General features: G+C 54.4%; 93 protein-coding genes and 2 riboswitches. Of the genes, 63 read left to right on the forward strand and 30 right to left on the reverse strand.

Going from position 1 to position 115,343, the window contains the following annotated elements; genetic code table 11:
* The first annotated feature begins 544 nt into the window (after window positions 1–544).
* The 6 genes from NST69_RS02815 to NST69_RS02840 all read left to right on the forward strand — a co-directional run bounded on the left by NST69_RS02815 (window position 545) and on the right by NST69_RS02840 (window position 7,974).
* Window positions 545–1,531 carry a Gfo/Idh/MocA family oxidoreductase gene (locus NST69_RS02815; RefSeq protein ID WP_342548424.1) on the forward strand — a complete coding sequence of 329 codons (987 nt, stop codon included), beginning with the start codon at window positions 545–547 and terminating at the stop codon, window positions 1,529–1,531.
* 49 nt (window positions 1,532–1,580) lie between these two features.
* Complete coding sequence (locus tag NST69_RS02820; protein WP_036731254.1) at window positions 1,581–2,456, forward strand: radical SAM/SPASM domain-containing protein; 876 nt, start codon at window positions 1,581–1,583, stop codon at window positions 2,454–2,456.
* Window positions 2,457–2,574: 118 nt separating this feature from the next.
* Entirely contained in the window at window positions 2,575–3,249 is a 675-nt protein-coding gene (locus NST69_RS02825; protein WP_036731256.1) for a response regulator transcription factor, read from the forward strand.
* Window positions 3,246–4,613 carry a HAMP domain-containing sensor histidine kinase gene (locus tag NST69_RS02830; RefSeq protein WP_339253734.1) on the forward strand — a complete coding sequence of 456 codons (1,368 nt, stop codon included), beginning with the start codon at window positions 3,246–3,248 and terminating at the stop codon, window positions 4,611–4,613. Before NST69_RS02825 ends, NST69_RS02830 begins: the two co-directional genes overlap by 4 nt.
* Window positions 4,614–4,736: 123 nt before the next feature.
* A complete protein-coding gene (locus tag NST69_RS02835; protein ID WP_342548425.1) occupies window positions 4,737–5,675 on the forward strand; it encodes an alpha/beta hydrolase in 939 nt (312 codons plus the stop codon).
* Window positions 5,676–5,847: 172 nt separating this feature from the next.
* The gene (locus NST69_RS02840) at window positions 5,848–7,974 is read left to right on the forward strand and encodes a class I SAM-dependent methyltransferase (protein WP_342548426.1); all 2,127 of its coding nucleotides are present in this window, start codon (window positions 5,848–5,850) and stop codon (window positions 7,972–7,974) included.
* Between the two features lie 395 nt (window positions 7,975–8,369).
* Here the strand turns inward: NST69_RS02840 and NST69_RS02845 are convergent, their stop codons facing one another.
* Window positions 8,370–8,720: a nuclear transport factor 2 family protein gene (locus NST69_RS02845; protein ID WP_051494108.1), complete on the reverse strand. Its 351-nt coding sequence runs from the start codon at window positions 8,718–8,720 to the stop codon at window positions 8,370–8,372.
* 160 nt (window positions 8,721–8,880) lie between these two features.
* On the reverse strand, window positions 8,881–9,798 hold the full coding sequence (locus NST69_RS02850; RefSeq protein WP_342548427.1) for an AraC family transcriptional regulator: 918 nt from the start codon (window positions 9,796–9,798) through the stop codon (window positions 8,881–8,883).
* Window positions 9,799–9,925: 127 nt separating this feature from the next.
* On the opposite strand from NST69_RS02850, the gene yicI reads away from it, so the two are divergent.
* From yicI to NST69_RS02865, 3 genes are all read left to right on the forward strand, one after another.
* Window positions 9,926–12,247, forward strand: coding sequence for an alpha-xylosidase (yicI, locus tag NST69_RS02855; RefSeq protein WP_342548428.1), 2,322 nt, complete (start codon window positions 9,926–9,928; stop codon window positions 12,245–12,247).
* A gap of 679 nt (window positions 12,248–12,926) precedes the next feature.
* Window positions 12,927–14,201, forward strand: a complete 1,275-nt coding sequence (locus tag NST69_RS02860) for an SGNH/GDSL hydrolase family protein (RefSeq protein WP_342548429.1) — start codon at window positions 12,927–12,929, stop codon at window positions 14,199–14,201.
* 435 nt (window positions 14,202–14,636) lie between these two features.
* On the forward strand, window positions 14,637–14,846 hold the full coding sequence (locus tag NST69_RS02865; RefSeq protein ID WP_342548430.1) for a hypothetical protein: 210 nt from the start codon (window positions 14,637–14,639) through the stop codon (window positions 14,844–14,846).
* On the opposite strand, the gene NST69_RS02870 is transcribed toward NST69_RS02865, so the two are convergent.
* Window positions 14,843–16,720: a helix-turn-helix domain-containing protein gene (locus tag NST69_RS02870; RefSeq protein WP_342548431.1), complete on the reverse strand. Its 1,878-nt coding sequence runs from the start codon at window positions 16,718–16,720 to the stop codon at window positions 14,843–14,845. The two genes, NST69_RS02865 and NST69_RS02870, sit on opposite strands and share 4 nt — an antisense overlap.
* Window positions 16,717–18,555 (reverse strand): histidine kinase, encoded by a 1,839-nt coding sequence (locus NST69_RS02875; protein ID WP_342548432.1) that lies wholly within the window; start codon window positions 18,553–18,555, stop codon window positions 16,717–16,719. Before NST69_RS02875 ends, NST69_RS02870 begins: the two co-directional genes overlap by 4 nt.
* 133 nt (window positions 18,556–18,688) lie before the next feature.
* Here NST69_RS02875 and NST69_RS02880 point away from each other — a divergent pair, with 133 nt between their 5' ends.
* The 4 genes from NST69_RS02880 to NST69_RS02895 all read left to right on the forward strand — a co-directional run bounded on the left by NST69_RS02880 (window position 18,689) and on the right by NST69_RS02895 (window position 23,967).
* Window positions 18,689–19,570: a sugar ABC transporter permease gene (locus NST69_RS02880; protein ID WP_340944014.1), complete on the forward strand. Its 882-nt coding sequence runs from the start codon at window positions 18,689–18,691 to the stop codon at window positions 19,568–19,570.
* Window positions 19,570–20,403 (forward strand): carbohydrate ABC transporter permease, encoded by an 834-nt coding sequence (locus tag NST69_RS02885; RefSeq protein ID WP_340944013.1) that lies wholly within the window; start codon window positions 19,570–19,572, stop codon window positions 20,401–20,403. Before NST69_RS02880 ends, NST69_RS02885 begins: the two co-directional genes overlap by 1 nt.
* 59 nt (window positions 20,404–20,462) lie before the next feature.
* Window positions 20,463–21,767 (forward strand): extracellular solute-binding protein, encoded by a 1,305-nt coding sequence (locus NST69_RS02890; protein ID WP_342548433.1) that lies wholly within the window; start codon window positions 20,463–20,465, stop codon window positions 21,765–21,767.
* A gap of 103 nt (window positions 21,768–21,870) precedes the next feature.
* A complete protein-coding gene (locus tag NST69_RS02895) occupies window positions 21,871–23,967 on the forward strand; it encodes a beta-galactosidase (protein WP_342548434.1) in 2,097 nt (698 codons plus the stop codon).
* Here the strand turns inward: NST69_RS02895 and NST69_RS02900 are convergent.
* Entirely contained in the window at window positions 23,957–24,187 is a 231-nt protein-coding gene (locus NST69_RS02900; protein ID WP_076078884.1) for a hypothetical protein, read from the reverse strand. The two genes, NST69_RS02895 and NST69_RS02900, sit on opposite strands and share 11 nt — an antisense overlap.
* Before the next feature lie 153 nt (window positions 24,188–24,340).
* Between NST69_RS02900 and NST69_RS02905 the strand changes: the two genes are divergently transcribed.
* Window positions 24,341–25,249 (forward strand): LysR family transcriptional regulator, encoded by a 909-nt coding sequence (locus tag NST69_RS02905; RefSeq protein ID WP_340944759.1) that lies wholly within the window; start codon window positions 24,341–24,343, stop codon window positions 25,247–25,249.
* A gap of 183 nt (window positions 25,250–25,432) precedes the next feature.
* On the opposite strand, the gene NST69_RS02910 is transcribed toward NST69_RS02905, so the two are convergent.
* Window positions 25,433–26,269 carry an AraC family transcriptional regulator gene (locus tag NST69_RS02910; protein WP_340944006.1) on the reverse strand — a complete coding sequence of 279 codons (837 nt, stop codon included), beginning with the start codon at window positions 26,267–26,269 and terminating at the stop codon, window positions 25,433–25,435.
* Window positions 26,270–26,388: 119 nt separating this feature from the next.
* Between NST69_RS02910 and NST69_RS02915 the strand changes: the two genes are divergently transcribed.
* Window positions 26,389–28,419, forward strand: coding sequence for a beta-galactosidase (locus NST69_RS02915; protein ID WP_341141779.1), 2,031 nt, complete (start codon window positions 26,389–26,391; stop codon window positions 28,417–28,419).
* An 88-nt stretch (window positions 28,420–28,507) separates the two neighbouring features.
* Here the strand turns inward: NST69_RS02915 and NST69_RS02920 are convergent, their stop codons facing one another.
* Genes NST69_RS02920 through NST69_RS02930 form a run of 3 tightly spaced genes read right to left on the reverse strand, consistent with a single transcriptional unit; the run spans window position 28,508 to window position 32,481 of the window.
* Window positions 28,508–29,698, reverse strand: coding sequence for a Ger(x)C family spore germination protein (locus tag NST69_RS02920; RefSeq protein ID WP_341141778.1), 1,191 nt, complete (start codon window positions 29,696–29,698; stop codon window positions 28,508–28,510).
* Window positions 29,691–30,794, reverse strand: coding sequence for a GerAB/ArcD/ProY family transporter (locus tag NST69_RS02925; RefSeq protein ID WP_341141777.1), 1,104 nt, complete (start codon window positions 30,792–30,794; stop codon window positions 29,691–29,693). Before NST69_RS02925 ends, NST69_RS02920 begins: the two co-directional genes overlap by 8 nt.
* 28 nt (window positions 30,795–30,822) lie before the next feature.
* A complete protein-coding gene (locus NST69_RS02930) occupies window positions 30,823–32,481 on the reverse strand; it encodes a spore germination protein (protein ID WP_340995482.1) in 1,659 nt (552 codons plus the stop codon).
* A gap of 198 nt (window positions 32,482–32,679) precedes the next feature.
* Between NST69_RS02930 and NST69_RS02935 the strand changes: the two genes are divergently transcribed.
* Window positions 32,680–33,237 carry a DUF1273 domain-containing protein gene (locus NST69_RS02935; protein ID WP_340991163.1) on the forward strand — a complete coding sequence of 186 codons (558 nt, stop codon included), beginning with the start codon at window positions 32,680–32,682 and terminating at the stop codon, window positions 33,235–33,237.
* Window positions 33,238–33,300: 63 nt separating this feature from the next.
* Here the strand turns inward: NST69_RS02935 and NST69_RS02940 are convergent, their stop codons facing one another.
* A complete protein-coding gene (locus tag NST69_RS02940; RefSeq protein WP_340943995.1) occupies window positions 33,301–34,758 on the reverse strand; it encodes an amidase family protein in 1,458 nt (485 codons plus the stop codon).
* Between the two features lie 212 nt (window positions 34,759–34,970).
* Between NST69_RS02940 and NST69_RS02945 the strand changes: the two genes are divergently transcribed.
* Window positions 34,971–35,897, forward strand: coding sequence for a DUF6612 family protein (locus tag NST69_RS02945; protein WP_342548435.1), 927 nt, complete (start codon window positions 34,971–34,973; stop codon window positions 35,895–35,897).
* Between the two features lie 104 nt (window positions 35,898–36,001).
* On the opposite strand, the gene NST69_RS02950 is transcribed toward NST69_RS02945, so the two are convergent.
* From NST69_RS02950 to NST69_RS02965, 4 genes are all read right to left on the reverse strand, one after another.
* The gene (locus NST69_RS02950) at window positions 36,002–36,739 is read right to left on the reverse strand and encodes a hypothetical protein (protein ID WP_342548436.1); all 738 of its coding nucleotides are present in this window, start codon (window positions 36,737–36,739) and stop codon (window positions 36,002–36,004) included.
* Window positions 36,740–36,895: 156 nt separating this feature from the next.
* Complete coding sequence (locus tag NST69_RS02955) at window positions 36,896–37,411, reverse strand: hypothetical protein (RefSeq protein WP_342548437.1); 516 nt, start codon at window positions 37,409–37,411, stop codon at window positions 36,896–36,898.
* A gap of 179 nt (window positions 37,412–37,590) precedes the next feature.
* Window positions 37,591–39,021, reverse strand: a complete 1,431-nt coding sequence (locus NST69_RS02960) for a HAMP domain-containing sensor histidine kinase (RefSeq protein WP_340978610.1) — start codon at window positions 39,019–39,021, stop codon at window positions 37,591–37,593.
* Window positions 39,009–39,689 (reverse strand): response regulator transcription factor, encoded by a 681-nt coding sequence (locus tag NST69_RS02965; protein WP_340943982.1) that lies wholly within the window; start codon window positions 39,687–39,689, stop codon window positions 39,009–39,011. The genes NST69_RS02960 and NST69_RS02965 overlap by 13 nt, the downstream gene beginning before the upstream one ends.
* A gap of 145 nt (window positions 39,690–39,834) precedes the next feature.
* Here NST69_RS02965 and NST69_RS02970 point away from each other — a divergent pair, with 145 nt between their 5' ends.
* From NST69_RS02970 to NST69_RS02995, 6 genes are all read left to right on the forward strand, one after another.
* A complete protein-coding gene (locus NST69_RS02970) occupies window positions 39,835–40,548 on the forward strand; it encodes a YceI family protein (RefSeq protein WP_340943980.1) in 714 nt (237 codons plus the stop codon).
* Window positions 40,549–40,655: 107 nt separating this feature from the next.
* Entirely contained in the window at window positions 40,656–41,192 is a 537-nt protein-coding gene (locus tag NST69_RS02975; protein ID WP_342548438.1) for a hypothetical protein, read from the forward strand.
* Between the two features lie 551 nt (window positions 41,193–41,743).
* A complete protein-coding gene (gene ltrA / locus NST69_RS02980) occupies window positions 41,744–43,036 on the forward strand; it encodes a group II intron reverse transcriptase/maturase (protein WP_342548439.1) in 1,293 nt (430 codons plus the stop codon).
* Window positions 43,037–43,221: 185 nt separating this feature from the next.
* Window positions 43,222–44,013: a hypothetical protein gene (locus NST69_RS02985; protein WP_342548440.1), complete on the forward strand. Its 792-nt coding sequence runs from the start codon at window positions 43,222–43,224 to the stop codon at window positions 44,011–44,013.
* A gap of 111 nt (window positions 44,014–44,124) precedes the next feature.
* Window positions 44,125–45,123 (forward strand): Gfo/Idh/MocA family oxidoreductase, encoded by a 999-nt coding sequence (locus NST69_RS02990; protein ID WP_342548441.1) that lies wholly within the window; start codon window positions 44,125–44,127, stop codon window positions 45,121–45,123.
* Window positions 45,124–45,160: 37 nt separating this feature from the next.
* On the forward strand, window positions 45,161–46,084 hold the full coding sequence (locus NST69_RS02995; protein ID WP_342548442.1) for an ADP-ribosylglycohydrolase family protein: 924 nt from the start codon (window positions 45,161–45,163) through the stop codon (window positions 46,082–46,084).
* A gap of 648 nt (window positions 46,085–46,732) precedes the next feature.
* Here the strand turns inward: NST69_RS02995 and NST69_RS03000 are convergent.
* Complete coding sequence (locus NST69_RS03000; protein WP_342548443.1) at window positions 46,733–46,924, reverse strand: hypothetical protein; 192 nt, start codon at window positions 46,922–46,924, stop codon at window positions 46,733–46,735.
* Window positions 46,925–47,086: 162 nt separating this feature from the next.
* On the opposite strand from NST69_RS03000, the gene NST69_RS03005 reads away from it, so the two are divergent.
* The 9 genes from NST69_RS03005 (at window position 47,087) to NST69_RS03045 (ending at window position 54,153) form a co-directional block, all read left to right on the forward strand.
* Complete coding sequence (locus tag NST69_RS03005; RefSeq protein ID WP_342548444.1) at window positions 47,087–47,971, forward strand: hypothetical protein; 885 nt, start codon at window positions 47,087–47,089, stop codon at window positions 47,969–47,971.
* Between the two features lie 30 nt (window positions 47,972–48,001).
* The gene (locus NST69_RS03010; RefSeq protein WP_342548445.1) at window positions 48,002–48,172 is read left to right on the forward strand and encodes a hypothetical protein; all 171 of its coding nucleotides are present in this window, start codon (window positions 48,002–48,004) and stop codon (window positions 48,170–48,172) included.
* Between the two features lie 184 nt (window positions 48,173–48,356).
* Window positions 48,357–48,731 carry a Na-translocating system protein MpsC family protein gene (locus tag NST69_RS03015; RefSeq protein ID WP_200869600.1) on the forward strand — a complete coding sequence of 125 codons (375 nt, stop codon included), beginning with the start codon at window positions 48,357–48,359 and terminating at the stop codon, window positions 48,729–48,731.
* Between the two features lie 118 nt (window positions 48,732–48,849).
* Window positions 48,850–49,635, forward strand: coding sequence for an ABC transporter ATP-binding protein (locus tag NST69_RS03020; RefSeq protein WP_036731326.1), 786 nt, complete (start codon window positions 48,850–48,852; stop codon window positions 49,633–49,635).
* Window positions 49,636–49,666: 31 nt separating this feature from the next.
* Complete coding sequence (locus NST69_RS03025) at window positions 49,667–50,554, forward strand: ABC transporter permease (RefSeq protein WP_342548446.1); 888 nt, start codon at window positions 49,667–49,669, stop codon at window positions 50,552–50,554.
* A gap of 41 nt (window positions 50,555–50,595) precedes the next feature.
* The gene (locus NST69_RS03030) at window positions 50,596–51,645 is read left to right on the forward strand and encodes an ABC transporter substrate-binding protein (protein WP_342548447.1); all 1,050 of its coding nucleotides are present in this window, start codon (window positions 50,596–50,598) and stop codon (window positions 51,643–51,645) included.
* A gap of 42 nt (window positions 51,646–51,687) precedes the next feature.
* On the forward strand, window positions 51,688–52,326 hold the full coding sequence (locus NST69_RS03035) for a cysteine hydrolase (RefSeq protein WP_342548448.1): 639 nt from the start codon (window positions 51,688–51,690) through the stop codon (window positions 52,324–52,326).
* Window positions 52,323–53,735, forward strand: a complete 1,413-nt coding sequence (locus NST69_RS03040) for an MFS transporter (RefSeq protein ID WP_342548449.1) — start codon at window positions 52,323–52,325, stop codon at window positions 53,733–53,735. The genes NST69_RS03035 and NST69_RS03040 overlap by 4 nt, the downstream gene beginning before the upstream one ends.
* Before the next feature lie 82 nt (window positions 53,736–53,817).
* Window positions 53,818–54,153 carry a hypothetical protein gene (locus NST69_RS03045; protein WP_342548450.1) on the forward strand — a complete coding sequence of 112 codons (336 nt, stop codon included), beginning with the start codon at window positions 53,818–53,820 and terminating at the stop codon, window positions 54,151–54,153.
* A gap of 482 nt (window positions 54,154–54,635) precedes the next feature.
* Here the strand turns inward: NST69_RS03045 and NST69_RS03050 are convergent, their stop codons facing one another.
* The 3 genes from NST69_RS03050 to NST69_RS03060 are packed head-to-tail and all read right to left on the reverse strand — an operon-like array spanning window position 54,636 to window position 57,563.
* Window positions 54,636–56,438, reverse strand: a complete 1,803-nt coding sequence (locus NST69_RS03050; RefSeq protein ID WP_342548451.1) for a hypothetical protein — start codon at window positions 56,436–56,438, stop codon at window positions 54,636–54,638.
* Between the two features lie 56 nt (window positions 56,439–56,494).
* On the reverse strand, window positions 56,495–57,418 hold the full coding sequence (locus NST69_RS03055) for a hypothetical protein (RefSeq protein ID WP_342548452.1): 924 nt from the start codon (window positions 57,416–57,418) through the stop codon (window positions 56,495–56,497).
* A complete protein-coding gene (locus NST69_RS03060) occupies window positions 57,411–57,563 on the reverse strand; it encodes a hypothetical protein (RefSeq protein ID WP_155991665.1) in 153 nt (50 codons plus the stop codon). The genes NST69_RS03055 and NST69_RS03060 overlap by 8 nt, the downstream gene beginning before the upstream one ends.
* A 244-nt stretch (window positions 57,564–57,807) precedes the next feature.
* Between NST69_RS03060 and NST69_RS03065 the strand changes: the two genes are divergently transcribed.
* The 15 genes from NST69_RS03065 to NST69_RS03135 all read left to right on the forward strand — a co-directional run bounded on the left by NST69_RS03065 (window position 57,808) and on the right by NST69_RS03135 (window position 85,123).
* Window positions 57,808–59,628 carry a vWA domain-containing protein gene (locus tag NST69_RS03065; RefSeq protein ID WP_342548453.1) on the forward strand — a complete coding sequence of 607 codons (1,821 nt, stop codon included), beginning with the start codon at window positions 57,808–57,810 and terminating at the stop codon, window positions 59,626–59,628.
* Window positions 59,629–59,713: 85 nt separating this feature from the next.
* Window positions 59,714–63,103 (forward strand): tubulin-like doman-containing protein, encoded by a 3,390-nt coding sequence (locus NST69_RS03070; protein WP_036731349.1) that lies wholly within the window; start codon window positions 59,714–59,716, stop codon window positions 63,101–63,103.
* 4 nt (window positions 63,104–63,107) lie between these two features.
* Window positions 63,108–65,534, forward strand: a complete 2,427-nt coding sequence (locus NST69_RS03075; RefSeq protein WP_342548454.1) for a transcription initiation factor TFIID — start codon at window positions 63,108–63,110, stop codon at window positions 65,532–65,534.
* Between the two features lie 415 nt (window positions 65,535–65,949).
* Window positions 65,950–66,255: a hypothetical protein gene (locus tag NST69_RS03080; protein WP_342548455.1), complete on the forward strand. Its 306-nt coding sequence runs from the start codon at window positions 65,950–65,952 to the stop codon at window positions 66,253–66,255.
* Between the two features lie 561 nt (window positions 66,256–66,816).
* Complete coding sequence (locus NST69_RS03085) at window positions 66,817–68,088, forward strand: VWA domain-containing protein (RefSeq protein WP_339253818.1); 1,272 nt, start codon at window positions 66,817–66,819, stop codon at window positions 68,086–68,088.
* A gap of 29 nt (window positions 68,089–68,117) precedes the next feature.
* Window positions 68,118–68,753 (forward strand): beta-mannanase, encoded by a 636-nt coding sequence (locus NST69_RS03090; protein WP_339253820.1) that lies wholly within the window; start codon window positions 68,118–68,120, stop codon window positions 68,751–68,753.
* A 48-nt stretch (window positions 68,754–68,801) separates the two neighbouring features.
* A complete protein-coding gene (locus NST69_RS03095; RefSeq protein WP_209877174.1) occupies window positions 68,802–70,064 on the forward strand; it encodes a hypothetical protein in 1,263 nt (420 codons plus the stop codon).
* Entirely contained in the window at window positions 70,061–73,213 is a 3,153-nt protein-coding gene (locus NST69_RS03100) for a hypothetical protein (RefSeq protein ID WP_342548456.1), read from the forward strand. The genes NST69_RS03095 and NST69_RS03100 overlap by 4 nt, the downstream gene beginning before the upstream one ends.
* 1,658 nt (window positions 73,214–74,871) lie before the next feature.
* Window positions 74,872–75,065, forward strand: a riboswitch (cobalamin riboswitch).
* A 212-nt stretch (window positions 75,066–75,277) separates the two neighbouring features.
* The gene (locus tag NST69_RS03105) at window positions 75,278–77,443 is read left to right on the forward strand and encodes an S-layer homology domain-containing protein (RefSeq protein ID WP_342548457.1); all 2,166 of its coding nucleotides are present in this window, start codon (window positions 75,278–75,280) and stop codon (window positions 77,441–77,443) included.
* A 471-nt stretch (window positions 77,444–77,914) separates the two neighbouring features.
* Window positions 77,915–78,718: a DUF4430 domain-containing protein gene (locus NST69_RS03110; RefSeq protein ID WP_342548458.1), complete on the forward strand. Its 804-nt coding sequence runs from the start codon at window positions 77,915–77,917 to the stop codon at window positions 78,716–78,718.
* Window positions 78,715–79,659 (forward strand): energy-coupling factor transporter transmembrane component T, encoded by a 945-nt coding sequence (locus tag NST69_RS03115; protein ID WP_342548459.1) that lies wholly within the window; start codon window positions 78,715–78,717, stop codon window positions 79,657–79,659. Before NST69_RS03110 ends, NST69_RS03115 begins: the two co-directional genes overlap by 4 nt.
* On the forward strand, window positions 79,575–81,353 hold the full coding sequence (locus tag NST69_RS03120) for an ABC transporter ATP-binding protein (RefSeq protein ID WP_342548460.1): 1,779 nt from the start codon (window positions 79,575–79,577) through the stop codon (window positions 81,351–81,353). Before NST69_RS03115 ends, NST69_RS03120 begins: the two co-directional genes overlap by 85 nt.
* The gene (locus NST69_RS03125; protein ID WP_339312897.1) at window positions 81,326–82,012 is read left to right on the forward strand and encodes an ECF transporter S component; all 687 of its coding nucleotides are present in this window, start codon (window positions 81,326–81,328) and stop codon (window positions 82,010–82,012) included. Before NST69_RS03120 ends, NST69_RS03125 begins: the two co-directional genes overlap by 28 nt.
* Window positions 82,013–82,160: 148 nt before the next feature.
* A complete protein-coding gene (locus tag NST69_RS03130; protein WP_342548461.1) occupies window positions 82,161–83,870 on the forward strand; it encodes a methyl-accepting chemotaxis protein in 1,710 nt (569 codons plus the stop codon).
* Window positions 83,871–83,992: 122 nt separating this feature from the next.
* Window positions 83,993–85,123: a hypothetical protein gene (locus NST69_RS03135; protein ID WP_342548462.1), complete on the forward strand. Its 1,131-nt coding sequence runs from the start codon at window positions 83,993–83,995 to the stop codon at window positions 85,121–85,123.
* Window positions 85,124–85,248: 125 nt separating this feature from the next.
* On the opposite strand, the gene qoxD is transcribed toward NST69_RS03135, so the two are convergent.
* Genes qoxD through qoxA form a run of 4 tightly spaced genes read right to left on the reverse strand, consistent with a single transcriptional unit; the run spans window position 85,249 to window position 89,147 of the window.
* Window positions 85,249–85,542: a cytochrome aa3 quinol oxidase subunit IV gene (gene qoxD, locus NST69_RS03140; RefSeq protein WP_036731442.1), complete on the reverse strand. Its 294-nt coding sequence runs from the start codon at window positions 85,540–85,542 to the stop codon at window positions 85,249–85,251.
* A 1-nt stretch (window position 85,543) separates the two neighbouring features.
* On the reverse strand, window positions 85,544–86,140 hold the full coding sequence (gene qoxC / locus NST69_RS03145; RefSeq protein WP_036693560.1) for a cytochrome aa3 quinol oxidase subunit III: 597 nt from the start codon (window positions 86,138–86,140) through the stop codon (window positions 85,544–85,546).
* Entirely contained in the window at window positions 86,137–88,086 is a 1,950-nt protein-coding gene (qoxB, locus tag NST69_RS03150) for a cytochrome aa3 quinol oxidase subunit I (RefSeq protein WP_036731445.1), read from the reverse strand. Before qoxB ends, qoxC begins: the two co-directional genes overlap by 4 nt.
* A 44-nt stretch (window positions 88,087–88,130) precedes the next feature.
* The gene (qoxA, locus tag NST69_RS03155) at window positions 88,131–89,147 is read right to left on the reverse strand and encodes a cytochrome aa3 quinol oxidase subunit II (protein WP_076078945.1); all 1,017 of its coding nucleotides are present in this window, start codon (window positions 89,145–89,147) and stop codon (window positions 88,131–88,133) included.
* Between the two features lie 499 nt (window positions 89,148–89,646).
* Between qoxA and NST69_RS03160 the strand changes: the two genes are divergently transcribed.
* Window positions 89,647–90,801, forward strand: a complete 1,155-nt coding sequence (locus NST69_RS03160; RefSeq protein WP_342548463.1) for a polysaccharide deacetylase family protein — start codon at window positions 89,647–89,649, stop codon at window positions 90,799–90,801.
* Window positions 90,802–90,928: 127 nt separating this feature from the next.
* Here the strand turns inward: NST69_RS03160 and NST69_RS03165 are convergent, their stop codons facing one another.
* A complete protein-coding gene (locus NST69_RS03165; protein WP_342548464.1) occupies window positions 90,929–91,552 on the reverse strand; it encodes a TetR/AcrR family transcriptional regulator in 624 nt (207 codons plus the stop codon).
* Between the two features lie 157 nt (window positions 91,553–91,709).
* On the opposite strand from NST69_RS03165, the gene NST69_RS03170 reads away from it, so the two are divergent.
* From NST69_RS03170 to NST69_RS03190, 5 genes are all read left to right on the forward strand, one after another.
* Window positions 91,710–93,158, forward strand: a complete 1,449-nt coding sequence (locus NST69_RS03170) for an MFS transporter (protein WP_342548465.1) — start codon at window positions 91,710–91,712, stop codon at window positions 93,156–93,158.
* A 436-nt stretch (window positions 93,159–93,594) separates the two neighbouring features.
* Window positions 93,595–93,984, forward strand: coding sequence for a GntR family transcriptional regulator (locus tag NST69_RS03175; protein ID WP_342548466.1), 390 nt, complete (start codon window positions 93,595–93,597; stop codon window positions 93,982–93,984).
* Window positions 93,977–94,879: an ABC transporter ATP-binding protein gene (locus tag NST69_RS03180; RefSeq protein WP_342548467.1), complete on the forward strand. Its 903-nt coding sequence runs from the start codon at window positions 93,977–93,979 to the stop codon at window positions 94,877–94,879. Before NST69_RS03175 ends, NST69_RS03180 begins: the two co-directional genes overlap by 8 nt.
* Window positions 94,833–96,863, forward strand: coding sequence for a YrzE family protein (locus tag NST69_RS03185; RefSeq protein WP_342548468.1), 2,031 nt, complete (start codon window positions 94,833–94,835; stop codon window positions 96,861–96,863). The genes NST69_RS03180 and NST69_RS03185 overlap by 47 nt, the downstream gene beginning before the upstream one ends.
* A gap of 258 nt (window positions 96,864–97,121) precedes the next feature.
* The gene (locus tag NST69_RS03190) at window positions 97,122–97,643 is read left to right on the forward strand and encodes a mismatch-specific DNA-glycosylase (protein WP_342548469.1); all 522 of its coding nucleotides are present in this window, start codon (window positions 97,122–97,124) and stop codon (window positions 97,641–97,643) included.
* 656 nt (window positions 97,644–98,299) lie between these two features.
* Here NST69_RS03190 and NST69_RS03195 read toward each other — a convergent pair.
* Complete coding sequence (locus tag NST69_RS03195) at window positions 98,300–99,268, reverse strand: MraY family glycosyltransferase (protein WP_209877203.1); 969 nt, start codon at window positions 99,266–99,268, stop codon at window positions 98,300–98,302.
* A gap of 84 nt (window positions 99,269–99,352) precedes the next feature.
* Between NST69_RS03195 and NST69_RS03200 the strand changes: the two genes are divergently transcribed.
* Both NST69_RS03200 and NST69_RS03205 read left to right on the forward strand, forming a co-directional pair.
* Window positions 99,353–100,042, forward strand: a complete 690-nt coding sequence (locus tag NST69_RS03200) for a YjjG family noncanonical pyrimidine nucleotidase (protein ID WP_342548470.1) — start codon at window positions 99,353–99,355, stop codon at window positions 100,040–100,042.
* Window positions 100,043–100,147: 105 nt separating this feature from the next.
* A complete protein-coding gene (locus NST69_RS03205; RefSeq protein WP_342548471.1) occupies window positions 100,148–100,840 on the forward strand; it encodes a hypothetical protein in 693 nt (230 codons plus the stop codon).
* A gap of 124 nt (window positions 100,841–100,964) precedes the next feature.
* Here NST69_RS03205 and NST69_RS03210 read toward each other — a convergent pair whose 3' ends face one another.
* Complete coding sequence (locus NST69_RS03210; protein WP_342548472.1) at window positions 100,965–101,948, reverse strand: ring-cleaving dioxygenase; 984 nt, start codon at window positions 101,946–101,948, stop codon at window positions 100,965–100,967.
* 152 nt (window positions 101,949–102,100) lie between these two features.
* Between NST69_RS03210 and NST69_RS03215 the strand changes: the two genes are divergently transcribed.
* From NST69_RS03215 to NST69_RS03240, 6 genes are all read left to right on the forward strand, one after another.
* On the forward strand, window positions 102,101–102,937 hold the full coding sequence (locus NST69_RS03215; protein ID WP_342548473.1) for an AAC(3) family N-acetyltransferase: 837 nt from the start codon (window positions 102,101–102,103) through the stop codon (window positions 102,935–102,937).
* An 87-nt stretch (window positions 102,938–103,024) separates the two neighbouring features.
* The gene (locus NST69_RS03220) at window positions 103,025–103,957 is read left to right on the forward strand and encodes a manganese-dependent inorganic pyrophosphatase (RefSeq protein ID WP_036723453.1); all 933 of its coding nucleotides are present in this window, start codon (window positions 103,025–103,027) and stop codon (window positions 103,955–103,957) included.
* Between the two features lie 163 nt (window positions 103,958–104,120).
* The gene (locus NST69_RS03225; protein WP_036723452.1) at window positions 104,121–104,696 is read left to right on the forward strand and encodes a hypothetical protein; all 576 of its coding nucleotides are present in this window, start codon (window positions 104,121–104,123) and stop codon (window positions 104,694–104,696) included.
* A gap of 22 nt (window positions 104,697–104,718) precedes the next feature.
* Window positions 104,719–105,420 (forward strand): pirin family protein, encoded by a 702-nt coding sequence (locus NST69_RS03230; RefSeq protein ID WP_342548474.1) that lies wholly within the window; start codon window positions 104,719–104,721, stop codon window positions 105,418–105,420.
* A gap of 36 nt (window positions 105,421–105,456) precedes the next feature.
* Window positions 105,457–105,786, forward strand: a complete 330-nt coding sequence (locus NST69_RS03235; RefSeq protein ID WP_209877215.1) for a hypothetical protein — start codon at window positions 105,457–105,459, stop codon at window positions 105,784–105,786.
* 207 nt (window positions 105,787–105,993) lie between these two features.
* Window positions 105,994–106,323 (forward strand): DUF898 family protein, encoded by a 330-nt coding sequence (locus NST69_RS03240; protein ID WP_155991317.1) that lies wholly within the window; start codon window positions 105,994–105,996, stop codon window positions 106,321–106,323.
* 402 nt (window positions 106,324–106,725) lie between these two features.
* On the opposite strand, the gene NST69_RS03245 is transcribed toward NST69_RS03240, so the two are convergent.
* The 3 genes from NST69_RS03245 to NST69_RS03255 all read right to left on the reverse strand — a co-directional run bounded on the left by NST69_RS03245 (window position 106,726) and on the right by NST69_RS03255 (window position 109,796).
* Window positions 106,726–107,406: a peptidylprolyl isomerase gene (locus tag NST69_RS03245; protein ID WP_342550065.1), complete on the reverse strand. Its 681-nt coding sequence runs from the start codon at window positions 107,404–107,406 to the stop codon at window positions 106,726–106,728.
* Window positions 107,407–107,653: 247 nt separating this feature from the next.
* Complete coding sequence (locus NST69_RS03250) at window positions 107,654–108,967, reverse strand: voltage-gated chloride channel family protein (protein ID WP_342548475.1); 1,314 nt, start codon at window positions 108,965–108,967, stop codon at window positions 107,654–107,656.
* Between the two features lie 72 nt (window positions 108,968–109,039).
* Window positions 109,040–109,101, reverse strand: a riboswitch (Fluoride riboswitch).
* 86 nt (window positions 109,102–109,187) lie between these two features.
* Window positions 109,188–109,796, reverse strand: a complete 609-nt coding sequence (locus NST69_RS03255; protein ID WP_342548476.1) for a hypothetical protein — start codon at window positions 109,794–109,796, stop codon at window positions 109,188–109,190.
* Between the two features lie 269 nt (window positions 109,797–110,065).
* Between NST69_RS03255 and NST69_RS03260 the strand changes: the two genes are divergently transcribed.
* Both NST69_RS03260 and NST69_RS03265 read left to right on the forward strand, forming a co-directional pair.
* Window positions 110,066–111,961 (forward strand): ATP-binding protein, encoded by a 1,896-nt coding sequence (locus NST69_RS03260; protein WP_342548477.1) that lies wholly within the window; start codon window positions 110,066–110,068, stop codon window positions 111,959–111,961.
* A gap of 115 nt (window positions 111,962–112,076) precedes the next feature.
* On the forward strand, window positions 112,077–113,987 hold the full coding sequence (locus NST69_RS03265) for an ATP-binding protein (RefSeq protein WP_342548478.1): 1,911 nt from the start codon (window positions 112,077–112,079) through the stop codon (window positions 113,985–113,987).
* Window positions 113,988–114,005: 18 nt separating this feature from the next.
* Here the strand turns inward: NST69_RS03265 and NST69_RS03270 are convergent, their stop codons facing one another.
* Window positions 114,006–114,245: an NHLP leader peptide family RiPP precursor gene (locus NST69_RS03270; RefSeq protein ID WP_036693592.1), complete on the reverse strand. Its 240-nt coding sequence runs from the start codon at window positions 114,243–114,245 to the stop codon at window positions 114,006–114,008.
* An 83-nt stretch (window positions 114,246–114,328) separates the two neighbouring features.
* Complete coding sequence (locus NST69_RS03275) at window positions 114,329–115,270, reverse strand: hypothetical protein (protein ID WP_342548479.1); 942 nt, start codon at window positions 115,268–115,270, stop codon at window positions 114,329–114,331.
* Window positions 115,271–115,343 lie beyond the last annotated feature (73 nt).

Raw genomic sequence — 115,343 nt, forward strand, 5'->3', positions numbered from 1 at the left:
TCGGGTGATTGCATTATGTACAATAGAAAGTCCCCAAAACACCTCTAAAATCAATTCTGTTGTATTTGATACAGCAGATTTATGGGGGGAGGCCTGCTACAGGCGCAAACTCCAAATTCTGTTGTACGAAATACAGCAGAATGGCAAAATGGGAGCTTTACACCGGATTCTATTGTACGAAGTACAATTGCAGGCTGGGTTGTGGGAAATGCAAGGCTAAGTTGGAGTGAATGTCTCTGTGTGGGATGCAAGGTAAGTTAGAGTAGAGTGGATCTGTGTGGGATGCAAGGTAGGTTAGAGTGGAGTGGCTCTGTGTGAGATAATGCATGGCCCCCAGAGGTAAAGGCTGGACGAATGGCCCCATGCTCTGATGGGCGGTGTTGCCGAATGAAGGTGAATCCTGTGCCTATTCTCAGGTGCTTTTTTTCACAATCGAAATCTAGCGGAATTTGTCGGAAATTACGGTATATAAGTGGACATACCTATCATGGAATGAGAAAATAGCAGTTATAGCTTATATATTTAAAAAAGGACGGGATCATTCATGACTATTCGTTTCGGGGTTGTAGGGACTAACTGGATTACAGACCGCTTTGTGCAGGCGGGACTTGAGAATGAGGAGTTTCTGCTCACGGCCGTGTATTCCCGCACAGAGGAGAAGGGACAGGCTTTTGCCGCCAAGTATGCCGGGGCTTCGATCTATACGGATCTGGAGGAAATGGTATCAAGCGCAGAGGTGGACGCGGTCTATATCGCCAGCCCCAACTCGATGCATGCGGAGCATTCATTGATCTGTCTGAACCACGGCAAGCATGTGATCTGTGAGAAGCCGGCGGCCTCCAACAGCCGGGAGCTGAAGGCGATGATTGAAGCTGCGCGCAGCAATGATGTGCTGTTCATGGAAGCGATGAAATCCACGTTCATGCCGAATTTTGGCGTGATCCGGGATAACTTATATAAGCTGGGTCAAGTCCGGCGCTACTTCGCAGGTTATTGTCAATACTCTTCGAGGTATGATGCTTACCGCCAGGGGACGGTGCTGAATGCGTTCAATCCTGAATATTCCAACGGCTCTCTGATGGATCTGGGGATCTATTGCTTATATCCGATGGTGGCTTTGTTCGGCAAGCCGGATTCGGTCAAGGCCGTTGGGCTGATGCTCGCTTCAGGGGTGGACGGGGAAGGCAGTATGGTCATGCGTTACCCGGACATGGACGCGGTGGTCATGCATTCCAAGATTGCCGATTCCTATCTGCCTGCTGAGATTCAGGGCGAGAACGGAACGATGGTGATCGACAAGATTAACCAGCCCTATCAGGTCAAAATCCACTACCGCGACGGAACCGTCGAGGAGCTTACGCTCCCGCAGGTGTATGAGGCGATGTACTATGAGATTGAGGAGTTCATTCATCTGCTGAAGAGCGGGCAGCGGGAGAGCGCGACCAACAGCCACGCCAATTCCCTGGCGGTGGCAGAGCTGATGGAAGAGGCGAGAGCCCAGATTGGCCTGCGGTATGCTTCGGATCTCTAACGTAACGGGCAACCTGGTCTGCATTATATATTGAAATGGGGAGCGGAACTTGAAGACGTTCAAAAAGGTATACATCGAGATCACAAGCGTCTGCAACCTGGCCTGCAGCTTCTGTCCGCCCACGGAGCGGCAGAAGAATTTCATGAAGCTGGAGACGTTCAACACCATTCTTGATGAGATCAAACCGCATAGCAATCATATCTATCTGCATGTCAAAGGCGAGCCGCTGCTGCATCCGAAGCTGGGCGAGCTGCTGGATGCCGCGCATGCCAAGGGCTTCAAGGTCAATATTACGACCAACGGCACGCTGATCCGTAAAGCGGGGCCGAAGCTGCTCGGCAAGCCGGCACTGCGGCAGATGAACTTCTCGCTGCACAGCTTCGACGGCCATGCAGGCTCGGAGAACCGTGAAGGTTATCTTACAGAGATCATCCAGTTCGTCCGGGAGATCTCCGCCCAAGGTGTCATTGTCTCGTTCCGGCTCTGGAATCTGACGGAGGACAACCGGACGAATCTGGAGAAGGAGCGCAACCGTGAGACGCTGGCCCTGTTGGAGGAGGCTTTCGGACTGGGCTACAGGATCGAGGAGAAGGTCGTCCCCGGCAGCGGCGTGAAGATTGCCCCGCATGTGTACCTGAACCAGGACCACGAGTTCAGATGGCCGGCGCTGCATGAGCCGGAGGATGACGGCAAGGGCTTCTGCCATGCGCTGCGCAGCCAGGCGGCGGTCCTGGTAGACGGCACCGTTGTGCCGTGCTGTCTGGATGGCGAAGGGGTGATCAACCTCGGCAATATTCATGAGCAGCCGTTCTCTGAGATTGTCGAGGGGGAACGGGCGAATAATCTGTTCTATGGCTTCTCGCGCCGGGAAGCTGTTGAGGAGCTGTGCCGTAAATGCGGCTACCGGCAGCGGTTCGGCACCTAGCCGGAGCGCGGAGCCGGAGTGGGGGATGGTGTCGGTGCATACCGGCAAAGCAGCAGGGTGATGCTACTGGGAAGACAGAAATATTTATAAGGCCGGATCATACGAAAAGAGGGAATAGATGCCTACTATACTTGTTGCAGACGACGATGCGAATATCCGCGAGCTTGTCTGCCTATTTCTGCGCAATGACGGATTCGATACCGCTGAAGCGGCAGACGGGCAAGAAGCGCTGGCGGTCTATGCCAGAACGCATGTGGATCTGGTCATCCTGGATATTATGATGCCGGTGATGGACGGCTGGGCGCTATGCAAGGAGCTTCGCAGAGCAGACCCGGAGCTGCCGCTGTTAATGCTGACGGCGAAGGGGGAGACCTGGGAGAAGGTGAAGGGATTCGAGCTGGGAACCGATGATTATCTGACTAAGCCCTTTGATCCTCTGGAGCTGACGGTCCGGGTCAGAGCCTTGCTGAAGCGCTCGGGAATCGGCAAGTCGCATACGATCCGTATCGGAGAGGTAACGCTGGACCGGCAGACCTACAAGGTGATGAACGGGACAGAAGCGCTGTCCCTGCCGCTTAAAGAGTTCGAGCTGCTGTATAAGCTGGCCGGAACACCGGGGCAGGTCTATACCCGCGAGCAGCTGATCGACCAGATCTGGGGCATTGATTACTCGGGGGATGACCGGACGATAGATGTACATATCAAGCGCCTGCGTGAACGGTTTGCGGCTTCGCCGGATTTTCGGATCGAGACTGTCCGCGGTCTGGGATACCGGATTGAGGTTACTGAATGATCAAGTCCTTATATACCCGTGTGGTCCTGACTTATCTGATCTCCGTAATCGGGGGGACAGTGATCTCCTTCAATCTGGCAATCTGGATATACAAAGATGAATTGAATGAGAACCTGCAGTTTCAATTGCTACGCTTCGCACAAGATGTCGTACAGATCTATGATGCCTTTCCGCTGACGGAAGCTGACAAGTTCGTAAGCGGCATGAAGCAGCTTGAGACCTATCATGTGCGGATTTACGATGCGAACGGCGGGGTTCAGTCTTATGGCGGGCCAGAAGGAATGAAGCTGGAGACCGTGACTGAAGCGCAGGTGCAGCAGGTGCTGGCAGGCGGAATTGTGCAGGTCAATCCGTCAGGTATCTCCATCAGCCTGCTAGGGATGCAATTAACTACGGATACGGGAAAAAAAGCATTGTTCGTAGAGCCGGTCGGTCCCCCCTCCTCCGCTTTTGTGCTGAAATGGCTGGTGAATTTCGTGGTGTATTCGCTGGTCTCCGGGAGTCTCGTGATCTTGGTGGCGGCCATGTTCGTGGTCCGGCCGATTAAGAAGCTGACCAACGCGACGCGCAAGATCGCAGCCGGGGACTTCAACGTGAAGCTGAATATCAAGCAAAAGGGAGAGCTGGGCGCCCTCGCGCGCAGCTTCGAGGAGATGACGCATGATCTGCAGCAACTGGAGCAGATGCGCCGTGACTTCGTGTCGAATGTATCTCATGAGGTGCAGTCGCCGCTGACCTCCATCTCCGGCTATGCCCTGGCGCTGAAGCAGATGAATATTCCTGAGAGCGAACGGGGCCGCTATATCGATATCATCATCGGGGAAGCCGAACGGATGTCTAAGATGAGCGACAGCCTGCTGAAGCTGAGTCTGCTTGAATCGCAGTCCCAGCAGCTCCGGTTCACCACCTTCAGCCTGGATGAACAGATCCGGCGCGTGATTGTTGCTCTTCAGCCGCAATGGTCGGCCCGGCGCATCAACTTCGATCTTCAGCTGACGGCTGCCACGCTGACGGCGGATTATGACCTGTTGAGCCAGGTATGGACGAACCTGCTGGGCAACAGCATTAAGTTCTCCGGGGATGGGGGAGTAATCAGTGTCCATACGAAGCAAGATAATAAAAGTGTAACCGTTCGTGTATCCGACACCGGCATCGGGGTCGCTCCCGAGGATCAGAAGCGGATCTTCGAACGTTTCTTCAAGGCGGACCGCTCCCACAGCAACAAGTATAACGGCAGCGGGATGGGGCTGGCCATCGTGAAGCAGATCGTCCTGCTTCATCAAGGCGATATCCGGGTCGAGAGTGAGCTAGGCGCAGGCACAAGCTTCATTGTAACGCTGCCCCTGAATACACCGGCAGATTAGATTATTACACCGTTCATCCTCCGTTCATATTACCGTCACGGAGAGTACATTTTCATTATATATACTATCCTTAGCACTTCATCAAGGCAGTACAACCGATTCATAAGGACAGGTGATTGTATAATGAAAAAAGGACTCAGAATCCTGCTTAAGTCTATAGCGGCATTGTTGATTGTGATCGTATTGTTTTTTGCCGTAGTATTTGTGGTCAATATCATCAGCAGCAAAGCGGAGCTGAAGAAGATTGATCAGTACGGGCAGCTTGTGCCAGTCGATGGCAAGAAGATGAATGTACTCATCCAGGGATCGGGTGAGGAGACTGTGGTGCTGCTGACGGGGTATGGCACCGGGGCACCGGCGCTTGATTTCAAACCGCTGGTAGACGAGCTGTCTCCTAACTACAAAGTAGTCGTGGTGGAGCCGTTCGGCTATGGCTTAAGTGACCGGACCGACAAGGAACGGACCTCGGACAATATCGTCAGTGAGATTCATGAAGCGCTGCAGCAGCTTGGAATCAAGCGATACACACTCATGGGACATTCCATCGCCGGAATCTACGGACTGGATTATGTGAACAAGTATAAGGATGAAGTGCAGGCTTTTGTAGGAATTGACAGCAGTGTGCCGAACCAAGGGGGCTTGGACGATAAAATACCGGTGGGGACGCTTAAGTTCCTGGACAAATCCGGCATCATGAGATTGTTTCAAAAGATAGGCAGCGACCCGTATGCCGGGCTTCCATTCGACGAATACACCAAGCAGCAGATGAAAATGATCGCCACCAAGAATTTAAACAATGACACTGTCGTGAATGAGATCGATCATTTCAAGGAGAATTTCACAGCAGCCCAGACGCTGACCTTCCCCAAAGAGCTTCCGCTGCTGCTCTTCGTACAGTCAAATAATACCGATGTTGAGGGCTGGATGCAGCTGCATGAGGAACAGGTGAAGGATTCCGTGTACGGTAAGCTGGTGCCGCTCAATGGCGGACATTATCTGCATCATACGCTGTCCAAGGAGATTGTCAAGGATTACAGAGAATTCATGGCAGGTGTGAAATGAGAGGAATCTGATTCCCGGCCAACTATCTGATACAATTGAACAAGAGCTCTTCGCAGCCGCAGGCTTCTATAATAGAAGCTTGCGGTTTGTTCCATTCCGGGGACACTCTGATTCAAACCTGAAGCACATGGGCTATTGTATATAGATTGCTATTACATAGGGAGGTATGCAAATGCTGAAATCATTACGGGCTATAGAGGCGTATCGTGAAGGAGGATGGCCTGCCGGAGAAGGCTATCCGTGGCTGGAGTACATCGTGCAGGCTGAGCAGACGATTGTGAACCTGGAGCGGGTAGAATCGCTGCAGTCGCTTGCGCAGCAGAATCCGGTGCTGGATTATGTAGAGCGGAGTCTGCGGGTGCTGGACAGTCTGCCGCTGTCGTATTGGATCAAGGAGCTGGCCGAGGAGACGCTGATCTGGTCGGAGACGGCTAAGGGCGGGACTCTCCGGCAGCGGCGGAGCTGGCAGGAAGAGGGTATTAATATTTTCGTTCATAATATCGGCTCCGCAGAGTTGTACCGGAGGTATGCAGAAGGGATGAAGCAGGACGAGGCAGGCTCTGCCGAGAAGAGACGGGTCATACATACGCTGATCGAGACGCATGGGCTGATTGGACAGCAAATCCGCGGCGAGGTTCCGCCTTCCGTCAATCTTCCGTTGTCCGCACTGGTGGAGCAGGGACTGCTGGGCGCAGAGGAGCTGGAGCGGCTGCTGTTCGCACTGAATCACTGCATCATTGCTGCGGTATCCCCGGAGCTGTGGCAGGAGGTCCGCCTGCAGGTCATGGAGCTGATTGCTGTAATTGCTTCAGGGAATCTGCAGCCTGAAGTCCCGATGAAGGAACGTCTGCGGAGAATGCGCGCCGGGTCCATTGCGCAGGGGGAGGATTACGAGACGGAGTGGGACGGGCTGGTGCAGGAGGGCTTCCTCCCTGCTGCGCTAGAGCCGCTGCAGCCTGCCACCTTCTGGTATGTGGAATCGGCGCTCCAGACCTTCTCGCTGGAGCAGTTCCTGAAGGTCATGAGTCTGGTGGCCGGCAGCGGCCCGCTTCAGCTAAGCCATCTGAGCCATCTGAGCTTCGAGGCGGTCATGAACAGTATTCATTATGACTATAAGGGCAGCAAGAAGATCAACGTCTATAAGAAACGGATTATTGAAAAGTATCTCTCGGAGCTGAGCTGGGAGGAGATCTACAGCGGTGTGAAGCCTTCCGGCAGCAACCCGCATCTTACGCACAGGCTGCGGGGTAAGGAGCATCTGCCGGATACGCTGTTCTTCCAGTTCGAGTTCTCAGCGGCAGCGGAGAAGCTGATTGAGTTCTGTATGGAGGCCGAGAAGTCAGCGCTGTATGAACGGGCGGTCCTGCTGCTGTTCGACCTGTTCGATCTGCGGCGGGATGCTTTCGACCGCTTCCACAATGAGGATACGTACTTAAGCCAGATGAATGATACGGCTGACTATAAGGCAGTGATTCTGGACTACGTTACCGGAGGGAAGGTGCTGGACATCGGCCCCGGCGGCGGGGTGCTGCTCGATCTGATTGAGGAGCGGATGCCGGAGGTGGTGCCAGTGGGGATTGATATCGCAAGCAATGTGATCGAAGCGCTGCGGCAGCGCAAGCAGCGGGAGGACCGCCGCTGGGAGGTGCTCCAAGGCGATGCGCTGAACCTGAAGGATTATGTGGAGCCGGGCACGGTGGACACGGTGATTTTCTCATCGATTCTGCATGAGCTATACTCCTATGTGCCGCTGGACGGCCGGAAGTTCAATCATGGCACGGTGGCGGCAGCGCTGACCAGTGCCTTCGATGTACTGGCAGATGGCGGGACGATCATTATCCGCGACGGGATTATGAGCGAGCCGGAGGAGGAGCGGCGCAGAGTGCGGTTCCTGGAGGCGGACGGGATGGCGTGGCTGGAGCGGTACGCGAAGGATTTTGCCGGACGGAATATCCGTTATGAACAGCTGGGCGAATACGAGGTTCTGATGCCGGTAAACGATGCGATGGAATTCCTCTATACCTACACCTGGGGGGAGGAAGCCTACATTCATGAGGTTCAGGAACAGTTCGGCTACTTCACACCTTCGCAGTACACCGCATTCATTCAGCAGACGCTGGGGGACCGGGCCAAGATAGAGGTCTTGCGTCATTACCTGCAGGAGGGCTACACGGAGGCGCTGGAGAACAGAGTGGTTATGATGGACGATAACGGGCAGGCGGTGCCTTTGCCGGACAGCACCTGCTTTATTGTAATTCGTAAAGACGGTGGGAGGAATTCCGTGCTTGCTGGCAGGTAATGGGGATGTAGTGTTAAGTAACTTGCCTATACTCTAATGCTCAACGTTTGGCTATTGCACTTTGTGCAATAGATGTCTCTGAAATCGACGGGAAAGTAGCTTCTATTGCACTCTATACAATAGAATTCGCCGGAAATGGCCTTCTGGAGCCTAAATCCAGTAATCTACTGTATGAAATACAATAGAATGCGTTCTAGGGCAATATAGAGCGGAATCTATTGCAGAAAATGCAATCAGGGAACACAAGAACACAACGGAGTGGCCATCGCCGCGTCCACTCCAGTGCTGAAACCCATCTTATGTAATTAAAAGGCTGTCCCGCGTAGTCATATTCATGACTTATGGGACAGCCTTTTGAGTTATAAAGTATGGTTATACTTTGAACTTGCTCGGCGTTATTTAAGCGTGATGATCAGCTCGCTGATTTTGCCGCCTTGTACCTTGAATTCATGGGTGAACTGCTGCGGGGCGGGAACACGGTTCTTATTGAACTCCCCCTCCATCTCAGCGGTCACCGCAATGCGGCCCTGGATTTCTTCAATTTCCATAATAGTAAAGCGGACCTTAGCAGAGAATAGCTCGGATTCTCCCCAAGCCGCTATAGCCTCTGTGCCTTCGGCCGACTTCCCGTTATCCTTCACGGTAGCGCCGGGAGCGAACAATTCGATCAGAGCGTCAGGCTGGTATTGGTTCACTGCATTGTAGAAGTCCTGTACCTCAATTGGCAAGGTAACATGTTGATTCATGAATATCTGCCTCCTGTAAGTAGATTAGTGGGGAACAGCATGTCCACCGGAATGAGCCATTAGGCCACCGCTGAAGCGGCAGGTGCTGTGGTCATCCATACCCTAACTTAAACGTATCCGGGCATCCGTAAGCAGGAAAAAGTACAGGACGGGGTTCAGCCTACGGATAAAGCTGGCTCTGCCCGGCGAAGGGACCGGCGTCCTTGCGGAATTCCGAAGGCGAGCAGTTCATGACTTTGCGGAACACTTTGATGAAGTAGCTGACGTTGTCGAAGCCGACATCCATGGCAATATCGGAGATTTTGCGGTCTCCCTGCTTCAGCAGGGCTGCGGCCTGGCGGACCCGGTAGGAGTTGATGTAATCGACGGGCGTCTTACGGGTCATGCTTTTGAAAAAACGGCAGAATTGCCCTTCGCTCATCGGAATCAGCCCCGACAGGTCTCGGGTGCGGATCGGCTCCTGGTAGTTGTCCTGGATGTAGAGAATTACCCGCTTCAGGCGGTCAATCTTCGTGGGCTCCGCGCCTTCGGACTGGCTGTGGTTGACGAAGCGCCCCGGCTGCGCAATCTGCGAGAGCATAATCAGCAGGGTTCCTTTCATATAGGCTTCGAATCCTGGCATTTGTTGATCATAGGCCTTCATCATGTGATTCAGATGCAGCAGCAGCTCCGCCTGCCAGGGAACAGAAGGGGTGAGGTGGCGCGGAAAGCTCTGGCGTTTCTCCTGAAGCGGCAGAATAACACTCTGCTGGATGGTATCATATTGGGCGCTGGCCAGCAGGTCGGGGTGGAAGACAAGGGCGCAGAAGCGGCAGGGGGTCTCCGTAAGCGCGTATGCGGCATGGATATCCCCGGATTCAATGAACACGGCCTCACCGGGGCGAAGCGTGAAATAGTCTGTGTCCACCTGAAACAGAATCTCGCCTTCCAGCAGCAGGAAGAACTCGGCTTCCTCATGCCAGTGGGTGTCCAGGACATGGGCTCCGGCGGGAAGGTCGATCCAGTAGGCGGCCAGGGGGAACATGACATCCCCGTGTTCGCGGTCTTCTTTGAGCAAGCGCTGCGAGGTGCGGTCCATTAGGGGGCCTCCTTGTTAGATGGCGTCAAAATAGTGTTATAAATGAGCTATATATTATTAGTTTTGAACTTTTATTATCGGTATAATGCAACTATATACATCAAATCGAAGGGTGGCAAGTGCACATATGAAATTTACAGACGGCTTATGGCTGGTACGTGACGGAATTACAATCAATGGTGCAGTGCAGAACTATGTGGTAGAAAAAACCGAGGAAGGCCTGACCGCCATCACGCAGACGACTCCCATCACGGGACGTTCGGCGACACTCAACTCCACACTGCTGACAGTGAAATTCCATTCCCCGCTTCCGGGCGTGGTAGGAGTCAAAATTATTCATAACGACGGCGTGATTCCACGCGGACCTTCGTTCGAGCTGACTGAGGGAACCGGCGATCATGTGGAGATCGAGGAGACAGAGACGCAGACAGTGCTGATCAGCGGCGGACTCCGTGTGGTCATTAACAAGGGCACCCACTGGTCGGTGGACTTCTACCGCGGGGACGAACGGATTACCGGCAGCGGCTTCAAGTCGATGGCCTACATCACGGATCAGGACGGCAACACCTTCATGCGTGAGGAGCTGGACTTAGGCGTCGGCGAATTCGTGTATGGTCTGGGCGAACGCTTTACGGCTTTTGTCAAAAATGGCCAGGTGGTGGATCTGTGGAACAAAGACGGCGGTACAAGCTCCGAGCAGGCGTACAAGAACGTTCCGTTCTATGTGACTAGCAAGGGGTACGGTGTATTTGTGAATCAGCCGGAGCTGGTATCGTATGAGATTGCGTCTGAGAAGGTGAAGAAGGCCCAGTTCAGCGTAGCCGGAGAGAGCCTGGAATACTTCGTGATTGAAGGACCGACGATTAAAGAGGTCATCACGAAATACACCTCCCTGACCGGCAAGCCTGCGCTGCCTCCGGCCTGGACCTTCGGCTTGTGGCTGACGACTTCGTTCACTACAGACTACGATGAAGCTACGGTGAACTCCTTCGTGGAAGGGATGGCGGAGCGCGATCTGCCGCTGCATGTGTTCCACTTCGACTGCTTCTGGATGCGCGAATATCAATGGACCGATTTCCAGTGGGATTCCCGTGTGTTCCCGGACCCGGTGGGCATGCTGAAGCGTCTGCATGACAAGGGGCTGAAGATCTGCGTATGGATCAACTCCTATATCGGACAGCGCTCCCCGCTGTTTGAAGAAGGCCGGAAGAACGGTTATCTGCTCAAAAAAGCCAACGGTGACGTCTATCAGACGGACCTCTGGCAAGCGGGAATGGGACTGGTCGACTTCACGAACCCTGCGGCTTGTGAATGGTATGCCGGTTACCTGCGCGACCTGGTGGATATGGGCGTAGACAGCTTCAAGACGGACTTCGGCGAGCGGATTCCGACGGATGTGGTATACTTTGACGGCTCCGACCCTTACAAGATGCATAACTATTATACCCAGTTGTATAACAAGGTTGTATTCGAGGTGCTGGAAGAGAAGCTCGGCAAAAATGAAGCTGCTGTGTTCGCACGCTCTGCTACCGCTGGCGGCCAGCAGTTCCCGGTTCACTGGGGCGGCGATTGCTATGCCGACTATGAATCCATGGCAGAGAGCCTGCGCGGCGGCCTGTCGCTCGGCCTGTCCGGCTTCGGCTTCTGGAGCCATGACATCGGCGGGTTCGAGAACACCGCTCCGGCGCATGTGTTCAAGCGCTGGCTGGCCTTCGGCCTGCTCTCCAGCCACAGCCGTCTGCACGGCAGCACCTCGTACCGTGTGCCTTGGGCGTATGACGATGAAGCCGTGGACGTTACCCGCTTCTTCACCAAGCTCAAGTGCAGCCTGATGCCGTACCTGTATGATGTAGCCGGACAGGCACATGAGCAAGGCTGGGCCTCGATGCGGGCCATGGTGATGGAGTTCCCGGAAGATCCGACCTGTGAGGTGCTGGACCGCCAGTACATGCTTGGTGATTCCCTGCTGGTCGCTCCGATCTTCCAGGAGAACGGCGAAGTGAAGTACTACCTGCCGGCCGGACGCTGGACACACCTGTTGAACGGTGAGACCGTACAGGGCGGAGCATGGCGCAAGGAGAAGCATGACTTCTTCAGCCTGCCGCTGTTCGTTCGGCCGAACACTCTGCTGGCTGTGGGCAGCGAGGACAGCCGTCCGGATTATGATTTTGCAGACGGCGTGAAGTTCGGCCTGTACTCCCTGGAGGACGGGAAGTCTGCTGCGGCGACTGTGCGCGATATCCACGGGGCTCCTGAGCTGAAGGTGGAAGCGGTTCGCAGCGGCATTGCTGTAAAAGTAACTGTCGAAGGCAGCGGCAAAGCATTCACCCTGGCGGTGAAGGATCTTGGCGCTATCGCCTCCGTGGAAGGTGCGGAGCAGGTAGATGAGACGACAGTGAGCGTGGGCGCGGGCGAGAAATCCGTATCGTTCACGATTACGCTGAAATAAGACAACTATAGACGGAATTAACACACACGCAAGACTGAATTAACACAACTATAGACGGAATTAACACACCGGCAAGACGGAATTAACACAACTATAGACCGAATTAACACACCCGCACGACTGAATTAACATAACTATAGACCGAATTAACACACCTGCACGCTGGCTTAGCCTATGGCTGTGCCCTTAAGTAACCAAGCTCTCTGATGACAGGGGACATTCGTCTCCTGGATCGGGGAGCTTTTTGGGGATTGGCGGCGATGGGGGAGTGCAAGGGCACACACGATGAGCCACAACGGGCTAATTGCTGCCATAAATGCAACAATCCCCGCAGCAGGAGCAGGGCTATGGCGAATTGTTGTCAAAAATGCAGCATTTCAGCTTCCCTGAGCGAATCAGCGGCGAAATTCCTGCATTTGGTGCAACATTGCACCGAAATAGCTAGTTTCACAGGCAGCAGTGTTGCAAATAGTGCAACATTAGTGGTTTCGAACGAGTGCTGAAGAAGTGCTAAAGGAGTGCCGCCAATGGAGTGCTGAAGGAATGCTGAAGGAGTGCTGAAGGAGTGCTGAAGGGGTTGCCCCAAGTTACTGTTAAGTTACTCGTATAGCGTCAGCCGTACCAGCCGCCGCAGCCCATCAGCCAGAGAAACAGCACCAGAATAAAGGAGTCGATGACTATGAACAATATTGAGAATAGCGTGACAGTGAACGCTGGAGAGGAAGATTGGGGGAAGGTGAGTAGTGGGGAAGAGAGTGTCGGGAAGGCTGGCTGCTCTAAGAAAAACAAGGAGAACAGTTCAAGCGGAGTACTGAGCCAGCCGGAGTTCACCTCGGCCACCGCGCTGTCTACAGCCGCCAACTATATTATGAACGCGCCGGAGCCGTTCACCCATACGTACCGCACCTATATCCGGCTGCGGGAGAACGGGAGCCTGACGCTGAAGTTCTGGCACATCAATGCTGTGGATTCGACCTGGGACCTGGGCGCGGATGCCATAGCCAGTGAACCGGGCGGCGAGTGGAGCATCGAGGCGGCATATCTCGCCGATGGCGGGGCGGCGCCGGACGGCAGCATTGTGCCGGGCTCGCAGGTGCCGGTTACCTTTGGCGGCGAATTGTCGCGGCGAGTGGAGCCGGGTGAGCAGTTCTGGAGTGACGAAGCGCTTCTGGAGCTGCCGGAGGGCCATATGCTGGCCTTCACCTGGACCTTGAAGACGGCTGGCGCAGGCAAGTCATTCCCCTTCAATGTGGAGGGAATGCTGGTCTCCGGCTACGATGCGCCGGGCACTTTGGCAGCTCAGGAGTCTGCGGCTGATTTCAGCGAATCGGACAAGCTGCAGGTTCTCCCAAGCTTCCTGGGCTACAAGAAGGATGTAACGAAGAAGCTGGTTTTTCTGGGTGACTCGATCACGCAAGGGGTGCGGACCGCTAAGGATCAATACACACACTGGGCGGCAAGAATTGCAGAGGGGCTGGATACAGAGTATGGAGTGTGGAATATCGGATCCGGCTGGGGCCGGGCCTACGATGTAGCCACGGACGGTCCCTGGTTGCATAAGGCACAGCAAGGTGATGAGGTGCTGATCGTGCTCGGCGTGAATGATCTGGATATCGGCCAGCGCACGGCAGAGGAATTGCTGGGGGACGTGGCGTACATCATCTCCCGGATCAAGGAAGCACAACCGGAGGCAGCGGTAATTCTCAGCACCGTGCCACCTTTCAATTTCGATAGCGAGCGTGAGACCCATTGGCGTAAAGTGAATGAATGTATCCGCATGAGTCCTCCGGCCGGAGTGGACCGCGTATTCGACATGGCCGCCGTCCTCTCAGTTCCGGCTCCTGCAGATCACCGGATCAAGCCGGAGTATATGAGCGACGAGTTCGACCCGCATCCGAACGGTGCGGCGGGCAAGGCAGTGGCGGCGGCTTTTCTGGCGTGGTACAGAGGTTAACGAAATTTAACAGCAAACGGACGCCAGCAGTTAGTAGAGCATCAGAATTAAACAAGTGAGTTCATTCCATAAATGAGGTAAGAGATGAAGCTGCGTTCGTAGCGAAAAAACAGGGATAAGTGTATTCTGTGCAACTAAAAACAGTGAAACGGATGGACTTCCTCTTCTAATTGTATTTTGTGCAACTAGATTTGCCCGGATGGACGAAAATCCAGGTATAGGGGCATTTTAATTGCACGAACTACATCTAAACGGAGATTTGGCGGCACATCGGACGATTTAGTTGTACGAATTACAATTAAGCCTCCCCCTTGCCCCCTAATTGGGGTGAAGTAACTACTCAGCAAGCCATTAGTTAAAGTAATTTTCACACGTTTAGAGCTGATGAGCTATTAGTAGAGCATCAGCTCTTCATCTGTGGATGGGTGAAGAGCCATGAAGGACTTAAAGGGTGAAGTAACCGGAGCAAATGTAGGCGAAAAACCGAACACAATGCACCGCCGCGAGGGAACACGGCCGAATGTAGGCGAAAAACCGAACACAATGCACCGTCGCGAGGGAACACGGCCGAATGTAGGCGAAAAACCGAACACAATGCACCGCCGCGAGGGAACACAGCCGAATGTAGGCGAAGGCAGAGCTTAATGCTCCGCCTGATCCCGGTAGTCTTTCGGCGAATGGCCGGTGTGCTTCTTGAAGACCTTGCTGAAGTATTTGACGTCGTGGAAGCCGACCATTTCCGAGATCTGGGCCAGCTTGAGGCCCGGATTCTGCATCAGCAGCTTGGCCTTCTCGATGCGGACGCTGACAATGTAGTCGGAGAAGTTGATGCCGTATTCCTGCTTGAACCGGCGTGAGACATACTCGCGGCTGACCTGGAATTTGCCCGCCATCTCCTGAAGGGAGAGGTCGGAGGGGTAATTCTGCTCAATGTATTTTACGATCTCCGTCATCGGGTTCCGCTCTTTCTGCTGTCTGTCCGTGAGCGCCCGGGATAACTGCTGCATGAAGGCAAGGGACCAATCGCGCCAGGCGAACAGGGAGAAGGAATAGCCGCTGGGCTGCGGAGAGGGGTTCTGCTGGTCCCCTTGCTCAAGCTCAGCCAGCACGTTAGCCGCCTGGCTGCCAAGCGCCTCCCGGACCAGCCGGGAGCGAAGCAGCAGCGCATCGGCCCTCCAGTCGTTCAGCATCTGCGGGGTAACCACCCCCCGGCGGCTCAACTCCTGGGTCCAGTGCTGCGCTGCTGCGGTCAGGGCCTCGGGCGTCCCGCTGATGACTGCCATCCGCCAGTCCTCCTGGACATCGGCGAAGCTCAGCGGGACTGCGGTCTCCCGTTTATCGCGCGGCTTCCCGCCGGGTATCGTCCCCGGCTCCCTGCCCGTCACTGCGCCAGCACCATTGCCAGTCACCCACCCCGGCCCCGCACCCGCACCTGACTTCCGGCCAGTCACCTCGCCCGTTCCCGAGCCAGTCACTCCGCCTGTCGCCGCACCCGCACCTGACTTCCGGCTCGTCACCTCGCCCGTTCCCGAGCCAGTCAATCCGCCTGCCACCGAGCCCACTCCCATGCTTGTCCCCGCGCCCGGCAGCGCCTCCGCACCCGCAAAATGACAGTAATCCTCATGCCTGAGCAGATTCCGCCGCAGCAGGGCTTCGGCGGCTTCGGCGCGTCCCGCCGGCAGATGCGCGGGGAAAGCGCCCGGCGTGCTGATTCCGAAATGCATGCGGAATTGCAGCGTCAGGAAGATGCCCTGATTCATCCGGCTAATCAGCGAAGTGACGGATTCATGCGGCTCCCAGAGCAGGATGGCAATCTCCGGCGGCCCGCCCCAATAGCGGAACGCGATACCCGTGCCCTGCTGCTGCAAAAATTCGTTGCAGATGTTCACGATGGCATAGTAGAGTAGCTCGCTGTCACCGCCGAAGCGCCGCAGCAGCGGATTGTTGCCGCTGTCCGTCTGCACAAGGAGCAGACGCGAAATCTTAATGTCCGGCGGAATGATGCCGTCATGGATCAGGCGGCGCAGCGAGGCCTCGGCATTCACCTTGTCGTCGATCAATGCGGACAGCAGCTTCTCCCCGAAGATCGGCTTGATCTCATTCAGCCGGAGGCTCTGGTGCTGGCGGTGGCTGCGTTCCGCCTCCTCAGCCCGCCAGGCGGATACTGCTTTGGAGACCGCGCTGTTAATCATATCCGGGTCAATCGGCTTCAGGATATAATCGATGCCGCCATGGCGGACGGTCTGGCGGACGAAGTCGAAATCATTATGCCCGCTGACCACAATGAACTTGGTGCTGCCTGCGAATTCATCCACCCAGGTCATCAGCTCCAGGCCGCTCCCGGACTCCATCATCATATCCATAATGACCAGCGCTGGCTTCTCCTGGCGGATTAGAGCGATGGCCTCATTGCCGTTACCCGCCTCCAGAATCTCCTCAATCTGATGGGCCTCCCAGTCCACCAGCAGGCGGACGGCCTTCCGGACTCTTGCTTCGTCATCTACAATCAGTGCCTTCATATCCGTTCACTCTCCACTACAATATCGATTTCAAGGCGGATGCTTACCCCGCCTGTCTTCAGATTATCCACGGTCATCAGGGCATTATCCCCGCAGACCAGCCGCAGCCTGGCCAGCACATTGCCGAGGCCGATGCCCGCGCCCGGAGCATCGCGTCTACTAGGGCTGTCCTGTCCAGCGTTCTGCAGCAGCTCCCGTTCTTCAACGGTGCTGGACTGCTCCAGCTCCTTGCGCAGCGCCTCCAGCCGTCCTGCCGGAATCGGGAGGCCGTTGTTGGCGATGCTGATCTCCATCCGCTCCGGGGTTAGCCCGGCCACGTTAATCTCCATGTATCCGTCCTGACGGTCAAGCTGGAAGCCGTGCTTGAAGTAATTCTCCACAATCGGCTGGAGGATCATTTTGGGCATCAGCGCCTGAAGCAGCGGCTCCTCCACCTCACAGCGGAAGCTGAACTTGTTCTCAAAACGCTCCTTCTGCAGCTGGATATACGCTTTGACATGATCCAGCTCATTCTGGACCGTCACCACCTTCTCATCATTGTACATGCTGTAGCGCATCATTTTGGCCAGAGCCGACAGCAAGCCGTAGATCTGCGGCACCTTCAGCTCCAGGGCCAGCGTACCGATAATCTGGAGAGTGTTGTTCAGAAAATGCGGATTAATCTGGGACTGGAGCGCCCTCAGCTCATTGGTCCGGCTCGCCAGCTCCAGTCTGTACTCCCGCAGAATGAGATTGTTGATCGTATCCATCATACTGCGGAAATGCTCGGTGACTACCCCGATCTCATCGTTACCTGCCGGGCGGATCTCAATGTTGAGATTCCCGGTCTGGACCTGATTCATATACCGGGTCAGCTGCTTGATCGGCGCGGTAATCCGGAAGGAGACAAGGATCGTCAGAACAATGATCGTTACCAGCAGCAGCGCCAGCAGCAGCAGGTTGATCGCGGCGGCCTCCTTGGCTTCGCGGAACAGATAGGAGACAGGAATCTGCTTGACGAGCGTCCAGCCGAGGCCGATGCTGTCGATCTTTTGATAGATGAATACAGAGCTGTCCTGTTCAAAATAACCCTGTAACTGCGTACTGTCCGCAATCTGAGTGTTATACCAATCAGCATTCAGCGGTTTGCCGAGCAGCCCGGAATCATGGCTGTAGACGAGCCTGCCGCTGCTGTCCACCAGATAGAGCTTCTCCTGATCCTGCTCGTACAGCTGGTCCACAATCTCACTGAGGGCAGCCAGCTTCACATCAATCGACAGATAACCTAGCGCCTGCGAGGTAGGGACACGCTCAATTCTGCGGTGCAGCGTAAAGACCGGCTCCGGTATAAACTGCGTTAAGGGCAGCCTTAGCCCGTAAGCGTTGCTCAGATGTGTACTCTGCACGCTTACCGGTGAGCTTCCGCTCAGACTGGACTGGTGGTAGGGTGCATTAGCCAGCCAGCGCTTGGGTGTTGTATTGTCGGTAATCAGCGTAGCCTTCGAGTCTTTCACACTGTATAAGTACACCTGTGAGAGGTGGGGCAGCGAGGTGGAGATATAGCTGAGCGAGTTATAGATGGCAATATCGGAGGACAGATCGTCGTACCCGGCTTCCAGCAGCCGGTAGAAATCGCCGTCAGAATACACGTTCAGCGACAGACGGTTGAGCTCCTGCAGCAGACTGTTAATGTTTTTGTAGCCTTGATAGAGCAGATTCTTGTTCTCCTCGACCGCCCGGTCCCGCAGTGACTTGGTGGTGTGGGAATAGCTGACATACATTGTAGCCATAATGCAGATTAAGGTGGGCACAAGCAGGAAGACGATCAGCTTCGTGCGGATACTGGTCCATTTCATGGGGCGGGTCACATCCAGGTCAATATTTTACACCCTAAAGATCACTTGCGTAGGTGTAAGAGGCTCTGCAAAAAACAGATAATATCTTTAGATCATAAACAAGTGAGTGAGTAAAAGAAAGGGGGGCCATAACATGCGCGGCAATAAATTGTCCCAGTTTGGTCAGCAGGTATTTTTCGTTGGCCCGGCATTATTGTTTTTTACCTTGATCATGATTATTCCGTTTCTGATGGGGATGTACTACTCCTTCACGGACTGGAACGGCGTATCCGGTAATGTGAGCTGGGTCGGCTTTGAGAATTTTAAAAGTATTTTTACGAATGATCACGACTTCTGGTCATCCTTCTGGTTTACCGTGAGATTCACCGTGCTGGGTGTGATCTTGACTAACATAGTAGGCTTCTTCCTGGCCTATCTGTTGACCAAACCCCTGAAGACACGCAATATGCTCCGGACCATTTTTTTCATGCCGAATGTGATCGGGGGCCTGCTGCTCGGGTTCATCTGGCAGTTCATCTTCATCAAAGGCTTCGCCACGATGGGCGATCTTACGGGCCTGTCCTTCTTCAACCTTCCCTGGCTCGGGGATGCGACCACCGGCTTCTGGGCGATTGTCATGGTCTTCATCTGGCAGTCCTCCGGCTATCTGATGGTCATCTACATCGCTTCGCTCAGCAACGTCTCCAAAGAGGTGCTCGAAGCTGCCGAGATTGACGGTGCCTCCCGGATGCAGGTGCTGCGCAACATTATCGTTCCGCTGATTATGCCTGCGGTTACGATCGGGCTGTTCCTGGCAATCTCCTGGTCCTTCAAGATGTTCGACCTGAACCTCTCGCTGACCAAAGGCGGACCGTTCAAATCGACGGAATCTGTAGCGATGAACATCTATAACGAAGCCTTCCTGAACAACCGTTATGGTCTGGGTACGGCGAAGGCGCTGTTATTCTTCCTCATTGTAGCGCTGATCACGATCATTCAGGTTCGTATAACGAAGAGTAAGGAGGTAGAAGCTTAATGAATGCCAAGACCAAAAGCAGATGGAATATAGGCATTGAAGTGATTATGATCCTTCTGGCGCTTCTGTTCCTCTCTCCGTTCTACTTCCTGCTGGCGAACTCGGTGAAATCCTTCGGCGAGATTCTGAGCGACGCAGCCAGCTGGCCGCAGGCCTTCATGTGGGAGAACTATGCGAATGCGTGGAAGCTGGCCCGGTTCTCCGAAGCCTTCCGCAACTCGCTGATCATTACGATCATCAGTGTAGCGCTGATCTCGTTGTTCAGTGCGATGGCGGCCTACCGCATGGTGCGTGCCAATAACCGGTTCAACCAGATTCTGCTGCTGCTGATGGTGGCGGCGATGGTGGTTCCGTTCCAGACGATTATGATTCCGATCCTGAAGGTTGTGAATGTCCTGGGCGTGAACAACTCCTTCACCGGTCTCATTATCTCCCATCTGGGCCTCAGCATTCCGATGGCGATCTTCCTGTTCCACGGCTTCATCAAGTCCGTGCCGCTGGAGATTGAAGAGGCGGCCACGGTGGATGGCTGTAACCCGGTCTCGGCATTCTTCCGGATTGTATTGCCTCTCTTGAAGCCGATGCTGATGACCATTATCGTGCTCAATGCCCTGGGGATCTGGAATGACTATCTGTTGCCGTCTCTGATTCTTCAAGCACCCGGACTGCGGACGATTCCGCTGGCGACCTTCTCCTTCTTCGGCCAGTATACGAAGCAGTGGGATATGGCGCTTCCGGCACTGACCATCGGGATTGCCCCGATCGTCATCTTCTATCTGTTCATGCAGCGTTACATTGTTGAGGGAATAGCGGCTGGCTCGGTGAAGGGTTAATTCACCGGGCTCCCGTTCCACATAAGAAGCAGTTAAATTATTCAAGGGGGAAATATCTAATGAAGAAGAAACATTCTGCACTGATGATGTCATCCGTAATGCTAATGTCAGTAGTGCTCGCGGCTTGTGGCGGCAATGCCGATAAGTCTGCCTCAAATAATGCTTCTAATGGAAGCGCTGGCAACAGCGGCGCTGTGAAGACGGTTAAGATTTTCCAGTTCAAGACCGAGATCGTGGAAGGCCTGAATGAGCTGAAGGTGGAATTCGAGAAAGAGCATCCTAACATCAAGCTGGATATCCAGACGGTGGGCGGCGGCGCAGACTATGGTGCAGCGCTGAAGACCAAATTCGCTTCCGGCGATGCTCCTGATATTTTCAGTAACGGCGGGTATGCTGAAATGGCACTGTGGCAAGACAAACTCGAAGACCTGTCCGACCAGCCTTGGGTGAAGGATCTGATTCCACTTGCAGCAGAACCTATGACCAAGGACGGCAAAACCTACGGGATGCCAATGAACCTTGAAGGAATCGGTTATGTATACAACAAGGACCTGTTCGCCAAGGCCGGGATTACAGAGACGCCAAAAACCATTTCCCAGCTTGAAGAAGCAGCTAAAAAGCTGCAGGCGATTGGCGTAACTCCGTTCGGCAACGCTTATCAGGAATGGTGGCTGCTGGGGATTCAGGGAATTAGCGTAGCTTTTGCACAGCAGGATAATGTCGATGAATTCATCAAGGGCCTGAACGACGGAACCGCATCCATCGTAGAGAATGAGAAGTTCAAGGATTGGAGCAATCTGCTGAACCTGACGGTAAAATACGGCCAGAAGAATCCGCTTACCACGGATGCTAACACTCACCTGGCGCTGTTCGCCAAGGGCGAAACGGCTATGATGCAGGAAGGCAACTGGGCACAGACGCTGGTAGATAACATTACGCCGGACATGAACATCGGGATGTTCCCGATGCCAATCAACGATGATGCGGCGATGAACGATAAGCTGTCGGTGGGTGTTCCGGCGAACCTGGTGGTGAACAAGGAATCCGGCTCCAAGGAAGAAGCGAAGACGTTCCTGAACTGGCTGGTCACTTCGGATATGGGGAAAGAGTATATCGTGAAGAAATGGAAGTTCATTCCTGCACTGTCCACCATTCCGGCAACCCCTGAGGATATCGGTCTGCTGGGTGCGGATGTCTGGAATTATGTAAAAGAAGGCAAGGTCTACGGGCTGCAGGCATCCAAATTCCCTGATGGCGTTACACAGGAATTCGCCAGCTCCATTCAGGAATTGATTGCCGGCAAAGTGGATGAAGCCGGCTGGGAGAAGGGCATGCAGGCTGCCTGGGATAAGCTGAAGAAATAATCTGAAAGGGAACAGATTGGATAGAGTGGCTTGGCCGGGACGTTCATGCCCATCTCAGTGAATGAGGTGAGGCGGGGCGTCCTTTATGGTTTTCGGCTAACTGGTGATTGAGGTATACTCGAATCAAAGTCTTGTACATTACGATAAGAGGGAGCTGGGCACAATTCGGGAGCGGAATGATTACAGCAACGTGCAAATCGGTGTCGACTATTATCCTGAGCATTGGGACGAGTCCATGTGGGAGAAGGATATCAAATTAATGAAGGAAACCGGGGTCAAGGTTGTCCGGGTAGCGGAATTTGCCTGGAGCCGGCTGGAACCATCGGACGGCAGCTTTGACTTCGCCTGGTTGGACCGGGCGCTGGATTTGTTCCATGCGTACGGGATTCAGATTGTGATCGGGACGCCTACAGCAACACCGCCGCGCTGGCTGACCTCCGCTTACCCGGATGTGTTGCCTGTACTCGCGGACGGCGGCGTCTTCCATCCGGGCGTGCGCGGCCACCGCTGTTATAACAGCGCTTCCCTGCGGAAACATGGCGGCCGGATTATTGAGGCGCTTGCCCGCCAGTACAGCAGCCACCCTGCAGTTATCGGCTGGCAGACGGATAACGAATTCAGTATGCTGGATTGCCGCTGTGACAGCTGCAACCTGGCGTTCCGGGACTGGGTTCAGCAGAAGTACGGGACGCTGGAACAGCTTAATTCGGAGTGGGGAACCGTGGTCTGGAGCGGAAGCTACAGCAGCTGGAGTGAACTGACAGTTCCTTATGGCGCTTCACCTTTTCAGAACCCTTCGCTGCTGCTGGACTTCCAGCGGTTCCAATGGGATTCAGTGATTGCGTTCCAGAAGTCGCAGATTGATGTGCTGCGGGCGATCTGCCCACATCATTTTATCACCCATAACTTTCACAGTTATCCGCAGCGGCTGGACATGCACGGGCTGGCAGAGGAGCTGGATGTGGCGGCCTTCGATTACTATCCGAATCCTTCGCCTAAGAAACAGGCCACTGCACCATACAGCGGTGCCTTATCCCTGGATCTGACCCGCGGGATTAAACGCCGGGGCTTCTGGATCATGGAGCAGCTTAGCGGCCCTCCGGGCTGCTGGTTCCCGATGTGGCGCACTCCGTATCCCGGCCTGATCCGTGCATATGCCTGGCAGGCGATTGCCAGAGGTGCGGATACCGTGGTGCATTTCCGCTGGAGAAGCGCAGCCGCCGGAGCAGAGCAGTTCTGGCACGGCCTCATCGACCACAGCAATGTGCCCGGGCGGAGATTTGCCGAATTCGGGCAGCTGTGCAGTGAGGTGAATGCTCTGGCTCCGCTGCTGGAAGGGACACTGGTCATGAGTCAGACAGCTATCCTGTATTCGCACGAGCAGTTGGCTGCGCTGCGGATTCAGCCCCAGGCGGAGGGGTTGGACTATTATGATAACATCAAGCAATATCACCGGGCGTTAACCAAGCGTGGCATCAGTTGTGATGTGGTGGACTGGCGTCAGCCGCTGGAGGGCTACAAGCTGGTTATCGTCCCGAGCCTGTACCTGCATGATGAAGAGGCGGCACAGGCGCTGGAATCCTTTGCGGAAGGCGGCGGCACAGTCATTCTGATGAGCCGAAGCGGCGTGAAGAACATGAATAATATCTGTGTAATGCAGCCTCTTCCCGGGCTGTTCTCACGTGCGGCCGGCATAACGGTGGAGGAGTATGATCCGGTTGGAGACGAGATTCATACGCTCCGTGATGCTGAAGGGAATCTGTATGCATGCAGCCATTGGTGCGACATTCTTTGTCTGGAGGGAGCAGAGCCGATCGCCTGGTATGAAGATGATTACTATGCCGGAGTTCCTGCGGCTACACTGAACCGCTTCGGGGCGGGCAAGGTATATTATATCGGAACCGATCCCGGGGAGGATTATTGGCTGAAGCTTTTGGGTGATATCGCGCTGGACGCAGGGCTTGAGCAGTTCGCGGAATTACCGGAGGGCGTTCAGGCCTTCAAGCGTACAGGAGAGAACCGGGAGCTGCTGTTCCTGCTGAACCTCAGCCGGACGGCTCAGAGCATCCGGCTGGAGAAGCACTACCGCAGCGCGCTAACCGGCAATCTGGAGACTGGAACCGTCATGCTTCCGCCTTTTGCTGTTCAGATTCTGCAAGCTGTAAGCTCTGGCCTGCAGGAAGCTGGAGTCAGGCAGTAGGGTGACGTCTCTTCTCCTGCATGCGGGAGGCCAGGGAGACCACAGGAGCTTTCGGCTGTGGCTTCCGTCTCTCGGCCTGCTGCTTCTGCGCCGCCATAAGCTCCTCTTGGCGGAACCGGCTTAGGAGGTCATGGACAGTTCTGATTTCACTTGTACCGATAGCTATTTCTATGCCATCCGGATTACCGGGCAACTGGAACTTCCACTTTTTGTTTTCCACTTCTCTCACTCCTAGCCATTTTTTAGTCGGGGTCTCGCATTCCTGTTATATTTCCATCATAAACGGTGTATCGGATCATGTATAATGAAGGGAAATGATGGAGGCCATCACTGCGGCTGATGGGTGATCCGGGGGGAGCGATGCGGCGTGGATATGGGTCTTCTCAAAGTGTTTCAAGCGGTTGCCGAAGAAGGAAGTATCTCAAAGGCAGCCCAAAGCCTGAACTATGTGCAGTCCAATGTAACCGCGAGAATTCAGCAATTGGAGCAGGAGCTGAAGACTCCGCTGTTCTACCGGCATAGCCGGGGGATCACCTTAACTTCGGCCGGACGGACGTTCATGGAATATACGGTCAAGATCCTTAATCTGCTGGAGGAAGCGAAGCTGGCGGTGCTGGATTCGCCGATTCCCACAGGCTCGATTACGGTCGGCTCGGATACGACGGCAGCAGTGCGGCTGCCTGCTATCCTGTCCGTTTACCGCGGGTGCTACCCGGATGTGGAGGTTCATCTGCAGGTCGGACGGGCGGGGGAGCTTATCGAGTCGGTTCTGCAGCATAACGTGCAAGGGGCCTTTATGGACGGACCGGTAGAGCACCCGGAGCTAGTCCAGGAGCTGCTCATTCATGAGCGGATCGGACTGGTCATTCCCGATACGATGGATTATCAGGGAGTCCGCTCTGTTCATGACAAGACTCTGCTGATGCTGAATTCAGAATGTCTGTACCGGAACAGGCTGGAGAGCTGGCTGGCGGAAGAGGGCGGACGGCTGGGCAAGGTGATGGAGTTCGGGACGATGGAGGGACTGCTTGGCTGCGTAAGGGCGGGAATAGGGTATGCGGTGCTGCCGTTATCCTATTTCACCCGGATGAATGTCACGGAGGGGATAAGGATCTATCCGTTTCCCGAGAAGTATGCGGAGGTGCCGACGGTATTCATCCGGCGGCGTGACCTGTATATGACGAGCGCGTTCCGGGAGTTCATAGAAGAGCTGAAGGCGGGGCTGCCGGAAGCGGTGAGCGGGACAGACAGAATGCAAAACGGCAGCGGTCCTGTGGAGTAACGGGCAGCAGTGAAGTCATAAGCGTAGCATGAATAAGATGCGAAGCACGCGGTATAGCTGGCTTGTGCACAAACGGATACCGTCCATTTATAAGGAGGGTATCCGTTTCTGTGTTTGTTTAGAAAATGTAGATAGCCATCTGCCAGCTGTATGCGAAAAACCGAATACAATCTTGCTTGCTACTCAGTGCAGCTTCCTGAACTGCTCCGGTGTAACTGCCGACTGCTTACGGAAGGTGGCTACGAAATGGCTGACATCGCGGAAGCCGACCAGCTGCGAGATGGCCTTGACGGTCAGCTGGGGCTTCGCAACCAGCAGCTCCTTGCTCTTGCGGATGCGCAGCCGGACGAAATAAGCATAGGGCGATAGCCCGAAGGTCTGCAGGAACAGGCTGTTCAGATATCTGCCGGACACTTCAAGCCGGGAGGCGAGATCACTGAGGCCTACCTCGGGATCACCATAATGGCTGTCCATCCATTTCAGCAGCGGCTGAAGCTTGTCTACATTGCGGGAAATTGCCGTGTTGTTATGCAGCTGTCCGTATTTGTTCAGGGTCAGCAGGAACCGGTAGGCATCGCTGGATTCCCCCAGACTGAACATGTCATTCGAAGCATCGTGGCGGTCCAGCATCTCCTTCAGCATCCAGCTCAGCGGCGCTCCGCTCTCCCAACGATAGAACAGGCTGGTGTTCATCCCGAGCGAATCCAGAATATGCCGGGCTGAGGTCCCGCCGAAGGTGAGATAATAGGTGCGCCAAGTCTCTGAGGAGAGCGCTTCATAGCGGTGCGGTGTCCCCGGCATCAGCAGAATGCCGCTGCCCTCGGTGAGGGTGAGCTTCTTGTTGTCGAAGTGGATCATCCCGCCGCCATGCGCCGTCTGCAGCCAGTGATAGGTGTGATAGCCTTGCGGCCGGGAGACTTGCTCCTGATCAGGGTTATAACCCATACTGTCGAGGGTGATGGGGAGCAGCTGGCCGCTCTCCTGGGCGAATACGATTCTGCGGACGGTATCCAGTGACATTCCGGTTCATCTCCAACTGTTCCATATTATTATATTCCAATTCATTAATATTATATTTATAGCGATAGAGGTAGCGATTAAAATAAGGATATACTTATACTATAAAGGATGTGCGTAGCGTGATCAACGAGAAATTACCTAAGATCTGGTACGGTGGAGATTATAACCCGGAGCAATGGGAGGCCCCGGTCTGGGCAGAGGACGAGCGGATGTTCAAGCTCGCGGGCATAGACGTGGCAACCATTAATGTGTTCTCCTGGGCGCTGATTCAGCCGTCTGAGGATACGTATGATTTCAGTGGTCTGGATGAGTTAATCGACCGCTTATATAAGAACGGCACCTATGTATGTCTGGCTACGGGTACCGGGGCACATCCGGCCTGGATGGCTCACCGCTATCCGGAGGTTACCCGCGTGGATGTTCAGGGCCGGAAGCGTAAATTCGGCGGCCGCCACAACTCCAACCCGAACAGCGCAGTCTACCGCAAATATGCGGCACTGCTGGCCGGTAAGCTGGCTGAGCGCTATAAGGATCACCCGGGCCTGGTGGCCTGGCATATCTCCAATGAATATGGGGGATATGATTACTCCGAGCAGTCCGAGGCTGCTTTTCGTGTCTGGTTGAAGGAACGTTACGGAACGCTGGATGCGCTCAACAAAGCCTGGAATACCCGGTTCTGGGGCCATACCTTCTATGACTGGGAGGAAATCGTTGTTCCGAATGAACTCAGTGAAGAGTGGGGCGGTAACCGGACCAACTTCCAGGGAATTTCTCTGGACTACCGCAGATTCATGTCGGATAGCCTGCTGGAATGCTACATCCTCGAATATGAAGCAATCAAGCAGCACAGCACGAACATTCCGGTTACAACCAACATGATGGGCTTCTACCCGGAGCTGGATTATTTCAAGTGGGCGAAATATCTGGATGTAATCTCCTGGGATAACTATCCGGCACTGGACACACCGGTCAGCCATACGGCGATGACGCATGATCTGATGCGCGGCCTGAAGAACGGACAGCCGTTCATGCTGATGGAGCAGACGCCAAGCCAGCAGAACTGGCAGCCGTACAATTCTCTGAAGCGCCCCGGCGTCATGCGCCTCTGGAGCTATCAGGCGGTAGCACGCGGTGCTGACACTGTGCTGTTCTTCCAGCTGCGGCGGTCCATCGGCGCTTGCGAGAAATACCACGGAGCGGTCATTGAGCATGTAGGGCATGAGCATACCCGCGTATTCCGCGAATGTGCTGAGCTGGGCCGGGAGCTGGAGAGCTTGGGCAGCGAGCTGCTGGATGCACGCAGCGCGGCGCAGATCGGGATTATCTACGACTGGGAGAACCGCTGGGCGCTTGATCTCTCCAGCGGCCCGTCTGTTGCACTGAAATATGTGGACGAGGTCCATAAGTATTATGATGCGCTCTATCAGCAGAATATTGAAGCGGATATGATCGGCGTAGAAGAAGATCTGTCGAGATACAAGATTGTCATTGCACCGGTGCTGTATATGGTGAAGCCGGGCTTCGCCGAGAAGGTAGAAGCCTTCGTCCAGGCTGGCGGCACCTTCATTACGACGTATTTCAGCGGGATCGTAAATGAGAATGATCTGGTTACGGTTGGCGGGTATCCGGGAGAGCTGCGCAAGGTGCTGGGGATCTGGTCCGAGGAGATCGATGCCCTGCTGCCGGGCATGAGCAATGAGATCGTGATGAACAAGGAGTGGGGATCACTTAACCGTTCATATAGCTGCGATCTGCTCTGTGACCTGATTCATCCCGAAGGCGCAGAGGTGCTCGCCCAATATGGCGCGGATTTCTATAAAGGTATGCCGGCCCTGACGGTGAACAGCTTCGGTGCAGGCAAAGCCTATTATGTGGCCACAAGTCCCGATGCGGCCTTCCTGCGCGGCTTCCTGGCTAACCTGTGCGCCGATAAAGGCATTGCGCCGCTGGTCAGCGCGCCGGAAGGTATTGAGTCCGTCCAGCGTGTGAAAGACGGCGTATCCTATCTGTTCCTGCTGAACCATTCAGCAGAGGAGCTTCGTGCGGATATCGGTACCCTAGAGCGGACCGATCTGATTACCGGCAGCAAGTTCAGCGGCTCCACTCCAGTTCCCGGGCGTGGTGTGCTGATTCTCTCAGACAAACAGTAAGGTGCGAAAAAGCTGTCCCGAAGGCCGTTCATTAGACACGGCTGCTGGGACAGCTTTTTTTAGAACAGACTCACTTAACGGGATTACCCTATTGAGTGAAGGAGCCGAAGTCCGTAATCTTCAGATCAATAGTGACATGAATAGGAGTCCGGCTGAACACCTCGTCCCAGCGATCCTCCAGCTTCTTCCATAAGGCGGGCTCCTGAATACTGAGCCTGGTGGAGAAGCCGCCCACATCTGCTTTGTAATCCGACTGCAGCTTGTGAAGCATACTCGTCATCATCCGCTCCAGCCGCTCCTTGAACAGCTTCTCTGCTTTTTGGGGAAGATGGGTGGCCGCAGGGTATTCCTCTACGTTCCAGGTCTCACTTAGCCTTCCTTCCGTTGTGAGCTTGACGTCGAAGGATAGCTGGCCGCCGTCTGCTTTGGCAGTGATTTTACTCTTCATGGACTTGAGTTCATAGGTAATCGGCTCATTGCTCCAGTCGTAGGTCTTGATGACGCCGCTTTGCCCCCCGTTGGTCAGCCAGCTCAGACATTCGGTTTCCTCCTGATTCAGCGCCCCCACCCAGTGTCCGGTATCCCCCTTGATGACTCCGGCTCCCGAGAATTCTACCTCACCATTCGCCGTTACCAGGTTCTGCAGCGCATAACTGCGTTTGGAGAACATATTGGCATCCATTTTCGATAAAATAACAGGATCCAGCACCTTGCTGGTTCTCTTCTGATTACGCAGCATATCTCTGATATGAAAGGCAGGAATTTCATTTTTTTGCTTCGTGACCATAGTGTCTGCTGCCCGGCCTTGGCTTATGAACACCATCGTACTGGGACGGATGTCATTATCCCGAAGCACGAAATCCATTAACTGGTTTATACTCTGCTGCTTGAGCAGCTCACTGGAGATCACAATAACCTTGAGGTGGTGGCCGATGATCGGCCGTTCACGCAGAATCGAATATTGACGGAAAATTTCCAGCACAGAATCTCCGGTTCCGGATACATTCATATAGGGTGCACTACTGCTGCTGCCGCCTTGTTTATCTGCTCCACCCACGGAGTTAGCCGGAACCATCTGCACAGTGGCGGTAATCTTATTCTTTTTATAATAAGTAGCGCCCTTGTCCTCCAGCTCCTGTTCTGTAGGCGTGAACTCTCCGATATCCAGAGCCAGGCCGGCGTATAGGGCCAAATCCTCAATCTCTTTACTACTCCAGCAGGAGGTCAGTGTGGCAAGCATCAGCAGCGAACACAGCAGGAGGAGGATTCGTCTAGACATGCTGCTTCAGCCCCTTCACCCGGATGAGCCAGACGACGGAGAGCAGGACAGGCACCAGCAGGAACAATACCAGCCCTATCTTGCCTATGGTATCCCCGAGTGCGAACAGGTCGCTTAAGGACTTCGGCAGCATCGCCGAAATGAACAGAAGCGGAACCAGCGCATATATAATCGGATGGACCTTAAGCTTGAAAATCTGGGAGAGACCCAGTGAGGACTGGAAAAAGAAGCTGCTGAAGTTGCAGAACATCTGCATCAGCCAAATGACCATGAACGGGAATTCCAAACGCTCGAAGAAAAATCCCGGCACCTCAAAGCTGCGCAATAGATCAATAGTGGGCCAGGTGCTGGTAATGGCGGAATCAATAGAGATGCCTCCGATCACTATAATAATGGTCAGGAAATAGATGGCCAGCAGGATGCTCAGGCCGCCAAGCATAGCTTTGACAGCCTTTTTGGGGTCATCCATGAACGCCACAAGCGTCATGGTGACTTCACAGCCGGTGAATACAAGCACAGTGGATTTGAGTCCTGCGAATACAGGGGACCACCCACTGCCGAGCACAGGACGCAGATTATCGATATCGAACATCCGCAGGCTGAGCACGAAGGAGATGAGCAGAATCATGATGCTGATCGGAAAAACAATGGTGTAGACACGGGCAATAGAGTTGATGCCTCCGTACACCAGGTAGGTGCTCAGCCAGAGAAAAGGAAGAATTACTGCCCAGATCGGAGTCCCCTCCAGCAGAAAAAACAGGGTAACCTCGGCCAGTGTACGGATCTCAAAGCCGGCGATAGTGATGAAGTACAGGATTAACAGCATGGACAGAATGCCGCCGACGAACCGGCCGGTCAGCAACCTTGAGTACTGAAAGACGGTTTTTCCCGGAAATTGCTGGCTGATCTTCACCATAAGAAGAACTGCCAGCATTACAATGGCCCCGCCGAGCAGGGTGGAGATCCAGCCATCCGGAGTTCCTACACTCTTGCTCACGCTGCGCGGCAGTGTGAGCACACCCGCGCCCAGCAGGGTATTGTTCAGGAAAATGGCCGTTTGTGTAGCCGTGATTTTATCATCCGTACGTATGAACATACTGCATTCCTCCTTATACCAGGCGCGGTCATGATCTTCGTTTACTCTGTTGGGGTTTCATCATTTTCGGTCTGCGCTTCATCAGAGCCATTGGAGCCCGCAGGAACAGATCCTTCCAGTCACTGAGCCGGAAAGGGGAGAGCGGGGTCAGATAAGGCACTCCGAAGCTCTTGAGCTTGGTCAGATGGCAGCAGATCAGCAGGAAGAACAGAATGGTCCCGTACATTCCCAGCACCGAGGCGAACAGCATACCGGCGAAGCGCAGCATCCGCAGGGTGATCCCGGCGCTGTACATCGGGATGGAGAAGGAGGAGATGGCGGTTACGGCCACCGTAATGACCAGGAACGGACTGACAATCCCCGCCTGAACCGCTGCATCGCCAATAATCAGACCGCCGACGATGCCCATCGCCGGACCAATCGGCTTCGGCAGCCGGATGCCGGCTTCCCGCAGAATCTCGATGGCGACCTCCAGAATCAGCACCTCAATCAGCGAGGGAAAGGGTACACCCTGCCGGGTCTTGATGATCGTAATCGCCAGCTCTGTAGGAATCAGCCCCGGATGAAAGGAGATGAATGAGATGTACAGGGCCGGAGCCATCAGGGCAAAGAAGGAAGCGCCAAAACGCAGCAGCCGCAGAAGTGTTCCCGGCAGCCAGCGATCATAATAGTCTTCCGGCGACTGCAGCAGCATGCTGAAGGTTACCGGTGCGATTAGTACAAAGGGTGTGCCGTCCAGCAGGATGGCAACCCGTCCTTCCAGCAGGGCACTGATCACTCTGTCCGGCCGTTCTGTATTCTGTAGCTGCTGGAACGGACTGAGATAATTATCCTCAATGAGCTGCTCGATATAACCGGATTCGGCCAGGAAATCCATATCGAGCTTGGCGATCCGGTTCTTGATCTCCTCCAGCAGGTCGGGATTGACGATATCCTTCATGTAGGCGATCACAATATCCCGCTCAATCGTGCTGCCTGCCCGGTAAGACTTCATCTCAAGCTGGTCGCTCAGGCCCTGGCGGCGCAGCATCGAGGTATTCTCGCTCAGCACCTCGGAGAAGCCCAGCCGGGGACCGCGGAGCAGGGCTTCAGAGACCGGCTCCGCGATGGCTCGGTTAGCGGCACCAGGCATCTCGATGAGAAGTCCGCAGGGCAGACCTTCGATCAGCAGGCCTCCGTGTCCGAAGAGGATGTATTTATTAAACGCTTCGATAGCGTTCTCTTCCTTAAGCTCGCTGAAGGGAAGCAGCTGACGGGCAAGTCCTGCGGAAGACAGCGGTCCTTCAGGCAAGTCGTACATCAGGAACTGCATAATTCGCATATTCAGCAGCCGGTCATTCTGCATGCCGTCGATATGGATAAGCACGGCCCGTGCACCTGTATTCGCTAATGTGAATTCCCTGAAATGCAGATCGCTGTTGTCTCCAATGGCGGCTTGCACAGCGAGCAGATCCGTGCTGTAGCTGCCGCTGAAGGGAGCTGTACCCGCCATGCTGGAGGGGGCAGGTGCAGGCGGCTGGGTCTGGTGAACGGTTCTGGAGCCGTACCCTATCTGGCCCCGTCCGCTGCCTACCAGCCTATAGAGCGATCTATACAGTAACGTGAGAAGCAGTGGAACGAGCATAGCAACGCCCGCCTGACCAAAGACTGCCCAGCCGGGTATATACGATACAATGGAAGCGAACAGTGTGATCATCCCCAGCCGCAGAAATTTAAATGTCAGGACAGAAGCAGACGTTTTTCTTCTCATCAAGTTTTCCAAAGTTTATCTGAATTTACTCCTAATTCCCGAAAAAAGTTCGAGCCGGCCTAAATGGTATATAATGCATACTAGAACAGATTGTTCAGGACAGCAGGAATGAATTAATCAGGAAAGAGGCAGCGCATGAGAACCTTACTGGTCACAGGCTACCGGGCCCATGAGCTCGGCATTTATGACAGCAAGCATCAGGGCATTCCCTATATCAAAAAAGCACTCGCGAACCGGATCATTCCGCTGGTGGAGGAGGGACTGGAATGGGTCATTACTCCCGGGCAATATGGCGTTGATCTGTGGGCCTGCGAGGTGGTGCTGGAGCTGAAGCAGCAATACCCCGGGCTGAAGCTGGGCATTATTACGGCCCATGCCTCACCGGAGGAGAAGTGGAAGGAAGAGAAGCAGAATGAATACCGCCGCATTGTAGCCGGTGCCGACTACTACGGAGCCGTAAGCAATGCCCCCTATGACGGGAGCTGGCAGTTCAAGGCCAGGGATGATCTGCTGCTGCGTAAAAGCGACGGGATTCTGTTGTTCTACGACGAGGATGCAGCGGAGAGCAGTGCGAAGTTCACCAAAGAGCGGGTCGTGAAGCTGCATGCCGAAGGTGATTATGAGCTGCATCTGATGCATGCAGAGGAGATTCAGAGCATTGCCGATGAAGAGAACCGGCATGACTATGATTGAGAAGGGGGTGCGCAGCTGCGAGCTGCGCACCTGGAGCCTGTCCCATGTTGGCATCAAGCGGGATCAGATGAAGCTGCGGAGTGAAGGCGGCTTGCGCACCTTATAGTTCTGCTCATAGGCGTAAGCCAGTCTGATAAGCACCGGTTCTTCATAGGCCCGGGCGGAGAAGGTTACGCCGAAGGGCGCGCCGGCTGAGGTATAGCCTGACGGCACAACGATCGACGGATATCCGGCTCTTGAGGTAATCCGTGCGCCGAAGTCGGCCGGGAACAGCAGGGCATCAAGCTGATGTTCGCGCATAGTAGCGTCAATCCCGAGCTCCTTGCAGAGTCTGAGATCCGTCATGCGGTCACGCAGATATTGCGGCTCAGTGAAGGTGCCGGAGGTTGTTAATTCGGCATCGAGCAGGGTCGCTTGCCCGAACTTCAGCGTCTGGACCGGATGGGCATGATTGAAATCAATAATATCCTTCAAGGTACGCATCGGTGCCCCCGGGCCCAGGCGGGCCAGGTAGGCGTTCAGCGAGGTTTTGAATTCATTCAGCACCACGGATGAATAGCTGATCTCCCGCGCCGTGGTAATCTCGGCCGGATCGATAATGGTCGCCCCGAGCTCCCGCATTCTCTCCACAGAGGCATTGAACAGCGCAAGCTGCTCCTCCGTCAGCTCCTCGAAGTAATAATCGCGCGGAATTCCGATTCTTGCTCCCCGCAGACCGTCTGCATCCAGGAAAACCGTATAATCCTCGTGAACCTTACCTCTGTTCGTACCCATTGCCGCATCTCCGGCATCCTGACCGAGCAGAGCGTTCAAGAGAAGGACGGCATCCCGGACCGTTCGTGCCATAGGCCCGGCGGTATCCTGCGTGCTGGAGAGCGGCAGAATACCGGAGCGGCTGATCAGCCCCACCGTGGGTTTAATACCGATAATAGAGCCAAGATTGCCGGGATTGAGGATGGAGCCGGAGGTCTCTGTTCCAACGGAGACGGTGCAGAAATTACAGGCCACCGCTACAGCAGACCCGGCGCTGGAGCCGCCTGTCGGCGTGGAGATGTTATAGGGGTTAAGCACCTGCCCGCCCCGGGAGCTGAAGCCGGAGGGCATGCCATTCGTCATGAAGTTGGCGAATTCCGTCATATTAGCCTTGCCCATAATGATAGCTCCCGCCTCGCGCAGCCTGCTGACGATGAAGGCATCCTCTCCGGCAAAAGAGTCCGCCAACGCGAGCGAGCCCGCGCTGGTATGCATGTTATCTCCGGTATTAATGTTATCCTTCAATAGCACCGGTATGCCGTGCAGCGGTCCGCGCGGACCCTGGAGCTGGCGCTCTACGTCCAGGGATTCAGCGATGAACAGCGCATCCGGGTTAATCTCCAGTACAGAATTCACCGTCAGACCGTTTTTGTCATGATCCGCTATGCGCTCAAGGTACATCAGGACTAATTGTCTGGAAGTGATCTCCCCGGAATCCAGAGCGGCTTGAATGTCAGACAGGGTAGCCTCTACGATTTCAAAACTCATGCGGGTCCACGCTTCTTTCCCTTTTGGATTTAGTAGTATTCTTCCTCATATAAGCACAGTTTGGCCTGTCTTCATAGTGTTCTTTTGCGGGCGGGACGACCATGACTTTGGATGTAACTTTTAAACGGCTGATTAAAAGGGGGGCTCCTGTGGTTAAATACATCACAAGATTTAACAATACTACTTGCTAACATCACTAGGAGGAATCGAACTTGAAGAAATGGACTACGTTATTTATGGGTGTTATGTTATCTGTGGCCTTGGCTGGCTGCGGCAATAATGAGGAGCTCAAACCATCAGAGGGCGCTGCAACAGCTGCACCTTCAGGAAACGCGGCTCCGGAAGCCTCCGCATCGGCAGCGCCTGCTGAACAGACATCAGACGGCGTTCCAACAGTGGATGAATTGATTCAGAAGTCGGTTGCTGCATCGGGTGATCTGAAGAGCTTCGCGATGGAATCGCAGGTGAAGCAGAAGATCAACGTGAAGACGGCACAAGGGGATAATGCGCAAGATACCGATATGACCACGAAATCCGAGTTCATTAAGGAGCCGCTGATGATGCATCAGGAGGTGCAGATGAAGACGGCCCAGGGCGACCAGAAGATTGAGCAGTATGTGACTAAGGACGGCTTCTATTCCCAGGTGAACGGGCAATGGATGAAGATGCCTGCTACGATGGGTGAACAGGTCCTAACTGCTATGCAGCAGTCCGCGAACCCTGAGAAGCAATTGGAGCAATTCAAGGCGCTTACCGAGAAGACCAAAATCACCGAGGAAGGCGATAGTTATCTGTTGTCTGCCGAGGTATCCGGCGATGACGTCAAGGAGCTGGCGAAGTCTTATATGAACCAGGGCGGCAGTGCCGATCCTCAGATGGCTGCCATGATGGAGCAGATGAATATCAAGAGCATGAATATCGCCTATGCGGTGGATAAGAAGACCTATTTCCCAACCCGTACAGATGTAACCATGGTCATGGATATGACCAGCAATGACCAGACGATATCGATTGATATGGATATGAAGGCGACTATCAGCGATCACAACAAGGTCGACGAGATCAAGGTTCCGCAGGAAGCACTGGACGCGAAGGAAGTTGAAATGCCAACAACCCCGGCAGCTCCTACAACTCCGTAACAGACTTACCGGGCTGAATAGAAGTGCAACACATGGAAACGGCGCTGCTGTCCTGATTAGGACGGCAGCGCCGTTTTTGGCGTGAATTGTTTTGGAGGGTGGTTTTATAAATTAAACGAGTTGCTCAGCATACCAAAGGCTGCACCGGCAATGACGGAGGTGATCAGCTTGTAGAAAATATATCCGGTCACAATGTTGGCGATGGCAATCGGGTATAAGGTGTCAATGCCCCGGCTGCCGCCAGTGTTCAGCGGATATTGGAACAAAGCCGTATTCATGCTGATGAAGACGAACAGGAAGGACAACGCCACCAGTGTGGTCGAGAAGGAGTACAGGCTGACAAGTAGTGTGAGAATCGCCAGCACCAGCAGCGCCGCGGCCGGAACGAGCAGCGTTCCCACCCGGGTAATCAGCAATTTAAAATCGAAGCTGACCTTCTCCAGCCGGAGAACGGCATAAGTGGCTCCGCAAGCAACGGCCAGGCCAACCGCCGTCAATAACAGCGGCTTCAGGAAGCCGGGGCCGAAGATGGCCGAGACATCCCATTTGATGAACAGGGTGAGGAAATATAAGGCCGTTAACAACGCCGTAAGGCCCATGGTGATCAGGCTGTTCATGAAATGGGCCACAGGAATTTCCCTCATTGTACTGTACGGGCGGGTAAGGGCTCTCAGGTAAAAGCTCCAATACTGCTTGCCTACTGCCTGTGCCTGCTGTACACGTTCATCCTTGAGCAGATTATTGAACTGCTCGGATACCTTACGCTGGGGCTGCGGTTGCCCAGGTTGGTTGTTAGGTCCCTCAGGATTCGTGAAGGGTGTTCCGCCTTCCGGGTTGTTCATTGTGATTCCTCCTTGTGAAATATATGGAAAATGCCACTGGCTTTAGTATAAGGGGACTCAACGGGAAATTCTATAAATTTGCCGGAATATGCAGAAATTCATGCGAAAAAGCCCGTAAATCGTCGATAAACGTCGATTTACGGGCCGGGACCCATTCTATTCCTGTAATTCGTCTGCCACCCGGGCAAACCCCTCTTCAGCGAGATATTCCTCCGCTTCAGCGACCGTCTCGAAGGCCATCTCAAGCTGTAGTCCGGCATAGAGATACCACAGATCCTCCTCGAATCTCAGGCTCAGCGTATGCCCGTCCTCATTCGTCCACAGCGACTGCGCTTCAGCTCCGCCCGTCTGCACTTTTTTCTTTCTTTTGGAAGGGGCAGGGGCCTCGGGAATGTACATCAAGAGAGAAGTGATAGACGCATCCAGCAGCTCGCGCAGCGCAGCCTCCGAATAATCGCGGATATTGACCAGTCCCTTATCATCCGTCTCATAGCCCCGCAGCAGCCCGGCATAGACGAAGCCGTTCCCGTTCGGGTGAATATGCGAAGCCACGGTCTTCTTGTCGTGACGGCTCTGCTCCAGGTGATAATTCACCCGTCCCAGTGAGACCTTCCGCGCCTCCAGCTGGGGATAGGAATCAAGAATAGCTATTTTCTGTTCAAAAGTAAGCATATACAGCCTCCGGTTCACTTGAAATATAAAAATGTATAGGTTTCACGCTATACATTATCTTTCTATTTCTCGCTGAAACGGTACCGTCCTTTAAAAGGACGGCAATACCGTTTCCACTTGTAGTCAGTTGATTATACCACGCAGCGGGGTGCTGGACTATAACGCGCTTCCCCGGTTCATTACTCTGCCAGCGGGAGCCGCAGCACGAAGGTGCAGCCCTGCGGCGGATTGCTGCCCAGCTCCAGGCTGCCGCCCATGGCTTCGGCTAGCAGTCTGCTGAAGGTCAGGCCCAGCCCGAGTCCGCGAAGCAGGCTCTGCTTGCCCGAGCTGCGGTAGAAGGCTTCGAAGATCCGTTCCCGGCTGTCCGGGTGGATGCCCGGCCCGTTATCTGTAACGGAGATTTCGGCCTGCCCCTGCGGCGTAGCCGTAAGTTCAAGCTTCAATTGGAGATTGCAGTCCGGCGTCTTCGCCTGCAGACTGTTGCCCAGCAGATTCACAATAATCTGCTGGATGCGCAGCGGGTCTCCCCGCAGCACAAGCGGGTTCTCCGGCAGCAGCAGGATGGGCTTATTAACCTCCCCGTTCTGGGTCAGCATCCATTGATAGAGGATTTCCTCCAGCAGCGGGGCCGCTTCGAGCTTATCATGACGGACGGCAACCATGCCCGCTGTCAGCCCATTGTAGTCCAGCAGATCGGCGACCATATGCTGCAGCCGCCCGGTCTCAAGCAGAGCGATATCGAGGAATTCATTGGCCTCCTCGCCTTCGACAACGCCCTCGCGTACCGCATGGAGCAGTCCTTTGATTGAGGTGACCGGCGTCTTCAGCTCATGGGACACGCCGGCCAGCATGATGGCCCGCGACTGCTCGAACTGCTGCAGCTTGCCCGCCATCTCCTGGAAGGAGACGAGCAGCTCGTGAATCTCACGTTCTTTGGCCCCGGTCTCAAGCGCGATATTATATTGGCCGCTGCTGATCTGCGCGGCGGCGGCGGCCACCCGCTGAACCGGCTTGGCCAGCTTGATCGACAAGAGATAGATCGTCAGCCAGCTTAGGATAATCAGGAAGACGATGATAATCGAGAAGAAGGTGATCTCCTCTGTCGGAATATGACGCAGGGAGCGCTTGGACTGCATAACCAGCACCTGCCCCAGCGTGCCCTGGTCCCCCTGGATCTGTGCGGCGGCGGCCTTGTATTCAGAGGTTCGCGAATCGGTCAGGCTATCATTGAGCTTGTGTCGCATTTCCTCGTCTGTCATCGGGGGCTGGGAGTATAACAATTCGCCTTCAGGTCCGGTGATGATTACGCACATCTCCTCAGTGACCTTGAAGAAGCGTTTGCGGTCCTCTACCAGCCTATTCAGGCCCCCGGTAATCGCTAATTGACCGTCTGTATCCACGCTCCGGTCAGCGATCTCCTGCGCCAGCAAGCCGGTCGTCTGCATCCGGTTGCTCATCGCCTCCTGCTGCATCCACCAGAGGGTGAACAGCGCCGTCACCAGCAGCCCGATGCTGATGATCAGCAGATACCGCAGCGTCCAGTAAGTGAGAATGGAGGTAGTCTTCTTTTTCCTGCTGCTGTTCTTCTTACTCTTATTTATGTTGTCCATAATTGATAACCTGTTCCTCTCAGTGTGCGGATCTCGCCCTCGTCCTCCGGCCAGTGCGAGAGCGCCTGGCGCAGTCTTTTGATTGAGAGATCGACCGCCCGGTCGCTTCCCTCGTAATCCATCTCCCATACATGCTCCAGCAGCTGGTCACGGGTGCAGATCTGATTCGGCCGCTCGGCCAGGAACAAGAGCACCGACATGTCGCGCGGGCTAAGGCTGACCTCTGCCCCGTTCAGGAAGATGCTGCGGGCCGAGAAGTCGATGAACAGGCTGCCGTAGTGGCGCTTGCGGCTGCCGTCCGACCACTGCGAAGGGCGGCGCAGCACCGCCCGCACCCTTGCGACCACCTCCTCGGGGATGAAGGGCTTCGACATATAGTCATCCGCCCCGCCGTCCAGACCCGCCAGCCGGTCCTTGATCCCGTCGCGGGCGGTGAGCATGATGACCGGGCAGCTGCTCCGCTCACGGATGAGCTGCAGCAGCTCGAAGCCGTCCATCGCCGGCAGCATGATATCGAGCAGGACCAGCGAGGGAGGCGCCTCCCCGAAGGCGTCCAGGGCACTCCGGCCGTCTGCGGCCCGGGTGACGTGAAAGCCTGCTTTTCGCAGATAGGCACTAAGCACCCGCGCGATGGCTTCTTCATCCTCTACGATTAGTATCGATTGCATGAGCTTCAGTCCCTTAACTAAAATTACGACAATTCTAACACATATGCAGGCTAGTATGCTTTGACTTATTCCCGACATATTGCTTTGGTAGAATGGGAGCCAAGCCAATAGAGCAGAGATAAGAATATGGAATGGAGGAGATCGTATGAAGAAGAGGACAGTCGCTATAACCGCAGCCATTGTAATTATTGCAGGAGCCATCACCGCCTTCATCTTAGTGAACAACAGCCTTGGCAATAAGGTGGAGATTGAATCGGTGATTCCTGAGCAGGCGCAGGACAGCGGAGCCCAGAAGGAAGGAACGGCCAATGCGGCTGCCGCCGCCGCTGCTGTAACGCCGGAGCAGTTGAACGGAACCTGGAACATTGCAGAGCCGTCCAAGGTCTACTGGTCCGTAACCACATCCAAAGAAACGGTTAACTTCGTAGATCCTTCCGTGAAGGGCACCTGGAAGGTGAATCTGGAGGATGCCTCCGCGATGACCGGCGAAGGGTCGGTCGACATGAGCGCGCTTGATTCGGGAACCGCCCAGCGGGACGAGCATGTCAAGGGAGCAGACTTCCTGTCCGTGGCAGAGTTCCCGGAAGCCACCTTCACGGTGAAGTCCTTCTCGGAGCTGCCGAAGGAATGGACAGAGGGGACGGCGGTGCCGGTACAACTGCAGGGTACGCTGACTGTGAAAGGCATCGAGAAGGAAGTGACGTTCGACTCGCAGGCCGCATATAGCGGCGGAGAGCTTAAGCTGTCGGGTACGACTACCGTAACCTTCGAGGATTTCGGCCTCAGCAATCCGCATTCCATCGTGCTCAGTACCGAGAACAACCTTGAGGTGCGCCTGGAGCTAGTGCTTAAGAAATAACATAGAAGTTAGAGAGGACCCTCCCCGTTACCGTGGATTCGCGGCTGGCGGGGAGGGTTTTTTGATGTAACTTGGGCTGTTGCGGCGGCGGGGGCTGTGGAGGATGTATGTGGAAAAGCGAACACATTGGGCTGGCGCGGGGTGTGTGGCTGGAATGTAATCGAAAAACCGATTACATTGGGCCGGCGCAGGGCGTATGGCTGGAATGTAATCGAAAAACCGATTACATTGGGCTGTCGCAGGGCGTATGGCTGGAATGTAATCAAAAAACCGATTACATTGGGCCGGCGCAGGGCGAATGGCTGGAATGTAATCGAAAAACCGATTACATTGGGCTGGCGCAGGGCGTATGGCTGGAATGTAATCGAAAAACCGATTACATTGGGCTGGAGCGGGGTGTATGGCCGAAATGTAATCGAAAAACCGATTACATTGGGCTGTCGCAGGGCGTATGGCTGGAATGTAATCGAAAAACCGATTACATTGTGCTGGCGCGTGGTGCGTGCTCCACAGCCCGTGACTTTTTAGAGAAATCCTGCAAGATGTGCAACAATCTATCCATGCAAGCGGTCGGTGAGAGAAGACTCTCAGAACTGGCGAGGGAGAGGCTGAGCATCGACATGAAAGCATCTTTCACCCGGTAGGGTGTTTTTTGTGACGGGCGTGCCCAGAGGCACGCATTATCTAGTTGGTGAAAGTCCAACCAAAGGAGGGACCAAGCTACCTTTGTAGCTAGGATGCTTGCACATGGCGAAATCTGTGTGTAAAAGCGCATCGACAAAAGTACCGGTCAGAGACCGGGCGAGCAACAATTCAGGCCGCAACATCAAGTGAATCCTGCCGCGTCGTCAAAAAGGCCCTGCAAAGGGGAACAGAGGGAGCCGAGTCCCGCTATTATGGACGAAGGCCAAGGAAACTGTGCAGAACTTGGAACAGCAGTGAAGAACCCTCCGGCGTAATGGGAACGGCATGGATTGAAAGATAATGCAGTGAACTGGGGAGACCCTCCCCCACACGGAAGAAATTTTTTTTTAGGAACCCGTAAAGAGACGCTCTATAAGTCCAGAAGACGAAGTGAACCGTCTGTGGGAAGGGAGTCCGAGGGGCTTATAGTACCGAAGAACCTAAGGACAACATAACCTTAGGGAGGGAAGGAGCCCTGCTTTGTTTACGCTTTTGGAGGAGGTACGAGTGAGTGAATGCCAAACGGCTAACGACACCCAAGGAAAAAGTTCAAGAACTCCAAGAAAAGCTAGGTCATGCGGCCAAGGAGAACAACAAGCGTAAATTCCACGCCTTGTACGACAAAGTCTACCGGTGGGATGTGCTATGCGAAGCCTGGAAACGGGTGAAAGCGAATAAGGGAGCTGCGGGAGTGGATGCCGTAACGCTCGTTGAAATCGAGAAACAAGGAGTCACGAGATTTCTCAAAAGCTGTGAGCGAGAATTGAAAGAAGGCAGCTACCATCCGCAGCCCGTACGGCGGCACTATATCCCGAAGAAAGACGGGAAGCCAAGACCACTAGGCATCCCTACGGTACGAGACCGAGTCCTACAGATGGCAACCAAACTGGTGATTGAACCCATCTTTGAAGCCGATTTTAAAGAAGTCTCCTTCGGATTTCGCCCGAAGCGAGGTGCAAAAGGAGCACTGGAACGAATCCGGAAAGCCTGCAACCGCAAAGGAAATTGGGTAGTCGACGTCGATATCCAAGGTTACTTCGACCATATCAATCAAGAGAAACTCATGAAATTGGTACAGATGCGTATCAATGACAGACGGATTATGAAGCTTATACGGAAGTGGCTTCATGCGGGAGTGATGGAAGAAGGAAAAGTACGGCGCTCCGATCTAGGGACACCCCAAGGTGGTGTCATCTCGCCACTGCTGGCGAATATCTATTTGAACTACTTTGACCGGTTATGGGAGAAACACGGAAGTGGGCTGGGAGAACTGACGAGGTATGCAGACGACTTCGTTGTGGTCTGTAAAACCAAAAAGGATGCAGAACATGCGTATGAACTCATCCGCACCATTATGGAACGTCTAGAACTCACGCTGCATCCGACCAAAACCCGCATTGTAGGTCTGTGGACAGGAGACGAAGGCTTCGACTTCTTAGGAATGCACCACCGAAAAACGAAAGCAGAAACCTCTCAAGGGAAGGTGTACTATACCACTCAGCAGTGGCTAACGAAGAAGGCAGAGGAACGCATCCGAGGCGTGGTCAAAGACCGATTAGCACCGCCTGGCATGCGCTGGAAATCGTTTGAGGAACACGTGGAATGGCTCAACCCAAAGATTCAGGGATGGAGAAATTACTATTACACGAACTACAGCCAAAAGAGGTTAGCGAAGCTGGATTGGTATATTCTGCAGCGATTTACCCGGTGGTATGCAAAGAAGAGACAACGGAGGAGATGGATGAGCTCATTCCCGGAGGTCAAGTATATGGCCAATAAGTGTGGACTAAAAACGCTATTGTAATCTGCATGCCCATGAATGACAAACATCGGAAAGCCGTATGAGGGAAAACCTCACGTACGGTTTGATGAGGAGGGGCTGGGTTGTACCAGCCCTTTACTCTAGTGCAAATTCCCGCCTCCAGGTTAAATATAAGAGATACATAATCATTCCACAGGACCATCAGGTAAGGAAGGGAGCTAAGATATATGGACCGAAAGGCCAAGACCATACTGCAAAAATCGTTCTGGAGCGCCAGCGGCTGGAAGGGGACATACGGGCCTTTTTCCGGTGAAGAGTTCGACTATGCGAAGAGCAAGGGGGTCATGTTCGATCCCCTCACGATCACCCATGATGAGCTGGTGGAGAAGCTTCGGGTACTGCACAGCGGGAGTGTGACCCGGGAGAAGGTGGTGGCGGCTTTTCTGCACAGCCTGTCTACCCGGAAGGTTCATCTGCGGAGTGCCTTGTCCAGCTGGGCCTTAACCTCGGAGCTGCCTGCACATGAATTCGCCCAGCCCCCCGCCGAGCAGCCAAGGTATAGCAGTTGTGCTGCTTGTGATGCCAGGCACCTGATGTCTGATCAGCAGTACAACGCTGTGGATCTGAATGTGCTCAATTTCGAGCGGGTCAAATGGGGCGGCATCCGCCTTAATAAGCTGCTGTATTGCTGGCTCGATCTGGAGCTGTTCAGCCGGGAAGAGGAGGTGGAGGCTGCTCCGCAGGATCTTCGTATTTTGCAGGATATGGCCGAAGCCGTGAAGCTATGCGGCAGCATGGATGGTGCACGGAAGCTGGAGAAGCATTGGAAGGATATATTCCCCTCGAACCGGCATGAACGGGATGTGGTGATGGAGATCTGGGGATATGCTGGAATTCTGGTTCCGCAGGAGGAGCCGCGCCAGGGGCGGGGCGGAGACAATGATTTCAACGCTGTAGCCAACTGGCGCGGGGAGGACGGTTATTCGAAGGAACGCCTGAATGTGTTGTTCGGGCTGTAATACACACTTGTCTGGAGCTGGAGGGTCCTGCCGGTCGGCGGACATGTACACACCAGGGAGATTTTGATAGAATCAGAGGGACCTGAGCTTCATTACGAGGAGGATATTACTATGGCAGAAGATAACGCTTACACGATAAAATGGGGCATTCTCAGCACAGGCTGGATCGCCCATCAGTTCGCCACGGATCTGGCCCACGCCAGCAATGGGGTGGCCTATGCAGTCGGCTCGCGCTCGCAGGAGAGCGCGGATAAATTCGCAGCCGATCACGGCATTCCTGTCGCATACGCCACCTACGAAGAGCTGGTGAACGATCCTGATGTGGACGCCATCTATATCGGCACACCGCATCCGTTCCACCGGGAGAATGCGCTGCTGGCTTTGCGGGCGGGCAAGGCTGTGCTGTGCGAGAAGCCTTTTACCGTGAATAGTGCTGAACTGGAGGAAGTCGTGGCCTATGCCCGGGAGCATAAGCTGTTCCTCATGGAAGCGATGTGGAGCCGGTATATCCCGGCACATGTGAAGGTGAGGGAATGGCTGGCCACCGGGCGCATAGGCGAGGTGAAGCTAGTGAAGGCGGACCTTGGGTTCCGTTCTGACTGGAAGCCGGAAGGACGTCTGCTGAATCCTGTCCTTGGCGGCGGTGCGTTGCTGGATGTCGGCATCTATCCAGTCTCCTTCACCTCGATGGTTCTCGGACCTCATCCAGAGTCGATCGCCAGCACCGTTCATATCGGGGAGACCGGCGTGGATGAGCACTTCTCGCTGCTGCTGTCCTACGGGAATGGCGTATCTGCTTCACTCCATGCCGGCATCCGCCTGAATCTGGACGATGAAGCCTATATCTATGGAACGGAAGGTCGTATCGTGGTCAATGGCACCCTGGTTAATCCGAAATCGGCCGAGCTCTACGTGAACGGCGAATTGGCGGAGCGGTTCGAAGATAACCGCGCTTCGGTCGGGTACTGCTTCGAGGCGGAAGAGGTAGGCCGTTGTCTTCAGGCCGGGCTTACCGAGAGCCCGGTAATGACGCTGGATGAATCCGTAGCGCTGATGAAGCTGCTGGATGAAGTCCGGGCGCAGTGGGGACTGAAGTATCCCGGCGAATAAGTGCGGGCAGGAAGCTTCCGGGAAAGGGGGAGACCAAGTGACATTGACTGATGATCGTTATCAGGGCTGCCTGCAGGGGCTGGCCGCCGGGGATGCGCTGGGCACAACAGTAGAATTCCAAGCACCCGGTACTTTCAAGCCAATGACAGATATTGTCGGCGGCGGGGTATTCGCTCTGCAGCCGGGTCAGTGGACGGATGATACCTCGATGGCGCTCTGTCTTGCGGAGAGTCTGCTTGCCATGCAGGGCTTCGATCCGGCAGATCAGATGCTGCGTTATGTGAAGTGGTACCGCGAAGGCACGCTTAGCAGCACCGGCCGATGCTTCGATATCGGCAACGCAACGCGTGAAGCGCTGCACCGGTATGAAGCCAGCGGGGAGGCTTACAGCGGTTCAGAGGATCCGTTCTCTGCCGGGAACGGCTCCATTATGCGTCTGGCTCCGGTGGTGATGTACTATGCGGAGCAGCCCGCTGAGGCGATCCGCTATGCAGCAATGAGTTCAAGAACGACGCATGGAGCAGCCGAATGCCTGGCTGCCTGCCGTCTGCTCGCCGCGTACATTCTTGCGGGTCTGCACGGCTGGAGCAAGCAGGAGCTACTGGCGCCGGATGCTTTCTGCGAATGGCTGGATGAGGATGTCCTTACGCCGCATATGCTGAACATCCGGCAAGGCTCCTATAAGCTGAAGGAGCCGCCGCAGATCCAAGGCTCGGGCTATGTTGTGGAGTCGCTGGAAGCAGCGTTATGGGCATTCCACAAGTCGGACAGCTTCGCAGAAGGCGCGCTGCTCGCCGTGAATCTCGGCAATGACGCCGACACCACCGGCGCCATCTACGGCCAGATCGCCGGAGCCTACTATGGCCTGAGCGGCATTCCGGCCGATTGGAGCGGCAAGCTGGCGTTGCGCGGGCTGATCAGCGATTACGCGGGGCGGCTGTTTACGGAGCGGGTACAGTAAGCGGAGGTAGTTAAGCTGCATGTGGCAGGCGGGGCGCATGGGTCACAAGGCACCCCGCCTGTTTGTTGTGCAGGATGATGCGGAGTTTCGTGTGTGAACTCATGTGAACTATAGAAGTGGGTTCTTGCATTAACGCGGTAATGTGCGAGGCGATGTTTGAAAGACATTATTCTGAGATAAGTGTATTCTACGCAATTAAAAACCGTGAAATGGCAAACATTCCTCTCCTAACTGTAGTCTGTACAACTAAATTTGCCTGAATGGTTGAGAACCGGGGTATGAAGGTATTTTAGATGTACGAAATGCAACTAAAACGCGATTCGATGGTACATCAGACGTTTTAGTTGTACAGATTGTACTTAAGCTAATCGCTTGTACCTTAATGGAGGCATGAACGATGATATCAGGCAGATCCTGCACCCATCGCCGACTTCTACGCTTGAATTGAAAGTAGCTGATTGTATTTACTGCAATAGAAAACTCATATTTGACCATGAAATGAGATTCTATTGTATTTCGTACAGTGGAATGTTGCGTAATGGGCGAAAAGTAATCTTTTTTCAAAATTCAAATGTACCGAATACAATAGAATCTATTTCGATGCCCTTTTTACAGCATTCCATTGTACAAAATACAGTTACTACTGTTTCAGCGCCTACAGCATATGAGCGCCCCTTCGCTGAAAGATTCCACCAGATTCTCATCGGGACAATCCCGGAAAAAAGGAATGCCCTTCTCCTTATCCGCATAGAACCCATCCCACCATTCCCCCTCGTCCCGGAAAAGAGCGTCCAGCATCCTCAGCGTGTCCTCATGGCTATAAATCGTTTCATCGTTCATTCTTCTCAAGGTCTCCCTTCCTGTTAGCTTGCGGTAAACCCAAAGTACGATTATGAGACAATCCAAACGGTAACCCTCCTAAATTATGTTATAATATTCCGGAAATATGATCTGTGCGGTTGGTTGCAGGGAGCGGAATTTCTATGAGGGGGAGGGAAGCGTGTGCTATGGACGGCAAGTCTATCCAGTCTGCTGCTGAAGCCGGACAACCGGCAGCGGCACAATGAATTACTTCGTGAAATTGGCAGCTATATCAGCACGCACATTCTGAATCACCCGCTGCTTGCGGAGGATTGCGGGCATATCAGCATCCTGCTGGATGGATCAACGGCGCTCGGGATTGTGGACGACAGCTCGGATATTGATCTGATCCTGGTCTGCCGGGATGAATGCTATGAGCCGATTACGAGTCGTTTCGAACGGGCAGAGTTGATCCCGGAGAGAAGCAGCTTGTTTGTAGATGTGCATCTGCCCAGCGGCAAAACAGGACACTACACCCTGCTCAAATTATCGGAGCTGGAGCAGGCGCTGGAGAAGGGACAACTGGATTGGTTGTGGAATGCAGCGGTCGCCTGTCTCTATCATGACCCGTTGGCTCTGAAGGCGCTGTTTGCGCAAGCGGTTCCGCTGCCTTCAGAACATTTGATGAGTCTGCGGAAGAAGACATACATAGACCTTCGGAGTGCTGCCAAAAGCCTGGATAATCCCGTGCGCCGGGGAGAGGCTTTTCCGATTCTTTTTCAGGCGGTGGAGGTGTTCAAGCAGGCCTTACGCTGTGCTATCACAGTGGAGGGCCACCCCTATCCGTATGATAAATGGCTTGTACAGGTAGCAGAGCACCTTCCAGTGGGGATAAGGGTGCTTGATTGCATGAAGGACTTCCGGCAATACCTATCAGAAGATCTGTCCTATGCGCCAATGTATCAGGAGGATAACAGCTTTGTGAAAATGGAGAAGCGGGTCCGCGGGGTGTTGCTGGAGGAATTCCGCCTGCGCGGCGTAGATGAGCCTTGGCTGGTGGAATGGTGGAAGTACTTTGAGGAATGAATGGAATAAGAAGTCACGCTGGCGCAGATAGTGGACAAGATGTACACAGACAAAAAAGTACGCAATGGCCGCATCCGCTTCGTCTTTCAGGACGGTATCGGGAGGATGAAGCGTTTTGCCGACGGTTCTTATTCTGTTCCGGTTGAAGAATCGGCAGTCATGGAGCTGCTAGAGGAGATTTGCGTGAACCCGGCGACTTGAATGTTATATATTCTACCATAATATATATTTTTCTTTTAATTATGTGATATTATCTTCCGTATTTTTATTGACAAGTCTTTATATTTATCTATAATGATGTATAAGCGGTGGGCACACAGGCGATAAAGTTGCTTACAAGTCACATTTCATAACATAATCTATTGCAGCAAAGGTGTGATCGCTAATGATCGCTTCCGCCGGACAATGGAAACAGGATATTCTACGGATTTACAACGAAATCAACAAGAAGCTGTTCAACGCCGGCGTTAAGCAGCAGAAGGTCGACTTCGTGGGCAACAAGATTATTATTTTATCCATTAATAGCCGGGTGCCCGTACTTAAGGTGCTGGATACCCATGATCCTGCGGCAAGCCGCCAGATGAATCTGGTGCTGCATGAAGTATTCAAAGCCGAGATCAAGCAGGCATTTCTGGATGAATTTCAAGTCAATATTAAGGCCGTTCTTAAAGATTATGATGTGGAGACCGAGTATTCCGGTACGATCATAATTTTGGAGAAGGACCTTGAGCATTATCTGAACGCTACGTTGGAACTCTGATCTTTCGGAGAGCCGGCCTGCCGTCAGTTTTCGGACATTTCCCTGCGGGGCTGTGTCCAGAACTGGCGGCTTTTTGTTTATGGTCATTATTCTATTACTTTCTTAAGGGGCTGATTCTATGAAAACCAAAATTGAGATTGCCGGTGTCAGCAAGTGGTTCCGCCGTGACGGCCAGGAGATTATGGCCATGCAGGAGACGAATCTCTCCATAGAACAAGGCAGATTTGTCAGTATTATCGGCCCCAGCGGCTGCGGCAAGTCCACGCTGTTCAATATTATTGCGGGCCTGATTCCGCCCTCCACCGGCCGTGTGCTTGCAGACGGGGAGGATATCGTAGGAAAGACCGGATATGTCGGGTATATGCTGCAAAAGGATATGCTGCTGCCCTGGAGGACGATACTGGACAACATTATTCTGGGCATGGAGATCCGCGGGGTGCCGCGCAAGGAAGCGGTCGCCCGGGCCAAGCCCCTGATGGACCGCTATGGACTGAAGGGCTTCGACGGCCATTACCCGGCAGAGCTGTCCGGCGGGATGCGCCAGCGGGCAGCGCTGCTCCGTACGCTGCTGTATGAGCGCGATATTATTTTGCTGGACGAGCCCTTTGGCGCACTGGATGCCCAGACCCGGCTGACTATGCAGAACTGGCTGCTGGAGCTCTGGGAAGACTTCCGCAAGACAGTGTTATTTGTCACCCATGATATTGATGAAGCCATCTATCTGTCTGACGACATCTATGTCTTCTCCGGGCGGCCGGGACGGATCATCTCCAAGATTTCTGTAGATATGCCGCGTCCGAGACACCAGGAGGATACGGTATCTGCTTCATTCATGGAGCTGAAAGCCCATTTGCTGAATCTGCTGTCAAGCGGAGACCAGGAGCCAGCCACCCGTATCTCTTAGAACTCATAAACTGTTGAAGGAGAGGACAACCATGGAGAGTGTACACAAGAAAGGCTATGTCATTCACAAGCTGGAAGCTGCCCCGGTCTATTCAATCAAGCCGGACAAAATGCAGAAAGTGCCCGTCATCATTGATGAAGAAGCCGCCAGACGCCAGATGCGGCGGATCATCGGAATCGGGCGGCTGTCTGTGGCGCTGCTGATCGTGCTCTGCTGGGAGCTGTTTACACGGATTGGCTGGATGGACCCGTACTACTGGAGCAGCCCGCTGCGGATTATGAGCACAACCTGGACTCAGATGACAGAGGGGACGCTGCTGGAGGATATCGCTTATACCTCAAGCTCGACGATTCTCGGCTTCATCGGCGGAACGATGATTGGCTCGTTGCTCGGCCTGTCCTTCTGGTGGTCCCGCAAATTTGCCGGCATCAGTGAACCGTTCCTGATCCTGCTCAACGCTATGCCGAAGCTGGCGCTTGCCCCGGTGCTGGTGATTCTGCTGGGCATTGGTTTCTTCTCGAAGGTGGCGCTAGCTTTTGCCATGACTGTGGTTGTGGCAGCCTTGTCGGCTCATAGCGGCGTGCAGAGTGTGGACAAGGACATGGAGAAGCTGATGTATTCGCTCGGGGCGAAGCGGCATCAGGTGTTCACCAAGGTAGTCATTCCCTGGGCGATGCCCTGGATGATCAGCAGTCTGCGGATTAATATTGCCCTCTCGCTGGCCGGTGCCATTGTCGGGGAATTCATCGCTTCAAGCCATGGTATAGGCCGCATGGTCATCTACGCCGGTACTATTCTCGATATTAATCTGGTCTGGGTAGGCGTTGTCGTTCTGTCTGCGCTGTCGATGGTCATGTATGCGGGAGTGGTGCTGCTGGAGAAGTGGTTGTCTAAGGGATATGGGATGAAAAAGGCTTAAGAAGCGGGCAATCATTTCAACAAGATAGAGGAGAGAAGCCAATGAAGAATGTTACTACAATGAAGCTGTCGGCCGTCCTGCTGGCCTCTGTAATTCTGCTGTCCGGCTGCGGCGGCAAAGGCAATGCTGAAGTGGAAGCAGCCGCTGCAGGGAACGGCGCGGAGAAGCTGAAGAAGCTGGTTATCGCCGAGCCGCTGCATTATACAGGTTATTTGCCGCTGTATGTGGCGCAGCGTGAGGGGTATTTTGCCGAGGAGGGTCTTGAGGTAGAGATGCTTCAGGCTGCGGGCGGCACGCATGTCACCTCGGTGGTCAGCGGGGATGCCTGGGCGGTCATCGGCGGGCCGGAGTCCAATGCGTTGGCGAATATCGGCAACTCAGACCCGATCGTCTCGGTCAGCAATGTGGTGAACCGGGCGAATGTCTATCTGATGGCCAAAAAAGGGACAGCCCCGGCAGGCGGCTCAGCTGAAGAATTGGCAGCCTTCCTGAAGGGCAAGAAGCTGAATGCCGGGCGGCATGGCGGTACGCCTAATCTGCTGACCCAATATCTGCTGCTTGAGCTTGGGCTTGATCCGCAGAAGGATGTGCGGCTGCTGGAGCCTGCGGATGGCTCCACGGTGGTGGCGATGGTTCAACAGGGGGCGGCGGATATTGCGAACGGCGCGGAGCCGCAGATCAGTGACGGGATGAGCAAGGGGGTGTGGGATGAACCTTTTTACAAATTCCATGATCTGGGTGACTATGCTTACTCGGTGCTGAGCGTGAAGAAGTCTACCCTGGAGAAGGACCCGGAAACGGTACAGAAGGCGGTGAATGCTGTCGTCAAGGCACTGAAGGTGATCCAGGAGGATAAAGAGCTGGCGATGCGTGTTCTTAAGGCGGAATTCCCTACGCTTCCCGATGCTGCTGCCCAAGCTGCGCTTGACCGGGCGTATGACGACCAGCTCTGGAGTCCGGATGGGGTGATCTCGCAGGAGGCGCTGGATAAGGATATGGATGTAATGATCAAGACCGGAATCTACAAAGGCGAGTATACCTATGATGACCTGGTCGATATGCAGTTTGTGAATAAAACAGCAGCAAAGTAAGCTGAGCGCTATAGCTCTCCAATAACTAAAGAGGTGACGAGAATGGAGTTAACTGCCGATCTGATTATCCCCGATAAAACGGCGCTTATTATAGTAGATGTTCAGAATGATTATTGCCATGAGGAAGGCGCGCTGGCCGCTGGCGGGAACGATGTGTCAGCCGTCGGTGAGATGATGCCGCAGCTCCACGGGCTGATTACGGCGGCGAGAACACAGGGAGTGCCGATCATTTACATCCAGACCTTTCATGAAAAAGCGACGGACTCTCCGGTCTGGACCTCCCGCTCCGGGCGGGGCTCGCTGAGTGTCTGCCGCCGGGGAAGCTGGGGCGCTGAATTCTACGAGGTATCCCCGCTTCCGGAGGAGATTATTGTCAATAAGCACCGGTACAGCGCTTTTATTAACACCCGGCTTGATTCGGTGCTGCGTTCGCTGCGGATCGAAACCCTAATTATGACTGGAGTGAGCACCAATGTCTGTGTGGAGTCGACCGCAAGGGACGGGTTCATGCTGGATTATCAGATTGTGATGGTTCAGGACGCCTGTGCCTCTTATTCCCGGGCGGCGCATGACATGACGCTGGAAAATATGAAGGGATACTTCGGCGTGGTTGCTTCAGCCGCAGAGATTGAAGCGGGCTGGAAGATCTGGAACCAGCCTGTGCTGCAGCAGCTGTCGTGAGCCTCACGATGCCGTCACTGGAACGGGCCGTAAACCTCACGGCGGTTAAGGTGGTCATCTGTCTTGGGGCGTTCCTGTCCAATCTGTCCGCCGGGATGTTCAATATATCGCTGGTTGATATTTCCGCTGATTTGCAGATTCCCGTGGCCTCTGCACAGTGGGTGGTCAGCATCTATCTGCTGGTCATTTCAGTGCTGCTGCCTGTGATGGGGAGGCTGGGGGACAGATTCGGCCGCCGTAAGGTGCATAATCTGGGGCTGTTCGCCTTCGCAGCAGGGGCGCTGGGCTGCGCGCTCGCCCAGAATGAAGCGATGCTGCTGGGCTTCAGAGTCTTGCAGGGAGCGGGAGCCTCCATGTATCAGGCAACCAACATGGCCTTGATCGTCTCGCTCTTCCCGGCGGAGCAGCGGGGTCGGGCGCTGGGGCTGATGAGCACCTTCGTGGCTGCGGGTTCGATGGCAGGTCCGGCCTTAGGCGGCTTCCTGATCCAGTGGTTTGCCTGGGAGAGCAACTTCTGGCTGCTGGCTGTTGTGGCGGCGGCTGTGGCTATGCTCGCACACCGGCTGATTCCCCGGGATACAGAGACCGCCGGAGGCCGGATGAATCTGGCCGGAGCAGCCTGGATGGCTGTCTGTCTTACTTCGCTGATGGTGGCCTTCGATCTCGGCAGCCGCTCCTCATTCCTGTCTGTACCCGTACTGCTGCTGCTCGCGGTCTCGGTAGGGCTGGCAGCGGGTTATACAGGATATGCCCGTTTCGCTCAGCGCAACTCCCCGCCTGCGGAGAACGGCTTCAGCCTGTTCACGGACCGGAGCTTTGCTGCCGGAATTGTGATTACGGTTATCACGTATATGGCCGCTTTTGCCGCACAACTGGCGTTGCCTTCGCTGCTGCGCCTATCCGGAGCTGAGCCGGCGTGGGTAGGGCTGATCATGATCGGCTATCCGTTGGCACTGGTGGTAACTGCCCCTGTCAGCGGGAGTATCGCGGACCGCAAAGGGCCGCTCGGCATTCTGGCCGCCGGCCTGCTGCTGATGAGTGTCACGCTGCTGGCGCTGGGCCTTGGCTCCCCTGCTTTGAGAGCAGGTGCGATGGTGCTGCCGGTCGTGCTGCTAGGCTGTGCTATGGGAATGATTACTTCGCCTAACACAAGCATCGTTATGGGTTTGGCGGCAAAATCGCAGCTTGGCCGGGTCAGCAGTATACTGGCGTTATCCCGCAACATCGGCATGATGTTCGGAACGGCGGCCGGCGGTCTGATGATCAGTGGGGGGAACAGGCCGAACGGAAGCTATGTGGCGGTGTTCGTAGCCTGTGCTGCGGCAGTAGGTCTGTCTTCCGTCTGGCCGCTGTATTCCTTCCGGCACAGCAGTAAGCGCAAAGGCGCGGAGCATCTGCACATACCGTAATAGAGTAGAGTTTCAGGTGAGTTGAATCCCGCTCCCTCCATTCTGGGTAATATAGAGAAAGAGAGCTTAGGAGGAGTCGATCATGGGCAACCCGCTGAAGGAATTCAAGAACAGCATGGATGGGCTGAAGCAGTCCCTGGATGGAGTGAAGCAATCCGTCGATGGACTGAAGGCGCCAGTGGTTGAGTTCAAAGCGAATATGCAGGAGACGGTGGAGGCGGCGAAGCTGCGGAGTGACGGAGTGAAGTCGGAGCTTGGGCGGATGAAGCAGTCGGTCAAGGACACTCAGGAGGTGCTTGGCGAGGTGAAGGAGACGCTGAGCGCATCGGCGGAGGTGCTGTCTACCCGGAAGCGGTATCTCCGGCTGTTAAGCCGTAAGAAGGGAAGTCTGATGGCCGCTAAGGGCCGCCGTTCGTGAACGATAACCACGCATCTCCACGCGTCAAAAGAAAACGCAAGAGTCAGGGCGGCATACATCCCGTGTGACTCTTGCGTTTTTGTGTTCCGTTTTGGGATTTTCGGTCCATGCGGACTGGAAGGCCGCTATTTTTGCTATTTGCGCTATTCCGGTAATCTATCCGGACTCAGAGGTCCTTAACCAACCTGTATCGCCTCATTTTCAGCGTCACCGCACCTTTTAACGCCTTCTCAGTCCGTGGCGGGCAGAAAAATTGTCTTTTTGACCAAATAGAGTCCTCACAGTCCGCGGAGCATCCAGTTGTCCGCCATCACGCTACAATTACGCCACCACAACGACATCATTCCGCACACCGCACACTGCACATTATCCCACACACCGCTCCACCACACCATTCTTTGATGCCACTCTGAAACGGTGCAACACCCGGCGATGACACCGCAGCCATCCCTCAGTGACCTGTAATCTCTGTATTCCGCACATCAAGGCGGCGTCAGGCTTAAGCTCTGGGCCGAATCGACCACAAACACAGGCACCGTCTGCACCCCAAGCTCCGTCTCCACCTCTCCGAATTCATTCGCGAACTGGCCGCTGACTGCGGCAGATCCGGTCATTAGCGGCACCTCGCCCTGAAGCAGCAGCTCACGTCCATTCGAACGCGCAACTGCTCTTCCGGCAGCATCAAAGTAAATATCGCAGGACAGCATCACCTTCTCATAAGGAAACAGCTCAAGCTGTGTAGCATCTATAGGGGTGTAAGTGAACTCCTGATAGAGTTCCGAGAATTCATATGCTCCGTTCACCAGGCGGAAAATAGCGGTCCTGCCCTCGACACCATCGGCCAGATCCGTGTTCATTACGCGGATGGAGCCATCCTCCGCCATCAGCTCATAGCTGCTGCCTGTGAAGCTGAACAGCAGGGAGATTCCTTCCGGCCGGATGGTATAGCCTGTGAAGATGCTGCGTCCGTCAGCCTCACCGCCGTTAGCTACAACTACGGGTACTTCGGAGTAAGCAGACAACGCTTCGTCAAAAGAAAGAGCGCTCAGCATCCCCGAACCCGGGATCACCTCCCCGGTCCGGGTGGAGACCGTGCCGTCCCCGCTCATCTCGGCGTAGACCAGCTTGCCGCCAGCGTCTACTCCGGCTACAGCCACCTTGGCCCCGTACTTGTCAGTGACGGAGGCTGTAAGGGAATAGCTGCCCGGCACTTCTCCGCCCGGCAGCAGCCGGAGCGGCTCGGCCATATTCCAGGCAAGCGTTGCGGCAGCAGTCTCTCCGGAGGTGTCCTGCACCGGGGCCAGCTCCGCATAGAGCCTGATGGCATCCGCATACCGGCCGCCGCGCACATGGCGCGCGCCCTCGCGGAGCAGCCGGGCGATGCTGTTGTCGATCAGCTTCAGCACCTTGGAGCTGGTAATGCCGGCTGATGCCGCATAGCTGCGGTAGCGGGCGGCATGTCCGGCGAAGGCTGCGGTGAGGTCACCGTCCAGATCCTTGTTCAGGATGAGCGAAGCGCTCTCCTGAACCTGCTTGCTAAGCCAGGGTGCGGTATAGCTATGATTCTTATAAGCTTCTTCCATAGAGAGGGCGCTCTCCAGCATAGGCCCGAAGCTTCCGGCTGCGGCCAGAGCCTTGAGCCTCGCGGTATCATGGGCCTTGAAGCTCGAAGCCAATAACTCCTCTTTGGCCGCCACCCCTCCGTAATAGTCTGCCGGAATCTGCAGCAGGCTCCATTTGAGATTGTCCGTACTGTCGCTGCCTGTCCCCGAATCTGCCCCCTTAGACGAATCTGCGGCGAGTCCGGCCACATACTCCTCCTTGAACAGCCGGAACCCGGCTGTCATCTTGTCTGAGAGGCCTGAATCTGCCGAGAGCTGTCGATAATAGGCTTCATAGGGACCGCCTGGCGTCATATACTTGCTCTTCAGGCTGAGCAGGGAGGCGTAGCTCTCCATAAGCCCTGCGAAATCCTTCACCGTCAGCTGGTCCTCCAGCGTTAAGGACAGTCTGCTCAGACTCGTGCGGATGCTCGTAATAGGAGCCAGCTCTGTCAGTTTCGCCGAAATTTCTTTCTCTTTATATAGAATCGAATGATTGGCCGCTGCAAGACGGTACTTGTTCTCGGCAGCAATAAGCTCCCCGGCAGCGTACAATTCTCCAGCTTCTTGTACATCCTGAAGCTTATTCTTAATCCCCAGCGCCTTCTGTCCCAGCGGGAGCAGCATCAAAATACACAGAATAATCATAATATTCCGCAGGGTTATAGCCCGTATGATCGTCATATAATATAGCCCCTTTATTGATAGATAAGGATTAGAGCGGCAGTCGGCTTCTAACCTTATACTTCAGGGTCCCAGCGGTACTTAAGCTCACGGATCTCCTCCACCTTGACATCCAGGCCGTTCCACGGCTCATAGGGATTCGCGGCAATCAGTCTGGATAAGCGCAGGAACCGGTCCTTGGGCAGCTCCTGCACATAGCGGCCGATCATGCCGGAGTAGAGCAGCGCGTATCGCTTCATGCGGACCGCAGCACTGGCAACGGCGGTCATAATGACCAGCCCTTCATCCATTTCGAGAATCTGCACCTCGTAATTCTTGACATAGCGCAGGGTGCGGTCTTTGATCAGCTCGGGACGGACCCTGGCGATCTCGCCGATATATTCTGCCAGCAGCGGCTCAAAGTCCTTCAGCAGCAGCTGCTCCAGCTCCAGCGTCATGTCCTTGCGCAGCTGGAACCCGTGCAGCAGGGCGACACGCTGGCGGGAGATCCGGTCTCCGCGCAGCAGCACGGAGATCTCGCGCAGCTTCTCATAAGCGAGCACATCATTTTCACGCAGTACCGTCACAGCTTCCTGGCGGTTCAGCTCCAGATCCTCCTTGATGCTGAAAATATTACGGCCAAGCAGTTTGTTCAGCGCATACAAATTTTCGTTCTGCCGTACTTTCCGCTGCGTATAGTAGACCAGTCCGGCTAATACAAGACCGCCTGCGCCGCACAGCACCATCTGCTGCAGATTTTGCCCGAAATAGATTCCGGCCAGGGTCAGCAGGAGGATAACGAGCAGCCGGGTCTGGATCTTGCGCCCGGCCTGGGACAATGCATACTTCTCCACCGGAGTCAGCGAGGCGCGGCCGCAGCGGGTGCAGCGTTCCTCGCCCAGCGCGGTGTAACGGTGACAGCGGCGGCAGATGCGCAGCTTCTCGAAGGAGTAACGGGGGGCTTTGAAGGGACGGAAGATGACGGGTTTCTTTTTACTCACGGGCCGTATCCCCTCCGTTCAATGCAGCCAGCAGGCGCTCGTCGATATCCTCACGGGTGAGCGGCTTCCGCTGGCGGGAAGCATATAGAATGATCTGAATCACAGCATAGAGAAACGTTATCCCGAGTATGGCGTATGTAATCATGGAACTCTTCCTTTCTGCTCTGGTTACGGTCTTTTAATCAAATATTCAGGATTACGGCGTATACTTAGAATAGTCTATCCGGCTCAGGATGGCGATTGCCACTAGCGGAAGTGCCGGTCCAGCGGTCACTATGTTGAAGTTTACAAGGTTTAATTATATCATAATGGCATGCTATTGACAGAATTTAGCTATGCGTTACGGATCTGCCATATCCGCCTAATTTCACACAAGAGGAGCCCTATTTATGCTTCGTAACGAACGTAATTTCAGTAAGGCCAAGAATAGACTGCAGCGCATATTGCCTGTATTGCTCATGATTCTATGTATCACTGTATCTCCATATGCTGCTTCGAGAGCCAGCGCGGCTTCGGCCGCACCCTCACATATTGACGCTGTGCTGCTGATCGATGTCAGCAACTCGATGAACAAGAGCGACAAGAACAAGATCGCCAATGAAGCGATGAAGATGTTCATAGATATGCTGTCCACCCAAGGCGATAAGGTAGGCATTGTGGCCTACACCGATAAGGTGCAGCGCGAGAAGGCGCTGCTCGGCATCAAATCCGCCGGCGATAAGGAGGATCTGAAGAATTTCATCGATGGGCTTAGCCGCGGACCCTACACAGACCTGGCGGTTGGGATGGAAGAGGCGGTGAAGGTGCTGGAGAACGGCAGCGATCCCGGCCATGAGCCGATGATCGTCATGCTGGCGGACGGCAACAATGACCTGAATGAAGCCAGCGGCCGGAAACAGTCCGATTCCGACAAGGAGCTGAAGGCGGCAGTAGAGGCTGCCAAGCAGAAGGGGTATCCCGTATATACCATAGGGCTGAATGCTGACGGCAAGCTGAACAAGAATATTCTGGCCGGACTGTCCAGCGAGACAGGCGGCAAGGCGTTCACTACGAATTCCGCGGATGACCTGCCGCAGATTCTCAGCGAGATTTTTGCCAGCCATTTGAAGCTGAAGGTGGTGCCGGTGCCGTCCATTACGGCAAACGGCGATTATCAGGAAGTTACGGTCAATGTGCCTAACGGCAGCGTACTCGAAGCGAATATCTCCATCATGTCCTCGAAGCCGGTGACCGCGAAGCTCAGTAATCCTGCAGGGAAGGAAGTAGCGATCCCCTCCGATAAAGTGCTGTTATCCAAGTCGTCCAGCTATACGCTGATCAAGCTGCTGTCGCCGGAGGAGGGGGACTGGAAGCTCCAGGTCAAGGGAGTGCCGAAGGACAAGATCGATATTAACCTGGTATTCAACTACGATCTGGAGCTGAAGCTGGATGCTCTGCCCTCCAAGTCTTACGGCAAAGGTGATACGGTGGATATCTCCTCGCATCTGTTCAGCAATGGAACAGAGGTAACAGAGAGCAGCCTGTACCAGGATATGAAGGCCGTGCTGCTGGCTACAGATAAGGACACCGGCCAAGTGCAGGAGATTCCGCTGGATAACTCGGGTGCCGAGTTCAAGGGTGCTTTTGAAATCAAGGATAATCATGAATACGAGCTGAAGGTCCGGGCCGAAGAGAGCAGCTTCTATCGGGAGAGCGATGTGCTGACCATCAATGCCAAGACCGGAACGGTGGCGACCACCCCGCCGTCAGCAGGCACTCCTGCGGGCGAAGAGCCTGCTGAGGAGAAGACCTCGAACACGCTGTACTATATCATCGGCGGCATTGTGCTGCTGCTGGCTGCTGCAGCCGCATTCTGGCTGCTGCGCAGTAAGGCGAACCGGGGGTTCGTCGGACAACTGGTGGTGGAAGTGGTGGACGGCAACACCGGAGAGAAAACCTATCCGCAGTACAAGAAGCTCGCCGCCTTCCGCGGCAAGTTCACTCTTCACCAGCTCCTGCAGCTTGCTCCCGAACTTAAGGAGAGCGAAAAGCTGGTCTTTACCCCGGGAACCCATGACCGGCTTCTGCTGCGCGGAGGCGAAGGGATCTCGGTGGAACGCTCGGGGCGTGCTGCTGATCCCTCGCGGGGCCTGGAGATGAAGAGCGGGGACCGGGTAACGGTCTCTCTGCAGACGGTAGACAAGACGATTTCTTTGGAATATTTGATCTGATAAGCAGGCTAAGTGTATGCTCCCGAAGCGATCATGCGAAGTGATTCGGGATGTGTAGGCTATCACAACTTTTGGGGGAGAACCTATGAAACCGGTAGTAAGAGAACATATTCAACAGCTGGATGTATCGCTTGGCGGAGGAATCGTCAGCGACAAGATCAGAGTGGATACCATCGACAACCCGATCCTCATTATCGGGCTTGGCGGCACGGGCATCGATGCCCTGCTGCGGCTCAAATACCAGATTAACCGCCGCTTCAAGCTGCCTGAAGATCCGTTGTCCAAGAAGAAGCGGGATAAGCCCGACAACGTGGAGTTCCTGGCGTTCGAGACCAATGAACAGGACCGCGGCAAAAAATACAAGGGCATCGGCCTCGACCCGCAGAATGAATTCGTTCTGCTGGCCAATGCCGAGATCGGCGGACTGCTGCAGAACCGCAGCATCCTGGATTCTTACATTACAGACTGGCTGTCGCCGGAGCTGAGCATCACAGACGGGATGAACGGAGCCGCCGGGGTGCGTCAGGCCGGACGTCTGCTGCTGTTCACGAAGATTAACCAGGTGGTTGCCGCCATCGACAAGAAGATCAAGACGCTGTCTGTCGGCACCAGCAAGAAGCTCATGGTCTTCCTGCTTACCGGTCTGTCCGGCGGAACCGGCAGCGGGGCGTTCCTGGATATTGCCTACATCGTGCGCGGCATTATTGAGCGTGACTACGGCGCAGCCGGGATAGACCGTGTCAATACGCTGGGCTATCTGTTCACACCGGACGTCAATCTGTCCAACAAGAGCCTCAGCGAGCATACCCGCGAATATATCCGCAAGAACGGGTATGCCGCGCTCAAAGAGCTGGACTACTGGATGAACGTGGACAGCCGGGGCGAACGCTTCCGCCAGAAGTACGGCAATATTCTGAGCGTCAACTCGCCGCTGCCGCCGTTCAATCTCTGTCATCTCATCTCCGCAACGAATACGGAAGGCAAGCTGCTGGAGAACGCCTACGATTACTGCATGAACGTGACGGCTGAGAATATCACCAACTTCATGGCCAGTGAAGAGAAGGCCTCCGGCGAGGAGTTTGCCATCCATGACTATATCAGCAACATCCGCACGAACATTGCCCAGATGAACAAGACCTATCCTGCCAACTATGAATACAACATTATCGGGGCATCCTCGGCCGTGCTGCCGATTGAGGAAATGACAACTTACCTGGCTTACCGTCTCTTCGACAAAATGGACAAGATGTTCCATCACGCCCCGAATCAGGAGGATGTGGAGAAGATGGCGCGCAAGCTCGGCATCGATCTTGATACGATGATCAAGACGTTCGAGTCCCGTGTGCCGGAGCCGCTGCCGGGTTATCAGAACAGCGAGCGCCTCAGCCATGCCAATGTCGTCAAGAATCAGGTCGTCAGCATGGATACGGAGCTGGAGCAGAACTTCCTGGCCCGTGCGCGTGAGGAATATATCAAATCCAAGAAGCAGCTTCCGGGTGAGATTGCCGGACGGTTCGGCGAAGAGCTGGAGCGCATCTTCCTGCATCCTGAGCAGGGGCCGTTCTATGTGTCGCGGCTGCTGTACACCGAGAAGGGCTTCTGCATCCTGAAGCTGATCCAGTCTTATATTGAAGCGCTGCGCGAGAGTCTCTTGCGCCTGCCGCGTGATATTGAGACCGCACAGGAGAGTGCAGAGGATAAGCTGGGCGATGCGCGGAGCGCTTTTGTGTCCAAAGAGAAGAAGAAGAACGCCTATATTGAAGCCAAAATCAATGAATACTGGCTGCATGCCGATGTGGAGCGCACCGAGCAGATGATCCAGTTCTATGAGGATCTGTATGAGCTGCTGAATGAAGAGAACAGCCGGATCTACGGTGTGTTCACCGAGATTCTGACCGCGCTCAGCTCGATCTTCGAGAAGAACGGCGACATTCTGATTAACGGCGAAGAGCAGGCCGACCACAAGGGCAACAAAACCTACTATTGGAATATCGTTAACGTGCCGGATATCTCGGCGACCATCTCCAAAATCATGGACCAGAAGGACGGCGATGATCTGATCCGTGACTTCACACGTGAGATGCTGAAGCATTCCGGGCGCTGGGTAAGGGAGCAGGAGATTGATATTGTCCGCTCCATATCCGAGTTCCTTAGCGACAAGTTCGGGGATCTTATTACCCGTTCGATGGAGGATTTCCTGGTGATGAAATACGGGCGCGAGGAGCCGCTGGATAAGTTCGTGGAGCGGATTATTGCCGGACGTCTGGATGAGGATGCGGTGCCGATTTTCCACCTCAGCAACAGCTCCGGCAGTCTGCACTTCCCGTCCTGGGGCTTCGTCTCTGTGCCGGTGAAGGCACCGGGGATTCTGAAGGGTGTGCGGAATTATCAGAACAATGCACTCGGCAAATCGCAGTTCACGATCAAGGAGAGCGAGGTCAAGAACCGGATTTTCTGGCTGAATACACGCAACGGGGTGCCGCTGTTCGTATATACACCGCTGCGGGTGTACGAGGAGAACTACGAGCGGACCATTCTCGACAAGGAAGGCATCGGCCGCCATCTGGTGATGACCGATAAGGACAACTGGACCTATCTGCCTTCGCCGATCCCGGAGAAGTCCTGGGGCGATACGTATGCGAATCCGCGGGTCCGTGAGTACAATGCCAGAGTGCGGGCAGATTTCGGCCGGGCGCTGGAGTCGGGTGTAATCATAGAGAAGGGTGTGGACGAGAACACCAGCAGCCGCTTCTCCGTGATCTTCACGAAGCCGCTGGATCTGGGCAAGCTGCTGGGTGCTTATGATCTGCAGCTGGATGCGCCGCGTCCGAATCTGGGTGAAGTGCGCAAGGCCGCTGAGGAGCTCAAAGCACTCCGCACAGGAGGTATTGAACGTGAAGCCGTGAAGGATATCTTCGGCAGTATTAATCTGGAGCTGGCCCAGGAGAACCTGATCCGTTCCCCGCAGCTCATTGCCCGTGTCCGTGAGGAGCTGGCGAAATACGATGCGCTGGCGGCCAAATCTGCGGAACTGGAAGCGCTGGTGCATCAGCATCTGGATGAAGACAAATGGCTGGACCAGTTCATTGAGGCGCTGTACACCGATACCATTACCAAAAAAGGCGCGCTCTATGTCTATGACCGTGACGAGGACGAGGATGCCTGGGAGCCGTTCGCGAATCTGATGAAGGAACGCAGCTATGTGGAGTATGCCGTCTACCGCCATTTCCGTGAGCTGGATGAGAAAAGCCGCAGTCTCCTGCTCCGCAAGGCAGCGCGCCGGGCCGGAGAAATGACGGCAGCTGAAGATGTAACTCCGCTGCTGTATAAGCTGGAAGGGATGTATGTCTCGTTCCTGGAGGCACGTGACGCTCTGGAATATGAGCGGGTAGAGCATGCCAACGGAGATGAAATGTACGGCTTCTACAAGAGCCTGACCGGCAAGCTTGGCAGCATCCGCAGAAAGCTGAAGTAGGCCTATGATCAGAGATCAGGCCTTACAATATGCTGAGCAATACGCTGCCCAGGAGGAAGCACAGCATAATAAGGGGGATGGGCGCAGCAGTATCCATTACCCTGCGCTGTTCCTGTTTCTGGGCGATAAGGTGACCCCGGCCATCGGTCCGGTGCTGGAACGCTGTCAGCGTAAATGGGACAATGTAGGCGGCGTGATGGCACTGCATGCCGGTTCGCATAACGGCAGCGGCAGTACGCAGGAGAAGGAGGGGGTCAAGGGGCGGATCGGCAGCGGTAACAGCAGTGTCCATGAACGCGTGATGCACATGACCCTGCCGGATACGGCAGGGCGTGATCCGCGTACGGTCCGGCGTGAGCTGTACCGTGAATTTCATGAGGATAGCCAGTATTTAGCCGGAATGAACCGGACGCTGCGTCAGTTAAGCAACAGCATAGCGGATTACGGGCGGCTGTATTCTTCTTTTGACGTCATCCATCTGTCTGTCATTACACGGGTCGATGACCCGCAGAATGTGCTGATGCCGGAGATCGTGCTGCTGGCCCGCGCCATTCTCAGCCAGTCGTTCAAATCGGTACAGATTGATCTGTACGCGCTGATTAACGAACGTGAGCAGGGGGATAACTTCGGCTATTCCAGCTCGGTCGGGCTGGCTTGTCTGCGTGAGCTGGACGGGATGCAGGCGGCGGATTATGCCTTAAGCGCTCCGCTGCTGGTGACGGAGGAAGGGCTGTCCATTCCCGTGACGCATGGTCCTTCTCCGCTGTTCGATTTGGTCTATCTGCTCTCCGACAAGAATGAGCGCGGACTGATGTCGGTCCATGGCATGGACGACAATTACGAGATTATCGCCCACATCAGCCTGCTGAAGAACCGGGTCCGGCCTGCGGCCGATCAGGCCTCCGGGCACGGCGGCTACAATAATATGACGTTCAAAAGCGGCATCCGCGGCAGCACAGGCAGACAAGGCTATGCGTCTGCCGGCTTCTCGGCGGTGCGGCGGCCGAACCGCCAGATTGCACTGGCGGTGCTGTACCATGCACTGCATTATCTGTCCGGGCGGCTGCGTGCAGGCCATACCCGGAGTCTTAAGGAGCGGCAGGCGATGCTTGGCCTTGGAGCCGATACCCTGCGGGACCGCGCGGCGGAATTGCTGCCGGAGCAGTCCGCTCTCGCCGAGATGACCGGGCTGATGAGCCACGGGCGTCCGTCCTATTCACAGCTGCGGATGCTCTCGCTGCGCGAGGCTGAGGAGCTGCTGTTCGGGGAAGGGGCGCAGGCTTACTTCCGCAGTAATTTTGCGGAGGTGTCTGCTCGTAGAGCTGCCGGGATTGATCCGGCCCGGGAGTGGGCCGGAGTGCTGGCTGCCGAGGAGGCGGGAGCCTCCCCGGTCACCTTCTACCAGCTGGCGGAATGGACCAGTGAGAAGACAGGTGAGGGAGGCAGCGTCCTGCAGGCCTTGCGCCAGCATATGGGCGGACTACGTTCCGCTCTGCTCTCCGGTCAGGAGGAGCTGGAGCGGCTCTATGCGGAGAGCGTGGAGCGCCAGCCGTTCCAGCGGGTGCCGCTGCTGGACAAACGGACGGTGCGCAATTTCATTCATTACCTGTTCGAGTCCGTCTACGGCAAGAAGTATGAGCTTCTGCTGCTGGAGAGCGAGCTGGCCCTCTGTCTCCGCTATGACGCTGCACTGGAGCAGCTGCATGCAGACAGCAAGACCAAGGTTGCGAAGATGGAAGCGCTGGAGGAGGAGCTGCAGAGTGTCGCTCTGGCCAGCATCGGCCGCAGCAAGGAGACGGTAGATCAGAATATTATGGAGTACTACCGCACGGTGACGGATGAGGTCATGAAGGACATCGAGAACCGGCGCGGGGCGGGGATCTTCTTCAGCGAGCGGTTCATGGGCAGTCTCTCCGGGCTGCTGGTGAACGGAGGCGGCCAGGCGGTGGCTGAGCGGCTGATCGGGCTGTGCCGCCGGGAGCTGCTTACGGCGGGGCCGTTCACGCTCCCGTTCGAGGAGGAGCTGCTGCGGCGCGCCAATGTTGCAGCCGCTTACGAGAACCGGGATATCGTCTCCAAGGAGGAGCTGTTCAAGCAGCTCTACCGCAGTCTGGAGGAGGAGGCGGCGATGAATGTCCGCCTGTTCGAGTACACGCAGGAGCACCGCCACGAGGAGAAGTACTTCTTCGGCGACAGCTCCTCCGAATTCTTGCGTTATGCCTTCAGTGCAGACGAGACCACGCGCATCTACCGGCTCGGCTTCGTACATGAGCAGCGCCGCAGCGGCGTGGAGAAGCTGAACCTGATGGGCGGCTTCCACCTGGAGGATCTGCTCTACTACCGCAACGGCAAGGTCTATTACGAGACTTATGCCGGCAACGGATACCAGCTCCACGGTCTGGAAGAAGAGCAGCTGCCGGAGATGCGATGAGTAGCGACGGCATGAAATGAGTGGAGTGCTGATGAGCGGAGACTAGACTAGATTAGATGAGTGGAGTGCTGATGAGCGGAGACTAGATTAGATTAGATGAGTGGAGTGCTGATGAGCGGAGACTAGATTAGATGAGTGCTATGACAAACTATTATATTAGGTCAGACTATCACAACCATATTAGGTCAGGCTAACACAACCGCAGGATCTATAGTCCACGCGAGTTCGGCGGCTGACCATGTGCTGCTGAGAGTGGGCTGGATGGCGGGATGAGAGGGATAAATCCCTTTGGTGCTGGTGGAAGTGGGCTGGACGGCGGGATGAGAGGGATAAATCCCATTAATGCTGGTGGAAATGGGCCGGATGGCGGGAAAGAGAGGGATAAATCCCTTTAATGCTGGTGGAAATGGGCCGGATGGCGGGAAAAAGAGGGATAAATCCCTTTAATGTTGCTGAAAGTGGGCTGGATGGTGGAAAGAGAGGGATAAATCCCTTTAATGTTGCTGAAAGTGGGCCGGATGGTGGAAAGAGAGGGATAAATCCCTTTAATGTTGCTGAAAGTGGGCCGGATGGTGGAAACAGAGGGATAAATCCCTTTAATGCTGGTGGAAATGGGCCGGATGGTGGAAAGAGAGGGATAAATCCCTTTAATGTTGCTGAAAGTGGGCCGGATGGTGGAATGAAGGGGGTGAATCCCTCTGGTGCTGACGTGTGTAAGTAATAGTGATCTCGATTTCGCCGTACGCGCGCCAGATGAGCAAATGAGGAGCATTAATGCCCCTGATTTCAGCGAAAGTGTGCAAAACCACCAAATGAGGAGCACTAGTGCCCCTGATTTCAGCGAAAGTGCGCCAAACCACCAAATGAGGAGCACTAGTGCCCCTGATTTCAGCGAAAGTGCGCCAAACCAGCAAATGAGGAGCATTAGTGCTCCTGAATTCTCCCGAGAGTGCGCCGAACCACCAAATGAGGAGCACTAGTGCCCCTGATTTCAGCGAAAGTGTGTAAAACCACCAAATGAGGAGCATTAGTGCTCCTGAATTCTCCCGAAAGTGCGCCGAACCAGCAAATGAGGAGCACTAGTGCCCCTGATTACAGGGGGACGGCCGAAATCCGAGGGTTCGCCATAATAATGCCCAGGCTCCGGGTCTCGGACCTGGGTACGGGCCTACACTAACAGGCTTTGTAGGACAATTCTCATTCATTCTGCTGCCGGATGTGCAATAGAATGGAATGGGGAAGCGTGTGTTGATCAAGCTTTTCCCGGAAAGGATGAAATGCAATGCAGCGAAAAATCAATCTGCTCCTGCTGCTGTTCAGTCTGCTCGGCGCGGGTGTAGCGTTTGTGCTCGGTGAGCTGCTGCTGGACCGCAGGCCGTATGATTTACCTCAGATGGTGCTGGTCGGCATCTATTTTGCCATCTTGGCCTTATGTGTTGGAATAGGCGCTCTGGTGGCAGAGACCCTCTCGCCGAGGCTGAACGGACAGTCCTGGAAGCTGCGTTACCTGGGGACCTCGTGGAAAATGTTCCCGCTCATGGTCGTGCTGCTGCTTGGCGTGGGCACGCTGACCGAGTTCGTGTACGAGCTGAACTTCGGCGGCAGCAAGCCGGTTAAGAATGTCGTCATGGTGATTGACGATTCCGGCAGCATGATGCAGAGCGATCCGTCAGACCGGCGCTACGCGGCGGCCAAGAATCTGGTGCAGCAGCTCAAAAAAGACAATAAAGTCGCTGTAGTCACCTTCAGCAATGAGGCTTCCGTGGTCCAGCCGCTGCTCCCGCTCTCCAAAGCGGCGAACCGCGAGAAGGTCATGGAGGTCATCAGCAGTCTGAAGACGACCGAAGGCGGAACGAACATCAGCGGCGCGCTGGCCGAAGCGATGAAGGTGATTCATGAAGACGGCGCGGACCGCGGGGCGATGGTTATTCTTTTATCCGACGGTGTCAGCCAGTTCAATACCTCTACGGAGCTGACAGACTATGTGGCGCGGGGAATTAAAGTAAATACGATCGGGCTGGCCCTGGATGATCCGTCCGGCGCAAGTCTGCTGCAGAATATCGCCAGCGGCACCGGCGGACAGTATTATGATGTGGCCGATGCGAACCGGCTTGGCGATGTATTTCAGCAGATTTATGACCGTCTGGGCGACCGGACACTGCTGACCGAGCGCAGCGACCAGACCGCGGACAGCCCTTATTATGCTGTGGTGCGTGTGCTGGCCTTGATGCTGCTCGGCACGGCGCTGGGTCTGGGCCTTGGCATTGTGTTCGATAACCGCCATCTGGCCCGGAGCTTCAGTATCGGGGGCGCGGTATCGGGACTTGTGGCGGGGCTGATTCTGGAATCCGGCCTGAACGGCGACACGCTCTGGGACCCTATGACCCGGCTACTGGCGCTGCTCGTTCTGGCGGCTATTCTCACCTTGTTCACATATATCGTGCCTGTAGGGGAAGGGCGCTTGTCGCGCCGGGGAAGAGCTGCCGGAGCTGCTAATGCGCCTGCTGACAGTATTCATTCACCCCGCCGTAACCGCGGCAGTAAAGGGTTCTAAGCCAGATGCAGGGAAAGGGGCAGGTTGCCATGAAGTACGCCGAGGCAGACGCTGGAGCACCGGTGATTACCGAAGTTGTATCCGGAGTGGAGGACCGGTTCTGTACGCTGCGCTGGCGCTGGCCGGACGGTGTACAGGCGGTATATATTCATAAGGCCTCTGCGGAGGCACCGGACAGTCATGAGCATCCGCCTCCGGGCATGAAGCTCTATACGCGTGAAGAGTACAAAGCGAATAACGGGTACCGGGACCGGCTGGACGAGATCGGGATGGTGGCTTATACCATTTACGTGCGGCTTAGCGGGAATGGGGAGACACTGCTGGTCCGCCAGCAGGATGGCGGTAACCGGGCGCTCGTCAGCGCGGGTAAAGCGAGGATCTACTACGCGGTCCAGCACAAAAAAGGGTTATTCAGCAAGCTGAAAACCGTGCAGATGACGATTACTGCCGAGGTGCCGGTACCGAAGGAAGTGCTCTGCTACGTCAAAAAGCGGGATGCGCACCCATCCTCCAAGGAGGACGGCGCAAGGTTCCCGTTCGTCCAGGACTTCGCTCCCGGGCGCAACCAGCTCCCGCCGATTGAGGTCGGCAAAGACGACTTCATCCGTATTTTTTTCACCGATGGGCCTAAATACGGGACGTATTATGAGCTGGTTCCCGAGTGAGCGGGAGCAGCATACCGGGTGCTGACAACACCCTGAGGAGGATGAGAGATGTCTTTTTTTAGCCGTTTCATGAAGAAGAATCAGCCCGCAGCGAGGCCGCTGTATTACGATATTGTCTGCCCGTTCTGCTTCACTCGCTTTGAGCCGGAGGAAGTGGTGTTCCGGGCCATGCATAGCCGTGAGGATGATGAGAATTATGCGCTCGGTGAGGATGATCTGCTGAATAAATACCGGGAGCGCTTCGGCCTCGATACGGTGGATGATATGGAAGCGGTTCTGCATCCGGCGGATATCCCGGAGGAGTACCATCATTATACCGACAACGTGCTGACCGGGCTCACCGACCGCTATGGGGTGATGACCCGCAGACGGCTCTGTCCGTCCTGTCATAACGAGCTGCCTGTAACAGCCGGCAAGGTGCCTAGCAATATTATCTCGATTATCGGAGCTTCCCAGGTCGGGAAGTCTGTCTATATGACCTCGCTGATCCATACGCTCCAGCATACAACGGCAGGGCATTTCGACGCAGCCTGTATGCCGCTGAATGCCGAGATCAGCCGCAAATTCCGCACCCTGTATGAGGAGCCGCTGTTCGAGCGGGGGGACCTGCTGGCGTCTACCCAGAAGGAGAAGATGCAGGAGCCGTTTATTTTCCAGTTCGTGTTCAAGGATGAGTCCAAGCCCCCGCTGACGCTGGTGTTCTTCGATGTGGCCGGTGAAGGAATGGTGGATCAAGATTATCTGGGCTTGCACGGCCAGCATATCAAGAACTCCGCAGGGATTCTGTTCATGGTCGATCCGCTCCAGATCCGTTCGGTCCGGGAGAAGATCCGCATTAACTTCGGTGACCGCCCGGGAGAGTGGGTATCGCAGTATGATGAGCCGCGTGATGTGGTGCTGACCATGTTCGGTGACTTCATCGCCTATCAGGAGAAGAGCAAGACCGAAATTCCGACCGCAGTCGTCCTGGCCAAAAGCGATATGCTCCACTCCCTCAAGGATGAGGATGGCGACTATATCAAGTCGAACAGCAATGTGTTCAACAACTATGTACACCGCAAAACGCTGAACCTGAACGAGTTCCACAACATCGACGGTGAAATCCGGCGCTTCATTGAGAAGGTGGACCGGCCGTTCAAGGATACGATGGATGTGTATTTTGCCAATACGGGATATTTCGCCGTGTCTGCGCTGGGCAGCAATCCAGTCAATCAGAAGGTGGAAGGCGTGGTCAGTCCGATCCGGGTCGATGAGCCGTTCATCTGGCTGCTGCACAAGCTGAATTATATTGAGGGGAGCGACGGGCCGTGAACAGATTCTCAGGGTCCATGATCACCCAGCAGATGTATACCCGCGAGCGCCGGGGCGTATACCGGTCTACAGAGGGCTTCGATACGGTAGCGAAATCGGAGAGTCTCGATAATAATTTTGTCAAAAAAATTCTGCATCCCTTCTGCCTCTACGATGCCCCGGCTGAGCTTACGGCACGCGGCGAGAAGGATGAGGAGCTGTATCCGGCTGCGCTCCATCTGTTCCATACGGAGAGCAACGAGACAGTGATTGGAGAGAGCCGTTATCTGGCGGCGGATTTCACGGGTCAGCGGAGCGCTTTTTTTGCCCATAATTTCGTGGTGCCGCCTATCCGTTCCGAAGAGATTGTCGAGGGGTACGGAGACTGGCTGCATGCGGGGTTTGCCCGGAGCTATGAGGGGGAACCTGGCGGGACACTGCCTGAGCTGGAGTCGATTCCCGTGGCAACCCGCGAGCTGGACGAGCCGTCTGATCCGCGTACGGTGCTGTCAGGTCTAGGATTCACAGAAGAGCTGTTCAAAGCCCTGCTGCAAGCGGTGATGCTGTCCGTAGCCGGGAAGAAGAAAATCTATGTAGCGCTGGATGTGCCGATCAGTGAGTTGTCGCAGCATGCGGCCCGGCTGACGGAGGTCCTCTTCGCTGCGCTGCCGTATGACTTCCGCCGCAGGCTGGGAGTGATCACGTATGCCAAGGAGCCGCAGAGCCGCAAATACATTCACCTGACCTTCGTGGAGAAGGGCTCTCTGCGTCCGGGCGACCGCAATATCGAGAAGGATTATATCTTCGATCTGGCAGGCGCAAGGTTCCTGAATACCGACTTCGGCGAGTCGCGGCAGATCTATGCCGATCTGGCCTGGAAGACGCTGGTGGAGAAGGGCGGAAGCCTCCGTGATTTCGCTAAGTTTGCCGACAGCCTGCTGCTCGGGGAGAGTGCGGAGCGTAAGCTGTCGCTGGCGCTCTACAATGAGCTGGCGGTCTTTTATGAAATCGAGCAAGGTAATGAAGCCCTATATACAGACAACAAGAACGCTATACTCGGCGGCCTGCTGTCCTATCTGAAGCCGGAGGGGAAGCTGGATTCGCGGGTGCGGCTGAATGATATGTTCCTGGAGCGGTTCGACCGCGAATATGATCTGATCCGTAAGAAGGGGATTCCGTCAACGGAGATCCTGGAACAGTTCAAGGCGTATTACGCGCTGCCGGGCCATAATTACCGGGTGAAGATCGTCGATTACTTCATCAACGGGATGCTGAACTGCCAGTCCGGGGGCCGGGAGGATGTGCTGGCGGCGGCTTACGGGATTATTGAGAGCGATGCGGAGCTTAGTGAGGCGTTCTTCAAAAAAGTGCTGTCCCAATCTCTCTTCCGCAGGGCGCTGTTCGAGCCGTATCTGGAATCCCGGCTGGCTGCCGCTGCCGGAACGGCGGATATCCTCCGCCTCGTGGGCCACTTCGGCCGGAGTCTTCCGGAGGTGCTTCAGCAGGCAGCGGTACGGGATACCTTCAAGGAATATCTGCTGGAGAAGCTGCAGCGGGAATCCGATCCGGTAGCGGCGGTAACGGCTGTTCATGAAGCGGTCCAGCAGGCAGAGAAGCAGCGCCGCAGAGGCGGCGTATACCCGGAGGCCTTGTCCGTTATGGAGGAGCTCGGCACGGTTGCTGACCGCTTCCTGCTGAACCGGCTCTCGCTGGACGAGCTGACGATGGAGCAGCTGCTGGAGATCTCGTTCCTGCGTTACCGGGATACGGCAGACTGGCAGCCGCCGCTCGATGCGATTGCGAAGCGCAAAGCGAATGCGCTGCGCGCGGCCTACCGCTGGTTCGGGGAGGAGTCGCCGGACGAGGAGATTTTTGCCGGACTGACGCCCCGTGAGCTGGACGATGTGCAGCTGCTGGGCGCGCGGTGGCTGAAGGAAGCGCGGAGCCTGGAGCCGTTCGACCGGCTGCCGTTGGCCTTTTATCACAGCAGTGAACGTGAAGGCGGGCCGCTGGATTATGATGCGCTGCTGGATCTGGTGGTCCGCAAGGCGGGCAATGACAAGGAGACGGTGTACCGGTTCCTGAATTGGTCCCAGCATAGCTGGCTGTTCGCAAGCTCTGGCAAGAAGCTGTGGCCGAATTACAAGCGGGCTGTGCTGAGATATTTCCTGAAGAGCGACCGCGAGGCATTCAAGAACCGTGAATTCCGCAAAAACCATCTCGACACAGCAACGCCTGCCATGCAGACTGTCTACAATGAAGCCCGCGCCCAGCTGGCTTCGCCGCTGGCGCGGTGGGTCAGCCGCAGCCGATTTCAAATCCTGATCTCAGGGAGCATCCTCGGGATCATTCTGATTGCGGCGGTTATCCTGCTGAGCCAGCTAGGGGGACGCGGCAAGGATACAGCTGCGCCGGTGGCCAGCCCCAGCCCGCTTCCGGCAGAGACCGGACAAGCCGCTGTAGCGGCCCCGGTCTCTGTCCGGCTTATCGGCGGAGACGCGGGGACTGGTGGGAATAACGGCGGTGATGCAGGGACTGGCGGGAATAGTAGCGGTGATGCGGGAAGCGGAGAAGCGGGTAAGAATAACGGCGTTAAGCTGTTGTTCAGCTTCACTGATGCCGCGGAATGCTCCGCCTTCAAGCCGGAGCGGATCGGCGTAGAGTCCGCCAGCGGCGTTACGGACTACGAGGTTAAGGCAACGGTTAACAGTTGCCAGGTTGCAGCAGGAGCCGGAGTGGACGGCGGTGCGAAGAGTGAAGCAGGCGCCGGAGCGGACGGCGGTGCGAAGAGTGAAGCAGGCGCCGGAGCGGACGGCGGTGCGAAGGGTAAGGCAGGAGCCGGAGTAGACGGCGATGCGAGTGGTAAGGCAGGAGCCGGAGTAGACGGCGATGCGAAGGGTGAGGCAGGAGCCGGAGTAGACAGCGGCGCGGATAGTGGAGCTGCCGCCTCTCCGGCGGCGGCGGGGACTCCTCCGTCACGCGTCTACGAGGTGACGGTGGAGCTATCAGCAGGCGCGAAGCTGGCAGCAGGTGATATGATCACCGCCGGAAGATACTCGCTGAAGCTGGCGGCAGATCCGGGCAGCTCCCCGGAGGCTACAGCCACAGCCGCGCCTAGTGCGGACCCGTCCGCTTCCGCAAGCCCAGAAGTGGACACGGACGCGGAATAACACAGCGGCAACAAGCAGGCTGCGTAAGCTTTTAACTAACGCGATCGGATAATGCAATCGACTGACGCAATTGATTGCCGCTACCGGCCAACGCAATCGACTAATGCTACCGACTGATGCAATCGACCAACGCAATCGACTAATGCTACCGACTGATGCAATCGACCAACGCAATCGACTAATGTTACCGACTGATGCAATCGACCAACGCAATCGACTGGCGCAATTGACTGCCGCTACCGGCCAACGCAATCGACTGACGCTACCGACTGATGCTATCAACCAACGCAATCGACTAACGCTACTGACTGATGCAATCGACTAACGCTACCGACTAACGCTACCGACTGATGCTATCGACCAACGCAATCGACTAACGCAATCGACTAACGTAATCGACTAACGCAATCGACTGATGCTACCGACTGATGCAATCGACCAACGCAATCGAATAACGCAATCGACTGACGCTACCGACCAATGCAATCGACTAACGCTACTGACTCACTAAACCGACTGACGCTACCGAGTGGCGCTTTTAACTAACGCTAACGAGTAACGCTCCTTAGTCATTCAGCCGACTCACACAACTAACTGACGGTTTTGAGTCGATACCAAGTGATGGTACTGAGTAGCATTGCTTACAGTGATTGGTGTACTCTATACAACTAAAAACAGTAAAAAGGAAGGCGCACCTCTCCTAACTGTATTCTATACAACTAAATTTGCCCGAATGGGCGAAAAGCCGGGTACAGAAGCATTTTAGGTGCATGAAATACAGCTAAAAGTACATTTGGCAGTAAATCAGACGATTTAGTTGTACAGATTGCATTTAAGCATAACGTTTGGAGCTAGAATAGTACCTTAGTTAGTCGGGGTACGGCAGCCCCCCAGCAAGCTAGGGGATTAAATGAATGCTGATTAGTTAGAATCTGATGATCGACTAGCGGTAGCTGATCTGCTGTGGGCGCATATAGCGCGGCATGGTGGGCTGGTCAGAGCCTGGTGCATACTACTTTATGTAGTACAATGATTTGCGCTTCGGCAGGCTGATACGAGCATAAAGTAATTAGTTAAGTGTGCTAGTGTCCCAATGAAGCTGCTCTAGTGCACTTTGTACACTAGAATGAGGCATATCGAGCCTAATATGGTGTTCTGTTGTATTCGGTACATTAGATTTTGGGAATTTGGCCCGGCGGAGGGTTATTTGCCACAATCGATTGTATAAAATGCAGCAGAATGCGTTATCGGCCGCTTTTACACGAATTCTAATGTACATAATACAATCGCCTGCTGCCGCTGTCTCCGCTAGTACCGCCAACGGCTTAATTAATAGCAGAAGAATGACTCTATAGTCCTGAATAGTACGATGTGCCGGGGGAGCGGGCATGTGCTGTTCAGGATTTTTTGTGCAAATATAAGAATGTATATGTTACACGTTATAAATTATCCTTCTATTTCTCGCTGAAACGGTACCGTCCTTTAAAAGGACGGCAAAGCCGTTTCCACTTGGGAATGGGCGGGGCCTCGGGGTGGATGGAATAGAAATAGCTTGTCTATAGACATACAGGGGAATAGTAGATATGATTGTTTCAGAATATTAAAATTTAATAAGCTTTGGGAAAAGGTGCAGATTGCCTCAGAGACCGCGCGCTGTCGCTAACAGATGCTGGCAGGGCTATGTCTAATAGAGGAATCTGCTTAAAAGGGAAGTCCGGTGCAAGTCCGGTGCGGTCCCGCCACTGTAAGTACGGAGCAACTCCTGAGGAGCCACTGTCTGCAAACTGGATGGGAAGGCGGGGGAAGCGGTGAAGTATGAGCCAGGAGACCTGCCTTTTTCGTTGTTGTTTCTATTCTTCGGGGGTAAGAATGTGGAAGCAGATGCTGATATTGGCGAGGGCTGTATGTGCTGTATTGTATGTATTGTGGGAGAGCAATCGGCTCCTTCAGCCGCCCTGTATTGTATTCTTCCCCGGCCGCCCTGCACAGGGCGGTCTTTAGGTTGCCGCTCTATCTGCGGAGGAAGCAGGATTCATCCATTCTATTTCAGGAAAGAGGTTAGTTATGAAGAACCATTCTCTATCATCCAGGTTCACACGGCTGGGACTTGCTGTCATTATGCTGTTCGCACTGCTGGGAGCAGCCGTAGCCCCGGCAGGACAAGCAGCTGCTGCACAGGCAGGCGGGACTTCCGCACCCGCGGTATCCGCTCTGCCCGCAAGTGAGGCAGCGAGCGTAACTGCTGCGGTCTATGCCACTGCGGAGTTCATGCTGAAGAACGGAGTCCAGTCGGACTGGCAGGCGATTGGCCTTGCGCAAGCAGGCTACAAGGTTCCTGCCAGCTATCTGAAGGCGCTTGAAGGCAAGGTGGCTGGGGCTAAGGGTGTTTTTGCCAGAGCTACGGACTATGCCCGGATCACGCTCGCCGTTAAGGCACTTGGCGGCGACCCGGCGAATGTGGCAGGCTATAACCTGATTGAGAAGCTCTACAATCACGATGCAATTACCGGCCAGACGCTGAATAATCCGGTCTATGCACTGCTGGCTCTGGATTCCGGCAGTTATACAATCCCGGCAAATGCGAAATGGACACAGTCTAAGCTACTGGCAGAGATTCTGGCGAAGCAGAACCCGGACGGAGGCTTTACTCTGACCACGGGTGCGAGTGATCCGGATATGACAGCGATGGTGCTGAATGCACTGGCTGGACATAAGCAGGAAGCGGCAGTGAATGCTGCCGGTCAGCGGGCGGCAGCCTGGCTGGCTAAGGCACAGGATAAGAACGGAGGATATGGCGACAGCAGCGAGAGTGTTGCTCAAGCCATTATCGGTCTGTCTGCCTTCGGCATTGATCCGGCGGGAGCAGAGTATACCAAAGGCCAAATCAATCTGGTCAGCAAGCTGCTGAGCTTCAGCGCAGCAGATGGCGGATTCGTCCACACTGCGGGCGGCAGCTCCAATCCGCTCTCAACGGAGCAGGCATTGGAGGCTTTGGTAGCGTACAAGCTGTTTGGAACAGGCGGTAAGCTCTTTGATTTTAGCGGCACACCAGTGAAGAATCCTCAGGTAAGTGTCTCGGTTACAGTTGAAGGTCCGAATGGAACGTTGGCTGAGGGCAGCGTGTACGCCGGAAATGTGCTTACGGCACTGGACAAGACAGCAGCAGCCAAGCGCCTGGCTCTGGTCAATGAAGCAGGCAATTATGTGACGGGGATCGGCGGCGTGATTGCCGGTACTTTTGGCGGATATGATGGCTGGATGTATGTAGTCGCACGCGGCGGAGCATGGATCTATCCAAGTGTAGGGATGGGCGACTTCGCGCTGGAGGAGAATGACCGCATTGTGGTCTATTATGGCGGGGACAACACGCAGGTGGTTGATGCCGTAACCGTGACTCCCGCACAGCCGCAGCCTGGACAAGATCTGAAGGTGCAGGTAACCCAGAAGCAATGGGTCTGGAATGAGGCGACCTTCACCTCCGATCCGGTAACCTCACCGGCAGCAGGCGTACAGGTAACCATCGGCGGCAAAACAGCAGTTACAGATGCTGCGGGTGTGGCTGTTGTGGCCGGAGGACTGCCAGCAAATAAATATACCCTGACGGTTACGGGATATCTGAAGGATAAAACCCCGGCCATCGTGCGTCATACGCTCCCGGTAACAGTGGCTTCTGCGGCGGCGGACCGTCCGGCTTTTGGCGATGTGAAGTCGATCTCGCCTTGGGCGCTGGAGTCGGTATACACGGCGTATGACCGCAAGCTGATGAACGGTGTAAGTGAGGACAGCCTGCTGTTTGCACCGAAAAAGAATATTACCCGTGCGGAATTTGCAGCGCTGCTGCTGCGGTTAACCGGGAACGAGCCGTCTGCGGCGTCTTCTGCTGGGGCCTTCAGTGATGTTAAGGCCGGTACATGGTATTATGGAACAGTGAACCGGGCGAAGGAGCTAGGAATCATCAGCGGCGTAAGCGCCAAAACGTTCAAACCGGACGGGCTGGTTACGCGCCAGGATATGGCTGTGATGATGGTTAGAGCTTTTAAGCTGGATGCAGCTGGAGCAGGCGCAGGGGCTGGTAAATTCAGCGACGAAGATAAGATTAGCGACTATGCATTGTCCGCTGTCCGTACGGTGACGGGACTTGGATATATGACCGGCACCGGCGGCGCATTCGAGCCTACTGCTGTGGTAACCCGTGAGATGGCTGCTGCTGTGGCGGTTAGATTGCCTTAGTTGAGTAGGGAACAGCAGAGTTCGGCAGGTAGAGTAAGATCAGCTTCAATATACAGCTATACTACCGCAGGAGGCACTGAACGAACTCTGAAGCCGACAATAAGTGGATAAATGACATCTAATTTGGCAGGATTTGCTGCAAAGCGGGAGTTAGTTGGAAAAACAACACTTATTCACGCCCGAAGCTCCCGTATGATGGGTTGTAGGCAGAATTAGATGCCTGAAATCCAACTAATTTCTATACAGGTGCGTAACCAGAATAATTAAGTGTAGAAAATCCAACTAACGCCCCCATGCCAATGAGTAGTTGAGGCGTATAGGGTTATTGAAGCGTTGCAGGTTCATTAGACAGGCGATTTTGCTTGGAATTAGTTCGGATATGTCTTGAAAAGTAAGCATAAGGTGTATGAAGGAACGGGGAACAGGCTGACTGCCCCCGTTCTTTTCCCTTTTTGTGGAGGTGTGCTGGTAATGTTCAATCTATTCAAAAGAGGCCGGGGAAGGCTGGCGCCGCTGCTTCTCCTGCTGATGGTATTGCTGCTCCCCGGCTGCTCCTCTGGGCAGCCGCCCGCCGGGACCCCGGCCGCGCAGACGCCGCGGCCTGGAGACGAAGCGGCTCCGCTGCCGGGAGCCGCTGAGGGCACTGCCGTACCATCCGCCCCTGCGGACGGTACGGCAGCTCCGGCGTCGCCAGGCGCAGCGGCGACGCAGCCATCGGCGGGCGCGAGCGAGCCCGCCAAGTCCCCGGCGTCGCCAGGCGCAGCGGCGACGCAGCCTTCGGCGGGCGTAAGCAAGCCCGCCAAGCCGCCGTCGCCAGGCGCAGCGGCGACGCAGCCATCGGCGGGCGCGAGCAAGCCCGCCAAGTCCCCGGCGGCCACACCCAAGCCGCCGACCCCCAAGCCCGCTCCGGCGGCTACGGCCAAGCCGGACAACGTAGTCACTCTCTCCATCACCGGAGATGAGGAGCATGGCGTGATTCTGGCCGCTGCCCAGTACGAGATCAAGAAGGGCGAGAGTGTGCTGGACCTGCTGAAGCGGATTACACGGGCACAGAAGATCCAGATGGAATTTCAGGGCAGCAAGGCTTTTGCTTATGTGGAAGGTATAGATAATTTGTACGAGGGTGATCACGGGGCAGAGAGCGGCTGGATGTACAAGGTCAATGGAGAATTTCCGTCCAAGGCTGCGGGTAGCTGGATCGTCGAGCCCGGGGATACCATCGAGTGGCTGTATACGCTTGATCTAGGCAAAGACCTGGGGGCCAAAGCGCCATGAGCAGCGGCTTTCGTTCCATGCATCCTGTAGTAGCCCTGCTGTATTATGCAGGGCTGCTGCTGTTCGCCCTGCTGGTCTTCCATCCGTTATTTCTGGCTACAGAGATAGCTGGACTGCTGGCACTGCTGCTGTTGCAGGGCCAAGGGAGGCTGCTTCTGCGCAGCTTGCCTTTTATGCTGCTGATGGCAGCTTCCGTGGCCTTGCTGAACCCGCTGTTCTCACATCGAGGAGCGCATATTCTGTTCTACTGGCTGGATCAGCCTATTACGCTGGAAGCTGTGCTGTATGGACTGATGATGATGACAATGCTGCTTACTATTTTCATCTGGTTTATATCCTACAATTACACGGTGACTACAGATAAGTTCATGTACCTGTTCGCGGCGGCTGCGCCGAGAACGGCGCTGCTGACGCTGATGGCCATCCGGTTCGTGCCGCTGTTCCAGCGGCGGCTGCGCCAGATTACGCTGATCCAGCGTCTGCGCGGGATAGATACCGGTACGGGAAGCCTTAAGAAAAGAATGACAGATGGAATGACGCTGCTCAAAGTGCTGCTGACCTGGTCGCTGGAAGAAGCCCTCCAGACTGGAGACTCCATGACAGCCCGTGGTTACGGCAGCACCAAACGTAGCACTTACACGATATACAAGGCCGATTTGCAGGATAAGCTGGTGATGCTGCTGTTAACCGTTAGCGGTGTGGTTACGCTGCTGTTCTGGGTGCAGGGCTACGGCAAGCTGGAGATCTATCCCCGGATGAGACCAGCGGACTTCGGCTGGCAGGAGGCCGTCATGTACGGCAGCTTCTGCCTGTTCGTGCTGATTCCTGCGGGGCTGGAAGGAAAGGAGAAATGGTTATGGAGATCCTCAAAGCACAGCAATTATCCTTCCGATACCCTGAAGAAGACAGGGACACGCTCCATGAGCTATCGTTCGTCATAGAAGAGGGGGAATTTGTCGTGCTCTGCGGCCCGTCCGGCAGCGGCAAAACCACCCTGCTGCGTCATCTGAAGCGGGAGCTTACCCCGGTAGGTTCATCCAGCGGAATCTTGACCTACAAAGGGCAGCCTCTGTCCGGGCTTCCGGCAGCGGTGGCCGCCGGGGAGATCGGGATGGTCTTCCAGAACCCGGATGCACAGATTGTGATGGATACGGTCTGGCATGAGCTGGCCTTCTCCATGGAGAATCTGGGGCTGCCGCCTGCTGTCATGCGTACCCGGCTGGCGGAGATCTGCGGCTTGTTCGGGCTGGAGCCGCTGCTCTACCGTCCGGTACATGAGCTGTCAGGCGGACAAAAGCAGCTCATGAACCTGGCCTCAGTGCTGCTGCTTCAGCCCAAGGTGCTGCTGCTGGATGAGCCAACCTCCCAGCTTGATCCTGTTGCTGCACGGGAATTCATGATGGCGCTACAGCGGCTGAACGAGGAAATGGCGGTCACGGTGATCATCAGCGAGCACAGGCTGGAGGAGGTGCTGCCGCTGGCCGATCGGGTGCTGATGCTGGAAGACGGTAAGCTGCTGGCCGATGCTGCTCCCCGCCTGTTCGCCCGGCAGACCGGCAGTGGGGCCTTGACCTCAGCTGGGCGCTACCTGCCAGCCGCCTCACGCCTGTACTTGTCACTCGCTCCGGGAGCGGATTCGGCTGCGCCGAAGAACATTCCACTGACGGTGCGTGAGGGCAGACGCTGGCTGCATGGTCTGATGGCAGGAACGGACGCTGCCGCAGGCGCTGAACTGGTTAATAACTTGAATAGGGAGGCAGGGACGACTCCCCTCGTTTCCCGCATGCAATCTGTTCCAGAGGGGTATTCACCTCCACCCCCCGCCGGAGTATCCGTGAAATCCTCGTCAGAGGAACTCCAAGCGGCCGGAGCGGAGACTCTCCTCACCTGCCGCGAAGTAACCTTCCGGTATGAGAAGGAGGGCCGGGAGGTCCTGAGGAAGCTCTCGCTGACGCTTAAGCAGGGGGAGCTCCTGGCAGTCATGGGCGGAAACGGTGCGGGCAAGTCCACCCTGCTGCATGTGCTGAACGGGCTGATGAAGCCGCAGCGCGGCAGGATAGAGCTGGCCAAGGGCAAGACTACAGGTCTGCTGGCACAGAATCCGCTGCTCTATTTCAGCTATGATACGGTAGCCGAGGAGCTGCAGCATATGGGGAGCTACGCCGGGTTAACGCCAGAGGCAGCAGCAAGCGAGATTGAGGCTTTGCTGGCGGTATTCCAGCTCCGGGAGGTGCTGCAGAGTCATCCGCATGACCTCAGCGGCGGGCAGCAGCAGCAGACCGCGCTTGCCATGATGCTGCTGATGAAGCCGGATATTCTGCTGCTGGATGAGCCGACTAAGGGGCTTGATCCGGCCGCCAAAGACAGGCTGGCCGCCCTGCTTCAGCAATTGCGCGGGCAGGGGATCAGTATTCTCATCGTAACGCATGATGTAGAATTCGCGGCTAAGCATGCTTCGCGCTGCGCTCTCCTGTTTGACGGGGGGATTACGGCGGAAGGCACACCGGCGGAGTTCTTCAGCAGCAACTACTTCTATACCACGGCAGTCAACCGGATGGTGCGGGACTGGCTGCCGCAGGCATTGACAATAGAGGATGTGATTCGCACATGGCCCGCTTCCGCATACCGCTGCTAATTGCCCTGGGACTCTTCATCGCGGGGCTTGCGCTTACCGCAGCATTCACTGACCGGCATTATGTGCTGCTTAGCGTGGTGCTGCTGCTGGCAGCTCTCCTGCCGCTGTTCATCCGTCTGGAGCGCCGACCGCTCCAGTCCCGTGAACTTGTGCTGCTAGCGGTGTTGTCCGCTATTGCAGCTGTCAGCCGGATTCCTTTTGCCGCATTACCGGGGGTAAAGCCTGTGTCGGCCGTTGTCATCCTCTCCGCTTATGTCTTCGGGGCAGAGGCGGGGTTCGTTATCGGAGCAGTCGCTGCCCTGGTCTCTAATATTTACTTCGGGCAGGGGCCCTGGACGCCATGGCAGATGTTCGCCTGGGGTATGACCGGACTTACAGCCGGGTGGCTACGGAGGAGCTGGCTATTGCGCCGGCGGGCCGGGCTGCTGGTTTTTGGCTTCATCTGGGGGTTCCTGTTCGGCTGGATTATGAATATCTGGGTCCTGCTCAGTCTGCCGGATGCCTTTAGCTGGCGGCTGGTTGCCGTTACGTTTGCCGCAAGCTTTTATTTCGATCTGGCCCATGCCTTGTCGAATGTATTCTTCTTAGCGGTGCTGGCCGGAGGCTGGACCAAGGTGCTGCAGAGATTCCGCAAGAAATATGGCTTGCTTCAAGAGTGAATGGAACTATAATTAATGGATAACGCTCTACCAAAACGATAATATTCTTCTTTTTTCGACAAATTTCTTCCAGGGCCATCAACAATTCGATGTTATTCTCCGATAAGTAAGGTTACAGCTAGATATCGAGAAGGCGGGATAACAGGAAATGAGACATCTGAAGATTAAGCATAAAATGATTGTACTGATCGCGGTGGTTATCCTGCTGCTGATCGGGATCGGAACAACAGGGATCCTGACGACAACCAGAATGGCTGACAGGTCTGAAGAGACATACAGGCAGAATCTGCAGCCGATTTATTTCGTAACGGAGATCCGCGGGAATAACCGGGCGATTGAGTCTTTTCTGCTGGAGGATCTGATTACAACGGATGACGCGAAGAAGCAGGAGCTGAAGGCGAGAATTCAGGAGAATATCCAGACAAACAATGAGCTGATGGCCGAACTGAGGAAGATTGAATTCAACAATGACAAGATTGCAGCTTATGTGAACGAATATACCCTGCTGCTGCCGGATTACCGCTCACAGCGTGATAATATTATCCATCTGGCCGATAACGATCTTAACGACGAAGGGTATCAGGTGTATACGGGCAAGACCTTCAATGAGCTGCGTGACAAAATGGTCCGGCTGCTTGAAGAGACAGCGACGTTATTCATTCAGGATGCGTCTGCCCATAATACACGGACGGCCGACAGTGCCAAGAGCTCTGTTACGTTAAGCGGCATTCTGATTGCGCTGGCCTTGCTGCTCAGTATTGTCCTTAGTGTGATCATCACCAGATTGATTACGAGACCGCTGAAGGAATTGCAGGGGCTGATGAAGCGGGCGGAAGAAGGGGACCTGACGGCCTCTGCCGCTTACCGGTCCAAGGATGAGATCGGCCAGATTAATACATCGTTCAATACCATGCTGGACGGGTTGAAAAATATGATGCGCGGCGTCTCGGAGAGCGCCGAGATTCTCTCGGCCTCCTCCCAGCAGATGAGCGCCAGTGCCGACCAGACCGCGCACGCCTCACAGATGATCGCTGAGACCTCAAGCGAGATCGCAGCCGGATTCGATGTGCAGGCGGAGAGCATTACCCTTACTACACAGTCTGTGCGGACGATGTCCTATGAGATTGCCGAAGCCCGGTATAGCGGACAAGAAATGACCCGCCTGATGGAGCAGGCTGCCTCCTCCACGGAACGCGGTGTAGACGCAGTAGAACAGATTCTGACCCAGATGCGGGAGATTGACTCCAGTGTCTCGGCGAGCCGCCAGATTGTCGGCAACCTGGGTAGCCTGTCCGAAGAGATTAACACCATCATTACAACCATTAATGAGATTGCGACCCAGACCAATCTGTTGTCCCTGAATGCTTCCATCGAAGCCGCCCGGGCGGGCGAGCATGGCCGTGGCTTCGCTGTAGTTGCCGGTGAGATCCGCAAGCTGGCGGAAGCTACCGGAACAAGCTCGCTGCAGATTACAGAGATCATTAACCATATCCGTCAGCAGACCGCCAGTGCCGTAGAATCGATGGAGCAAGGCTCCGGGATTGTCTCTCACGGTGTAGCACAGAGTGAGGTGGTATCCGAAGCCTTTACGGCGATCCAGACCTCCATTCAGGCCGCCAGTGAGCAGACAGAGCAGATTACACAGGTCATCGGCCATGTCGCGCAGGAATCGGAGGAAGTGGCCAGATCCATGTCAACGGTGAATGAAATCTCACGCAAAGGCGCCGCAGACGTTCAGGGCACCAGTGAAGCAAGCCTGGAGCAGCTGACCGCGATGGGAGAGATGTCCTCCTCTGCACAGTATCTGGCTACCCTGGCCGAGGACCTGCAGAAGCATCTGGCCCGGTTCCGGCTGTAACGGCTATAATAGATATCAGCCCGGCCCGATTCGGCCGAGGAACCCTGGAGATTCCCGGGTATCTTCGGCGGAGCCGGGCTTTTGAACGTATTATTATTAATCTCAAGGAGGCGGTCTCTATAATGAACACCCGAACATGGAAGCTGGCGATAGTTCCAGCCTTGTTAATGACACTTGCAGCTTGTAGCTCGAATCAGGCTAGTGCTCCGGCGGTTAGCCCCAGCCCACAGCCAACAGCGGCTCCTGTAGAAGCTTCTGCCCAGCCTACGGAAGGGCCAAAGGTTACACCGGTACCTGCTGAAGCTGCTGGGGTAACGGTAGGGGAAAGTAAACAGTATGAGAAAATAGCAATTTCCGACTGGAAGGACGACAGAACCGTTGTCGTGTCCAAGCAGAACGATAAGCTGGGGCCGATCAGCTCAGGAGAGCTGAAGGGTTCCTATCCGCAGAGCCTGTATTTCTTCCATCCGGATACCGGCGAATACGAATTGATTGCAGAGAAGGCGAACATGATGCTGGGGGATGCCAAGCTGTCCGCCAATCAGTTATTTCTGCTCTATAGTGAATTCTCCCTGGGTGATCCAGTCTACAATGTAATGGACCTGGGATCCAAGAAGACGTTCACCATCAAGGGCGATGCCATTGCCGGAGCGATGGGGGCCGAGTGGGCGGATAAGGATACGGTAGTGGGTCCTGCATACAGCGGCGGTGCTTACACAGCGACGGCTACCTCAATGAAGATTGCCCCGGTGGAGGGACTGGGCGGGGAAGGTCTGATTGTTGTAAGACAAATCAAGGATAAGATCTATTACACCAGTAATTCGAAGGACTCCCTGCATAGCTTGGACCTGAATACTAAGGTGAAGGCTGACTTGAATATTCCGGGTACCAGCAGCGTAATCCCTTCACCTGACGAAGAACAAATGCTGATCCTGCAATATAAGGAGACTACCCAGTCGCTGCTGCTCAGCGGCACAGACGGTAAGAATCCGCGGACCCTGGTGGAAGGCGCCGAGCTTGGGGCCGTCTCCTGGTCCCCGGATCAGCGGCTGATTGCCTATAGTGTAACTATTGAGGAGAACGGGACAACGAATAATACCTTATATGTCTACGATCTGTCTTCTGACAAGTCCGTCCAGATTGCACAGAGCAATGGAACGATGACCACCTCATGGAGCCCCTCGGGCAAGCAGCTTGCGTATACAGAGCGGGATGACAGCGGGAGCAGCAGCAGTATAGTCCAGTTAAAGTAGAACAACAACATGATGGCAATCTTTAAAATTCAAAAAAGCGGTCCGCACCGGTAAATCTACCGGATACGGACCGCTTTTATTATAGATTCCTAGAAGGAGCATAATGCTCCTCTGCTTCTTACATGCTAAGCATACCAGCCCCATACGAAGATGAACAGGGTGCCGAAGATGGTGACCAGAGCCACGAACATGGCGTATGCGATGTTGATATACAGTTCTTTTTTGGAATCGGCCGATTCTCCGATGTGCATGAACACAAACAGCTGCAAGGAGGCCTGGATCAGCGCTGTAACCAGCAGCACCACCATATTGGCACTGGAGGACAGGTCTCCGTAAATTACAATCAGTGCAGCGGCAGAGAGGACCAGAGAGGCTACATAACCCATCACATGCTTAATAGGGAATAGTTGCTTCATCATGTCACATCAGTCCTTTCAGGTAGACGAAGCTGAAGATAAAGATCCAGACCACGTCTAAGAAGTGCCAGAACAAGGAGAAGATGAACGTTTTGTTGGCGGTAGCGGGAGTAATGCCGCGCTTCCACAGCTGAATCATAATGCCAATTCCCCACAGCAGACCGAAGCTGACGTGAAGACCATGCGTTCCCAGTAGTATGAACAGACTGGAGAGGAAGCCGCTGGTCTGCAGCGTAGCTCCTTCATGTACATAAGTGAAGAACTCGTCGATTTCAATACCGACAAAAGCCAGACCCATCACCAGCGTAATCGCCATGAAGACCATCATGGCTTTCTTGTAGCCGTGCCGCATGGCATGGACAGCCAGACCGATGGTGAAGGAGCTCGACAGCAGGAGGAAGGTCTCCATCAGCACCGGGCCGATCTCGAACAGCTCGCTGCCGCTTGGTCCGCTGGCATAGCGGTTAACCATTACGAAATATACAGTGAACAGCGTAGCGAAGAGAGGGATCTCGGCTCCGAGAAAGACCCAGAAGCCGAAGATCTTGTTACTGTTCTCTTCCGTTGAATATTCGAGCGGCTTGGACGCATCTATTTTCATACAGTCTCACCCCGCATCAGTTTCTTTTCTGTAGCTGCAATCTCTTCTACAGGAATGTAGTAGCCCTGGTCCTTATCGAAGGACATGAAGGCCAGCACAACCAGGATTCCAATCCCCGAGACAATCGCCGGAATCCACATGCTGAAGACCAGGAAGAAGCCGAGGAAGAAGAAGACTACACCCAATATGAACGGCTTGCCGGTGTTGCTAGGCATATGAATCTTGGTGTATTTGGTCTCTGTGTACAGCGGAATATTATCGTGCTTCGCAGACCATAGAGCATCGCGCGTCTCAACCTTAGGCACAATCGCAAAGTTGTAGAGCGGGATCGGGCTGTGTGTAGCCCATTCGAGCGTCCGGCCATCCCAAGGATCGTTGGTTGTATCTCTCGGCATGTAACGGGTACTCCAGTAAATATTGTAGACCAGGATCACGAAGCCGATCGCGAGTCCGACGGCCCCGACGAAGCTCAGCATATTGAGCGGACCAAAGCCTGATTCCTTAGAATAAGTATACAGACGGCGTGTCATTCCCATCAGTCCCAGGAAGAACATTGGGAAGAAGGTTACGTTAAAGGAAATGATGATCCACCAGAAGGCATGCTTGCCCAGCCGTTCGTTCAGGCGGAAGCCGAACACTTTCGGGAACCAATAGTGGAAGCCGGCGATGACGGCGAACACGGCACCCGGAATCAGCACGTAGTGGAAATGCGCCACCAGGAACATCGTGTTGTGATACTGGTAATCGGCGCTGGCCATTGCCAGCATGACGCCCGTTACCCCGCCGATCGTGAAGATCGGGATAAAGGCCAGTGTGTACAGCATCGGGGTCGTGAAGGTAATCCTGCCCTTTCGCAGGGTGAATAGCCAGTTGAATATTTTGACCCCGGTAGGTACTGCTATGGCCATCGTTGTGATTGAGAAGAAGCTGTTGACCATGGCACCTTGACCCATTGTATAGAAATGGTGCGCCCATACAAGGAAGGACAGGAGCGAGATGATCAGCATACTGAATACCATGGAGGTATAGCCGTACAGGTTCTTCTTCGAGAAGGTGGCGATAATCTCACTATAAATACCGAAGGCCGGAAGGATAACGATATAGACCTCCGGATGTCCCCAGACCCAGAACAGGTTGGCCCAGAGCATATCCATCCCGCCGTTGGCCATCGTGAAGAACTGGGAGCCGAAGAGGCGGTCGAACATCATCATCGCCAGCGCTACGGTAAGAACCGGGAAGGCGAAGACAATGATAACGTTGGTGATAAGTACGGACCAGGTGAACATCGGCATCTTCATCAGCGTCATGCCTGGTGCGCGCATTTTGAGAATCGTTACGATAAAGTTAACCCCGGTGATCAGCGTACCGATACCGGATATTTGCAGGGCCAGAGAGTAATAGTTGTTCCCTACGGTCGGGCTGAATTCAAGACTCGCCAGCGGGAAGTAGGCTGACCAGCCCGCATCCGGCGAGCCGCCGATGACGAAGGAAATGTTCAGCAGCATGGCGCCCATGAAGAAGAGCCAGAAGCTGACGGCGTTCAGCCGCGGGAAGGCAACGTCCCGTGCGCCGATCTGCAGCGGAATGATTACGTTCATCAGACCGATGATAAAAGGCATGGCCATGAAGAGAATCATGATCAGACCATGGGTGGTGAAGACCTCATTGTAATGCTGCGCATCGAGGAATTTCATTTCTGGCGCAGCCGTCTGCAGACGCATCATCATCGCATCTACACCGCCGCGGAACAGCATCAACAGCGCCGCGAGGATGTACATGATCCCGATTTTTTTGTGGTCAACCGTGGTCAGCCATTCGCGCCACAGATAGCCCCATTTCTTGAAATAGGTAAGCCCTACGAGAATCCCGATGGTTGCCAGTGCAATACTGATCATGGCCCCGTATATCAAGGGTTCGCCGTGAACCTTAAATTTGTCCAAATCCATTAGGGTAGCTCCTTTCAGTGTGTTGCATTAAGCTCTTCACAGAGCTAGTGTCCTTCATGTGTGCTTTCATCCACAGGGGAGCTTGGCAGCGGCTGATCGACTTCCGGATCAGGCTTGCTGTCGAATTCCGTTCCGCTGGACGGCTCGGGAGACGGATGAATTTCCTTGTTATCCTGATGCTCCGGATTGCCGTTGTCCATATCCATCTCCTTGCCGCCGCCGCTCATATGATCTCCGTGATTTCCCGGAGGAGGGCTGAACTCCAGATGGGTGGAGGAATACGTTTTGCGTCCGAGGTAATCCGTGGCCAGCAGGCCTTTGAATTCTTCCTCCGTCAGCTTAGGTGCAGTTTCCTTCACTTCCTTCACCCAGTCCTCGTAACCTTTGTTACTCAGGACAAGTGCTTCGAATTCCATGTGGGCGAAGCCTTTACCGCTGAAGTTAGCATTCTTTCCGATATAAGAGCCTTCCGTATCAGCGGAGAGATGAAGCGTTGTCAGCATGTCGCTCATGGCGTACTTTTGACCGGCAAGCTGTGGAATCCAAAGACTGGTAATGGTGCCGAATGAGTACATTCTGAATTCAACTGCACGGTGTACCGGCATATTCACGTAGTTAACTGTTTCAATGCCTTCTTCCGGATAACTGAAATGCCATTTCCAGTTGGAGGAGGACGCATAGATGACCAGCGGAGTCTGATCTTTATAATCCGCAGCCACATTCTCCACTTCGTTTGTCGTCTTGACGGTTACAACAGACAGGAAGGCTACGATAATGATCGGGATAATAATCCAGATCGCCTCAAGGACTACATTGCCTTCCTCGTGCTTTGGAATGTACCCCTCATTACTCTTCTTCGCACGGTATTTCACCAATACAAAGATGTATAGGATGTAGACAACTGCCAGAACACCAAGCATTACAATAATTGAGAGAATAATGGTGTCAGATAACGTTCTGGCAGACGGCCCCTTCGGGTTCAGAACAGCGATCGAGCTGCATCCCGGCAGGAGAAGGATCAGGCTTAGAAACAGAGCGTATAACGGTCCCTTTTTTTTCATATAGAACTCCTTCCTTCAATACTACTTTTCATTCGCCGTTCATTAACGGAAGTACATTGATCTGTATCTATAGTAAGAACTACTTACCCATAATGCAAAATACATATTTTGTATAATTATATAAAATAGACCTTAAAAATGGCGAACAAGTTAAATATGTGTGATCAAATTGTTACAACTCCCTAAGGGTATGATAAAGATCACTGTAGTGGCGCACTTTAGCTAATTTTAAGGTTGTTCAATTTTTGTTCAAAATTCCGATATTGTTATTAAATTTGTCACAATTATTCTGTGCCAAAAACCGCTGATTTAACCGTGTAACGCCTGCTGTGACAGCATTCGACGAGAATTGCGTGCTTTCTGAAAATAATGGCGAACCCTCATTTATCATTGCATAAGAGTAACAATTTCTTAGCTTGCGGTTACAATCTCTCAAATTACGTTGAAAGTATATATGATAAAGTGATAGACAAATATACATAGATTGGAGACTGCTGCTGTGCGCATCAAGAAAATTTTGCTCTTATTCATGTCTTTATTCCTAATTATGGGGCTTGTGCAGGTCCCGGCTAACGCCAAAGCTACTAGCACTACACTTAAACTCGGAGTCAACGATAAATTAAGTGCGATTGAAGCTGTCTCTGTGAAAGGCACCTATTATGTACCGCTGCGTGCACTTGCGGATGAGCTGAAATGGACCCTTACCGGCCTGACGAACGGGATTCACGTAACCGGCGGGACGGGTTCGCTTACCCTGCTGAGCAAGGACGGAGGTGCGGTGCTGAAGGACGGCACAACCGTGCCTATGAGCACTTTTGTGCAGGACGGCAAACTCATGGCTCCGCTGAAGGTCAGCGGGTACCTCGGGTATAGCATTTCCTATGCGGGAGATAAATATTTACTTCGTGTGAAGGACGGCTCGGCGCAGCTTACTGATGCAGCGTTTACCGATAAATATGCTGCCGACCTGAAGCCGAAGGCTCCGGTGGCTCCAACGACTCCTGCCACTCCGGTCACTCCCGGTGAGCCGGGCAAACCGGGCCGGACCGTATATCTGACCTTCGACGACGGCCCGTCGGCAACAACTGGCGAACTGCTGGATATCCTGCACAAATATGACGTACAGGCGACCTTCTTCATGCTGGGTAACAATATGAACCAGCATCCCGCCCAGGTGAAGCGGATTGCCAAGGAAGGCTATGGCTTAGCTCTGCATGGTGTGACCCACCGCCAGGAGAAGTTCTATGCTTCCCCGGCAGCGGCGCTTGCCGAGATGTCGGGGGCCAATGCGACACTGAAGAAGCTGACGGGAACCAGCACCACCTTGATCCGTACGCCATACGGAAGCAAGCCGTATTTCACCAAGTCCTTCCGCGATAAAGTCCTGACGCAGGGGTATCATCTCTGGGACTGGAACGTGGATTCCTATGACTGGAAATACAAACAGAACAGCGACAGAATCTATAACACCGTGATGGATCAGGTGAACAAGCTGAAGGCGTCCAAGACCAATCCGGTCATTCTGATGCATGACCAGAAGGCTACACTCAAGGTGCTGCCGCGTATTCTGGAGAAGCTGAAGAAGGAAGGTTATACCTTCAAGCTCATTACGAAGGATATGGAGCCGCTCAATTTCTGGAAGGATAAACGCTGATCCTTATGAGTTAATAGAGAAGAGCAAGCTGCGGGGTAACCTGCGGGCTTGCTCTTTTTTTTGGCGAGAATCTATATGTTGTGGGGTTATTTGGCGTGCAGAGGTATAGAGAAATCACTGGTTCAGTCTACTTGTACAGATATTGCACCAGCATATGAACCAGCTCTGACTTCAGCCGGTCCACGGTGATCCGCTGGGGGGAGAAGGAGAAGGAGATGAAGTCGACAATAGCGCTCACAGACTCAAACACAATGATCGAAGCTGCCTCCGTATCCCCGGTCTTCAGCTCGTCTTGCCCCATCTGGAGATAGGTAAGCGTTTTGAGTCGGCCGGTCTCGTACTGGGCATCCATCAACTGTTTGATGGCCTCATCGCTGTGATACATAATGCTTAGATCCTTATGGTATCCGATAAAAGCCTTATGCGAGAGCAGAAGCGTGTCTATCAGATGCAGGATCAGGTCCGTACGTTCAATCGTATTGAAATTAATTTCTGACATTGAATCATCGATTCTGGCGAGCAGCTCATCCCCGTACATGTGGAGCACCTCAATGAATACGGCTCTTTTATCCACGAAATAGGAGTAGAAGCTCCCGGTCGAGACCCCGGCGGCGGCTGCAATCTCCTTGGTATTCGTCTGATAGAAGCCCTTGTCCGAGAATAGCTTCATCGCAGCCCGGATAATGGCTTCCTTGGTTCGTATACTGCGCTCCTGCTGCGGAGTTCTAATTTTGTCCTCTGTTCCACCCATATCGTAAGATCCCCCTCATAGTACAGATTGTAGTGGAGCGGTTTTGTGCTGTCAATAAAAGTTGAACCAAAGTTCATTTTTTTAATTGACAAATATGAACTTTGGTTCATATAATTTGAAATATGAACTCTATTTCATATTTCAGGAGATGATCAAGATGGGGATTGGAATGCGCAGAGCTTTATCCTTTACGGCGATTGTGCTGGGCTTTTTCATGGCGCTGCTGGATACGACCATTATTAATATTGCCCTGCCGGAGATGACCCGCCAGTTCGGGGGAAGTGTGTCGCAGGTATCCTGGGTGATGAACGGCTATAACCTGGCATTTGCCGTGTTCATCCTGACTGCCTCGCGTCTGGCCGACCAATTCGGACGGAAGAAGGTGTTTCTCGTTGGCGTGGGGCTGTTCACACTGAGTTCCCTGCTGGCTGGACTCTCCACTTCCCTTGGCATGCTGATTCTGTTCAGGGTTATTCAAGGCTTGGCGGGTGCCGTTATTGTGCCGGTTACGATTCCGCTAAGCACCACCACCTTTCCCAAAGAAATGCACGGACTGATTATAGGCATATGGGGGGCCGTCTCGGGAGTGGCTGCTGCAAGCGGTCCGGCGCTTGGCGGAATATTGACACAGAAGCTGAGCTGGGAGTGGATTTTTTTTGTGAACGTACCGCTTGGGCTGCTGAGCATAGGGCTGACCGCTATATTCATTCAGGAATCACGGGATGATTCAGCAGGGCGGTCCATAGATTACGGCGGAATCCTGGGGATAACGGGAGGGATGTTCTGCATTACATATGCTCTGATTAAAGTGCAGGATTACGGCTGGAGCTCGCGCCCGTTCCTGGGTCTGACGGCTGTGGGGCTGCTCTTTCTGGTGATCTTTTTTCTTACGCAGTATAAGGGGAAAGAACCGATGCTGCCTCTGTCCCTGCTGAAGATCAGAGCCTTCAACAGTAACTCGGTATCGATGATCGTGCTGGGGGCGGCGCTGATGAATATTTCGCTGTTGACCTCCTTTTACCTGACCCGGGTGATGGGGGTATCGGAGCTGAAGGCAGGGCTTGTCCTCTCAACCATGGCCTTAGGCTCCATCGCCAGCTCGGCTGTATCCGGGCCGCTGTCTGCGAAATATGGCAGCAGTCTGTTCGCCGCAGCGGGAATGGTGATGATTGGCGCTGCTACCTATTCCATGAGCGGGCTTGAGGCTGATTCTACGCTGGGTGCGGTGATGCTACGGCTTGCACTGACCGGCTTCGGCGTGGGGCTCTCAATGGCTCCTGTGATGTCATCGGCGATCCGGGTTGTTCCTGAAGACAAGGTCGGCATCGCCTCGGGGGTGACGAATATGGCGAAGGCGCTGGGGAGTGTGCTCGGTGTGGCCATCATCGTCACTGTGCTCCAGCACAATACAACCCGGGAGCTGAGCGCGGCGAATTCCGCGGGCACAGAGGCGGGGGCCGGGGTAATAAGACAACAGCAGGCGGCTGTGGATGCGTTCAGTCAGACCTATAAGTTCGCAGGCTACCTGCTGCTCCCGGGTATAGGCGCTGCCCTGTTCAGCGATGAACGCAGACAGCGGCGGAGCAGCAGTGTCCATGTTCAATAGAATAGTCCCACTAAGCAATCATAACCCCCAACTGTCCAACAGGCAGGTGGGGGTTATTTGCGTGACATGCTGAAACTCTATAAGACACACTAAAGAATAACAAAAAGCAAAAGAAGCGAAGGGGAAATTTGGAACTGGAGGAGCGGTAGCGTCCGCCTGAAAGCTTTCCACAGGAAAGCTCGCATCGGAAGCATAGGCTTAGTTTGGATTTCTACCGCGAAGAGCGGTTCGATCAAGAAATCGAAATACAACAGCGGCCGGAAGTCCAAATGTTCACCGCAGCGACGACCAGGCTTTGAATTCTAATCTTAAGTGCGTCTTTTATAGACAAAGTAAAAGTTAATGATTGACATTAATCCTCAACTGTATTAATAATAGTAGTACAGTTAGCACAGTTGAACAGCAGGATCATAGATCCGAAGAAAGGAGGACTGTCATGTTCGAACTGGATGTTCGCAGCCGCAAGCCGATCTATGAGCAGCTCACCGACAAGGTCAAAGAGATGATTATGCATGGTATTCTGCGGGCGGATGAACAGCTGCCCTCGGTGAGGGCTTTATCCTCGCAGCTCACAGTGAACCCGAATACGATTCAGAAGGCTTACAGGGAGCTGGAGCGGGAAGGGTACATCTATTCACAGCAGGGCAAGGGCAACTTCGTGGCCCCTCTGCAGCAGGGGCAGAATGAGAGCAAACGGGCGGAGCTGAAGGAAGAGCTGCTGCGTCTGATGGCAGAGGCGGTATACCTTGGTTTTACGGAAAGTGAAATGAGTGCGCTGTACCGCCAGGCGCTGGATAAGAGAAGAGAGGAGAACAGCCATGATTGAGATTCGCGGAGTCAGCAAGATTTTTCAGGAGGAAAAGGCTGTTGATAACATCTCGCTGACTGTACATAAAGGCGCTATTTACGGATTGCTGGGATCGAATGGGGCGGGCAAAACAACGCTGCTGAAGACGCTCGCCGGTATTTATCGTCCTGAGGCGGGGAGTGTCAAGCTCGCCGGGCAGCCGGTGTATGAGTCGCCGGAGGTGAAGCGCAGAATGATCTTCATGCCGGATAGTCCGTATTTCTTCGCGCAGGCAACCATTAAGAGTATGGCGGCATTCTACCGCTGTATATATCCGGGCTGGAGCCAGAAGAGGTACGAGGAGCTTGGGGCGATGTTCCGGCTCGACACCCGGCGCAAGCTCAGCCGTTTCTCCAAGGGGATGCAACGCCAGGCTGCTGTCTGGCTGGCCCTCAGCTGCAAGCCGGATGTGCTGATCATGGACGAGCCCATCGACGGGCTGGACCCGGTGATGCGCCGGCAGATCAAGAATCTCCTGTTCCAGGAGGTCGCCGAGCGGGAGCTGACGGTGCTGATCTCCTCGCATAACCTGCGGGAGATTGAGGATTTATGCGACCATGTCGGCATTATGCATGAGGGCCGGATGCTCGTGGAGAAGGATCTGGATGATCTGAAGGCCGACACACACAAGATTCAGGTCGCTTTCCGTGACGTGCGTCATGCGGCGGCGCTGGAATCCAAGCTGCAGATTCTCCATCAGGAGCAGCGGGGAAGCGTCAGCCTGTATATTGTAAAAGGGGACCGGGAGCGGATCAGCCAGGCTTTTCATGTCTACGAGCCTTATGTATTTGATCTGCTGCCGCTGACGCTGGAGGAAATCTTTATTTATGAAATGGGGGATGCCGGTTATGACGCGCAGCCGATTATTCTTTAACAGCAGCATTATCCGCCAGAACCTGCGCCAGCATGGCTGGATCGGAATATTATATACATTGGTCCTGTTGATTGTGCTTCCGCTGGAGATGTTCATGGAGAGCAATCCGCTTGCGGAGCCAAATACAGTAGACAATCTGTTCAATATCCGTGGTGCCGATATCGCACCGTTCCTTATCGCTTTTCCGGTTGTGGCCGGATTGTTCCTGTTCCGTTATCTGCAGTCCAAAATGCCTTCGGATCTGTGGCACAGCCTCCCGCTGCGCCGCTCGCACCTGCTGGCTTCCCATACGGTAAGCGGATTGATCCTGCTGCTTGTGCCGGTCTGGCTTACGGCTGCAGTTACAGCTATCGTCCGCCCGCTGGACGGCAATATGTATATCTATCAAGGCGCGGATGTCTGGGAGTGGTGCCTGGTTATCAGTGTGCTGACGCTGTTTCTGTATGTCTTTACTATCTTTGTAGGTATTTGCACAGGACAGACCATTCTGCAGGGAATAGTGGTCTTCATTCTGTTAATTCTTCCGGCAGCACTGCTGCAATTTACCGACATGCACTTGAACAGATATCTGTACGGGTATCCGGAAGGGTCAAGCTTGTGGGGGACCCTGATAAACTGGGCGCCGTTACTGCGTATTATGAATATCTCCTATGAGCCTCTTAGTAATAAAGAGATATGGAGCTATATCCTCTTGTCTGCTGTGTTCATGGTATTGTCATTCGTGCTGTACCGTAAGCGCCACAGCGAAAAAGCCACTCAGGCGATGGCCTTCACCTACTTCAATCCGCTATTCAAAGGCGGTGTAATGCTCTGCAGCATGCTGCTGGCGAGCAGCTACTTCGGCAGCATCAGGCAGCAGCCCGGCTGGATTATCGGCAGCGCCATTGCCGGAGGGGTGATCGGCTATATCGTAGTTGAAATGATTCTCCGCAAAACCTGGCATATTCTGAACCGCAGAATGCCGCTGGAATTCGTGGTGTACGGTGTACTGCTGGGCCTGCTGCTCTATGTTCCCGTGTCCGAATTAACGGGTTATGAAAACCGGGTTCCGCGAAATGATAAAGTAACCGAAGTATTTGCCGGAGGGAATTACGGGGAATTAACCCGGAATCCGCAAGGAATCACTACCCGGGAAGAACGGGAGGATGAGATATTCTCCGCAGACCGGAAATACATCGAGGCTGTAACCGCCTTGCATCATGCTGTCGTAGCTTCGAAGCCGGACCAGCAGCATAATACCCGTCGGTATGATTATCGCGAGAGCAAGCGTTTCACGTTTGCTTACCGGCTGGAGAGCGGGCGGAAGCTGATGCGGACCTACATTATTCCGGCAGCGGGCTTTGAGCCGGAGCTGAAGGCGGTCATGGAGCATGCGGAATACAAACGTGACCGGTATCTTCTGTCCCGGATGGACGAGAACGTAGAGAGCTTCAGGCTAAGCAATTTGAACAAGGTCATAAGTATTTCTGACCCGCAGGATGTACAGGAGTTCAACGAAATTCTGAAACGGGAAATTCTTAATATGTCCTATGAAGATGAGGTCTCTGATCAACGGGCGAGAGCATCCATCAATTTGGTCTACAAACCGGATTCGACCGATTATCAGCTATTCTATACCTATGAATGGCTTCCTTCCTTCAAGGAGATGACCGCTTGGCTGGAACAGAAGGGCTATGCCAGTAAAATCAAGCTTACCGCAGCAGATGTTTTGTCCGCAGAGATGTTCAGGGATATACACCAGAGTGCAATCCCTCAGGGTTTGATGTACAATCCCGACGCCCATATGGAGTTAGCCCGCAGCGAGAAGCGGTCAGTGGTGGTTACAGATAAGACTCTGATTGATAGTATTCTGGAGCACCGGCGCGATTTCACCCGCGAAGAGGGCAGATATGTAGTGAAGATCGAGTATAAGGAAGGGACGGTGAACTACATTTCGCTGCATGAGCAAGATGTGGCACCGGCGCTTAAGGCCCTTCTTCCTTAGGTCATTGTCATACTATGTTAATCCTAGTCAGATTTAAGGCCCCCGCTCACGGAAATATTTCCTGTGCGGGGGCTTTGCTCTGCCGCATCCATGACAGCAGAAGAGGTTACAGCTGCTTCCGTTGCAAAATCTATTATTCGGATAGCGGTAGCAAGAGCGTCTGAGTGTCTTAACCTGCCTGCTTGGGTTATGCTTATATTATAGCAAGTAAGGGTTCAAATGGACCTGCCAGCTACGACAGCTAAGGAGGAAAGCCTTATGGAAGAGGTGCGGGATCATCTGGATCACGGACTCCAGATTGTTTTCATCGGGTTCAACCCCAGCATCCGATCCGGGGAGCTGGGTCATCATTATGCCAATCCGCGCAATAACTTCTGGCGTATACTGCATAAGTCCGGGCTGACGCCGCGGCTATACGAGGCCTCCCAGGACGGGGAGCTGCTGAAGCTGGGATACGGCTTCACCAACATCGTTGCCCGGCCCACCGTAGGCGCTGAAGATATCACCCGGGAGGAGTACGCCAGGGGCCGTGAGCTCCTGCGGGCCAAGCTGGAGGAATACCGCCCGGAGATTGCCTGCTTTGTCGGCAAGGGCGTGTACACAGAATTCAGCCGCAGAACTACAGTCGGCTGGGGCTTCCAGGAAGGCATCGCTCCGGTGGTGGACGGAGTCCGGGAGTTCGTTGCTCCCTCCTCCAGCGGCCTGGTCCGCATGCCGATGCCTGAGATTATCGGAATCTACTCGCAACTGCGTAAATTCACGGAGGAGCAGGAGCCTTAAGGCCGGAGAAGCCCGGCATATGGGTACGTGGGCTCGATGTATGTTAAAAACCGACCACATTGGGCAGTACGGAGGCGCGTGGACCAGATATAGGCGAAAAACCGACCACATTGGGCAGTACGGAGACACGTGGACCAAATATAGGCGAAAAACCGACCACAATGCGCAGTACGGAGGCGCGTGGACCAGATATAGGCGAAAAACCGACCACATTGGGCAGGCGCCAAGGCGCGAGCTTGCGTAGGCAGGGTCTTTATTTCGTGTCCCGCTTAAACAGCGGAGTGGACGGAACGATTGTGGAAAAGCGATAGCGTTCGCCTTTGTCTCCGGATTTTTACCGATTAGGGAAATAAATAAAATCTGGAGACAACAGCGATTGTAACAACGGTCCGTTCGTGGAGCGTCCACCCAAGCGCCTGCGTTGATCCTGCTCAAAAGTAAAAGGTTTTCCCAAGTAACTAATTCCGTTCACGCAGCCTCCACCCAAAACTAAAAAGGCTGCCCCAATCAGCCATTTCATGACTTTTGGGAACAGCCCTTTTCAAAAGATAAGTATTTATAGGCTTCGCGCTAAAATTATCCTTATCTTTCTCGCTGAAACGGTACCGTCCTTTAAAAGGACGGCAATGCCGTTTCCACTTGTAATTTCGGCCTGCCTACGTCTGGATCAGCAGCAGGATAATAGACGACAGGGAGAGGCAAATGCTGGCCAGATAGAGCACCCCGACCACTTGTCTCTGGTTCAGACCGGCCTTGAGCAGACGGTAATGAACCTGAGTGGCGTCCGCCTGATAGATGGCTTGTCCCTTCAGGAAGCGCCGGATGACGACAAAAATATTGTCGAAGATCGGTACGCCCAGCGCGAGAATCGGAATGAACAGCGACAACACCGTTGCCTGCTTGAAGGCGCCGTCCAGCGCAATCACCGCCAGAATGAAGCCGAGGAAGGTGGCGCCGGCATCGCCCATGAAGATTTTGGCCGGAGCCTTGTTGAAGCGCAAGTACGCCAGGGTAACCCCGATCAGCGAAACTGCCATGAAGGCTGAAGTGGATTGGCCCATCGTAAGTGCGACTACGAACAGGGTTACTGCTGAGATCGCTGTAAGTCCGCCGGCCAGACCGTCCATGCCGTCCGAGAAATTAATGACCGTAGTGACGCCGAAGATCCAGATGATCGTCAGCAGGAACTGCAAAATGAACGGCAGTGAGATATAATCACCTGAGAACGGATTAATGAAGCCGGTAAACGCATTGCCGGAAAAGAACACCAGAACGGCGGCGGCAATCTGTACGATGAATTTGGGCAGGGCCGGGAAATCCTTGCCTTTGGTTTTGTACCAGTCATCGATGGTTCCTATAGTCAGCAGAAGCACACCGCCAATGAACAGGGCGAGCGTCTCCAGGGTGAATTCACGTGCGAAGAGCAGATATGTAATGAAAAAACCTACGAATATGGCATAGCTTGCCGTTAGCGGGATGGGTTCCCTATGGATTTTGCGTTCAACATCTTCCCTCGGCCTGTCCACGAAATCCAGCCGGAAAGCGAGCCTGCCCAGAGGAGGAATCAGCAGATAAACGATAAAAAATGACACGAGAAAAGCTAAACCGTATAAAATGACAATCACCCCGTTGATTTTTTTAAGGCCTAGCCCAGATTATATCGCAGAAGGATGTATGTTGTCGAACACATAAGCGAGATGGAGGAAAAGATGAAATACGAATGTATCCTATTTGATGCTGATGATACACTGTTCGATTATGGAATGGCCGAGAGCCACGCCTTGAGCCATGCCTTTGCCCACTTCGGGTTGCCGACAGGCGCGCAGGAGTATGCGGCCAGCTACCAGGAGATTAACCATGCCTTATGGAAGGATTTCGAGCAAGGAAAGATCACCTCTGCCGCCCTGCGGGTGGAGCGGTTCAACCGCCTGTTTGCTGCCCGTCAGCTCACCTTCAAGCCGGAGGAATTCAGTGAAGCGTACCTGCGCTTTCTCGGGGAGGGTACCTTCCTGATTCAGGGGGCTGCCGAGCTCTGCGGTGAGCTTACCGGGTGCCGGCTGGCAGTGATTACGAACGGAATCAGCGATGTGCAGCATGCCCGGATTAAGGGTTCCCCGCTAAGCGAGGTATTCGAGGCGGTGATTGTATCGGAGGAGACGGGCTACCAGAAGCCGGAGACGGGGATTTTTGATTATGCTTTTGCTAAGCTTAAGCTGTCCGATAGACGCAAGGTGCTAATCGTCGGAGACTCCCTGACCTCGGATATCCGGGGCGGGAACAACTATGGCATCGATACATGCTGGTTCAATCCGCTGGGCAAGTCCGGTGATCCTGAGAACCTTCCTACCTATGAAATCCGCAGTCTGGACGAGCTGGTGGAGATCGTGAACCGCGCGTAAGCGGAATAAACGGCGGCAGGCAGGTTGAAAGTTTCGCTTCCGTGTTAAATATATAGGGACGCAAAGTTTCTACTTTTTTAACAACAACATACGGGAGAGGATATTATGAGAAAAAAATGGCTGATTGCCGCGGTGGTCACCGGCATGACGGTAACAGGCTCGGCAGGGGTGTATGCGGGCACCAAGCTGCAGCAGATCAAGGCTTATCTGAACCATAGCTTGGGTATTGTGGTGGATGGTAATCCTTTTTGGATGAAGGATGGCAATGGCAAAACCCTGACTCCAATTACCTATGAAGGTCTCACCTACCTGCCGGTCCAATCGATCGCCACGGTGCTGAAGGTGCCTATCAATTATGACTCGGTCAACTATAAAGTGAGAATTGGAGAAGGCAGCGCAAATATTCCTGCTCCGACTCCTGCACCGGGAACCTCTGCCGGCGGGGGGAATACAACTCCTGCTCCTGTAGTGGAGGGAACGGCCAGACCGGTTAATCTGCCTAAGGATTTTCCGATTCCCCAGGACGCCCTGATTGCGATCACTCTGGATACGGATGCTAACGGCCAGAAGAAGGTAGCGTTCACGTATTCCACGCAGGAGACACTGGAGATCATGGGCTTCGTGTACAGTGAATATGCGCGGATTAAAAATCTGGATAATGCCTCCGAATCGGTGTCGGCCAGCAATGTTAAAATTTCGGGCAGACTCGGCGGGACAAGTCCTGTATCCATTACAGGCAAAGCCTCCACGGCCCGCCCCGGCTTCAATCTGTTCACGATCACCTGGTCGGAGAGCTGATCTGAGCCAGTACAGTTAAGCTGCTATGCAGGCTTGGCTAACCTAAAAAGAAACTCCGGCTTGTAAATCAGCCGGAGTTTCTTCATGTGCAATTCATCTGAACTAATTCACTAAGTCAATAACGTTAGACCTGCGGGCGGGTGTCCAGCGGCTTCAGGTGGGCCTCAATCTGTTCACGCTTTGCTTCCAGGAACGGCGGCAGGGCCAGCGCCTCGCCCAGATGCTCGACATCCTCATCTGTGGCGAAGCCCGGACCGTCCGTTGCCAGCTCGAACAGAATACCGTTCGGCTCCCGGAAGTACAGGGAGCGGAAGTAGAAGCGGTCCACAAAGCCCGAGTTCGGGAGCTGTACGCTGCGGATGCGTTCAATCCACTGCTTCAGCTCCTCTTCGTTATCGACACGGAAGGCTACATGATGCACGCCGCCCCGTCCCAGGCGCTCCTGCGGAAGATCGCTGCGTTCCTCCAGATGGATCTCTGTACCAGAGCCGCCTTCGCCAGTCTCGAACACGATAATATCCGGCTGACCCGCGACTGGAGAAGGATAACTGCCTGCACGGCGGAAGCCGAGCAGGTCCTCCAGAATCAGGGCCGTATGCTCAGCGGTCTCGACGGTCAGATGTGCCGGTCCCAGTCCGACAATGGCATACTCGGCAGGAACCGGGCTCTTGGCCCACGGCTTGCCGCCGGGCATGCCCTCGTTATGTTCATCCGAGACGAGGATGAGGCGCTGGCCCTCATGGTCGGTGAAGGCCAGCGTTTTGCGGCCGCCGCGTTCGGTGATTTCTTCATGCTCTACGCCCAGCACGGTGAAGCGCTGTGTCCAGAAGAGCAGGGCATCATCCCCGGGAACACGCAGGGAGAGTGCGGAGATGCTGTTGTTGCCGTCGCGGTTACGCCCTGCGTTAGGCAGCTCGAAGAAGGTAAGCTCCGTGCCGGGGTTCCCGGTCTCATCCCCGTAGAACAGGTGATATACAGATACGTCATCCTGGTTGACGGTCTTCTTGATCAAGCGGAGTCCGAGAACTTCTGTATAGAATTTGTAGTTCTCAGGCGCTTTGGCGGTAATGGCGGATACATGGTGAAGCCCTTTTAATGTTAAACTCATGGGAATACCTCCTGAAATATTTGGTTGTTGGTTATATAAAAGCCGCAAATTACTTATTAATATTAAGTTACTATAATTTTAATAGTAAATGAGTAATTTTGCAAGGTGTATTTCAAGGATGGTATTTATTATTCAGGAAAGCGGGGTTAATCATGCACACCAGATCAAGTCTGATGAAGCAACTGGAGAGGATGGGGATCGATCCGCAGGGGACACTGCTGGTCCATTCCTCGCTCAAAAGCATCGGTGAAGTGGAAGGGGGAGCGGATACCGTACTGGATGTTCTCTCTGAATATATGAAGGAGGGACTGCTGGTCCTGCCCACGCATACCTGGTCTTATATCGACGGGCAGAATCCGCGCTTCTCTGTGGTGGAGTCGCCCGCCTGCGTAGGAATTCTGCCGGAGCTGTTCCGTAAGCGGCCGGGCGTGATCCGTTCCTGGCATCCTACGCATTCGGTGGCGGCGCTAGGCAGGGATGCGGCGGTGTTCACGGCCGGAGATGAGCGCTGGGATACGCCCTGTGCACGCGGTTCGGTCTATGGCAAGCTGCTGGACCGGGAAGCGGAGATTATGCTGCTTGGTGTGGATCTGCGGAGAAATACATTCATTCACGGCATTGAAGAGTGGGTGGATATTCCCGGCCGGATGACGGACGGGCATGAGGCGCTCTGTACCGTGACGCCTGAAGGCAGGGAGATCGCGGTGCCTTCGCGCAGACACTGCGGACTGTCCTGGTCGCAGCATTTCTGGAAGGTGGAATCCGTGCTGGAGGACGGCGGGGCGCTGCGCAGGGGCAGCTTCGGCGATGCGGCGGTTATGCTCTGCGGCACTGTAGAGACTACGCGTATCTTGAGTGATATGCTCAGAGAGAACCCGGATCTGTTCTCGGATAACGAGCCTTTATACGGGGAGAATGCGCCTGAGGCGCTGCCGAAGACGAAGCGGGGTCAACCTGTAGAGGCAGTGCAAGAGCATACCAAGAGTTAACCCAGGCCAGATATTTACGGGTCTCTGGCAGGTTTCTATCAATGTATGGTATATTATTCTCACAAAAACATAGTAAGGAGATTGGAAATGACAAAAACTTTGATCTTTGGTCACAAAAACCCGGATACAGATACGATCTGCTCGGCAATTGCTTACGCGGCACTGAAGAAGGAACTGGGCTGGGATGCTGAGCCGGTCCGGCTTGGAGACATCAGCGGAGAGACTCAGTTCGCCCTCGACCACTTCGGGGTAGAAGCGCCGCGTCTGGTGGAGAACGTTGCTGCAGAAGCTGAACAAGTTATTCTGGTTGACCATAATGAACGCCAGCAAAGTGCGAATGATATCGATCAGGTCCGTGTGGTTGAGGTTATTGATCATCACCGGATTGCGAACTTCGAGACTGCCTATCCGCTGTATTACCGGGCTGAGCCAGTCGGCTGTACGGCTACCATTCTGAACAAGCTGTACAAAGAGAATGGCGTGGCCATTCCCAAGAACATCGCCGGTCTGATGCTGTCCGCTATCATTTCCGATTCCTTGCTTTTCAAATCGCCGACCTGCACGGAGCAGGATGTGGCTGCTGCGCGTGAGCTGGCGGTCATTGCCGGAGTGGATGCCGAGAGCTATGGCCTGGACATGCTCAAAGCCGGTGCAGACCTGAGCGACAAGAGCATTGCCCAACTGATCTCTCTGGATGCCAAGGAATTCAAGATGGGCGAGTATAAGGTGGAGATTGCCCAGGTTAACGCTGTGGATGTGAATGATGTCCTGTCCAAGCAGCCGGAGCTGGAAGCGGCGCTTACCGCGATTATTGACGACAAGGGACTGGATCTGTTCCTGTTCGTGGTTACCGATATCCTGAACAACGATTCCGTGGGTCTTGCCCTGGGCCGCGTAGCCGGCGCTGTGGAGCAGGCTTACAATGTGAAGCTGGATGATAACAAGGCTGTGCTGAAGGGTGTAGTGTCCCGTAAATCTCAGATTGTACCGGTTCTTACCGAGACGATCGCCAAGCTGTAATTGCTGCTTCCGAGTGTGCCCGGAGTAAGAAGGTTGTCCCGTGACCGGCTGTGCCTTTTCCTCAGGAAAAAAGTACAGCCGGTTTTATTTTACAATTCACAGCAACTCCTTGCCTCCTGAAGGGTATAAACAGCATAGGACATTATAGAGGGGGACGGGAATAATGGGGAAGATGCGCAAGCTGGCGATTTCAACAATGTGCCTGATGATGGTCTCGGGAGGAGGCCTGCTGTATGCTGCTGCCGGCAAAACAGATCTCTCATTCTATGTAAATAATATGCTGCTTAAGCAGTCTGCACTATCCTCGGATGGCGGGGTCTATGTGCCTGTGGAACAGCTTTCCGAGAATATGCAGGCGATTGTATCGGTGGACGACTCAGCAGGGACGGTCAAGATCTACAAGCCTAATGTGAATACGGTGCTGCTGGATGAGTCGGGCAAGATTTTCGGCAAAGTCAGAATGGACACCAGCAATACCTTCTCTGCCCTGGTGCAGGTGGATGATCTCAAAACAGATATCTCCGATCTGAAAATCACCATTACAGACCCGGCAGGCAAGACGGATGTTGTAGATAACCAGCCGATTACAGAGAAGAAGGACAGCTTCTGGTTCAAATCGGCAGCGTATAATTATAAGGTTACCGACAAAGGGAACTACATGATCCAGGTGTATTTTAAGGATGCTGCGTCCAAGAAATGGTTCATCGTTTCTGAACTGCAGATATCGACCACTTCATAATAAACCACAGGAGGCGGTTCCATTGATTACAATCTATCCTGCTGCGTCTGCGCACCAGTTCGATCACGGCTGGCTGAAGGGCAGTCATGTATTCTCCTTCGGGGATTTCTATGATCCGGACAATACGGCCTTTGGGCCGATGCGCGTCTGTAACGATGATACGATCGCTCCGGGAAAAGGCTTCGGCGCCCATCCGCACAGTGACATGGAGATTGTCTCGATTGTGCTGTCCGGCGTGCTTCGTCATGAGGACAACCTCGGCAATGTCGCGCAGACGTCCTTCGGCGGCATCCAGCGGATGTCGGCAGGGACCGGCGCGATTCATACGGAGCATAACCCTTCGGACAGTGAGCCGGTCCGCCTGCTTCAGCTATGGTTCATGCCCAAGGCCCGGGGGACGGCTCCTTCTTATGCAACCGGACGCTTCGATCCGGCCAAGCTTGAAGGAAGGCTGCTTCCGGTAGTAGCCTCCGAGGCCTCTGACGAGATTGTCGATATAGCCCAGGACATGACCATTTATCTCGGGAAGGCCGAGGCGGGAGGGCAACTGAATTTCCGGCAGGAGCCGGGGCGGCGCAGCTTTGTATATCTGGTTGAAGGGCAGCTTACCCTGAACGGGGATGATGTGCTGAAGCCGGGTGATTCGGCAAGAATCGAGGACATAGCGCAGCTGGAGCTGAAGGCTGATGAGAATATACTGGTCATGGTGATTGATCTGCCGTAATGCGCGGCGGGATACCGACATGAAGGAGGAGCTTGAATGGCAGAACAGGAGAGAGTGCTGGTGAAGCATTCCGTAACCGGACGCATGCTTGTGAACAGCATGGAGGGAGTAGGGTATACCTTCGATAAGCAGGGCGGGCTGACCTTAATCACCCTGACGGATGTGGCTGCAGATAAGGGCGCTGCGGTGGTGGAGCTGAAGGCGGAGCTTAATGTATTCCGCTTCGAGGAGCCTGCGGACGGGCCGGTCATCAAGCATTGGTACTACGTTGGAGATCAGCCTGTAACCTATGATGCGGACTCCGGGCGCTTAACGATAGCCGTGCAGTCCGAAATCGAATACCGGCCAGATCAATACTGGGCCTGATCCCTTTGCAGACTCCACCGCATGTGCTTACAATAGGCGTGAGGTTCGGGGTCTGCTGCTTCATGCACTTTTATGAAAATAGATGAAAATGGGACTGCCAGTTAGATTTGTGAGAAATGTAGTGGTGCTCACCATGGATAATAAGGAAAATAGAACCAGGAATAATTTTGCATGAATGAAAGGCGGAGACCCATGGGAGCACTGCACATGAATACGGCAGCGATGAATTATGGAAGCAGGGAATCTTATTTTGACGGGAAGCTTATTGAGTACATTGGGTGGTGCCTCGCTGGCTGGCTGGTTACGGTCTGTACCTTCGGCATCTGCTATCCCTGGTCTGTGGTCATGCTCTACCGCTGGAAGGTCGAGCATACCGTGGTGGAAGGGCAGCGCCTGCGGTTCGACGGTACAGCCGTCAGCCTGTTCGGACAATGGATCAAGTGGTTCCTGCTGACGGTGATTACGATTGGGATCTACGGCTTCTGGGTGGTTATTAAGCTGGAGCAGTGGAGAACGAAGCACACCCACTTCCAATAAGAAGCTGCATGCTTCGAGTATACGCAGGATGCGAAGAAGAGCCATTCTCCGGTTATGGAGGATGGCTCTTTTGTGTGGATTTTGGAGCAAGACTAGCTGAGCATCAGACCTATAGAAGTTAATGTAGTTCAACCAAGCAGTGCTTTATGCGTGTAGTTCCAAGTAGACATTCAGGGATAGTTGCAGAATGTACACTTAAAAACAGCGAAAAAGAAGGCTTGTCTCTTATAGCTGTAATCTGTACAACTAAATCTGCCCCAACGGGTGGAAACTCGGGAAAGTGGGGATTTTAAGTGTACGAAATACAGCTAAACGTCTACTGGGGAGCAAACCAGACGTTTTAGTTGTACAAAATACAATTAAGCCTGCTCTACTAGTCAGTGCAACCGGCCTGTAGGCTGCTTATTGTGCTTTTTGCGGCTCGGGATAAGTAACCCCAAGGGTATCAACGGTGACCTTCTTCATTACCGGCGGCTGATCCGGACGGTCATTCTTGCCACGCGGCAGACTGACGATCGCCTGGACCGCTTCGAGTCCTTCGGTAACCTTACCGAAGGCGGCGTAATCGCCGTCCAGGCTTGGATAAGCAGCGGCCATAATGAAGAACTGGGAGCCGGCAGAGTTCATATCCTTGCTTCTCGCCATGGACAGCACACCTTCTGTATGCAACAGATTATTGGTGAAGCCGTTGTTATTGAATTCTCCGGCAATGCTGTAGTCCGGTCCGCCCATTCCTGTGCCATCCGGGTCCCCGCCCTGGATCATGAAGCCCGGAATGACCCGGTGGAAGATGGTTCCGTCATAGAAGCCCTTCTGAATCAATGAAATGAAGTTGTTGACCGTATTGGGGGCAACCTCGGGATACAGCTCGGCCTTAATAACAGCGCCGTTATCCATCTCGATCGTAACCACCGGATGGCTGGCTGTGGCTGAAGGCACGCCTTCTGTAGCAGCGGCGCTCTCCTGCGGTGCTGCTGTAGCCTCACTGCCTGCTCCGGAGCTGCTGTTACCATTACCGGCGGCATTATTATTCACTGGCTTATTGCCGCAGCCCGCCAGAATGACGAGCATCAGGCACATCATCGCAAGCAGGATGACGGGCTTTCTTGTGATAGACTTCACTTCAGAATCTCTCCTTTTGTCCAAATATAAGAATTAATATGTTGCACACGATAAATTATCCTTCTATTTCTCGCTGAAACGGTACCGTCCTTTAAAAGGACGGCAAAGCCGTTTCCACTTGTTGAATAATCTGGTGCATTCACCTCTGTATCATACCTTCTTTGTCCTGCTTCTGGCAAAGCCTGCTTCTGCGCCCTGCCGGATTCCGCTACTTTGGTGCGGGCTGCTCCTTGGCGGAGGCTAGCGTCGTTCCTTCGGGAACCGGCAGTAAGGCGCTTTTGGAGATGCCGATAAGCTGGGAGCTGTAGATGCCGCTGTGCCCGGAGAACAGATAACTGATGATGCAGGCGATGAACATATAGACCGCTCCGCCGGAGCCGAACAGCTCGATGCCCATTATGAAGCAGGCAAGCGGTGTATTGGTTGCTCCGCAGAAGACAGCGATGAAGCCAAGTGAAGCCAGGAAAGGCCCATATAGATGAAGCACTCCGGCCAGGCTGCTCCCCAAGGAAGCTCCAATCGCGAATAGCGGCGTCACTTCGCCGCCCTGGAAGCCGGTCCCCAGGGTGAAGGCGGTGAAGATCAGCTTCCACAGAAAGGCGAAGGGCGATACGCCGTCTTCGAAGGAGCTGCTGATCAGCGGAAGGCCCAGCCCCAGATAGTCCCGGGAACCGGCTATGTAGACCAGGGCGATAATGATCAGCCCGCCGGCGGCGCTTTTGAGCATGGGATTACGGATTAGGGCGGTGAAGGTCCGCTTCAGATAATGGGTAAGCTCACTGAACAGCAGGCTGCACAGGCCGAAGAGGATGGAGGCGAATATAACCTTGACCAGCACCAGCGCATCCATAGCGGGGAAGACATCCACCTGATAATGGATATGGTGAACGCCCCACAAGCGGGAGGCTACCAGATCACCGGTGAAGCTGGCGGCAAAACAGGGCAGCAGCGCCTTATGGCTGATCAGCCCGATGGCGATGACCTCCAGGCCGAACACCGTTCCGGCCAGCGGAGTGCCGAAGATGGAGCCGAAGCCGCCGCTGATGCCGCACATCAGCAGGATTCGGCGGTCCAGCGGACCGATTCTGAGCCAGCGTCCGAGTGCGTCGGCCAGACTGCCGCCCATCTGCACAGCCGTGCCCTCACGTCCGGCCGAGCCGCCGAAGAGATGGGTAATCAGCGTCCCGCCAAGGACCAGCGGGGCCATGCGCAGCGGAATCGCTTCATTGCCCTGGCGGATCTGCTCCAGGATCAGATTGTTACCCTTCAGGCTGCTCTTGCCGTAGCGCATATACATTCCGCTGACGAGCGCGCCTCCCGCCGGAAGCAGGAAGAGAAGCCAGGCATGCTCCAGCCTTACCTGGGTGACTGCGTTCAGACTGGCCAGGAACAAGGCCGAGGCACTTCCTGCCAGCAGCCCGACCAGTCCCCCTAGAATCACCCATTTGACGAATGTACTCCAGAGCGCAAGCTGGCTCTGGCGCGCTGCAAGTGCTGCCCACCGTTCATACTTCCTCTTCATTATGGCTAACGCTCCCCTACCCGAAATAAATACTGCCCTGAAATCAAAACAGACTCCTACCAGCGTAGTTAACCACTGGTAGGAGTCATTAGCCCCGAAGGGCGGTTATGGCGAACTCCATCTCCGTAATCGAATGAAACTATCGTATGCCGATTGTCTCCAAAAGTCAATATGAACCTGGACCTTGGGTGAACGCCCCGGCAGGACCGCTTAGCCGTGTCTACTCGTCACCGTTCGAGCCGTTCAGCACATCGGTTCCGGGCATGGCATCAGGGTCGGGGGAGACCGGATCAATGCTGCTTCCGGGAACCAGCTCATCCGCATCCGGGACATCCTCCAGCGGAGCGGCTTCCTGCGCTTCTTCGGTCACCTCTTCCTCCGTATCCGCATAATCAATGACGCTGCCGGTTAATCCGGCTGCACCGGCCGTGTATATAGCATCCGACTCCAGCAGCTCATCCCGCTGCGGACCGGGGGTGGCGGAAGAGGGAGCGGGGCGGTCTGCGCGCGGTCCAAGCCCGGCGTCCGGCACATTCAGGCCGATATCGGCTGCCAGAATAGGATCGCTCTCCAGCGCCGGATCCGAGCCGTCATCCACTACACCGTCGAAATCGATCGGTGTGAAGTGAGCAGGGTCATGACTGGCCAGTGCAGATTCCAGCGGGCGGTTCCCGGCGCCTGCAGTTTCCTCACTGGGGCTTGGCTCAGTAATCGTGCCAAGCGGACGCAATTCTTCCAGCGGGATATCCTGCTCCGGGGAGACACCGCCCATTTTGGTATAGCGCTCATATGCAAAGTCGGCTTCCGTCTTATTGAATTCGTTACCCATCGTGAATCAGCTCCCTTTTCCCTTGTTGTAAGTCTTCTTCATCTTATAGTACAACTATACCCGTTTAAGCGGCGGCGAATCTGCCCGGCATCCAGGCTGCCCATCTGATTAATATATTCATTTCTCCGGCAGAATAACCGGAATAGATGAATTAACCGAGCCGTTTCGAGGTTATTTGCAGTCTGATGGCAGGTATTGTGCAAACGTTGTCGAAAATAAGAATCATATGGACTATATAAATACAACTAAGGATTCACTGAGGTGCCACAATGAAGTTAGCATCAACCAAAACAGCCGCAGTCTTTATTATGCTGCTGCTTGTAATAACCATCATTCCAGCGGGGATCGCCATAGAATGGGATGCACATACCGAAGCGGAAATTCCGGCCTGGGAGCTGAAGTGGGAAACGGCCGGGAATAGCGGCATAGAAGCTGTAATGGCAGGGCCAGCCGCCGGATGGACATGGGTGCGGGCCAGGGAGGCCAGGCCCCTTTCGCCAGCAGGTACCGCTTCCGCCTGGATGCGGATTACCTTGCCTCCTGCGGGAGCAACTCCCGCTATTCTGATCGATAGAGTATTTGGCGACAACCTGAAAGCATATATAGACAACCGGCTAATCTACGATTCCAGCGGGGATGTGGAATATAGCGGCAACAAGGTGCTGATTCCATTACCGGCACAAGACAGTGCAAAGCCGCTCTATCTGTGGAATGCGGGCAGCGGGGAGTTTGGAATCGAGGGGCACATAAGGGTTGGCAGCTATAATCAGCTGCTGTCCTTTTATGTGAAGCAGGATCTGGTGGACGTTGTGCTCGGAGCCGCCATGATCTTCATGGCCGGAGCGTTATTGATCTGCCTGCTGTTCCTTAAGCCCGAATTTTTCTACAGCGGTTTTTTTCTGGCCCTTGTCATCCTGTCCTTTGGAGTGTTGCTGCTGACGTACTCCCCGTTTCTGACGCTGATTCTAAGCCGGGGGGATCGTCTGAGGCAGATCAGCTTCGATTTGGCCCTGTTCACCATTATGCCGGCGTTCACGCTTTATTTTGAGCAGCTATTCGGACCGGGCAAGCGGGGCTTCACTACCCGGGTGCGTAAATTTCAGCTCGCCTATTCCCTGTTCTGTACCGCAGCGCTTATTCTGAATGCCGCAGTATCCTTCCGGCTGGATGCGCTGTATTCCATTCTGACTATTAACGCAACCGGTGTACTAATGATGGCCCAGCTTATCTACCTGCTGTATCTGGCGCTTTCTTATGCCCGCAAAGGCAATTCAGATGCCATCCTGTTCACGGGCGGCTTCTCTGTATTTGCCGTGGTCTCGGTGGCGGAGCTGCTGCGTTACTTCATTTCAATGGAGAGGTATCATCTGTACTGGTGGAAATGGGGCATGGTGGTATTCATTCTTTCCCTGATTGCTATTCTGGGGAAACGGTTTGCGGGAAGCCATGAGAAGGCGCTGGAATACGCCAGGGAGCTGGAGAAGTTCAATAATGAGCTGCAGCGTTCGGAGAAAATGGAGATTATCAGTGAGCTGGCCGCCTCGGTAGCCCATGAGGTGCGTAATCCGCTCCAGGTCACACGCGGGTTCCTGCAGATTCTGGGGGAGCGCTCCGGCAACAAGGAGAAGGAATATCTGAAGATGGCTGTGGGAGAGCTGGACCGGGCCTCGGTAATCATTACTGATTTCCTTACCTTTGCGAAGCCGGGCTTGGATATCGTGGATGTATTCGAAGTCTCGGGGGAGCTGAAGCATGTGTCGGGAATCCTGCTGCCGCTGGCTAATCTGCAGGGCGGTTCGATAGAGCTGCGTCTGCAGCAGGAGCTTCAAGTGACGGGCAGCCCGGCCAAATTCAAACAGGCGTTCATTAATCTGATCAAGAACAGCATTGAATCACTGCAGGAGGAAGGGGAGATTGTAGTAACAGCCTGGAGGACAGGCAACTGGGTAATCATCAGCGTGAAGGATAACGGCGAGGGAATGAAGGTTAGCGAACTGGCCCGTCTGGGCGAGCCGTATTACTCCAATAAGACCAAGGGGACGGGACTCGGCCTCATGGTCACCTTCCGTATTATTGAAGCGATGAACGGCACGATTGAGTTCCACAGCCGCAAGGGCGAAGGAACCGAGGTGCTTATTAAATTGCCGGCCTCCAGCATGAATTAGAAATTTTTTTTGTTTATTCCGTTTTTTTGAAGGGATGGGCAGAGCATGGGGCGAAATATTAACACTACAGAACTTTGCTTCTAAAACTTTCCTCTGAGGTGCTTGCATGTCTTTGATGGTCAAAAGTTTACATACAGCGTTAGTATTGTTCCTGCTGTGCCTAACCTGCGGAAGCCTCCTGGTGTCCGCGCAGAGCGCTTCCCCCGCCAGTGAGATCAGACATTGGCAGATGAAGTGGCAGGAGGGGCCGGATGATGGCGGACTCCAGGCTCCTGTAAAGGATGACCAGGGGTGGATTGACGTGGAGGCGAAGGCGGAGATGCCGCGCAAGCCTACCGGGGTATCCTCCGCCTGGACCAAGATTACTTTGCCCTCCTATCATTACGTGTCCCCCTCCGTCTATATTCAGACGATTTATGCGCTGCATGTGAAGGTGTATGTGGAGGACCGGCTGGTTTTTGAAGGAGACCGCGGCTTCATTATGGATAATTATTCCTTGCTTGTGCCTCTGGACATGCGGGATAACGGAAAGACGCTCTATATCTGGACGCAGACGCTCCAGGACCGGATCGGAATCAAAGAGCAGGTGATACTCGGTGAGCACAGTCTTCTAATCAAGGACTATATCAAAAACGGACTCATAGATGTGATTCTGGGCGGCGCTTTTATCTTCGTGGCGGCGGTGCTGTTTGTGTGCGCATTTTTCCTGAACAAGGAGTATTTCCCCGTGACGGCTTCGCTGTCTGTTGTTATCGCCTCTACCGGTGTGCTGTCTGTAACCTACTCTCCCTTCACGTATACCTTCTACAGCTATTTGGGCGGGCTCAGTGTATTTTTGTTCGATGTGGCGCTGTTGTCCCTGTTACCCGCACTGACCTTCCTGTTCGAGAAAATTTTCGGCGCGGGCAAATACGGCATCATCCGCAGGTTCCGCAAATTCCAGATGGTCTATTCCTTATTTTGCTGTGTCCTCCTCATTATAAATGCACTCTCCGGGGGCCAGTATTTGAAATTCTACTACTTCATCTCCACCAACATTGTCGGAATTATTATGATTCTTCAATTCATTCTGCTGATCGGCTGCGTCATCGTGTTCTCCCTGAAGCGCAATAAGGATGCGATCATCTTCGCCTGCGGCTTCGGTACGGCTGCCCTTACCGGGGTGTTGGAGCTGATGTGGTATTATTTCAAACGCGGAAATTATGATCTCTTCTACTGGAAGTGGGCGCTGGTTGTGTTTATTCTCTCGCTGATTGTGATTCTGGGACGGCGGCTGGCGCAGAACCACAGCCAAGTGGTGAAATATTCGCAGGAGCTGGAGCTGTTCAACAACGAACTGCAGCGTTCAGAGAAAATGGAGATTATCAGCGAATTGGCAGCATCGGTAGCCCATGAGGTACGTAACCCGCTCCAGGTGACCCGGGGGTTCCTCCAGCTGCTCAGCGAGAAGTCGAGCGGGGACGAGCAGAAATACCTGTCCATGGCGCTCAGTGAGCTGGACCGGGCGGCGAGTATTATCACCGATTTTCTGACCTTTGCCAAGCCCGAATTTGAACAGGTCTCCCTGCTCTATGTGAATGAAGAGTTCTTGCATATCCAGAGCATCCTGCTGCCTTTATGCCATTTGAACGGGGGCAAAATGATTCTGGAGGTGGAAGACGGTCTGCGGGTCAAAGGGAATTCCTCGAAGTTCAAGCAGGCGATGATTAATATCATCAAGAACAGCATTGAATCCCTGGGGGAGGAAGGCACGATTCAACTGCTGGCATACAGCCGGGGGGATAAAATACATATTCATATTAAGGATAACGGGGCAGGTATGGAACCGGCTGTGCTTAGCCGTCTGGGCGAGCCGTATTTCTCCTCTAACAAGACGAAGGGCACGGGGCTCGGGCTGATGGTTACCTTCCGTATTATTGAAGCGATGGAGGGAGAAATTCGTTTTATGAGCAAAAAAGGAGCCGGAACCGAGTCCATCACCATTCTGCCGCGTGCAGAAGGGCCGGACGATTCCAACTCCCGATAATAGGTTGACTTGAATATGCTACCAGGTTCCCATTGGGGTGATACGTGTCTTCATTACATCGGAAGAAGGGCTTGGGGGAATGACCAGGTAGAATTCATTAGAGCCTTCCTCTACGGTCTTCAGTGTAATGTTGTCAGGAAGGTTGATGCCCAGCGCTTCCTGGAGCGCTGCCTTCGGATCTGCAAGCAGTCTTTGTTTGAAAGCCGGATCTTCCCACGCCTTCTGAATCACCTGATTCTTAAGAACTCCTACTGACAATACAATCACCCTTTCAAAATGGTTATAATTGCCTTTTTAGTATAGCATAGGCCATTATATAATTCTATTGCTATTTGCATAAATTATGAGAGATTCGAGTGCGAAGACAGCCAGTAATCCAGCCCCCCGCCCAGCAGCAATTGCTTCTGCGCTTCAATGGCTGCGGCGATTTGCTGCAGGTTCTGCACGAGCACGAGATGGAAGGACACCAGCAAGGGCAGCTGTAAGCTGGCCTCCTCCAGGATGAGTTGGTTGGCTTGGGCCGTTGCAGCATATCCGGTAAGTCCGCCTGCTACATAGAGGAAGTCCTTCACTGTTGATTCGGTCAGTGGTTCTCCTGCGGCCATCCCGGTACTGGAGCGTACCAGTGACAACAGGCAGTTATAGCTGCTGTCCTCCAGATCCTGTTCCCAATCTTCATAGTCGTCAAGCAGCTGCAGGGTCAACAGCACAGTGTGAATCATCTCTTCGGCCTCGGGAATGGAGGAGGACTGGCCGGAGAGCAGCAGTGCGGCCGTGCTGCTGAGCTTAAGCGGGCTGGCCTTATGGGAGATACGGATGCGGTCATTCAGGAAGTAATCGCTGCCGGCTTCACCGCTCACGCTGTCTGCCCACTCGCTGATGTAACGGCTGAAGCAGGGCCAGAAGGGAGAGTCCGCCGGGAACAGCGGAAGGTAGGTAGCCAGAAACTCGACATAAAGCAGATTGGCAAGTGGCAGCGCTTGCGCAGCCGAGGCCTCCGGGCTGTCCATTAGATCATCCTGGAGGAAGAAGTAGAGCATGAGGAAGATGTTACCTGCGGACATCCTGCGGGCCACTTCAGGACTCAGGCCACAAGGGTCCTGGAGCCAGAAGGGCAGCAGGTAACAGATGTAATTCTTGTGGCTGTCCGGGTGGAACACGTTGAACTGATTGAGATACGACAGGCCGCGGGCATTAAGCGGCTCTGGAAACGCAGAGATCACCCTGCGGTTCTCCTCAAAGACCACACGGAGCTCGTCCTCATAAGCATGAAGCCAATCCATAGGCATATCTCCTGTCAATTATGTATTTTATTTAAAATATTAGGTAAAAAGTGGTTATATGATCACATTATAA

It is taken from the genome of Paenibacillus sp. FSL P2-0089 (genome assembly GCF_038595095.1).
GTDB classification, from domain to species: Bacteria; Bacillota; Bacilli; order Paenibacillales; family Paenibacillaceae; genus Paenibacillus_AQ; species Paenibacillus_AQ silagei.

Excerpts from the sequence above, each read along its gene's own strand:
- NST69_RS02815 (WP_342548424.1), top strand. The coding sequence starts at position 545 with ATGACTATTCGTTTCGGGGTTGTAGGGACTAACTGGATTACAGACCGC.
- NST69_RS02825 (WP_036731256.1), top strand. The coding sequence starts at position 2,575 with ATGCCTACTATACTTGTTGCAGACGACGATGCGAATATCCGCGAGCTT.
- NST69_RS02830 (WP_339253734.1), top strand. The coding sequence starts at position 3,246 with ATGATCAAGTCCTTATATACCCGTGTGGTCCTGACTTATCTGATCTCC.
- NST69_RS02835 (WP_342548425.1), top strand. The coding sequence starts at position 4,737 with ATGAAAAAAGGACTCAGAATCCTGCTTAAGTCTATAGCGGCATTGTTG.
- NST69_RS02840 (WP_342548426.1), top strand. The coding sequence starts at position 5,848 with ATGCTGAAATCATTACGGGCTATAGAGGCGTATCGTGAAGGAGGATGG.
- NST69_RS02845 (WP_051494108.1), bottom strand. The coding sequence starts at position 8,720 with ATGAATCAACATGTTACCTTGCCAATTGAGGTACAGGACTTCTACAAT.
- NST69_RS02850 (WP_342548427.1), bottom strand. The coding sequence starts at position 9,798 with ATGGACCGCACCTCGCAGCGCTTGCTCAAAGAAGACCGCGAACACGGG.
- yicI (WP_342548428.1), top strand. The coding sequence starts at position 9,926 with ATGAAATTTACAGACGGCTTATGGCTGGTACGTGACGGAATTACAATC.
- NST69_RS02860 (WP_342548429.1), top strand. The coding sequence starts at position 12,927 with ATGAACAATATTGAGAATAGCGTGACAGTGAACGCTGGAGAGGAAGAT.
- NST69_RS02865 (WP_342548430.1), top strand. The coding sequence starts at position 14,637 with ATGAAGGACTTAAAGGGTGAAGTAACCGGAGCAAATGTAGGCGAAAAA.
- NST69_RS02870 (WP_342548431.1), bottom strand. The coding sequence starts at position 16,720 with ATGAAGGCACTGATTGTAGATGACGAAGCAAGAGTCCGGAAGGCCGTC.
- NST69_RS02875 (WP_342548432.1), bottom strand. The coding sequence starts at position 18,555 with ATGAAATGGACCAGTATCCGCACGAAGCTGATCGTCTTCCTGCTTGTG.
- NST69_RS02880 (WP_340944014.1), top strand. The coding sequence starts at position 18,689 with ATGCGCGGCAATAAATTGTCCCAGTTTGGTCAGCAGGTATTTTTCGTT.
- NST69_RS02885 (WP_340944013.1), top strand. The coding sequence starts at position 19,570 with ATGAATGCCAAGACCAAAAGCAGATGGAATATAGGCATTGAAGTGATT.
- NST69_RS02890 (WP_342548433.1), top strand. The coding sequence starts at position 20,463 with ATGAAGAAGAAACATTCTGCACTGATGATGTCATCCGTAATGCTAATG.
- NST69_RS02905 (WP_340944759.1), top strand. The coding sequence starts at position 24,341 with ATGGGTCTTCTCAAAGTGTTTCAAGCGGTTGCCGAAGAAGGAAGTATC.
- NST69_RS02910 (WP_340944006.1), bottom strand. The coding sequence starts at position 26,269 with ATGTCACTGGATACCGTCCGCAGAATCGTATTCGCCCAGGAGAGCGGC.
- NST69_RS02920 (WP_341141778.1), bottom strand. The coding sequence starts at position 29,698 with ATGTCTAGACGAATCCTCCTCCTGCTGTGTTCGCTGCTGATGCTTGCC.
- NST69_RS02925 (WP_341141777.1), bottom strand. The coding sequence starts at position 30,794 with ATGTTCATACGTACGGATGATAAAATCACGGCTACACAAACGGCCATT.
- NST69_RS02935 (WP_340991163.1), top strand. The coding sequence starts at position 32,680 with ATGAGAACCTTACTGGTCACAGGCTACCGGGCCCATGAGCTCGGCATT.
- NST69_RS02940 (WP_340943995.1), bottom strand. The coding sequence starts at position 34,758 with ATGAGTTTTGAAATCGTAGAGGCTACCCTGTCTGACATTCAAGCCGCT.
- NST69_RS02950 (WP_342548436.1), bottom strand. The coding sequence starts at position 36,739 with ATGAACAACCCGGAAGGCGGAACACCCTTCACGAATCCTGAGGGACCT.
- NST69_RS02955 (WP_342548437.1), bottom strand. The coding sequence starts at position 37,411 with ATGCTTACTTTTGAACAGAAAATAGCTATTCTTGATTCCTATCCCCAG.
- NST69_RS02960 (WP_340978610.1), bottom strand. The coding sequence starts at position 39,021 with ATGGACAACATAAATAAGAGTAAGAAGAACAGCAGCAGGAAAAAGAAG.
- NST69_RS02965 (WP_340943982.1), bottom strand. The coding sequence starts at position 39,689 with ATGCAATCGATACTAATCGTAGAGGATGAAGAAGCCATCGCGCGGGTG.
- NST69_RS02970 (WP_340943980.1), top strand. The coding sequence starts at position 39,835 with ATGAAGAAGAGGACAGTCGCTATAACCGCAGCCATTGTAATTATTGCA.
- NST69_RS02975 (WP_342548438.1), top strand. The coding sequence starts at position 40,656 with ATGTGGAAAAGCGAACACATTGGGCTGGCGCGGGGTGTGTGGCTGGAA.
- NST69_RS02985 (WP_342548440.1), top strand. The coding sequence starts at position 43,222 with ATGGACCGAAAGGCCAAGACCATACTGCAAAAATCGTTCTGGAGCGCC.
- NST69_RS02990 (WP_342548441.1), top strand. The coding sequence starts at position 44,125 with ATGGCAGAAGATAACGCTTACACGATAAAATGGGGCATTCTCAGCACA.
- NST69_RS03000 (WP_342548443.1), bottom strand. The coding sequence starts at position 46,924 with ATGAACGATGAAACGATTTATAGCCATGAGGACACGCTGAGGATGCTG.
- NST69_RS03015 (WP_200869600.1), top strand. The coding sequence starts at position 48,357 with ATGATCGCTTCCGCCGGACAATGGAAACAGGATATTCTACGGATTTAC.
- NST69_RS03020 (WP_036731326.1), top strand. The coding sequence starts at position 48,850 with ATGAAAACCAAAATTGAGATTGCCGGTGTCAGCAAGTGGTTCCGCCGT.
- NST69_RS03025 (WP_342548446.1), top strand. The coding sequence starts at position 49,667 with ATGGAGAGTGTACACAAGAAAGGCTATGTCATTCACAAGCTGGAAGCT.
- NST69_RS03030 (WP_342548447.1), top strand. The coding sequence starts at position 50,596 with ATGAAGAATGTTACTACAATGAAGCTGTCGGCCGTCCTGCTGGCCTCT.
- NST69_RS03035 (WP_342548448.1), top strand. The coding sequence starts at position 51,688 with ATGGAGTTAACTGCCGATCTGATTATCCCCGATAAAACGGCGCTTATT.
- NST69_RS03045 (WP_342548450.1), top strand. The coding sequence starts at position 53,818 with ATGGGCAACCCGCTGAAGGAATTCAAGAACAGCATGGATGGGCTGAAG.
- NST69_RS03050 (WP_342548451.1), bottom strand. The coding sequence starts at position 56,438 with ATGACGATCATACGGGCTATAACCCTGCGGAATATTATGATTATTCTG.
- NST69_RS03060 (WP_155991665.1), bottom strand. The coding sequence starts at position 57,563 with ATGATTACATACGCCATACTCGGGATAACGTTTCTCTATGCTGTGATT.
- NST69_RS03065 (WP_342548453.1), top strand. The coding sequence starts at position 57,808 with ATGCTTCGTAACGAACGTAATTTCAGTAAGGCCAAGAATAGACTGCAG.
- NST69_RS03070 (WP_036731349.1), top strand. The coding sequence starts at position 59,714 with ATGAAACCGGTAGTAAGAGAACATATTCAACAGCTGGATGTATCGCTT.
- NST69_RS03075 (WP_342548454.1), top strand. The coding sequence starts at position 63,108 with ATGATCAGAGATCAGGCCTTACAATATGCTGAGCAATACGCTGCCCAG.
- NST69_RS03080 (WP_342548455.1), top strand. The coding sequence starts at position 65,950 with ATGGCGGGAAAAAGAGGGATAAATCCCTTTAATGTTGCTGAAAGTGGG.
- NST69_RS03085 (WP_339253818.1), top strand. The coding sequence starts at position 66,817 with ATGCAGCGAAAAATCAATCTGCTCCTGCTGCTGTTCAGTCTGCTCGGC.
- NST69_RS03090 (WP_339253820.1), top strand. The coding sequence starts at position 68,118 with ATGAAGTACGCCGAGGCAGACGCTGGAGCACCGGTGATTACCGAAGTT.
- NST69_RS03095 (WP_209877174.1), top strand. The coding sequence starts at position 68,802 with ATGTCTTTTTTTAGCCGTTTCATGAAGAAGAATCAGCCCGCAGCGAGG.
- NST69_RS03105 (WP_342548457.1), top strand. The coding sequence starts at position 75,278 with ATGAAGAACCATTCTCTATCATCCAGGTTCACACGGCTGGGACTTGCT.
- NST69_RS03110 (WP_342548458.1), top strand. The coding sequence starts at position 77,915 with ATGTTCAATCTATTCAAAAGAGGCCGGGGAAGGCTGGCGCCGCTGCTT.
- NST69_RS03115 (WP_342548459.1), top strand. The coding sequence starts at position 78,715 with ATGAGCAGCGGCTTTCGTTCCATGCATCCTGTAGTAGCCCTGCTGTAT.
- NST69_RS03120 (WP_342548460.1), top strand. The coding sequence starts at position 79,575 with ATGGAGATCCTCAAAGCACAGCAATTATCCTTCCGATACCCTGAAGAA.
- NST69_RS03125 (WP_339312897.1), top strand. The coding sequence starts at position 81,326 with ATGGCCCGCTTCCGCATACCGCTGCTAATTGCCCTGGGACTCTTCATC.
- NST69_RS03130 (WP_342548461.1), top strand. The coding sequence starts at position 82,161 with ATGAGACATCTGAAGATTAAGCATAAAATGATTGTACTGATCGCGGTG.
- NST69_RS03135 (WP_342548462.1), top strand. The coding sequence starts at position 83,993 with ATGAACACCCGAACATGGAAGCTGGCGATAGTTCCAGCCTTGTTAATG.
- qoxD (WP_036731442.1), bottom strand. The coding sequence starts at position 85,542 with ATGATGAAGCAACTATTCCCTATTAAGCATGTGATGGGTTATGTAGCC.
- qoxC (WP_036693560.1), bottom strand. The coding sequence starts at position 86,140 with ATGAAAATAGATGCGTCCAAGCCGCTCGAATATTCAACGGAAGAGAAC.
- qoxB (WP_036731445.1), bottom strand. The coding sequence starts at position 88,086 with ATGGATTTGGACAAATTTAAGGTTCACGGCGAACCCTTGATATACGGG.
- qoxA (WP_076078945.1), bottom strand. The coding sequence starts at position 89,147 with ATGAAAAAAAAGGGACCGTTATACGCTCTGTTTCTAAGCCTGATCCTT.
- NST69_RS03165 (WP_342548464.1), bottom strand. The coding sequence starts at position 91,552 with ATGGGTGGAACAGAGGACAAAATTAGAACTCCGCAGCAGGAGCGCAGT.
- NST69_RS03170 (WP_342548465.1), top strand. The coding sequence starts at position 91,710 with ATGGGGATTGGAATGCGCAGAGCTTTATCCTTTACGGCGATTGTGCTG.
- NST69_RS03175 (WP_342548466.1), top strand. The coding sequence starts at position 93,595 with ATGTTCGAACTGGATGTTCGCAGCCGCAAGCCGATCTATGAGCAGCTC.
- NST69_RS03180 (WP_342548467.1), top strand. The coding sequence starts at position 93,977 with ATGATTGAGATTCGCGGAGTCAGCAAGATTTTTCAGGAGGAAAAGGCT.
- NST69_RS03185 (WP_342548468.1), top strand. The coding sequence starts at position 94,833 with ATGAAATGGGGGATGCCGGTTATGACGCGCAGCCGATTATTCTTTAAC.
- NST69_RS03190 (WP_342548469.1), top strand. The coding sequence starts at position 97,122 with ATGGAAGAGGTGCGGGATCATCTGGATCACGGACTCCAGATTGTTTTC.
- NST69_RS03200 (WP_342548470.1), top strand. The coding sequence starts at position 99,353 with ATGAAATACGAATGTATCCTATTTGATGCTGATGATACACTGTTCGAT.
- NST69_RS03205 (WP_342548471.1), top strand. The coding sequence starts at position 100,148 with ATGAGAAAAAAATGGCTGATTGCCGCGGTGGTCACCGGCATGACGGTA.
- NST69_RS03210 (WP_342548472.1), bottom strand. The coding sequence starts at position 101,948 with ATGAGTTTAACATTAAAAGGGCTTCACCATGTATCCGCCATTACCGCC.
- NST69_RS03215 (WP_342548473.1), top strand. The coding sequence starts at position 102,101 with ATGCACACCAGATCAAGTCTGATGAAGCAACTGGAGAGGATGGGGATC.
- NST69_RS03220 (WP_036723453.1), top strand. The coding sequence starts at position 103,025 with ATGACAAAAACTTTGATCTTTGGTCACAAAAACCCGGATACAGATACG.
- NST69_RS03225 (WP_036723452.1), top strand. The coding sequence starts at position 104,121 with ATGGGGAAGATGCGCAAGCTGGCGATTTCAACAATGTGCCTGATGATG.
- NST69_RS03235 (WP_209877215.1), top strand. The coding sequence starts at position 105,457 with ATGGCAGAACAGGAGAGAGTGCTGGTGAAGCATTCCGTAACCGGACGC.
- NST69_RS03240 (WP_155991317.1), top strand. The coding sequence starts at position 105,994 with ATGAATACGGCAGCGATGAATTATGGAAGCAGGGAATCTTATTTTGAC.
- NST69_RS03245 (WP_342550065.1), bottom strand. The coding sequence starts at position 107,406 with ATGATGTGCCTGATGCTCGTCATTCTGGCGGGCTGCGGCAATAAGCCA.
- NST69_RS03250 (WP_342548475.1), bottom strand. The coding sequence starts at position 108,967 with ATGAAGAGGAAGTATGAACGGTGGGCAGCACTTGCAGCGCGCCAGAGC.
- NST69_RS03255 (WP_342548476.1), bottom strand. The coding sequence starts at position 109,796 with ATGGGTAACGAATTCAATAAGACGGAAGCCGACTTTGCATATGAGCGC.
- NST69_RS03260 (WP_342548477.1), top strand. The coding sequence starts at position 110,066 with ATGAAGTTAGCATCAACCAAAACAGCCGCAGTCTTTATTATGCTGCTG.
- NST69_RS03265 (WP_342548478.1), top strand. The coding sequence starts at position 112,077 with ATGGTCAAAAGTTTACATACAGCGTTAGTATTGTTCCTGCTGTGCCTA.
- NST69_RS03275 (WP_342548479.1), bottom strand. The coding sequence starts at position 115,270 with ATGGATTGGCTTCATGCTTATGAGGACGAGCTCCGTGTGGTCTTTGAG.